Origin of the sequence: Paenibacillus aurantiacus, from assembly GCF_042431225.1 — a bacterium.
In the GTDB taxonomy this organism is placed as follows: domain Bacteria; phylum Bacillota; class Bacilli; order Paenibacillales; family Paenibacillaceae; genus Paenibacillus_Z; species Paenibacillus_Z aurantiacus.
Genome location: NZ_JBHMDO010000039.1, coordinates 173,015 through 287,413, shown reverse-complemented (window position 1 = coordinate 287,413; position 114,399 = coordinate 173,015). Strand labels below are relative to the sequence as shown.

Below are 114,399 nucleotides of genomic sequence, written 5' to 3'. Positions count from 1 at the left end.
CCTTTCGGTTCGGCGGATGCATGAACCGGAGAGCGTATTTGGTCAGATGAAGAACAACCGTGGGTTCCGTAGATTCCTGCTTCGCGGCTTGCCAAAAGTGAGCCTAGAGGTCGGGTGGCTTTCGCTTGCCCACAATCTGCTGAAGAAAGCCGCAGTAGACCGAAAACGGCAAATGGCGCTACAGGGATAAGACCCTGTAACGCCATTTTTTTGTTCAATTAGGGGGGGCTTCGGAGTTAGAAGACAATTACTAAACCCTTTTGAGACGGCCTCTTTGTCATGAGGCGAGCGAGAAGCGATTGCAGCGTAGGGTGGTGTCGATACTATGGATGTTAGGTGAAAGCTTGCATGAATGGAGGATGGTGGCCGCCGATGAACGGGATACGCTCTAAAGCTGCGCAAATAGCGGTGTAAAGCCGACTATTGAATGGATACGGATGATAATTACGCGAATAGTGGTGAGAGCAGACTATTGAGCGGATATCGGTCGAGAGCTGTGCAAATAGCGGTGTACGGACGACTGTTGAAAGGATATCGGCCGGAAACCGCACAAACCGTGGTGAGAGCACGACTATCAACTGCCGTTCTTGAGCCATTGAGCCACCAACAAGAAACCAAAAGAGCCGGCACGGTCAACGGCCGGCCAGCTCAACGAACGAACAACCTATCCACCTGCCGCGAACGCGCAGCGAACAATTACGATGCTCCGCGAACGTCTGGCCTACAGAACCCCGTTCTCGCGGAAGAACCGCAAGCAAATCTCGGCGCTCTCAAGCGAGGAGGAGGCGAATTCTTCCTGCTCCACGATATAATAGCGGACGCCCGCATCTTCCGCGATCGCCAGTACGCTCTTCAGGTCGACCGAGCCCGTGCCGACTTCGGTATCTTTGCGGCCATCGCCGAAATCCTTGAAATGGGCGAGCGGCACGCGTCCGGTGTATTTGGTCACATATTCAGCCGGATTGTGACCAGCGACATGCACCCAGCCTAGGTCGAATTCCGCGATGAGATATTCGGCCGGCACGAGCTCCAGCAGGTGATCGATCACCGGTGTGCCTTCCACGAGACGGAATTCGAAGTCGTGGTTATGGTAGCCGAACCGAAGTCCTGCTTCCGTCACTTGCTTGCCGGCTTGTTCTAGCGTAGCGGCCAGCTGCTTCACATCGTCCAACGTCGGGCTGTCCGGCAGTGGTGCCCATGGCACGACAAGATAGGATAGGCCAATTTCTTTGGCGTAGTCGATTTGCTTGGCCAGATCGGACCACATCTTGTCCGGTTCTTGAAAGTTCAAGCCGACATGCGCGGATGGCGCCTCCAGCTTCAATTCTTCTAAAAGCGCTTTCAATTCGGACGAAGGCGTATTGAAATACCCGGCGAACTCCACGGCCTGATACCCCATTGCCGCCACTTTCCGAATCGTACCCAGAAAATCCTTCTCCGTTTGGTCACGCAGCGTATACAACTGTAAACCGACTACTGGTTTGGCCATGCGTTGTTCACTCCCGAGCTTTAGAATGGAAATTCCTGCTTTCTCTCTCCATTATAGCGTGTCTATCCAGGCAAACGAGGGAGGCTTTGGGGAAAATGTTATGGTTTCTTGCCTATTCGCTTACTTGGATATACACGGCGAAAACCCCCTTCATCGATCGGATAGCTGAATGCCGATCCATCAAGGGGACTCGAGAATTCCGCGATGCAAGCGTAACCTGTCAAGGTAAGCGTTCGTTATACCGATCCTGTCCGTTCACCGCATCTGATGACTCCGCCTTCATCGCCTCGATAGTAACAGGATCGCCCTCGATGCTTTGCAAGCCCGCCATTTGCTTCTCCAATGTCTTTATCCGGCGAGTTAATCTGTATTGCCGCACGATGCCGAAGAGGCCGACGGCTAGTCCCCCGAACAGGGCTGATCCGATGATGACCAGAATCAGCGGCACGTTCGATTGTCCCCATACATAGTCGACGGGTACGGCCTCTACATTGACGACGGCGAAGAGCGCAATAAGCAGCGCAAAAATAAACGCGACGATAATCGACGCTTGTACTTTCATGTTCATCCTCCTGACGATGCATGCTTAATTTAACCTTATCCTTTTCACCGGTCTTTCAATCAACGCGCGACGCAAAAATGCCTCTGCCGCATCAACGTGCGACAGAGGCAGCTCCATCCCGAAAACGTTACCGGCTGACAAAACGCCGGAAGTCCGTCATTTTCAAGGTACGGACCTTCTGAGCAAGAAGATCCCGATCGCGCACCCGCCATGTATGCGACATTCGATCCGCTTGTCGGATCGCGGCGAAGTTGAAGCGGCTGCCCGCGAATATCGAATAACCGTGCTCCCGCGCGTCGTTGCAGAACCGGACGCATTCGCCCCGATTCACGTCTTGGAACCGGACGCGGCGCAGCACCCGCCGATTGAACAGCAGCGTTGCCCCCTGTACCTGCCGGGTAGGGCGATTCTCGATGCGGCGATAACGTAGCAGCAGCAAGCCGCGACCGCTCAAATACATATAATGCGCACGCTTGCCGACGATATCCGCATCGTTGCGCATCATCGTGTCCACGCTCTCCGACAAATAATTCGGGGCGTAGTAGTCGTCGTCATCGAATTTGGCGATCAGTTCGTACCGAGCGAGTCTGGCCGCGTAGTTCAGGCAGGCGCCGAGCGAAGTTTCTTTGGGCAATGCCGCAATGCGAATATTCGGATCGCCGTGTGCGACACGGTAGTAGTCATCGTAAGGGCGCTCGTCGTGATTAATTAGGATAATCAGTTCTTTGTAGGGATAACGCTGCCGGGCATAATTATCGATTAGATTGTGCAAAAATTCCGGACGCTTCGTACAGGCGAGGATGGAGACCGCCGGGGCGCGGCCAATGGACCGTGACCGGGATGTGCTCATTCAATCGACGCCCGGAGGCTTGCGACGTACGAAAGAGCGGAAGGAGCGGACGCCCGGAATCCGCTTGTGATGCTTCAACAGCTCGCGATCGCTGATGATCCACGTGTGCCGAGCTGAGTTTTTGCGCCGGACGGCAGCGAAATTATGCTTGCTGCCCGAGTAGACGACATAGCCAAGGCGACGGCTCCGGAGGCAGAATTGATCGTCCTCGCCTACATTAATCTCCGGGAAACGAACGCGCAGCGCCACCTCGCGCTTCATCATCAGCGTGGCGCCAGGCAGCATCGCGACTTTGCGGTGCTCATCCTTCGGGAAGCGGTGGATGAGTGTGCGGGCTCCTTTCAAATACATGTAGTGAGAGCGTTTGCCGATCACGTCCGCTCCGGAATCCCGGAAGGTAAGGAGCCCCTCGGTCAAATAGTAGGGGGCATAGTAATCGTCGTCGTCGAACTTGGCGACATAGCGATAACGGGCTGCCTTCACGGCGAAATTCAAACAAGCTCCAAGCGATCGCTCCCCGGGCTGCCGGAAGATCCGCACATTCCCCATCTTTCGGGCGACCTCCGCATATGGGGTAAGCGAGATACGATCGTCATTCACGACGAGAATGAGCTCCCGTTTAGTATGACGCTGCCGGGCGAAATTGCGAAAGAGATTATCGATATAGGATGCGCGGTTGGTGCAGGTCACGACGGAAACGCCAAGCTGCGTGAACTGCTCCCGTAGTCGGTTATTCATGGCATCGATCCCCTTATCGTCGTTGGATTCTACTAGTACTACCATATGTCGGGTTGGCAAGAGAGCAACGGCGGTTTTACTAGTTTCGCGCGATTAGGGAAGGGATGCAGCCGAAGGTGGGTAGGAAGAGGGGATTTCTTTGGAGTACATGGAAGCCTCCAAATCAAGTGAAGCGACGAATTGAGACAAGCGGCCGTCAAGGTGTGCGAAGGTGTGCTATAGGACGAAGTGTGCCAAATGACGAAGTGTGCCATATCCGGCAATACGAAAAGCGGACCTCCCGTGAAGCCAAGAAAGTCCGCTTGCATCGTGTATATTTATTCAGCCACAATGACCCGGTTGCGGCTATATTGCTAAGCCCGGCGCAGCAGCCGATCAGCCTGATCGACGAGACTGCCTGGAGCGCGATTGTCGGCAGATCGAATACTGGCCTCAGGGCCTACCGGCTGCGAATCTGGAGCGGCTCACGCCCCAGTGGCTGATGCTCGGTCTGCTCGGTCACGATCAACCCGTCTTCGAGATGTAGCCAAGTCTCGAACTCCTCGGCGCCTTCGGTCAACCGGATGACTCGCGCTCCGGTCTTGAAGGGCTCCGGCGTATAACCGTTGCGCGTCGTACGGCCGTATGCGAGCGTGATGCCGTGCAGCTTGCCAATATAATCATTCGCATGGTCGTGGCCGACGAAGACGCCACGGACATCGCCCATCTCCAACAGGGCCGCGAATAGGCCGGTATTGATCCAAGGCGCGCAGATCGGATCGCCCTTGATGCCGCGGCAGACAGTGAGATCCCAGATATCGTGATACTCCGGCAGCGGAATATGAAAGAACATGAGCGACGGTAGCGGGCTTCCGCCATTATCCGAGGTAAGCGTGTACGATTGCTCTGTGTACCATTGAATCTGTTCGCGGCGAATCCAATCATAGAAGCCGAGCCGGCTGTGCTCAAGCGGCGAGTAGCTGCCCGAATCCAGGAAGTACAGCGCGGCGGCAGGTTCGTGATCCGCGCCTAGGACGGTCAGCGTATAGTTCCCCGCCCCATGCAGGCCGGGCGGATCGGGCTTCGCATAGTTGAACCGATACGTCAGCTGCAGCGCATGGAGCTGTTCGCGGGTGAGATTCGGCGCTTCCGCATCATGATTGCCGAATACTGCCGCCCAAGGGATGCCGGCATCTTCGGGCACCGACGCAGCTTCGCGAAAGGAGCGGACCGGGTCCGGATTGCCGCCGCTTGCAATCACGTCGCCGGTGTAGACGACCAGATCCGGCTGTTCAGCCTCCAAGATGCGCGCCATCATTGCCTTCATCTTGATTTCGTCCGCTGCCCGCGAGTCGCTGAATTCGGTATCGGTGAATTGAACGATCTTGAACGTGCCGTCTTGCCGGAAGCGCAGCTGCTTTCTCATTGGTCGGGTCCCCCGATCTCCGCGCCGGCGGCAGCTTCGGCTCGAAGCGACGCCTCGGCCGGGAGAAGACCCGATACGGCTTCCAGCAGCCGCAGATGGAGTGCGGCGAACGCATCCGGATCGGCCTGCACTTCCGTAAAGCTGGACATGCCTTCGCCGCAGATCGCGTCGGCTAGCGCTTTGTCCGCCTCGGACAATTGACGGAAGAGCTCATAATCTTCGCAGCCGGCGCGCATCGCTTCCAGCCGCATGCTGATAAGCGGACCATCGGCGCCAGGGTAAACGATATGGGTATCGCCTGGCGGGACGCGCTTGGCATGGACGTCCGGCGCGAGCAGCGGACATGTCAGTTCGAAAGGGTCTTGCCCGTTCAGATAATGATTGAAGCCCCAATGCAAATAGCCGGCCAGTCCGTATTTGTAGTTGCCCCAATGCAAATATCTCGTCTTCAGCAGGCTAATGTCGAGGAATCGGTTCAGATAATAGCCGCCGGGATTCCAGCACGTGTAGAACCAGAACGTCTCTCCAAACTGCTGAAGAGATTCGAAGTAGGCGCGATGATCGTCGTAGCCTTTGTTCGTCGGCACCCAAATGTCCACGGCGCCCTCGATATGCGGCTCGATGATCGCCTCGATGAGCGGCACGCCCGGCAATAGCTTACGGATAATGCCGCACAGGATGCGGAAGTCGGCTGCGGATTCCGCAATCGGCTCGTCTGCGACATGCTGCACGATGCAGTCCAGCCAGCCGTTCTCGCTCAAGAAGCCGTGCCACGCCGGCAGGAACTGCGCAAGGAAGGCGAAGCCCTCCGGCTGCGTCGCGCCGATGTCGCGATCGTAGGTCAGGACGAAGGTCGGCTCGCTCCAGCCGGTTCGATTGGCGAGGTGACCGCCTTCGATCCAGCTGAACCCGAGCGAGAGGAATAGCTCGATATACCGTTTGGCCCGGACGAAATCGAACGCATACCGTGCGCCGTCCCGCGTCACCTCGATCAGATCCATGCCGACGATAAAATGCGTCTGCCTCGCACGGCGCATCGCTTCGCCGTATTGCCGGATCATCGCCCAATGGTCTTCCGACCATTCGTCCAGCCCGTGGTAGGAAGCGATATTGCGATTCGAATGCCAGTTCGTCGTATGCAGCGTCTCGCGATGTGGAATGACCGCTTCATAGATATACAAGCTAACATCGTAGTTGAGCGTGTCGTCGCCGCACGAGAGCGTAAGCGTGCCGTGATAGTCGCCCGGAGCCAGGTCTATCGGGATCGCCCAGCTCACATAGAGCCCCAGCGTATCCCCGTCGGGCCGGGCGAATTCGGAGCCGACCGGGACGAGGACGTCGTAGACGCGGAAGGGGGCGGGCCGCGTGGCGTAGGGGGCTTCCGTGCCGTTCGGGACCGTCGAATAAGACGGTCCCGTATTCTCGTTCACGAGCACGTCCGCAAGGCGGAACACTTCGATGGGCAGCTGCTCATTATCCGACAGGGTTCCTGCATGCCATGCGAAATTCCAGGTCGTCGCGGAACTCGCGGGGAGCGATCGGATGAGCAGTTGGCTGGCGACGCGGCCGCCCCGAGCGCCTGCCAGCTCGATTCGCCGGCTGCCCGTATCGGCCAAGACGCTGTCGGGATACAGCCATTCATGCGCATGATAGATTTGAGTAATCATGGCTTCTCTTCAACCTGCCTTCCAAGTGGATTGCCGATAAAATCCGGCAGCTTCGCGTCCCACGCCGCAGGCGCGGTCAGCCCGAGCGCCCATGCCGCGACGGCAGCGGTATCGGCCAGCGACAGCGCGGAGACGGGCGTTCCCGGCTCGATGCCAGGGCCGACGCAGCCCCAGAACACGTTCTTATCCATCGGATGCTCGCTGCCGTGATTGAAGGGATCAGCCCGCCGCCGCCATGATCGGTCAGCGCGATAATCAGGCTGGATGCCATGAGACCGGCTTGCTCAATCGTCTGAAGCACTTGGCCTAATAACCGGTCGCATGACGCGATAGCGTCCAAATACGCCGGCGATTCCGGGCCGTAGCCATGCCGATGCCCGGAGCCGTCCGGCTCGTCAAGCTGCAGGAACAGCAGCTTAACGTCGGGGTTGTTCTCGACGTATGCGCATAGTTCGTCGACAAGCTGTTGATCCGGCAGCGATCGTTTATACACGCCGATGCCTTCCTCCACGATGCCGTAGTTGATCGGCGACCAGCCGGTGAAGGAGGCAAACTTCGCTTCCGGCCATGCTTCCCGCGCCAGCTTGAATACGGATGGGTAAGGCGAGACGTCCGGATAGCGCTCGGATGCGCTGCTCTCGTTCGTAAGCCCGTGCTTCTCCGGCTTCACGCCGTGCAGCACGGATCCCCAGCATTGCGCGCTGATCGTCGGCGATTCCGCCTGCGCCTCGTTCGTGAATGCTCCCCTTGCGGCGAATGCGTCCAGTACCGGCGTATGCGCCTGCTGATTGAAATTACCCGCGCCGTCCATCCCTAAGATAAAGACGCGCTCGATTCGTTTCTCGGCCATGACAGCCAACCTCCTTTAGGGAAATGACTACTCCAAGATTTGTGAAAAGAACAACATAAAGCGGACGAAAGCGAAGGTCAGCACGTAGCCGGACCATTCGGCCCCCCACTGAATACCACCCCAAGGCAAGACGTAATGAACGAAGCTCGAACAAAAGCCAGTCCAAAGGACTAGCAGGCTCCCCTCGAAAGGACACATCGAAGACGGCCGCGAACCGAGTCGAGTTTATTAGCAGAGTCCTGAGCGTTATCCGAGGGAAAACGTGCTGCGGAAGCATAAGCCTAGGTGCTATCCTTCTGGTTCACCTCCGATGGAGGGGGCAATGCTGTCGGGTTAAGGCATAACGTCCGGTGAAGCCGCCAATGGCCTATAGTCGACAGGCTTATGATTTCGGACTGACACCAAAACCGACTGAAGCTTTGTCCGCAAGGACAAAAGCGTGCCCCGCTCAAGTCAACCCGCCGACCGCGAACAAATGTGCCAGCACGACAAAGGGAGTCCAGAGGGCGAAGTCCTCTGGTTCCCCTCGGCGGAGGGGGAAGGGGCGAGGGTGAAAAAATCCAAGGGCATAGCCCTCTCACCTCTGTGATGTTGTGTGTTTGTGTTGCATTTAGCATAAATACGGCCTAATAATAGTGTCAATACGGGCATGGAGCAACGGGATAACAAGTCATGATCGTCCTAATACGAAGTCATGATCGTGGTAGAGAGGGCGGTAGGGGGCTGGCTTACAATGAAGAGGCAAGCAACCAACGAGAGACTGGAAGGGTGAGAAGGATGAGAGCTTCCGAGACATTGCCGCTGACAGTCCAGGCGCCGCCGGAGAGAGCAACCGGGCGGCAGCGGGCCTGGCTCAAGCGGCTGAACAAATTCAAGTGGCTGCTGTTGATGACGCTTCCAGGCGTGCTGTATTTATTCGTCAACAACTATATTCCGATGTACGGCGTCATTCTCGCATTCAAGAATTACACGTACACGAAGGGAATCTGGGGGAGCGACTGGGCAGGATGGAAAAACTTCGAATTTCTGTTCATCTCGCCAGACGCCTACACGATTACGCGCAATACCGTATTGTACAACCTCGCTTTCATTATTTTGAATTTGATCATGGCGCTCTTGACGGCGCTGCTGATCAACGAGATCCGGCAAAAGAAAATCGCGCGCTTCTACCAGAGCACCTTCCTGCTGCCGCACATCATCTCGATGGTCGTCGTGTCCTATCTCGTGTACAGCTTCCTCAACATGGAGAGCGGGATGCTGAACCGGGTGCTGTCCGGCTGGTTCGGGATCGAGCCGATCTCGTGGTACAGCGAGGCGGGCTACTGGCCGTACATCCTGGTCATCGTCAACGCGTGGAAGCATGTCGGCTACCTGGCCATCATCTACTTCGCGGCCGTGCTCGGCATCAATCGCGAATTTTACGAGGCGGCGGCGATCGACGGGGCGACCAAATGGCGGCAAATGACGCGCATTACGATTCCGCTCATTACGCCGGTCATCATCACGATGACGCTGCTGTCGTTCAGCGGCATTCTGCGCTCGGACTTCGGCCTATTCTACCAAGTGCCGATGAATACAGGCGCGCTGACGCCGACGACGAACACGATCGATACGTTCGTCTATCGCGCGCTGCTCAATCAAGGAGACATCGGCATGTCTTCGGCGGCGGGATTGTATCAATCGGTCGTCTGCCTCGTCCTTGTCGTCGCCGTGAACGCGGCCGTGCGTCGCATCAACAAACAAGACGCCTTATTCTAGCGGAGAGGAGTACATCGCGAAGTGACCCATACCTCTAAATTAAAGCTCGGTCAGCTCGGCATCCATCTATTCTTCTGGCTGTTCGTCATCGGTAGTCTGCTGCCTTTCGCGCTGATCGTCATGGTATCGATCTCGGGGGAGAGCTCCATCGAACAGCACGGCTATTCCCTGTTCCCGAGCGAGATTCGCTTGACCGCCTATTCATTCTTGTTCAACGATTTCGGCGAAATCGCCAGAGCTTACGGCGTGACGATCATCTGTACCGTCATCGGTACGCTCGTCAGCCTGCTGGTAACGACGCTGCTGGCTTATCCGTTATCCCGGACCGAGCTTCCGTTCCGGCGCAGCCTCTCGTTCTACGTGTTCTTCACGATGCTGTTCAGCGGCGGGATGGTCCCTTGGTACATGACGTTCACGAACCTGCTCCCGATGAAGAACACGCTGCTGTCGATGATCATCCCCGGCATGCTGCTGAGCGCCTTCAACGTGCTGCTTATGCGCAGCTTCTTCCACAACTCCATCCCGGATTCGGTCGTCGAGTCGGCGACGATGGACGGGGCGAGCGAGATCCAAGTGTTCTTCCGTATCATCGTGCCCTTGTCTCTGCCGATCATGGGGACGATCGGATTGTTCCAGACGTTGTCGTACTGGAACGACTGGTATAATTGCATGCTGTTCATCGACGATCCGAAGCTGTACAACATCCAGTACATGATGACCAAGACGCTGACGAACGTGCAGTATTTGCTCATGAAATCAAGCAGCTCGGCGCAAGCGGGGGATATGCTCGCCAAGATGCCTCGCGAGACTGTCCGCATGGCGCTCGCCGTCGTCGGCTTCGCGCCGCTCCTGATCGCCTATCCGTTCTTCCAGCGCTTCTATGTCAGCGGAATTACGAACGGCGCGGTGAAAGGCTGATTCGGACGCAATATCGCCACAGCGAGAAGGATGCGACTTTGCAGAACGGCTAATCGGGGAGGTGGATCGTCGACTTAACATTCGCGGCAAGCGCTGGCAGGTTCGAAGCGCGCAAGAGCAGAATTACCGTATTAGCCGAACAGTAGAGAGGGGTTAACGGACATGCGGAATTACACGAAGGCCGCCCTGGCCGCCATGTTGAGCAGCATGATGATCTTGTCCGCCTGCGGCGGTAACAATAACGCGCCGGGCGGGGAGCAGGGCTCGAATAAGAATCAGACGGCCGACAACGGCGCGAAGGAAGACGGCAAGCTCGATCCGTACAAAATCACGCTCGTCTATCCGGCATCCGCGCCAAAGGATCTCGAGCTGGTGCAAGCGGAGATGAGCAAGTACTTGACCGAGAAAATCAACGCGACCATCGAATTGAAGCCGATCGAATGGGGCTCCTGGGAAGACAAAACGAACCTGATGAAGGTGTCCAACGAGGCGTTCGATCTCATGTTCACGGCCAGCTGGTACTTCCTGCCGCAAGACGTGACCAAAGGACAATACATTGAGCTGGACGACCTGATGGCGCAGTACGGCAAGGATATTCCCGGCGTGCTCGGTCCAGATTTCCTCAAGGGCGCTCGCATCAACGGCAAGTTGTACGCGCTGCCGACGAAGAAGGAATTCGGTCAAGGGTTCGGCTTCCTGCTGAACAAGAAGCTCGTCGACAAATATAAGTTCGACGTCAGCGGCGTCAAGACGCTCGAAGAGATGGAAGCGATGTTCAAGACGATCAAGGACAACGAACCGGATGTGACGCCTATCATCTCCAGCAAGTTCGCGAACACCTGGGGAGCTTCGAATTACGACGGCATCGTAGCCGGGTTGTCCGTCCCTCGCGGCAGCAAAGAAATCAAGCTGTCGGATAATCTGGAAGATCCGAAATACCTGGACTTCTTCAAGCGGATGCGCGAGTGGAACAAGAACGGCTGGTTCGACAAGGATGTGCTCACGTCGGACGGCGAAGTGGCGATGACGATGATCAAGGCCGGCAAAGGCTTCGCGACCGCATCGTCCCTCAAGCCGGGCAAGGATAAAGAGATGAGCGTCTCGTATGGCGTCGATCTCGTGCAGGTCGAGACGGCCGAGCCGTTCACGACGACCGGCGACGCCCAAGGCGCGATGCTGGGCATCTCCCGCACGTCGAAGGATCCGGCGCGGGCGATGATGTTCCTGAACCTGCTCTATACGGACGAGAAGTTGATCAACATGCTTGATTGGGGCATCGAGGGCACGCACTTCGTGAAGAAGAGCGATAACGTCATCGACTATCCGGCCGGCATGACCGCGGAGACGCAGACGTACCCGAATCCGGGCGGCTGGATGTTCGGCAATCAATTCATCTCGTATCTGTGGGCGAACGAGGACCCGAACAAGTGGAAGCAGTTCGAGGAATTCAACAACCGCTCGGAGCGTTCGATTATTCTCGGCTTCTCGTTCAATCAAGAGCCGGTGAAGTCCGAGCTGGCCTCGATCGCCAACGTCGAGAACGAGTTCATCGACGCGCTGTTCGCCGGCGCGGTCGATCCGGAGAAGACGATCGCGAGGTGGAAGGAGAAACGCGCCGCCGCCGGCTTCGACGCCGTCAAAGCGGAGGTCGAGAAGCAGCTCGCCGCTTGGGCGCAGACGCAGCAATAATCTTCGATAAGTAGCAGGAATCCCTACCTTTAAGTTGTATTAAGGTAGGGATTCCTTGTATTTGGGTCGAAGTTAATATAAGGTGGTTCACCCTCGCTTTAGTGAAAGATAACCAAATGCAACCGGTGGAGGCGTTACGACGGTGAGAAGCTCGTTGAATTTCCGGGTCACTATTGGCTTTTTCGCGATTGCGATTCCTTTGATCTTCATGCTCGTCTACAACAACTACTATGCGTCGAACACGGTCAGGGAGCAGGTCGCGGAATCGAACAAGAACACGATGATATTGTACTCCAACCAAATCGAGGCCGAATTGAACCGGGAGACGCAATATTTGTACAATCTCGCCTCGGAGGACCCGAACGTGATGCAGTTATCGCGGGCGACCTACGATCCGGACGAATACGTCTTCGCCAAGCTGCGCGTCATGAAGGCGATGGAGCGGTACTTGCGCTTCGACAGCATCGTCGACTTCCAATTCGTCTATGCGGTGCGCAACAACGCGCTCATCAATACGGCGATTCCCGCGGATACCTACGAGGAACTAACCGCGGTGCAGACCACGATCGAGCGATTCTTGCGCTCGGTTAAGCCCGGCAGCCTGTACTTCAACGAATGGCGGTCGATCCGCTACGGCGACGAATACGCGCTGCTGCGATTGGTGGATACCGGCGACGGTTACTACATGGGCGCATCGGTCCGTCTGCGCAACCTGATGATTCCGCTCGATCTGATGAATATGGGCGAAGAGGGGTTCACCGCATTTCTCTCGGATGAAGGGGACGCGCTGGCAGGTTCTGCCGACCGAGTGCTGCCGGAGGAGAAGTTCCGCTTCGCCGCGGGCGAGCCGTTCTCCCGCATCCGCCACGAAGGCAGCTCGTTCATCGTCGTCTCGAATCCGGTGCAGGGGACGAATACGATGCTGAGCGCTTTCATTCCGGAAGAGAAGGCGCTGCACAAGCTAAGCTATTTTCAGCTCATAATCTATACTATTCCGGTGCTGGCGGCGATCGTCCTTATCTTCTATTTGTTCTATCTAAACGACCTCGTCCTGAAGCCGATGCGGATTCTGCTTGGCGGGATGCGCCGCATCAAGAACGGCGATTGGCAGTACCGGCTGGCGCCGTCCAAGACGAAGGAATTCACGATGATCAACGAGACGTTCAACGCGATGGCTTCCGAAATCCACCGGCTTAAGATCAACGTGTACGAGCAGGAGATTCAGGTGCATAAGGCGGAGCTGAAGCATCTGCAGCTGCAGATGAACCCGCATTTTCTGCTGAACGCGATCAATATCGTGTACAATTTGGCGCAGGTCAAGAAGTTCGAGATTATCCAGCTGATGTGCCACAATTTGGTCAAATACTTTCGTTTTGCAACGCAGACCCACCGCGTCGCCGTCACGATCCATGACGAAATGGAGCATATCGAAAGCTACATCAACATTCAGCAGCTTCGTTTCCCTGAGCGGATCACGTACCGGATTCAGATTGCGGAAGACCTCGGCGCAGCGGGCATCCCGCCGCTCATTCTCCAGCCGTTCGTCGAGAACTGCATCAAATACGGGTTCGATTTCATGGAACATCCGTTCCATATCGACATTCGTATCGAACACGCGGATGAGGCAGGGCGAATGCGGATCGAGATTACGGACAACGGCATCGGGTTCTCGGACGAGATTTTGGAAGCGCTGCATAACGGACAGTATTTCGATGCGTACAACGGCGAGCATCTCGGGATATGGAACGTGTTCCACCGGCTTAACATCGTGTTCGGCAGAGAGGCGCGAGCCGTATTCTCGAACCGCCCGGAATCGGGCGCGTGCGTCACCATCTTCATGCCGGTGAGGACGATGGAACAGTATGTCTGAGGATGAGAGAGGAGAGATTCCGATGAACGCGACAGCGCTAATCGTCGACGACGAGTATTACGCGATAATGGGCATTCGGGACGGCATTGATTGGGAGGCGCTGCGGATCTCGCATGTATTCGACGCCAGCAATGTCCGCCAGGCGATGCGCGTCTTCGAGGAGCGGAACGTCGATATCCTCATTTGCGATATTGAAATGCCGCGCGGGACGGGCATCGAGCTGCTGGAATGGGTGAACGAGCATTCGCCCCATACAGAGACGATCTTCCTGACCGCTCACGCCGAGTTCGGCTATGTGCAGCGCGCGGTTCAGCTGGGCAGCTTCGATTACATGCTCAAGCCCGTCGATTTTGCCGTGCTCCAATCCACGATCGCCCGGGCGATGGAGTCCGTCGCGAAGGAGCGGGAGCTCGCGTCCATGCGGGAGCAATTCGTCGCCTATCAGGAGCTGATCGAGCAGCAGAGGTCGCATCATGCGGACCGATTCTGGCACGATGTGCTGGCAGGGCGCGTTCGCTGTACGGATGAAGAGGTCGAGCGGCTAATCCGCGAACAAGCGCTGCCGATCACGGCGAATGCTCGCATCATGCCGATCGCGCTCAGCGTCGAGGCTTGGCCGCAAGAGCTGGAGCGCGGCGATGAAGACGTGCTGGATTATGCGCTCCGATCGGCGGCGATGCGCGGGCTTGTCCCGAGTGGCGTGGGTACGGTCGTGCTGACGAAGCAAGGGGTCAACGTCGCGCTGCTATTCGCGGACGAAGGGAATCGCGGGCAGCTGCAGGAGCGGTGCATGGCGTTCATCGAGCAGTGCAAGGCGGAGCTCGGTTGTCGCGTATCTTGTTATATCGGGGAGGGTGTGGCCCTTCCGGCGTTGAGAGGGATGTTCGAGAAGCTGCTCGCGATGGAATACGACAATGTGCGCAAGTCCGAGCAGGTGTATTGGTTCGGCGGGGAGAAGCAGGGGCGGGATGTTCCGAAGCTGACGGCATTCCCGGCATGGACGATCTGGATTGAACAGGGCAAGCGGACGGAGCTTGCGAAGGAGATCAAGAAGACGGTGGCGGCAATGGGCGACGATCCCGCCTTGGACGCGGCCATGATTCATGCGTTCTATCATGGCTATCTGCAGATGATTCATTATGTGCTGCAGAAGAACGGATTGTCCGCGCACGAGCTCTTCCGGGAGCAGCGCGAGCTGATGGAGGGGGCGATTCCCCGAACGCTTGCGCAGCTGGAACGCTGGGCGGTCGCGCTGATGGATATTGTGACAGGGCAGCTGCACCAGCAGGATTCGATCGTGCGGCGGGTACAGTGCTTCATCGCCGATCATTTGAACGAAACGGTCAAACGGGAGGATATCGCCGACCATGTCCATTTGAACCCCGCCTACTTGTCCCGCTTGTTCAAGAAAGAGACGGGCGTCTCGCTGACGGATTACATGCTGCAGGAGCGGATGAAGGTTGCGCGGGAGCTGATCGGCAATTCGACGATCCCGATCTCGGACATCGCGAAGTCGCTCGGCTACAACAATTTCTCGTATTTCTCCAAAATGTTCAAACGTCTGTATGGCAGCACGCCGCAGCAGTGCAGACGGCAGGCGGTAGGAAGCGGAGAGTGAGCGAAGAGCACGCGAATGGCAAGCGAATGGCAAGCGAATGGCAAGCGAGAGGCAAGCTAGAAGCAAGCGAGAGGCAAGCGAGAGGCAAGAAGGGATAAAAGTTGAAGTCGTTCGCGGAGCGATTTCTATTTTTATCCCTTTCTTTATGGCCTATACTAGTAAGCAAGCGCAAGAGAAGGAGTGGACCAGAGGTTGAACATAATCATTGACGATTTGAACGGGCCGGAAGTAGCCGAGCTGCTGAACGAGCATCTGCGCGACATGTTCGCGGGCTCCCCTCCGGAAAGCGTGCATGCCTTGGATTTGGAAGGGTTGAAGAAGCCGGAGATCACGTTCTGGAGCGCATGGGAGAACGGCGAACTGCTCGGCTGCGGCGCGATCAAGGAGCTGGACGAGGCGCATGTCGAACTGAAATCGATGCGAACGGCGAGCAAGCATCTTCGCAAGGGAGTGGCTAAGGGAATTCTGGAGCATATTCTGGAGCAGGCGAAGCAGCGCGGTTACCGGAGAATCAGCCTGGAGACCGGTTCGATGGAGAGTTTCGAGCCTGCCCGCAAGCTGTATGAGCGGTTCGGCTTCGATTATTGCGGGCCGTTCGCCGATTATGAGCTCGATCCGTACAGCGTCTTTATGACGAGAACGTTATAAAACCAGGAGTGTTAATTCGGCTGTCTCAAGAGGCACATAAAGGCGTCGCTGGGTTCTATACCTGTGACGCCTTTCGTCGTTTTCATGGGAGAAAACCGCTCGTCGGTAACGTTGTAGTAGACATCTAATTGCTGCGCAAGAGTGTTGGGCCTCCGATCGCTGTTGTTCCCGGATTCCTTGAATGTAATGGGTTAAGGTAGGAATCCGCTCACAAAGGGTGATTGGTTTGCGCTCCATTAGGTAGCGCAGCATTCACCCAGGGCGACCGCAAGCATACGCTTTCGAAGCAGCTTTCTCTCAGAAAGCTCTCAGCTTCTCCAGCTCCATCTCTCTTTCTCCGCAGATTTGTTCATTTCTCTAGTTCAGCTTATATAGTAAGGTAATGCGGCTCGCTAAAAGAAAACCGCAAGAGATGAACGGCAATGGCGTCACGGGGACGATAGCTCCCTGTGACGCCATTTTTCATTGGAGGTGCCGCCTGGCAGCGCTCGATTACCGTCTAAGCGCGTCCGCGACCTGCTTGTCGTCCGTCTGCGCGATGAACCAATTCGGGTACAGGGCGGTTGGCCTGGTTAATTCGTTCAGCGTAGCGACATTCTCTTCGCTCAGCCTCAGCTCGGCGGCGCGAAGATTGTCCTCCAGCTGCGACAATTTGCTTGATCCGACAAGGACGCTTGCGACATGAGGCTGGGCCAGCAGCCAAGCGAGCGATACTTGCGCAGGCGTCGCTTCGAGCTCCTCGGCGATCGCGCGAACCGTATCGAGTACCTGGAATCCCCATTCTTTGTCATGAGGCAGGAAGTCGAACCCACTCAACCGGTTCTGCTCGTCCTTCAGGTTCTCGCGCGTATATTTGCCGCTCAAGAATCCGCCGGCTAGCGGGCTCCATACGGTAAGGCCTATCCCGTTGCCCAGCGCGAAGGGGACGGTCTCATGCTCGATGTCGCGGCCGACGAGCGAGTAGTAGAGCTGACCGTTGATGAATGGAGCCCACCCGCGCTCGCGCTGGATCGTCACCGCTTGGGCGGCCAGCCAAGCCGGCCAGTTCGAATAGCCGATATAGCGGATTTTGCCGGCGCGCACGAGATCGGTTCAGCGCTTCGAGCGTCTCCTCTAGCGGCGTGTAAGGATCGGTCTTATGTACGACGTACAGATCGATGTAGTCGGTGTTCAGCCGTTTCAAGCTTGCTTCGCAGGCGGCGAACAGATGCTTGCGCGACAGACCGGCTTGTACGAGGGACGGACCATTTCGGAAGCCCGCCTTGGTCGCGATCACGGTCGAATGCCGGCGCGAACCGAGCAGCTGACCGAGCATTTCTTCGCTTTGACCATCCGCATATCCGTCTGCCGTATCGAAGAAATTGATGCCTGCGTCCAGCGCGCGGTCGATCAGCTGTTTGGCGCCCTCGTGATCGACTTTATACACGCTGGGGTTGTTGCCTGAACCGAACGTCATCGCCCCGAAGGCGAGTCTGGACACGAGCAGGCCGGAGCGGCCCAATGCCGTATATTGCATGATTACTCCTCCTTTACCGCCTGTATGGAGCAGGCGTGTAGAGCATACCAGAATGACATATGCGGGCATGAGTCCGAAGGAGGAGTGGGGGTTGTGACACGGCGCATATTGGGTCCGTGACGGCCGTCGATGCGGTCGGCAACCGTTCGGCGCGACTATGGTACAGCCTCTTAGCCGTTCGCGGGCTTCAAATAATCGAGCAAAATATGCTTCAACACCCGGAGCTGGACGTCCGACGGATAATCGGATTCCAGCAGCAAGATGTTGTTCTGCAGCGACAGCTTCTTGGAGAAAAGGCCGAATGCGTTGATGACGGTCGTGAGCGTCTCCTTCACGGCGATATCGGTGCGGATCGAGCCATCCTCCATGCCTCTGCGGACGATCGTCTCGTATTCCTGCGAGATGAGGCGATTCAGCGAATTGAATTGTTGGATGCCGTCGATCGGCTCGGGCGAATGGGCGGCATAGCTTTCGAAGTCGACCATGAATGTGATGCTCGGGTTGTGGTGGTCTTCGATGAAGTAGTCGAAGAGCGCGGCTAGCTGCGCAAGGCTCGTCATGGGCTCTGCCGCGATCGTCTGGAATCGCTCCAGTATAGGCTCGTACAACCGGGTGGCGACGGCTACGATCAGCTTCTCCTTCTTCGGGAAATAGCGAAACAGCGTGGCGATGCCGATATTCGCTTCGGTCGCGATGTCCTGCATCGTCGTCTTCTCAATGCCCTTCGAGGTGAAGACGCGTTCGGCCGCGGCCAAGATCACGGATAGCCGGTTCAACTTGCCATCGGTACGTTCTTTATCGTATCTAGCTTTGGGATCCATAAGAGCGATATCCTTCCCTTCCTGTTCCAACGCGGAATGATCGTATTATATCGATTCGAGTTCGCCCGTGGCAAGAAAGAGTTGTTTTCAAAATCAGGTGATGATATATTAATTATCACTATGATAGTTACACTATCATTTTGTTATTATAATACTTCATCATCCGTGAAGGAGAGAACATCTTATGACAAGACTAGCGAACAAAACGGCGATCATTACGGGAGCTGCAAGCGGTATGGGGCGCGAAGAAGCGCTGCTGTTCGCAAGCGAAGGCGCGCGCGTCGTGGCGACGGATATTAACGAAGCGGCTGTACAGGCGCTTGCGAAGGAAATCGAAGCTGCCGGCGGCGAAGCGATCGCCTGCGCGCACAATGTCGCGTCCGAGGAAGACTGGGCACGCGTGGTCGCGACCGCGGTCGGGGCATACGGCACGATCGACGTGCTCGTGAACAACGCAGGCATCTCGCTAGCGACGGGACTGCTCGAGACGACATTGGAGCAATGGAACAAAGTCATCCATATCAACTTGACGAGCACATTCCTCGGCATGAAGCACGTCATTCCGGTCATGCAGCAGGCAGGCGGCGGTTCAATCGTGAACATCTCGTCGATCGCCGGACTGACCGGCGGCAGCGGCGCAGGCGCCTATACGGCGTCCAAGGGCGGCGTGCGCATGCTGAGCAAAGCGGCGGCGGTCGATTTCGGCAAAGATAACATTCGCGTCAACTCGGTACATCCGGGCTTCATCGAGACGCCGATGAGCGCGCAATTCGTGGGCAACGAGCAGATGCTCGCCTGGTTCTTGTCTCAGACCGCGCTGCCAAGGGTCGGACAAGCGTCCGAGGTTGCGCGCGCGGTGCTGTTCCTTGCTTCGGACGATTCTGCTTACGTGACGGGCATCGAGCTTGCCGTCGACGGCGGTGTAACGGCGAAATAAGCAACCACAGGGAATCATACGCTTCATCAACGTCCAAAAAAAGCTTAACCGTCGCGAGCTGCGGACAGCCCGGCGGTTAAGCTTTTTTGGCGTATTGGTGCGATTGCCGCGCCGTCCTGCTCCGGTGAAGACTAGGAGGTCATCTCCCGCTTGTACTGGGAGGGCAGCAAGCCGGTCCACTTCTTGAACGTCTTCGTAAAATGAGCCTCGTCGTAATAGCCGACTTCCCGCGCGACGGACTGAATCTTCTGATCGCCGGCCTGCAGCAGCGCCTTGGCCTTCTCGATCCGGAACTGGTGAACGTAATCCAGAAAGTTGACGCCGAGTTCCTGCTTGAACAGGGTGGACAAATACGTGCTGGAGACGAACAGCGCCTTGGCTACCCCGGCGAGCGACAAGCCATGCTCGTTGTAATGCTGCTCGATGAAGTCGATCGCCTGCTGTACTTTCCGCTTCGGCGTCTTCTGCGGATTGATCCGCTCGACGATCTGGCGGATCGTCCGGTAGACGAAGCCGGTCAGATCCTCCAGCGTCTCCAGTCCTGTCATCTGCTCCCGCAGTTGCTCGAAGCTGCGCAGCCACCCGGCATCGTCCTCCTGCTGCTGCGGGACGGCCTGGATGAGCCGGCCCAAGAAGGAGAGAGCCCGATCATTGATCTGCTTGCGAGACTGCGGATAATCCGCGGTGAAGACGGTCAGCCAGCGCTCCGCGTCGCCAAGCATCTCGGCGAACAAGCTGCTGCGCAGGTGCTCGAGCGCGGCTTGCTCCAGCTTCAGCAGCTCCACCCCGTTAATGTGCACGGGCAGGTCCGGTCTGTCCTCGACATTCAGCTCCGAATAATAATGTCGGCTGCCGGGACCGTGGAAGAATCGCTGCTCCAGCGCCTCCAGCGCTTCGGCGTAAGCGGCGTGAAGCTGGTCCAGATCGGTATGAGAGCCGCTGACGCCGATACTGGCCGTTACTTTCAGATAGGTGTGAAGATTACGCTGCACCGCCTCCAGGCTGTTGCGCAGCTTGCTATCCAGCCATTCGAACAACCCGTTCGTGATTGCAATCAGGGCGCCGTTCTCCATCACGACCTCGACGGGCTGCAGCAGCCCTTGTTCAAGCGTCTCCTGCATAATGTTGGAGGCCGCCACGCCGAGCAGGTGCGTATCGGCATGCGAATAGTTCAAGTTCTCCAGCGCCCGGCCGTCCAGGCGCAGCGCGACGACGATGACGTGCTCGAAGGCGATCGGCATGCCTGCATGACGGTGCTGCTCGCGCCGGTTCTCCGCGAGAAGGGCGGGGCCGCTCAACCACTGGCGGTAGAGCTGGGTTTGGGCATGGGGCAGGTTGACATGCAGCTGATGCTCCAGACCGCGCACTTCCTCGGACAGCCGCCGTTCTTCGGACCGCTTGGCGGCGATATCGCGGAAGACCCGTTTGATCTCGTCCGGGGAACAAGGTTTGACCAGGAACTCCGTGACGCCAAGGCGCATTGCTCGCTGCGCGTATTGAAAATCGCTATAGCCGGAGAGCAGCACGCATTCCGTATCCAGCCCGCGTTCGCGGATTTGGCCGATGAGCTGCAGACCGTCCACCAGCGGCATGCGGATGTCCGTCAGCAGCAGATCCGCCGGCTCCGTCTCCAGCAGGCGCAGCGCCTCCAGGCCGTTCGCGGCAACGCCGCTTACCCGCACGCCTAGCGATTCCCAATCGATCAGCGATAATAATCCGTCTCTCGTTAATTCTTCGTCTTCGGCAATAAGCAGCTTCAGCATGGCGGTTACCTCCTGGTGAACGTGATGGGGAGCGTCAGGCTGACACGCGTGCCGACGCCCGGTTCGCTATGGATGTCGATCGAAGCGTCATCGCCGTAGAACATACGGATGCGCTCGGCGATATTGCCAAGCGCGAAGCTTCGGCTATTTCGAGCGGCGTGCATGCCGCCTTTGCCTAGGCTTCGCATCATATCGGCTTGTGCCTCCCGGCCAATGCCGACCCCGTTGTCGGTCACTTCGATCCGGAGCGTGCATTCATCAGCCGAGCATCGGACATGCACATAGCCAAGATCATCCGTCAACGGTTCAATGCCATGGACGACGGAATTCTCGACGAGCGGCTGCAGCAGCAGCTTCGGAATCGGATATTCGGCCAGCTCCGGATCCAATTCCAGCTCGTATGACAATCGGTCCTTGAAGCGCATCTGCTGCAGGAACAAATAATGCTCGACAAGCTTGACCTCGTCCTGCAGCGTGATCGTGTCGCGGCCCTGACTTAAGCTGATGGTGAAAATCGCGGATAGCGCGTAGATCATCTCCCCGACGACCTTGTCGCCGTTCTTCTCGGCCGTCCATGCAATCGTATTGAGCGTGTTGTACAAAAAGTGCGGGTTGATCTGCGATTGCAGCACTTTCAGCTCGGCTTCCTTCTGCTTCAGCTGGACGGCGTACATGTCGTCCACAATCTCGCGGACGCGGCGGGCCATGATATTGTAGCCGGCGCCAAGCTGTCCGATCTCATCCATGCCGCCAAGCTGGACTTGCTCGTCGAAGTGCCCCTTCTGAAATTTCTTCATCGATTGCAGGATGCGCCGGATCGGCCGGGTGATGACGCCCGCGACCGCCCAGGAGACATACAGGCTAACGATGACGGTGGCGGCGATGATGAGCAGCGTCACGAGCATGATTCTATTCATCTGTTGAAGCAGCTCGCTGCGAGGCTGAATGACGAGGACGCGCCAGCCGGTCAGCTTCGAGGTTTTGGTAGCATAGACCCATTTGCTCTTGTCGATGGAAGTATCTAGATCCTGAATCCTGACGGCTGTGTCGTTCACATACGGAAGCTGACTCATCGCCATGCCGACCGTCTGGCCCGTGCTTTCCGAGAGCACCGTCCCATCCGGGCTAATGACGGCAATCTCCAGGTTGCTCGCGCCTGGCGCGTACGTCTGCCGAATGTCCGTCTCGTCGATGCCAAGCAGCAGAATGCCGGCCGGCTCGTATGTTGCGTTGTTCTTCAACACTTTGGTGAGCAGCACCTTATTCTTCGTATCCCCGTAAAAGATCGTCTTCGTCCGGCCTGGTACCTCGACGCTCCACAATTCGATCTGCGGACGCTTTAGCAGTTCGTCATAGTCGTAGTTCGCCCGGTAATCCTCGAACGGCAGCGCCGAGGACAGACCCTTGTTATTGAATTGAAGCGGGGCGAACCGGTCCGAGTAGATCGTCAGGAACTGGAAGTAAGGACGCGTGACCATAAGGCGATTGATCGTATCGATGATCGTCTGGTTCGAGATATAGGCGTTATTGCGGGCGTCCGAACGCAGCAGCGCCTGGATCTCCGGCGTCAAGAACAGGTAATCCGAGATATCGACCGCGTCTTGGGCGATATAATCGAGATGGTCGATCGCCTGCCTGGCCGTCGCTTCCTGCTCGGCAGACATCTTGGTGACGATCTCGCGGGAAGCGATCTGCAGAGAGAAGACGCCGGTGACCGTAATCGTGACGATGAGCAGCGGAATGAACCAGAGCAGAATTTTGCGCCGGATCGGCATATCGAGATAACGTCTGCGAATCGGTTGCAGCATCTGGAAGCGAACCTCTTTCATTCGAGAGTAATAATGTATACGATTACATCTGATCTCTTTCTACTATAATGAGATTCGCGGCGGAATGCTACGTTCGCGCCAGTCTCAGCCATGTGAATCGATAGAATATACAAGAACATCTGAAAAACGATCGGTTTTTCGGCTTGGGCATGAAGCAGACTGCTTGGCATATTCGAAGGAACTTCGGTTCAAAACCCGAAAAATATACAAGTAAACCGCAAGAATAGGTTCTAACAAAGGAAAGGTTTTCTTCCTATAATCAGACGTAGACACATCACAACCAAAGGTGGGAAAGGCATGTACGGCTTCGTCCGACATTTACCGAGAGCGGGGCTTGCAGTCTGCGCGGCGGCTTCCTTGCTCGCGGGCTGCATGAGCGGCCCGTCCGGCGGAGAGGCTGGCAACGCGGTCAAGGCGGCTGACAGGACAGAGACAGGCGCCGCCGAAGACGCCTATACATTGACGTTCTTCACGAACAACTCCGACCGCACGGTTGGTCAGGGCAAGATGGAACAGGATCTGATCGACGCCTACATGCGGGACAATCCGAACGTGACGATCGAAGTGGAGACGCTGTCGCCCGACCCTCAGTATCAAGACAAGATCAAAGTGTACAATGCCTCCAATAAGCTGCCGGACATTATTGGCTCCTGGGGGAACCGGAGTTTCCTGAAGCCGCTCGTCGAGAGCGGCGCGCTCGCGGAGATCGACAGAGGGGAGCTGGGGGATCTGCAATTCGAGGCTGCGGCGCTGGATAGCTACAGCATAGACGGAAAGCTGTACGGCTTTCCGCGCAACTCGGATTTCTGGGTGCTGTATTACAACAAGCGGATTTTCGCGGAGAATGGTCTTACCCCGCCGGCTACCGAAGCCGAGCTGATGAACGTCGTCTCCGTCTTGAAGACGAAGGGAATCGTGCCGATCGCGATGGACGGGCGGGAAGCCTGGACGTCTGGCATCTGGTTCGACACGATGCTGCAGCGGGTGACCGGTACCTGGGACACGGCAGCTCAAGCGATGGACGGGACGGGAAGCTTCGATCGAATCGGCACGGTGGAGGCGGCCAAGGCGATGCGGCGGTGGGTCGAGGCTGGTGCGTTCGGCGACGAGTTCCTCAATCAGGATTACGGCGCGGCGCGCAATTTGTTCGGCCAAGGGAAAGCGGCCATGTTCATGATGGGCGAATGGGAGATGGGAATGGCGGCCGACCGCAGCTTCCCCGCAGATGTCCGGGAGCATATCGGCGCGATTCCGCTGCCGGCCCTTACGGGAGGCAAAGGATCCGCGAACGATCTGACCGCCTGGTTCGGCGGCGGGTATTCCGTATCGGCGCTATCCCCGCGCAAGGCCGAGTCGATTCGCTTCCTCAAGTGGATGTTTAAGCCCGACAATTGGGCTAGGGGCGTCTGGCAGAACGGGATTACGTTTCCGGCCCAGCGCTATGAGGACTTCATGACAGGCAGCGAATCCGCGCTCCAGCGCGAATTAAAGACGATTTATGATGGCGCGTCGAGCTACAGCGGCAGCGTCTCGCAGGACAAATTCACGCCCGAGACGCAGAAAACGTATTATGACGCGCTGCAGAAGCTAGAAGGCGGCAGCATCAATCCGGAGACGTACGCTTCCGTCATTGCAGGAGCCGCGAGTAAATCGGCCGCTGAATCCAGATAGAGGGAGTCAGCGCGCCAGCTTCGACATTTTGGTATTACCGGCTACGTTCATTCGCCCCATGTATCGGATGGGGCGAATAGCGGGCCGTCACATACATAGGCAGAGGATGTGCGCAATCGTCCATTGCCGATCTTTATGTAATCGTTTACAACAAATTGGAGGGATCGCAACGTGAGAAGAAGCATAGCGTTAACGGCGTCGGCCTCGCTTGTTTGGTCGATGCTGGCAGGCGCCCTGCCTGCGCAGGCCGAATCGGTTCAAGCCGGCGCGCTTCCGCTTTATTGGCAAGCGAAGGCGCCGGTGGAAGATCGCGTATCCGACCTGCTGGGCAGAATGAGCCTGGACGAGAAGGTCGGCCAGATGGTACAGGCGGAACGGGCATCCGTGACGCCGCAGGACGTACGCGACTATTACTTGGGTTCGGTGCTATCCGGGGGAGGCTCGTTCCCGAACGGCAAGCAGTCCGACAGCACCCGGGAGAAGTGGGCCGATTTGGTTGACGGCTATCAGAGCGGAGCGTTGTCCACACCGCTCGGCATTCCGATCTTGTATGGCGTCGACGCGATCCACGGCAACAGCAATCTTGTCGGGGCGACGTTATTCCCGCACAACATCGGCCTGGGCGCTACGCGCAATACCGGACTGGTGGAGGCGATCGGGGCGGCGACGGCTTCGGAAGTGAAGGCAGCGGGCACGAACTGGGCGTTCGCGCCGACGATCGCCGATCCGCAGAACATCAATTGGGGCCGCACGTATGAGGGCTTCGGCGACAACCAGTCGCTCGTCGCTCAGATGGGCGCCGCGTTCGTGAAAGGCTTGCAGGGCGAGTCGCGAAGCGAACTGGCCGAGACGGATCGCGTCGTCTCGACGGTCAAGCATTACATGGGCGAAGGGCTCACGGACGGAGGCGCGAACCAAGGCGATATTACCGGCATGAGCGAAGCGGAGGTCGCGGCGCTGAATCTGCCGATGTACAAAGCGGCGATCGATGCCGGCGCCCGCACGGTCATGGCATCCTATAACAGTATTAAAGGGATCAAGATGCACGCGAACAAGCGGTTGCTCACGGATCTGTTGAAAGGAACTGGCGAAGGACAGCTCGGCTTCACGGGCTTCGTCATCTCGGACTATAACGCGGTCCAGCAGATTACGAAGGATTGGGAGGGCAATCCCGTCAGCGGTCTGAAGGATCAGATTCGCGTTGCGGTCAACGCGGGCGTCGACATGATGATGATGCCGACGGATTGGAAAGCGACGATCGAGCACTTGAAAGCGCTTGTAGGCGAAGGCGCGATTACGCAGGCTCGCATCGATGATGCGGTGACTCGCATTCTGCGCGTCAAATTCGAATCGGGCGTGTTTGAACACCCGATGACGGATCAGAGCTTGGCTGAAGACTTCGGCTCGGAAGCGCATCGCGCGCTCGCCCGCCAGGCGGTCGCCGAGTCGCTCGTGCTGCTGAAGAACGACAAGGTAGGCGGCAAGCCGATTATGTCGCAGCTGGCCAATATGGACGATATCTTCGTCGCAGGCAAGAGCGCGGATGATATCGGTCTGCAAGCCGGCGGATGGTCGATCACGTGGCAGGGTGCGGCAGGCAAGACGACGGAAGGCACGACGCTGCTCCAGGGCATTCGCGAAGTGGCGGGAGACGCCAAGAAAGTGACTTATAATAAGCACGGACGCGGCGCGGCAGGCCATGACGTGGCGATCGTGTTCGTCGGCGAGAAGCCTTACGCGGAGAGCAACGGGGATGCGCTGAACAAGCTGCAGCTGGACACCGAGGACCTTGCGACGCTGGATAACGTGAAAGCGTCCGGCGTGCCGACGGTCGTCGTGCTCGTATCCGGGCGTCCGCTTATCGTGAACGACCGCTTAGGCGACTGGGCCGGACTTGTGGCGGCGTGGCTGCCGGGCACCGAAGGCGCAGGCGTAGCCGACGTGCTGCTGGGCGGCAAGGATTTCGCGGGTAAATTGCCGGTCCGCTGGCCGTTCTATACGGAAGCGTATAAGAACCCGACGGCAGGCAAATCCAATCTCGACTCGCAATACGTGCTGTTCGATTACGGCTACGGATTGACGAAGGCGCAGGAGACGCCGGCGCTACCGCCGGTTCCGGCTAAGCCGGGCGATAGTGCGCCGTATGTGAAAGTGGAGGCGGAGAGCTTTACTGCCAAGTCCGACGGACTGAAGACGGAAGGTACCTCCGATACGGGCGGAGGCCAGAATATCGGCTACACCGACAAGGACTTATGGTTGCAATATAGCATTAAAGTTGAAACAGCAGGCACTTACGATATCGATTTCCGGTATGCAGGCGGTCAAGCGAGCATCACGAACTCCGGCTTCCGCGTGCTGAACGAGGCTGGCGAGACGCTTGGCACGCTCAGTGGTATCGGTTATACGGGCGGCTGGCAGACATGGCAGACGGCGACGCTCAAGGACGTGCCGCTCGCGGCGGGCGTGCAGACGATCAAGCTCGTCCTCGTCGACGGGGGCTTGAATTTCAACTGGTTCGGTTCCAAGGGATTCGTGCCGGCGCCTCCGGCAACCGGGGGGCCAGGCGGGAAGATCGAGCCGCAAGCTCCGGTCGAAGGCGGAGCGAGTAAGGTGAAAAGCTGGATTTCCACCGAACGCAGCAGCCAAAGCATGACATGGTACTATGCGCCGCAATGGCAGTCCGGAGATGAAGCCGGTCAACTGACAGAGCGCAAAAACCTGGATTTGACGGCCGTCGGCGACGATGCGAACGTCACAACGATCAAGATCAACCCGTCCAAGCAATATCAGAGCATGCTGGGCATCGGCTCGTCGATGGAAGAGTCGACGGTCTACAACCTGATCAAGATGTCGCCTGAGAAGCAGGACGAACTGATCAAGAACTTGGTCAGCCCGGAAGAAGGCATCGGCGTCAGCATGACGCGCGTGACGATCGGTACGGCGGATTTCACGGCGCAGAAGTTCTACTCCTACGACGATATGCCGCCGGGCCAGACCGATCCGACGCTTGCGAACTTCTCGATTCAGAAGGACATCGATTTTGGCATCATCGACTCGCTCAAGCGAATTCTCAAGCACAATCCGAACATGCAGTTCTTCGCGTCGCCATGGAGCCCGCCGGGCTGGATGAAGACGACGGACAGCATGATCAAGGGCTCGGTGAAGGACGAATACTTGCCGGTGCTTGCGGACTACTACGTCAAATTCATCCAAGCGTACAAAGCGCAAGGCATCAATATTTCCGCGATGACGCTGCAGAACGAACCTATGCTTGAGATCGAATACCCAAGCACGAAGATGCCTTGGGAGCAGGAAGCGAAGTTGGCAAAGCTGCTGAATGCGAAGCTGAAAGCGGCGGGGCTCGACGTTAAACTGTGGATTTTCGATCATAATTTCAAAGACACGATGAGCTATCCGGCGCCGCTGCTGGCCGACGAAGCGAACCGCGACGCGGTTGACGGCACGGCGTTCCACGATTACGATGGCGAACCGACCGAGATGTCCTTGCTGCACGACATGTATCCGGACGAGAACATCTACCTGACCGAACGTGCTGTATGGGGAACAACGGGCGCCGATCGGATGGCGCAATATTTCCGCAACTGGGCAAGAAGCTATAACTCCTGGGTGCTCATGCTCGACAGCGACATTGCGACGCACCAATGGGTCGGCACGCCGGACCCGACGATGATCGTTCAAGATTCCAGCAATCGGGATAACTACTGGCTGACACCGGAGTTCTACATGCTGGGCAACTATACCAAATTCGTCAAGCCGGGCTATATCCGGATCGACAGCAATTATGGCTCGAAGGATAGCGTCACGAACGTCTCATTCATGAGCCCGGATAAGAAGACGATCGTCACGGTCGTCATTAACGGCACCGACAAACCGCAGCTATTCAAAATCGTCAGCGACGGCACGCAGATCGCCGACACGATTCCGGCCAAATCGGTCATCACGTACCAATGGGATCGGCTTGCAGCGGAAGAAGTTGAACCGGTGACGGTAACGGCTAATCCGGCCTCGCTTCCATACAACGTCAATCAGAAAGAAATCACGCTGACTTTGGACGGCGGGACCTTCGTGCCTGAGAAGCTCGGCGAGATTACGCTCGGCAGCGAAGCGCAGGCGATGGGCATCACGATCGGCAAGATATCGTACGATGGTCAGGAAGCTGGCCTTCAAGCGAAGAGCCTGACAGACGACAGCGGCGAGCTGGCAGCTGAACAGCCGAATGGGGAAGACGTCGGCGAAGAAGCATCTCAAGGCGAACAGCCGGCGGGAGAAGGGGCCGGCGAGGAAGCAGCTCAAGGCGATCAGACGGAAGTTGGCGCTGAGGAAACCGCAACGCCTGTAGGCGAGGTATTCCCTTCGGAAGAAGCCACGGCGGGCGATAACCAGGCCGCAAGCGGACAGCCGGCAGCCGCGAATGGTTCGACCGACGGGCAAGACGGGCAGCCGGCAGCAGTCGAGGGCGATGCCGCGCAAACGACGGATGCCGCAGCCGGTAATACCGAGATTGAAGGCACGCAGCAAGAACCGAACGCAGACGATGCCGTCTCGCCGACGGAAGAATCGGCAGATCGTGACGCAGCGCCGGCCGAACAGCCTGAAGAAGGCGCGGCACCATCTGCGGACGAGACAGCAAGCGAATCCGCGGAAGTGAATGCGCTAGCGGCCATCGCCGCAACGGGACCAACGTCCATCCGCATTCAATTGCTGTGGGATGGTGCGAAGCCTTATTATGCCAATACGAAGCTGAACATCAACGTGCCGGCGGCGGCGTATCGCAACGATTCAGGCGGAGCTGCCGGTCAGAGTGAGGCGCTTAGCGCATCTGTCATGCTAGAGGGCACCGGCCATACGACCGAACCGACCAACATCGGCGCTGGTCCGCTTAACGCCGATCAGTATTACCAATTATCCGGCACATCGATCGGCGATGCGGGCACCTCCAACGCGAGATTGAACGGTTTTGCGACAGGCGATTGGGCGGATTTCAAAATCAACGTGCCAGCGGCTGGCAAATATGCCGTGACGGTGCAAGTGGCTTCGCCAAACGGCGGCGGCTTCATGCTCCAATCCGACGGGGGGACGCTAGGAACGTACGTCATCCCGAATTTGTACGGTTCCACGGCATGGGTCGGCGCAAGGCTTAGCGTCGAGCTGAACGCCGGCGTCCAGACGCTTCGCGTGCTTGGCGTCAGCGGCGCATTCGACGTGAAGTCGATCGCGTTCGAACCAGCGGCTGTTCATCAAGCGAATAACGAGAAGAAGCTGCATATCGAAGCGGAACAGTTCGCGGCGGCTGGGCAGCAGGTCATTCAATACGGCAGCAATCAGACCAATCTGGGCTATACGGTCGCAGGCTCGACCTTTGATTACGCGGTCAACATTCCAGCAGACGGCTATTACAAGGTCACGCTTCAATATGCGACGCCGCAGGGCAACGTGTCTGCCGCGATCGCGGCGAACGGCGTGACGAAAGGCTCGTTCGCGCTTCCTGCTACGGGCGGCTGGGAGAAGTTCGAGGCGCAATTCGGCGTCGTCCAACTGAGCGCAGGCGTGCAAACGATCCGAATCTCGGACAACGGCGACGGCTTCAACCTGGATTGGCTGACGATCGAACCGGGCGTGCCGGTGCCAACAATCGAGCAGACAGCTGCGCCGAAGCCAGTGTTGACCAAGGCTGCGGACGGGACGAAGCAAGTTTCGTTCCGTACGGCGACAGACGGGGCGGCTATCCATTACACGATTGACGGAACGCTCCCAACAGCGGTCAGTACGAAATATACGGGTCCGATCACGCTGAACGCAGATACCGTCATACGCGCAGTTGCAATCAAAGCGGGCATGACGAACAGCTATGCAGCCTACTTCTCCACGGTGCCGGCGTCGGGCATCAAGCTTCAACCGGTCGAAATCACGATCGGGACCAAACAACGGCTCGTGCCAGTATTCCGTCCGGCAGTCGTGTCGAACGAGGCGGTGACCTGGTCTTCGAGCAACACCAGCGTGGCTTCCATCGATGCAACCGGCCAAGTTACAGCGCTTGCGCTGGGATCGACGACCATCAAAGTCGTTGCGCAAGATGGCGGACGTGAAGCAACGGCGGAACTTAAAGTCGTCAGCCAGCCGTCCACTCCGGTGATCATTCCACCGGTTACGGAACAGACGTCCCAAGACATTGCGATCGAGCCGAAAATCGATCCGAACGGTCATGCGGTAATCAACATCACAGCAGATCAAGTCGCACGAGCGCTGCAACATGCAGCGAATCATCAGCTCATCGTGCAGGTCAAAGCCGTCTCCGGCATGAAGCAAGTTACGGTCGAGCTTCCGGTACAAGCGATTGCGGCGAATCAAGCGATTAACGAGATCGTATTCGCAACGGGACTCGGCTCCCTTACGATTGATAAAGCTACGCTTGCGAAAGCGGACGGCAAGATTCCTGAGCGGATCCAATTCCGCGCCGCGTTGGCGAGCGACGATAGTCTGCAGTCGAAGCTCGGTGCGGTTTACGAGTTCTCGCTGCAGGCGGACGGCAAGGAACTCTCGGATATTGGCGGCAATAAGGCTCATATCGAGCTGCCGTATACGCTGAAATCCGGCGAGAAGGCGCACGCAGTCATTGTGTACGCGATCGACGAGCAAGGCCAGCTTGTTGTCATCAAAAACAGCAAATTCAACGCCGATCGCGGTCAAGCTTCGGCCGCGACCGGCAGCCTGGGCAAATTCGCGGTTGCATACGTGGATGTGATGTTCCGTGATCTGCAGCAAGCAGTATGGGCGCAGGAGAGTATTGAAGCATTAGCGGCTAGAGGCGCGATCGATGGCATCGGCAGCGGTCAATTCGCGCCGAATGGCGAATTGACGCGAGCGGCCTTCGTTAAGATGCTGCTCGAAGCATTCGACTTTAGCGGCGAGCAACAAGAGTCTCGACCATTCGCGGACGTGACCGGCAGCGCTTGGTATTCGGATGCAGTGGCAAGCGCGCAAGCGCTCGGTCTCGTGAACGGGAAGCCGGATGGCACGTTTGGTCCGAGCGAAGCGATTACGCGCGAAGAAATGGCGATCATCCTGTTCAGAGCCGGCGAGCTTCTGGGGCTGGAGTTGTCCGATGCAGCCGAAGGCGGCGCATTCAAGGATGCATCCGCGTTCGCGGGATATGCGAAGGAAGCGATCGGACGAATCCAAGCGGCAGGCTTGATGAAAGGATTGCCGGATGGCAGCTTCGGGCCGAAACTCACGGCAACGAGAGCGCAAGCGGCAACTGTGCTCTACACGTTATTCCAGCGTCATGAATAAACATATGCTGTAACAAGCCAACAGCCTTGCCACCGAATTCATTCGGGAGCAAGGCTGTTCTCCATTCCACCGGCAACGTTGCGTATCAGACTACGCTAGGTATAAATGGGGGACAAGCATCGAATATTAGTTACGTATAACGACTTAGCATACATAAGCCGAAAGGATGGGAACCATGGGTAAAATTGCGTTAACGTTAGTTATTATCGGCGCCATCAACTGGCTGTTGGTCGGCTTGTTCGAGTGGGATCTGGTATCTGCTTTGCTGGGTGGGGAGTCGTATCGCGAATCGTCTACGATCAGCCGAATCGTGTACAGTCTGGTCGGACTTTGCGGTCTGTACAGTTTAAAGTATCTGTTTATGGACGAGCGTCGTGCAAGAACGTAAGCCGTTGCCTGCGGACATTCATAAGCGTATGGCAGAAACGGCCCAGACAAGCGTCCGGGCTGTTTCGCCTTTCTTAGCGGTTAGAAGATTTGATTCTGGTCCTGCTTGCGGTGCTCGACCAAATCAATCGCTCCAAGTACGATATGCGCCGCACCGAAGCCCATGATCGCGGTCGCGACTTGACGGTTTTTCCCAAGCAGCGCTGCTCCGGTCGCGGTAACGGCCGTGCCAAGTACAGTAGGAATAAGTCCTTCTCTCATGTTCAGCAGCTCCTCTCGGAATGGGTAAGGAATTACGCTGCTTATTATGGACCTTGGGGCGCGAAACATGCGGACGGCATGCTGGATTGTTTTATCATCATTTCGAAGCGCACACTTCTGTTGGACAACTGTTATTCAAAAGCTTCACGTGAAGACACGGCATTGTTAGCTCGATTAGCTCGACTCCGTAACAAAGGCGAATCATGCAGCGGTGGACAGCGTTGATTTACTCGTGGCGATTTTTTGGCGTTGTTTTTTCTACAGTCCTTCTTCTACAGTCCTTCTTCTACAGTCCTTCTTCTACAGTACTTCGTCAAATTGTGTCCGTCCGGAATACATAAATTCTCCTTGAAATAGGTTTTGTTTCCAGGCATGGGAGACATTAATCGAGGTGGGAATTTGCTATTTTTGGTCCTTTATTTAACGTGGATGAAATAGTACTATATGACTATAAACAATGCGCATGTGTAAACCGATTGATCCACTCACTACGTAAATAGGGGAAGGGCTATGAGAGGACTCCAACTAACGAGAAGCCAAGCCGCGATGATTGACGACTCTCTGATGAAACAGCTGGTATGCCGAATACAGCTGCATTATACAGAAGCCGACCGGCCGACAGTCAAACGAAGCCGCGACCTGATCCAAAGCCGATTGTGCCGCACGCTGCAATACGTGCTGACCGAGAATATGGATGAGCTGCGACGGGGTATTGCCGAAGTAACGAAGGCTGTGCCGATGCAGACGAAGCTGTCGGAAATAAAACGCGAAATCGAGCAGGCACTTGCGGGCTATCCCGGACTTCGTGCCTTCGATTGGCTCTTATGCGAGACGTACGGAAGGCAATTTTGGATTTTGGAGCAGGGCGGCATGGGAACGATCATTAACCGCCACCAGCTCATTGACGCGAGTTAACTTAACGTTCATCGATCCAGCGCGAAGAGGCTGGCCATTGTCACCCGACGATGGCCAGCCTTTTCGTTCATGTTAGCGGGCCCGCTCTTCATAATGGACGTGTACGACGATTTCCTGATCATAATTGCCGAATCCCCGGCCGAACAAGCTGACGCCGCCGCAGTGGCGCGCCGTCTCGGACGAAGCGATGCGGAATCTGAAGTCTTCTCCATGCTTGAGGCCCAGGTCCGCGATCGTGACGCTGGATAGTTTGACGCCGTCAAGGTACGTGCCGCTCTCCTGGATGGATAAGCTCTTCAGCAGTCCATGCTGCGTGCCGAGCTGCCACCAAGATGGTGTCAGAACGGCGCGCTTCTCGCCGAAATCGCCGGGACATGTCCAGACGCAAGTCTCCACGTCGTTCACGAAGAAACTGATGTCCGATGGCCAATTCTCGTTGTAATATGGCGCTTCCGAGCACAACTCAAGCGTGAACTCCAGCTGCCGGGCAGTCTGCGCAGCGTGCAGGTAATTGGGGATGCGATATTCCACATGCCCGCTGCCGAACCAAATATGGGCAGCGTTCATACGCTCGGGATCGGAGAAATAGCGGGGGTCGTCGACATACCCGATGATTTTGGATTGGGAGGCTAGCCCGCACGTCGGCTTGACGGCGTAATCCGAATATTGCCCGATCGGAATTTCGACAGCGTATTTCTGATCGTCCTCCTGCGGCTTGGCAGCCCTCAAATGCAGCGTGAGCGTATCGATCGCAAGCGAGCAGATTTTCGGGCTGCCGCGCGTGCCCGCAAGATTCTGGGTGGCGACCAAGCCGGCTTCCTCCAGCTTCTGGATATGCTTGGTGACGATAGCCGAGGAGACGCCGATCGTATCGGCAAGCTCCTTAATGCTGCGAGAGCGTTCGTCGAGCAGCTCGATCATCCGCACGCGCGTCTCCGAAGAGAAGCATTCCAGAATCGCCATATATTTGGTTTGGACTTGAATATGCATAACCATCCTCGCTTTCTGTTCCTACTATCATATAACCGGATAGTTAATAAAACAACTTCTTAGTTGACGGTAGGTGCGATTGTCGGTACAATGGCACCATAATATCACTTATTGGTTTATATAACAACTTATAAGTTAACTAATGGAGGAATCTACACATGACAAGCATGCCTAGAGCCGAATATCCGCGTCCGCAATTTAACCGCGACGCATGGGTGAACTTGAACGGAACGTGGGAATTCGAATTCGACGATGCGCGTGCCGGCAATCGCGAAGGCTGGCACGACCGCAAGACGCCTTTCTCCCGGACGATCCAAGTGCCGTTCAGCTTCGAGAGCGAATTGAGCGGCATCGGCGATCCCGGATTCCATGACGTCGTCTGGTATCGCAGGAAGCTGGAGGTTCCCGCTCATTATGCCGGCAAGCGGGTCGTGCTGCACTTCGGCGCGGTCGATTACGAAGCGCAGGTGTGGGTGAACGGCAGGCTGGTTGCCAGCCACGAAGGCGGACATACCCCATTCCAGGCGGATATTACGGACGCGCTCCGCACAGATGGAGATAATGTCCTCGTCGTCAGAGCGGAGGATTACGGCACGGACGTCTTCCTGCCGCGCGGCAAGCAGTTCTGGGAGGAGCAGTCGCGCGCAATCTGGTACACGAGGACGACGGGGATATGGCAGACGGTATGGATGGAGGCGGTATCGCCGGTCCATCTGCGGAATGTCAAATTTACGCCGAACATCGACGCGAACGAGATCGGCATTCGCGCGTTCTTGGCTGGCGTGGCGGAGACGACCGGCAGCGTTCGGCTGCAAGTCCGTATCTCCTTCGCGGGCAATGAGGTCGCGTTCGACGAGTTCACGGTACGGGCAGGCGAAGAGTCCCGCACGATTCGACTGTCCGGTCTAAACGATCACGGCATGGACCGATTGTGGTGGCCGGAGCGTCCGAATCTCTATGACGTTGAATTCGTGCTGCTCGCGGACGACCAGGAGACGGACCGGGTGCAGAGCTATTTCGGCATGCGGAAGGTATCTCTGGAGAACGGCAAATTCAATTTGAATAACCGGCCGTATTTCATGAAGCTGGTGTTGGATCAAGGCTATTTCCCGCAAGGCAATCTAACGCCGCCGAGCGACGACGCGATCCGGGAAGACGTTGAGCTGACGAAGGCGATGGGATTCAACGGCGCGCGCAAGCACCAGAAAATCGAGGATCCGCGATACCTGTATTGGTGCGATAAGCTCGGCCTGCTGGTGTGGGGCGAAATGGCGAATGCGTACGATTATTCCGAAGCTTACTCGCGCCGCATGACGAAGGAGTGGCAGGAAGCGATCGAACGAGATTACAATCATCCTTCCATCGTCGTATGGGTGCCGCTGAACGAAAGCTGGGGCGTGCCGAACATCCAGATCGACGTCCGTCAGCAGCAGCACGCGCTCGCCATGTATCATTTGACCAAATCGCTCGATACGACCCGGCTCGTCGTCTCCAATGACGGTTGGGAGATGGTCGCTACCGATCTGTACAATATTCACGACTACGAATGGCGGCGCGAAGTGCTCGAGGCGCGTTACGGAAGCGTCGAGAATGCTGTCTCGGCAATGCCGGCGAACAGGCGTCTTAGCGTCGGCGGCTTCGCGTACGACGGCCAGCCGATTCTCGTCACCGAATTCGGCGGCATTGCCTACAAGAAGAGCGACTGGGAAGGATGGGGCTACTCGGGCGCGTCGTCGGACGAGGATTTCGAGCAGCGGTTGCGCAACGTCATCCAGCCGCTGCTGCGTTCCGGCGTCGTGCAGGGCTACTGCTATACGCAGTTGACCGACGTCGAGCAGGAGATCAACGGCTTGTTGACGTACGACCGCAAACCGAAGATCGCGCTGGAACTCATCAAGGCGATCAACGAAGATAAGTAATAGCTTCATCAAGGCCGTCGCACTCGAAATAGAGGGCGGCGGCCTTTATTGCGCTTTGTCTAGATTAGGCGGCAATCTTCCGAGCGGGCAAACAGCAAAGTCCTAAAAAGTAAAGCGTGTCCGCGCAAGCGGCCGAAAGCGAGGATTAGCAGGAAACACGGATGAAGCTGAATCGGCAGCAGGTCTGCTCCCAAGGCCAGAGGTGAACATTTCGGAGGAAAACGAATTCGGAAACATATGCTTAATCTTCTAGCTCCCCATCGGAGGAAGGCAAGGATGTCAGGTTAAGCGAGTAGGGACGGAGGAGGAGAATGCTCGCCCGCAAGCCATCCGAGCCGCAATAGCGACGCCTACGTCGTTATTGCTCGTCCGCAGGCTGTCTGAGCCCGCAATAGCGACGCCTATGTCGTTATTGCTCGTCCGCAGGCTGTCTGAGCCCGCAATAGCGACGCCTGCGTCGTTATTGCTCGTCCGCAGGCTGTCCGAGCCCGCAATAGCGACGCCCTGCGTCGTTATTGCTCGTCCGCAGGTTGTCCGAGCCCGCAATAGCGACGCCTGCGTCGTTATTGCTCGTCCGCAGGCTGTCCGAGCCCGCAATAGCGACGCCTGCGTCGTTATTGCTCATCCGCAAGCCATCCGAGTCCGCAATAGTGACGCCTACGTCGTTATTGCTCGTCCGCAGGTTGTCCGAGCCCGCAATAGCGACGCCTACGTCGTTATTGCTCGTCCGCAGGTTGTCCGAGCCCGCAATAGCGACGCCTACGTCGTTATTGCTCGTCCGCAAGCCATACGAGCCCGCAATAGCGACGCCTACGTCGTTATTGCTCGTCCGCAAGCCATACGAGCCCGCAATAGCGACGCCTACGTCGTTATCTAGGAGCGCATGCATCCTTCACCCGAAATGTTTCCTTTTGACCTGACGAAAGTGCGGCGGAGGGGGAAGGGGGAGGCCAGTGCATGGAGCTTTGTCCGTGAGGACAAAAGCGTGCCCAGCTCGAACCGCCCGCCCACCGCGAACAATTGTGGCTGCACGAAAAAGGGTGTCCAGAGGTAAACGTTTTCCGGATGGAAAACGACTTGACTTCGGAAGCATAAGCTCAGACCTTTGGTTCCCCTTTGAGGAGAGGAAAGGGGGAGGCGCAGTGTATGGAGCTTTGTCCGTGAGGACAAAAGCGTGCCAGTTCGAAGCAATCCGCCGACCGCGATCAATCGTGGCTGAACGAAGAAGGGAGTCCAGAGGGCGAAGTCCTATGGTTCCCCTCAGCGGAGGGGGAAGGGGGAGGCGAAAATATCGGGTTTTAAAAGGGCAGAGCCCTTTACCTATAAAAATGTCCACCCCTCCCAAAAAAGCGGCATGTGATCGCTTTCATCCTCCGGCTAAAATGAGGATCAGAAGGACGAAGAAATCCAAAATGACGACTCATGGGGGGTTACACAATGACAAGAACGGTGAAAGTGCTCAGCGTAATGATGCTCGCCTCCAGTCTGGTGCTGGCAGCTGGCTGTAGCAGCAATAACGGCAGTAATAACGGCGGCAATGACGGCGGCGCGAACAACGGCACGGCAAGCGGCGGCACGAACGGCGGCACGAATGCGGCGGAAGGCAACGGCGGGGAAGCGGCCGCAGAGAAAGCGGATATTCTGTTCTGGACGCCATTCTCCGGCGCGGACGGCGAGTTCATGAAGAAGATCGTCGAGAAGTACAACTCCGCGCAGGATACGTACAAGGTGAAGCTGGTCATCCAGCCGAACGGCGAATATTACAAGCAACTGGACGTGGCGTTGAGCGCAGGCAAAGAGCGGCCTGACCTGGCGATCATGCACGTCGACCAAATTCCGACCTATCAGAACAAAGGCCAGCTTCAGCCGATGGACGATCTGGCAGGCGCGGCCGGCATCAACAAAGCCGATTACGTCGAAGCGCCGGTTAACTACGAGACGATCGACGGCAAGTGGTACGGCATCCCGCTCGACATCCATCCGCTCGTCATGTATTACAACAAAGACCTGTTCGAGAAAGCGGGCATTACGGCGCCGCCGACGAACCGCGCGGAGTTCGAAGCGGCCGTCGAGAAATTAACCGACAAGGACAAAAAAATCTACGGGTACGCGCTGCCGACGCTCTGGCCGCAGCAATTCATCTTCCCGACGCTCGTCTGGCAGAACGGCGGCGAGCTGTGGAATGGCTCCGACGTCGCGTACAACTCGCCGGAAGCGGTCGAGATGGTGCAATGGATGCGCGGCTTGGTCGACAAAGGCGTCTCTCCGGCGAACGTGCAGCAGGACGGCGAGAACACGCTCTTCCTCCAAGGCAAGAACGCGATTCAATTCAACGGTCCGTGGATGAAAGGCCAATTCGACGAGGCGGGCATCCACTATGGCGTCGCGCCGGTGCCGCAGATCGGCAAAGCAAAACAAGCCGTCTACGCCGGTTCCCACAACTTCGTCGTGCCGAAAGACGTCACGGACGCCGCGGTAATCAAAGGCATCGGCGACTTCTTGAAATACGTGTCCACGAACTCGATGGACTGGGCGGCTTCCGGCCAGGCGCTGGCGTCGAAACCGATGCTCGAGAGCGCGGATTTCCAAGCGCTGGAGATGCAGAGCAACGTCGCCAAGTCGTTCGATTACGTCCAATTCGCGCCGAACGTGCTCAACTGGGCGACGATCTCCGATCCGATCTGGGGCGAGCTGAGCAATGCGCTGCTGGGCAAGAAAGACGCGCAGAAGGCGATGGACGACGCGGCAGCCAAGTCCCGTCAAGCGATGAAAAAATAACCTCTATTGCGAGCGGTACCTGAGGTTCGGCTAGTTTGCACGACGAGAGGACGGGGACGGTGCGCGTGCGCCTCCTCGTTCTCTTGCATCAGGTCTACGCCGCGCTGAAGGCCGACCGCCGCATGACCATTCTCAAGAAGGAGGGGACGCGCTTGATGAAGAGCTCGCTGCAATCCCGGTTCACCTCGACGCTGTTTATTCTGCCGTATCTGCTCAGCTTTTGCGCTTTTCTGCTCATCCCGATCTTGTACGGCCTCTACATCTCGTTCCACAACTTCGAGCTGCTGTCGGATACGCATGAATTCGTCGGCCTTGATAATTACATTCAAATTTTCAAGCCGGGGACGTATCTGTTCGAGCAGTTCACGGTCGGCTTGTGGAATACGATCCAATTCGTCGTGTATTCAGTACCGCTGCTCGTCATTCTCGGCCTTGCGCTCGCCATGCTGCTGAACGCGATACCGGGCAGGATCCGCGGGCTGTTCCGCACGTTCTACTTCATGCCGTACGCGATCTCGGGTTCGGTCATGGCCGTCATCTGGTTGATGATGTTCGATACGAACGCCGGTTTCCTGAACGGCTTGCTCGCGAAGCTTCATATCGACCCGGTGGCGTGGCTCACCGATCTGCCTTGGGTATGGGTATCGCTCGTGCTGACGACGCTGTGGTGGACGATCGGCTTCAACATGATTATTTTCATCAACGCGTTGAACGAAGTGCCGGAGGATTATTACGAAGCGGCTTCGATCGACGGCGCGAACGCATGGCGTAAGTTCGTCAATATTACGCTGCCGTCTATCCGCCCGGTCATGCTGTTCATCATTATTACCTCGACGATCGCGTCGTTCAACGTATATGCCCAGCCGTTCCTGCTGACGCGCGGCGGTCCAGGCGACAGCACGCGGGTGCTGCTCATGAACGTGCTCGATGAGGCGTTCAAGGGCAAGCAGGTGGGTTCCGCTTCGGCGATGGCGATTCTGATGGCCTTGATCATCATTATTATCTCGGCGGTACAGTACAAGATCGCTTACGGAAGAAAGGAGTAGTCCGCATGAGAAAAACGGTGATGATGGTGCTGGCGGTCATCCTTGCGGTCTTGTTCCTGATGCCGCTGATCTGGATGGTGTCTACGTCGTTCAAGAACGATTTCGAAGCGCTGGCCGGCCAAATGAATCTCATACCGGTCAAACCGACGCTGGAGAACTATATCGAGGGGCTAAAAGGCGAGCTGATGAACGTGCCGATCACGCGGTGGATCTCGAACTCCTTGTTCGTCGGCGCGGCGGGCACGGCCATCGTGCTGCTGTTCTCGTCGATGGCGGCGTTCGCGCTCGCGCGGCTGCAGGATTTGCCGCTGCGCAAGCTCATGTTCCCGATGTTCGTCGGGTCCATGATGATCCCGGGCGTGCTGACGTTCCTGCCGATGTACATGGAGTTCAACGCGCTCGGCTTGATCAATACGTACGCCGCGCTCATTCTGCCTTATTCCTCGGGCGCATTTGGCGTTTTCCTCCTATATCAGTTTTTCACTTCGTTCCCGAAGGAGATCGAGGAGGCGGCGCGGATCGACGGGGCGAACAAGTGGCAAATTTATTCGCGCATCCTGCTGCCGGCTTCGGTGTCCATCATGGTTACGCTGGCAATCTTCACCTTCATGGGCATCTACAACGATTTCGTCTGGCCGCTGTATGCGACGACGTCGCCGGAGATGCGCACCATTACGGCAGGGATCGCGATGATGGCGCAGGGCAGCTACACGCAAGCTTACGGCAAGCTGATGTCGATGACGGTGATCGCGACGCTGCCGGTACTGCTCGTCTTTATCATCGGACAGCGCTCGTTCGTTAAGGCGATTACGCAAGCAGGCGTGAAATAGCACGATAGCATGACCGGACGTTGGGCCGGCAGAGGAGCATGAGAGCGGCTTTCGAAGCGCGGGAGCTCTCTGCGGCAACCGGCGTTATTGATCAGAGACCTCGAGAGGTCTCTTTTCGAATTCGCGACCTGCATTTCCCGGCGCGATCAATTGGCTTGGATGCGTCGGCACGGACGGAACGAAAAGCACGCCTGGCGCCTGTCGTCGGACGGTATTTGACGGTTCAGCTGGAAGATCAAGGGAGGCAAGCAAGCATGAAAGCAACAACAAAACGATGGTTGACCGGAGCGGCGGCGCTGCTCGTCATCGCCATCGGATGGGGAGGCTGGCTGATGAATGCCGGAGAGAAGAAGGAAGCATCCGATTATGCTTACAACGGGCATGGCGGTACCTTCAAGAATACGTTGGCGGAGCTCGATACGCCCGATCCGAGCGTCGTCTACCATGACGGCTATTACTATATGACGTTCACGCATAACGGCGCGGATGTCATGGTCATGAAATCCCGGACGATCGATTTCAAGGATGCGCAGCGCAAGACGGTCTGGTATCCGGATGTCGGGACGAATTATTCGGCTGAGCTGTGGGCGCCGGAAATTCAATATATGCAAGGCAAATGGTACATCTATTTCGCGGCGGACGACGGACGCAACGAGAATCACCGGATGTTCGCGCTGCAGGCGGATACGGACGACCCGATGGGGAGCTATACGTTCAAAGGGCAAATAACCGACGATACCGACAAATGGGCGATCGACGGACTCGCCGCGGAGATCGGCGGCAAGCTGTATTTCGTCTGGTCGGGCTGGGAAGGCGACGTAAACGCGCAGCAGAATACGTACATCGCGCCGATGAGCGACCCGCTCACGATCAGCGGTCCGCGCGTGCTGTTGTCGGAGCCGGATTTGGACTGGGAGAAAGCCGGCGGCCCTCCATATATCAATGAAGGCCAATCGATACTTCATCATAACGGACAAGTGCATATCGTCTACTCAGGCGCCGGCAGCTGGACGCCGTATTACGCGCTTGGCATGCTGACGCTGGCGAAGGACGCGGATCCGCTTGATCCGGCCAGCTGGACGAAGCGCGAGCAGCCGATTCTGAGCATGGACGAGGCGGCTGGCGTATTCGGTCCGGGCCATAACTCGTTCACGACGTCGCCGGACGGTACGGAGCAGTGGATCGTCTACCATGCGACGAGCGGATCCGGCGACGGATGGAGCAACCGCAAGGCGCGCGCGCAGAAGCTGAGCTGGGATGAGGCGGGCGAGCTAATGCTCGGCAAGCCGCTCAGTCTTGAGACGGCGATCGCGGTTCCTTCGGGAACGGGCGTCTTCAAGGCGAAGCCGGAGGGAGCGACGGAAGCATCGTTCGATCTCATTCCTGCTAGAGTCAATACGAACGCTCCGCTGCTCATCCATTATCGGAACGAGACCGATGGCACGCTGCAGGGGAGCGTCGTCGCTAATGATGGCAAGCCGGTTGCCATCGAGCTGCCGCCAGCGCGAACGACGGGTTACGTATATGCGGATGTTGCGCTCGTGGCGGGCATGAACGACATCCGCGTGACGGCTGGCGATGCCGGGGCTGTGATCGAAGCGATCGAGCTGCCGCGATATGAAGCGGAGTTCGCGGAGATCGGCCCGCAAGGCACGGCGGACGAGAACGCGTACGCTTCCGGAGGAGGCATCGTGAAGCTGGCTTCAGGCGAAGGCGTCGGCGCGCGGTTCGCCAACGTGCTCGTCCCTCGGACGGGCGAGTACGAGCTGCGGGTGGCTGCGGCCAATCCATCCGGCCAACCCGAGAAGATGACCGTTCGCGTGGAAGAGGGCAAGTCGGCGAAGCTGGAATTTCCCTCCGGAGACCGCAATGCATTCACGACACAATCTGTCACCTTGCGATTGAAGGCGGGGGCGAACGCCCTTATACTGGAGGATGCGACGGCGGAGCTTCGCGTCGATTATATCGATTTGATTACGATGAAATAGGGCATAGGAGGCGCTGGTCATGAAGGGCTTGTCCATCGAGGGAACGTTTACGAGACTAGGCATCATCACATCTATGGCGGCAAGCCTTATCTTGACCGGATGCAGCCAAGAAGGCGCGCAGGCGGAGCACGCCAAGACAGAGGCATCAACGGCGGCGATACGGCTGGAATATTGGACCCCGTTCAGCGGGGGCGATAACGTGTTCATGACCGAGCTGGTGGACCAGTTCAACCAAGAGCATGCGGACATTCAGGTCGTGCAGATGAACTCGCGGCTCGATGACTATTACTCGCGGCTGCGTACCGCGATCTTGTCCGGCAACGCGCCGGACGTCGCGGTCATTCATGCAACTTCGCTCCCTCAATTCGTGCAGAACGGCTATATAGAAGAGCTGTCCGCGCCAGCCAAGGCGGCGGGGCTCGACTGGCAGGTGTTCAATCCATCGGTGCTGAATGCGGCGCAGTTCCAAGAGAAGGTGTTCGCGGTCCCGCTGGATACGCATGTGCTGGTCATGTATTACAACAAGACATTCCTCGGGCGGGCCGGCGTGTTGGACGGACAGGGCAAGCCGATTATCGCGCCGGGTGAAGCGGGCTTCACCGCGTTCCTGGAACGCATCCGGCAATCCGCCCCGCCGAATATCGCCCCGCTCGCCCAACCAAGCACGCGGATCGATTCCGTCTGGCTGTGGTGGAGCCTGTACAATCAAATTCAGGGCGGCGGCACGTTCTACAACGCGGCGGGGACGCAGGCGGCAATCGATAATCCGGCCGCGCTCAAGGCGTTGACTTATATTCACGGGTTATACGAGAGCAAGCTTATTCCGCCGGATATTCCCGACGCGTTCAAACTGTTCTACGACGGGAAGGCCGCAGTGCTCATAACCGGCGTCTGGGCGACGGGCGCCTTGGAGAAAGCCGCCGACCTGGATTTCGGGGTCGTGCCGCTGCCGACGCTGTACGATAAGCCCGCCGCATGGGCGGATTCGCATACGCTGGCAATCCCGACGCAGCACGAAATGCCCGAACAGAAAAGGCAGGCCGCGATGACGTTCATGAAGTGGGTGGCCGAGCACGGGGCCAAATGGTCGGAGGCCGGCCATGTGCCGAGCGTGAGCAGCATCGTGCAGACGGAGGCGTTTCGGGCGCTCAACTATCGCAGCGATTATGCGGAAGCTGCCAATTCGGTCGCTTTTTGGCCGAAGCATACGAAGCAGTGGAGCTTCATCGAGATGATCATCCGGCAATTCGAGCGGATGAATTACGGGGAGCTTTCGCCGGAAGAGGTGCTTAAGGCTGCATCAGTCCAGATCAACCTCGAGCTGGCGAAGCAGGACAGGTGACCGGCATGCGCACATGGTTTCGGAACACGCAGCACTGGTTCGGTAATTTGGCGCTCGCCCGCAAGCTGATTCTCGTGCAGGTGCTGTTGATCGTCCTGCCGCTCGGGGCGATGGGCATCTTCGCGTTCGGGAGCTTCGCGGCCAAGATGGAGGAGCAGGTCGGCAGTTATCAGCTCCAGACATTGAAGCAGGTGACGCTCAACATCGACACCTACATGAACGAGCTTAACCGGTTGTCGCTCATGCCGTACCAATACCAGGAAATTCTCGACTTCCTGGCTTCCTCCCGTACGCCGGGCGAGCCGCTCACGCTGGCGGAGATCGGTCAGCTGAACAACTTCGTCTCCAAAGTGTTCTTGAACGGGCGCGTCGATATTATGGGCATCTCGTTGTACGGTGAACGCGGGGCCTCTTATGTCGTGCTCCCCGAAAGCCAATATATGACGACTTATCAGCTGGATGGCAGCGCGGAGTGGCTGGAGCAGGCGAAGGGCAAATTCGGCCAGCCGACGTTCATTACGACGCATGAAGTTCAATCGACCAGCGGCAGCGTATATCAGGTATTCTCGATCGCGCGCGAGCTTCGGAGCTTCGACAGCGGCGATACGCTGGGTTACATCGTCATCGATATCGACCCGGATGCCGTTCGGAAGCTGCTCGCGCAAGTAAGCATGGGCAGCAAGGAATCGCTGTACATGACCGACGGGGCGGGCGAGCTCGTGCTGCGCAAAGAGAAGACGGCCGTCTATTCGCCGCTTGGCAAGCTGGCAGGAGAAGGCGTGACGCATATGAATGCCGATGGCCAAAGCCTGCTGGTCGCGCACGTCGCATCAGCGGTCACCGGCTGGACGACGGTCGGCGTCGTGCCGGTATCGGAGCTCATGAAGGACTCGCTCGTCGTGCGCAATTCGATTTTGCTGGTTGGCACGATTTGCATCGGTCTTGCGGTGCTCGTATCGGTCGTTATTGCCTTCCGCATTACAAGGCCGCTTCGCATGCTGCGAACGCTCATGCGCAAAGTCGAACGCGGCGATTTGAACGTGGCGTTCCCGGTGGCGCAGTGGGACGAGGTCGGCCAGCTGGGGAGCGCGTTCAACCTGATGGTGTCGCGTCTGAGCGAGCTCGGCTACCGGCTCTACGAGACGGAGATCCGCGAGAAGGACGCGGAGATCGCGGCGCTTCAGAGTAAGATCAACCCGCATTTCCTCTATAACACGCTAGGCTCCATCTCGATGTACGCCGAAGTGGAGGGCAACCGGGAAGTCGTGAAGATGACGAACAATCTTAGCCGGCTGCTGCGATATTCGCTCAGCGGACGCAAGGAGAGCGTCACGCTCCACGATGAGCTCGAACATGTGAAGGGCTATATGACCATTCAGAAAATGCGCTACGAGGACCGGATCGATTTTCGCCTGGAAGCGGATGAGTCGCTGTATGCATATCCGGTCATTCCGCTCATGATCCAGCCAATCGTCGAGAACGCGATCAATCACGGCCTGGATAAGGGGATTGGCAGCGGCTTGATCCGGTTGACCTGTTCCCAAGCGCAAGGCGTGCTGTCCATCGTCGTCGAGGATGACGGCATCGGCATGACCGGCGATCGGCTATCCGATATGCGCGAGCGGCTCTCGAATGACAGGGATCTCGGCGGCACGAGCGGCAACGGATTAATGAACGTGCACCGTCGGGTTCGCCTGCATTACGGCGAACAGTACGGGTTGCAGCTGGAGAGCATGCCTTTCCAAGGGCTGAAAGTGACGATTCGCATGCCGGCCATGCCGGCAGCGGCGCAGAGAGGGGCGGGGTAATGCCATCGATACTTATCGTGGATGACGAAACGATATTTCGCAAAGGCTTGCGCAAAATGATCGAATCCGCTTCGGACGGCTGGCTGATCGCCGGTGAAGCCAAGGATGGTTATGAAGCGCTGGAGCTGGTGGAGCAGCTAAAGCCCGATGTGGTACTGACGGATATTCGCATGCCGCGGATGGACGGCATTCAGCTGCAGCAGATCGTCAAAGAGCGGTTCCCGGGTATGCTCGTCGTCGTGCTGAGCGGCTATGACGAGTTCACGTATTTGCAGCAGTCGCTCCGGCATGGCGCGCGGGACTACCTCATGAAGCCGGTGGAGCGCGAGGAGCTGCTGGAGACGATGCGCAAGCTGAAGGGCGAGCTGGCGCGATCGGCCGCTGCGCCCGCATTGCTGGCGGCGGAACCTGCCGACGCGAGGCAGATTCGTCAGCACGTGAGCGAGCATCTCGTTGCCGGACTGCTCAAGGGCGATGTGCACGAGAGCGAATTGGCGCTGCTCAGACGGATCGGTCTTACCTTCGACGCGCCATGCTTCGCCTGCATGGTCATCAAGCTGGACAAGGACGCGCTGGACCGGGAACGCTACGGCAAGGCGGACCCGAGCCTCTTCCAGCTCTATATTCAGCAGGTTGTACAAGAGCTGCTGGACCAGCGGGCGAATGGCTTCTCCTTCGTGCTCTCCGATACCGAAGTGGTGGCTCTCGTCAATCTGGAGTGCGGCGCGGCGACGGTCAATCCGCTTATGGAACTGGCGGAGTCGGTCCGCAGACGGACGATCTCCTTATCGAATCTGACCGTCACCATCGGGCTAGGCGGAGCGGTAGAAGGGATCAAGGCCATCCCGCGCTCGTTCCGTGAGGCGAAGATTGCTCTACTGCACCGGCTCATCGTCGGCGGGGATCGGGTCATCTCGTATGCGCAGACGAAAGAGAGCAGTCAAGAGCTCGCCTCCAATCTGCGGGAATGGTCCTGGTCATCGCTGGAGACGACGGTGCTTGAAGGCAGAAGGGAGCAAGCGGAACGAATTGCGGCCGAATTGATCGCGGATCTTTGCGCGCGGGCGCGCAGCCCGGAGACGATCCATCAGCAAATATGCAAGCTGCTCCTTCATTATTATGAAGAAGCGGAGAAGCTTGCCCTAACCAAGACGTGGCTGAGCGACCGGACGATTCAAGCGGTGCTGCTGGACGTATGCGCCATTACGTCGCGTACGGAGCTAATCGACTGCTGCCGGACGTATCTCGGACACTTGGCGGATTGCATAGCCGGCAGCCGTCGCCATCCTGAGCATGATCCGATCGAGAAGGCGATCCGCTATGTGAATCAGCATTATCGCGAGCAGCTTACGCTGACGGAGGTAGCGGAGCAGGTGTTTCTGAATCCGGCCTACTTCTCGACGCTGTTCAAGCAGCGAACAGGCAAATCGCTCGTCGAGTATTGGACCGACCTTCGGGTGAACGAAGCGAAGAAGCGGCTTGTCGCCTCCAGCGAGAAAGTGACGGTCATCGCCGAGAGCACGGGCTTCGGCAATATTCGGCACTTCAACCGCGTGTTCAAGAGCGCGACGGGCGCGACGCCGAACGATTATCGGGAGCAGGCGCGCTCGGGCGCGGGGAATCGGTAAGTCTGGTACTGATCCATACACGTGCAAAAAGGCGTCACAGGGATATTGGCCTGTGACGCCTTTTTGCTGTATCAGAGGTTCTTGAAGAAGAACCGTTCCATTAATTCGCACGCACGCCAATGACGTTCGGCGCCGATGACATCGCAGGCACGGTGTAGAAGAATGAAACCGTCGTGGATGCTCCTGGCTGCAATACGCCTGTATCAATAATATCCTTGAAATAGAAACCCGGTGCGCCGCTTGAATACGTCGGGTAATAGGACATGTTGCCGCCCATGTAGGTGAAGGGGTATGATGTCCCGCCGATACTGCCGGCATATACGCGGAAGCTTCTTGCAACGCTGGTTGTATTTTGGACCACAAAACTTATGTCAAACTGTTGACCGTAACTGCCTGCCACATTGCCCGACGTGTTGCCTGCCGTACTCGGAGCGTCGTCCGTAATGTATGGCATGTCGGCGCCGTTAAAGCTATCCCCGGTTGCCCCGAACTTGAACGCAATTCCGTTCGTGCTTTCAGTAGGGGAGATTACCGGCAGTCTTAGCGTCGTGTAGTAACCATTGCCCAAACCACGTTTGCGCAAGCTTGAGGACGGGTCGGCTGTCGCATAGGCAGAGGCATTACCCGATTTGGCTGGATCTTTATACGCGATATCATAAAAGATTGCGGATGCCGCCGTGGATGTCCCCTTTTTCGTTACATTGGTTCGAGCTACGATGCCGAAGTTTGCGCCGCTAACGATTGATTGGCTAAACAGGCTTCCGTAATTGCCCGGTCCGATTTCGACTGTTTTGGCGGCGCGGCCATAGGTTAAGTAATCTTTCCATGCCAACGAATCCGTGTCCGTATTGTTAGATGTGCCATAGTTCGAAGACGTCACTACGATTGTATCTGTGGAACTCGGATTGTAAATCAAGATATGGTTCGTTATCGTCGCCCCTGCAGCATTGTTATGCCAAGTATAAACTTGACCAGACCCGGAGACGGCGTTTTTGTTCAGCCATTTCCCGGCATCGGCCAGATCGGTAGCGTCGATTGTTTCAGGACTTTGTGAATAGAACAGATAACCGCTCAGGGACGCGGTACCTGTAAGTGAAAAGGAAGGTGAACGTTTAACGGAACTTTGATTAGAGAGCAAGGTTGGTGCCGCGAAAGCGCTAGACGTCATGGCGACAAAAGCCATCATTGCAACTGCGGTAGTAGTTATGAGCTTTTTGAATTTTAAGCGGGACTTCATTATTTCACTCTCCATTCGATTTTATAATTGTAATCAAATATGGGAAATAATAGGTGGCCACCTAGCTAGAATAATGTAATGAATTTGTATGGATATGTCAATAGGCGCGAAATAGGATTAATAAATAACCTCAACCGAAACTGAGGCTATTTGTGTTGTAACGCGGTGGATCAGTGGGACCTGCACGTATCTTGCATCGATGCATATTAAATTGCCAGCTTTCGATATATCGTATAGAATTAGTGATAATACGATATATCGAAAAAGAGGAGGGCGGCAACTTGATTTCCTGGCAAGAGGAAGAACGATTATTTCTGCACGACGGTACCGAACGGGAGACGACTGGCTCGGGCAGGCGTTATTTCAGCCGAGGCGGCGTGAAATACGCGCTGCTCGAGCTGCTGGAGCAGGCGAGCATGCACGGCTATCAAATGATGAAAGCGCTCGAAGCGCAATCGGATGGCACCTACAAGCCGAGCGCGGGCACGATCTATCCAACGCTGCAGATGCTACGCGATCAAGGCTTCGTCACCGCGTCCAAAGTGGATGGGAAGAAGGTGTTCGAAATTACGGCGGAAGGCAGGACTTATCTGCAAGCGGAGAAGGAGCTTCAACAGCAGCAGGAGAACCAGGAGCAGACGATGGTCCGCATCGAGGCCGAGCCGTCGCAGCAGGAGGAGAACCCCGAACAATCGGAGCAGGGGAGTCCCAAGCGTAAACGCAGGCTGACCCCGGCGGGAAAGGAGCTGCTGCATCTGATGAAAGCGGCAGAGCGGGAGGCGATCCAGGATGCGGCTAAGGCGGCCATGCTGAGAGCCACGCTGCATGCCCTGCGATTTTCGCTGCGCCAAATCTTGGAGGAAGACCAGACCGATGGGGCTGAATCCTTGTAATCCTTGTAATCTAACTTACTCAGGCAACTGATCCATGTCTTAGCCAATCTCAAATAGGGAAGTGAGCGCTACGTGAGATCGCAACGTATTCTAGCGGATTTCTTCCGCCAGAGCTGGCCTGTATACGTGCTATCGATTACGTTTCACCTCGTCTCCAATGTAATTAACGTGTTCTATCCGAAGGTGCTCGGCGCTTTCGCCGACAAACTGGCGCTTGGCGAATTGACGCGTGATCTTGTCGTTCGTTACAGCATGCTGCTGCTCGGCATCGGGCTTGGCACCGTCGTGTTCAGCGGCATCGCCATGTATCTCATCATGTATGTCGGGCGCAAATTCGAGCAGCGCGTGCGCGGTCTGCTCTTTCGCCACTTCACGGCGATGGAGGAACGCTTCTACGCGAAGAACGGCGTCGGTAAGCTGCTTAGCTACTTCATGAACGACGTGACGGCGGTCCGGGAATCCATCGCGATGGGCGTGAACCAGACCGCGAATGCGACGATGCTCCTCGTGTCGGCCATGGTGATGATGATTGCTAGCGGTATTCCGATCTATCTCATCGGGGCGAGCGTCTTCCCGCTGCTGCTCATCCCGTTCATCGTCGTCTACTTGGGTCCGATTATCCGCAAGCGTTCGCTTGACGTGCAAGAAGCGCTCGGCAAAATGACGGAGACCGCCGAGGAGCAGTTCGGCGGCATACGGGTGACGAAGAAGTTCGCCGTGGAGCCGATTATGAACAAGCGGTTCGGCCAGACGGTCGATGGCATCCGGACCGCACAGCTGCGTCTGGTACGCGTGTCGTCCTTCTTCCAGTCGCTCATTCCGTTCCTTGGTACGATCGCCCTCATCATTGCCCTTGCCTTCGGCGGGTATTGGACGATCATGGGCCGGTTGTCGCTAGGCAACTTCGTCGCGCTGACCTTGTATGTCCGAATGCTCATGACGCCCCTCCAGCAGATCGGGAACGTGATTAACTCCATCCAGCGCTCGAGGGCTTCGCTTGAACGGCTGAATACGCTTCTCTCGCAGCGGTCGGAAATCGTGGAATCGGCTTCGGCGAAGGTCGTGGATCTTACCGCAAGCGCTATTGAAATTGATCATCTGACCTTCGCGTACAGTCCAGCGGCGGAACCGGTACTGAAAGATATCAGCGTTCGAATTGCTCCCGGCGCGACGCTCGGCATTATTGGCCGGACGGGAAGCGGCAAGACGACGCTGATGAAGCTGCTGCTGCGGCTGTACGATCCGCCGCCGGGTACCATTCGGTATGGAGGGACCGACATCCGGGAGATGACGCTCGATAGTCTGCGCAGCCAAGTCGCCTACGTGCCGCAGGATGGGTTCTTGTTCAGCACGACGATCCGAGAGAACATCGCGTTCTCGAATCGTGCAGCTACACTTGCGGAGGTCGAGGACGCGGCGAAGCAGGCGCAGATTTTGGAGCATATTCGGGAGCTTCCATCCGGCTTCGAGACACGGCTCGGCGAGCGTGGGCTTACTTTATCAGGCGGTCAGCGTCAGCGCGCGAGCCTGGCGCGCGGACTGATCAAGCGCGCGCCGGTCATGATTCTCGACGACAGCGTCAGCGCCGTCGATGCGGTGACCGAGAAGGCGATCATCGCCTCGATCCGGAAGGAACGCAGCCGCAAGACGACCATCATCATCGCGCACCGGATCAGCGCGATAAAGCACGCCGCCGAGATTATCGTGCTCGATGAGGGGCGCATCGTCCAGCGCGGCACCCACGATCAGCTGCTTCAGGAAGAGGGTCTATACGCCGACCTTCACGCCATTCAGGAGGAGGGAAGCCAGCATGCGACCGGCACAAGCCATTCATAATCGGCAGGCGGATCAGAAGGCCGATCCGAACCAACCGGAGGCGAAACCGCAGTACGTGTCAGCGTTCCGGGCATTGTCGGGGTACGTCAAGCCTCACCGGTGGTCGCTCGCGGCCGTCTTCGGCTGTACGGTCGTCGCGATCTTGTCCGAACTGCTTCAGCCGTATCTCATGAAGATTGCCATCGACGACAATTTGCTCGCGGGGAAGAACGATTACAAGGCGCTGCTTATGATTTGCGCCGTGTACTTGTGTCTGTCGCTGTCGAGCTTCATCTTCTCTTACATTCAGAACAACGTGCTTCAGAATATCGGTCAAAGCATCGTCGGGCGGATTCGGATGGAACTGTTCGGCCACATCATGAAGCAGTCCATGGGCTACTTCGACCGGACGTCCAGCGGCAGTCTCATCACGCATGTGTCCAGCGACACCGAGGCGCTGAACCAGTTCTTCAATCAAGTGCTGCTCAGCCTCTTCCGGGACGGCTTGACGCTGGCATTCATCATCGTCATGATGTTCCAGCTCGATGCGACGCTTGCGCTCTATTGCATGATCCTGCTGCCGGTCATTTTCATGATCGCAATCGCCTTTCGCTCGTTCATGCGGACCACCTATCAGCTCGCGCGGACGCGTCTGTCGCGCATGGTCGCCTTCGTCGCCGAGAATCTGTCGGGGATGGGCCTTGTACAGGCGTTCCATCAGCAGAAGGAGCAGGAGAGGCAGTTCGACGAGCGCAACGGGTTATACTTTCGCGCCAACCTGCGCGAGATTCGCACGAACGTGCTGTTCGGCCGGACCTTCGACATTCTGAGTAATTTGTCGATCGCGCTCGTGACGTGGATCGGCGGCATCGCGGTACTTGGGAAGAATCTGGAATTCGGCGTTCTGTACGCGTTCATCACGTACATCCGGCAGTTTTTTCAGCCGATCAACACGATTACCCAGCAATGGAACACGCTGCAGTCGGCGACGGTCGCGGTGACGCGGATCTGGACGATATTCGGACACAAGCCGGACATTATGGATAAGGATGAAGAGCAGGCGGAATCCGCAGCCGCGCCGCAAGCCAAGGGACGTCAACCGCGCGTAATGACATTGACGACCGAGCAGGTCCAAGGCGCCTCCGAGGAAGCGATGGGCTTCGGCAACGTGAGAGGCGAGATCGATTTCGAGCACATTTCCTTCTCCTACGAAGAAGGCATTCCGATCATTCAAGGATTGGATCTGCATATCGAGCCGGGCGAGATGATCGGCGTCGTCGGTACGACGGGCGCGGGGAAGAGTTCGCTCATCAGCCTGCTGTGCCGGTTCTACGACGTGAAGGAAGGCAGCATTCGCATCGACGGGACGGACGTGCGCGACATTCCGCAGGCGATGCTGCACCGGTTGATCGGGCTCGTGCAGCAGGAGCCGTATCTCTACTCGGGCAGCATCGTTGATAACGTGCGCATGTTCGATACGACGATCTCCCGGGAGGACGTCATACGAGCGTGTGAATTCGTCGGCGCGGACGCCATCGTCAGGAAGCTGCCGGAAGGGTACGATACGCTCTTGTCGGAGCGTGGAAGCGGCTTATCCGCCGGCGAGCGGCAGCTGATTTCCTTCGCTCGCATTATCGTCTTCAAGCCGAAGGTGCTCATTCTCGACGAAGCGAGCGCGAATCTGGATTCCCAGACGGAGCAGCTCATCCAGAACGCGCTTAGCGTGGTGTCGAAGCAGCGCACGACGATCGTGATCGCCCATCGGTTATCGACGATCATGCAGGCCGACCGGATCATCGTCATGAGCCATGGCGAGATCGTCGAGCAGGGCAGCCATCAAGAGCTGATCGAGCTCGGTGGCCAATACCGGGAGTTGTACGACCATTCGCAAGGGCAGCAGGCAGGTTAGAAGTGTAGGGCAGATCAGCATGAAGCATAATGGCCAAAACGGGGTATAAATTCGTATCTGGATTTCTAGGCTAGCGAGTCGGAAAGGAATGATACTGATCGACCGTTACATCTATGCCGCCATGGCGATCGCCTACGCGATCTTGTTGTTCGCCGCGCTGCGAATCATGAAGAAGAGAGGGACGCTCGCGCAGCGGGATCTTGTCTTGCTCGTCTTGTTCGGATTATTCTACGATAATGCGGTCATCGCGATTGGAAGCGCAGTTGGAGAAGGGGATACGCTGCGGGTGCTTAGTTACCCTCGATTCTGGCTTCACGCCTGGTTCACGCCGCTCCTCGTCGTGATCGCCGCCGATATCGCTTCCAGCGCACGCATACGCGGATGGTATAACCGGACGCTGCCGTTCGTCTTAGCCTGGGTTGTCACGCTGGGGCTTATCCTGTATCAATCACTGTTCGTTACGAGTCTTGAGGTGGCGAACTTGAAGCTCGAAGAACAATTCGGGGCGCTGCGTTATGGGACGTCGGCCGAATCCTCGTTCCCTGTCATGGTGCTTGCCGCAGCCGCAGCCGTGCTGCTCGTCGGCGTCATCCTTGCCTTCCGGCGCTGGTGGCCGTGGCTGCTGGCCGGCGTCGGCGTACTTGTCTTGGGGAGAGCCATCCCGATCGAGATCGATAGCTCGGCGTTGACGAACATATTCGAACTTCTATTGCTGGTGTCGATTCTGTTCACGATTCGGCGCTTCGATCGTAATCGGGACCGGACGCAATGGACAATGGCACCGACTGCTTTACCTTAATCCCCGATCACCATAGTCAAGTTAACGAACAACCTCACTGATGCGGCGATGCCAGTATCGTGAGGTTTTTTGCGCATTATTGTGACTTATTCTCGCGAAACAACATGAATGACGATTATTGCAACAGGAATCTTGCGTGAAGTAACGAATATACTGAAATACTCGGGCAGATGTGAGCCGGGACGTGCATGCGAGTGGATTGGACCGGATGTCAGCCTTACTGAGTTACTTGCGCGGACAACGCACATGTATGGGGGAGAGGAATCGATGAACAAAGTCAAAGTCGCTTTAATCGGCGCCGGATTGAGAGGCGACAACTATTTGAATTACGCGCTTGACTATCCGGATGAGCTGGAAGTGGTCGCGGTCGCCGAACCGGTAGAGCGCCGACGGGAGCAATTTCAGCGCAAACACGGACTGTCGGACGAGCAATGTTTCGCGCATTGGGATGAGTTGTTCGCAAGTGAGAAGCTGGCCGACGCCGTTCTCATCTGTACGCAGGACAAGCAGCACTTCGAACCGACGGCGAAGGCGCTCGCGGCAGGGTATCATGTACTGCTCGAGAAGCCCATGTCGCCTGACGCGACGGAATGCGTAGCGATGGGCGATATGGCGCTCCGGTACGACCGGGTGTTCGCGATCTGTCATGTGCTTCGGTATACGCCGTTCTTCGGGACGATCAAAGCGCTGCTGGAACAAGGGGAGATTGGCAATCTCATCTCGATCACGCATAACGAGAACGTCGGCTACTGGCATCAAGCGCACAGCTTCGTCCGGGGCAATTGGCGGCGCAAGGAGGAATCCTCTCCGATGATCTTGGCCAAATCTTGCCACGATCTCGACATCCTCCAGTGGCTGGTCGACTCGGCTTGCACGCGTGTCTCTTCCTTTGGCGCGCTGACCCACTTCCGTGCCGACCAAGCGCCGCATGGCGCGCCTGCCCGCTGTCTGGATGGCTGCCCGGTTGCGGACGACTGTCTTTATTATGCGCCGGATCTATATTTGACGGACGATACCGAGTGGCCGACGTCTGCGATTAGCGACGATCCGAGTCTGGAAGCGCGGACCGAAGCGTTGAAGAACGGCCCATACGGGCGATGCGTCTACCATTGCGATAACGACGTGGTCGATCATCAGGTCGTCAACCTGCAGTTCGCCAATGACGTGACGGTCGCCTTCACGATGAGCGCGTTCACTCGGGACGTCAGCCGAACGATCAAGCTGATGGGGACCAAGGGCGAGATCCGCGGCGCCATGGAGAAGAATGAAATCGAAGTGCTCCGCTTCGGCAGCGGTCATGCCCGGCGCATCTCGCTCGATCACCTCGGCGGTCATGTCGGTCATGGGGGCGGGGATAATCGTCTCATGACGGATTTTCTGCAACTCGTGCGCGAAGGCGGCGGCAAGGAGGGCCTGACTTCTGCCAACCGGTCGGTTCAGAGCCATTTGATTGCATTCGCGGCGGAGCAATCGAGGGTCACGGGCGAGGTCGTGGAGATGGATCGTTTTCGGGAAGGGCTTGCGACGGGGTGAATTTCCGGCTAATCGACGTGGGCGGAACCTGGCTGTTACGGACAGCCGGGTTATTGCCGCTTCCATGCGATACTCGCCAATGGAGGTCCGTCATCGCATAGGATTAAAACGGGACCAACCGGCATAAAGTGTACAAGTCTGCCAATTTCTTTGCCGGGAGTGATCCGCGACTTGAGTATCCAGCTGTTGGTCAGTTACGTTTTGCTTGGGTTAACGCTTGCCGCGCCGATCGGGCCCGTCAATTCCGCCCGTCTAGACAAGGGGATCAAGAACGGCTTCATGCATGCCTGGGTCGTCGGGACGGGTTCGATGATCGCCGATGGTATTTTCATGCTGCTCATCTATATGGGCGTCGTGCAGTTTCTGAATATTCCGATCGTGCAAATTTTCCTTTGGCTGTTCGGCGGCATCATCCTCATCTACTCGGGATTCGACAGCATACAATCGGCGAACAAAATTCCGCTCGCTTATCAAGGCAGACGCAAGGACTCCTTATGGCGAAGCTTCCTTGTCGGGTTCATGCTCTCCATTACGAGCCCCATGTCGATACTTTTCTGGCTTGGTATCTACGGCTCGATTCTCGCGAAGACCGCTTCGTCATACGGGACGAGCCATCTGCTGCTATACAGCAGCATGATTTTCTTGGGGCTGATGCTGTGGGATATTTGCGTGGCGTCGCTGACGACGGGCATGCGCAAGTTCCTGAACGAGAAGAGCTTGATGGGGATATCCGTTTTGTCCGGACTATCGCTCATCGGGTTTGGGGCGTATTTCGGTTATCAAGGGATTCAAGCGTTGAGCGGCTGATTCTCGCGGACCGGTTCTTGCCAATCTTTGTCGCGTTTTCTTATAGGATAGCCGCAAACGACTTGGAGATATTATATATGTTCTCGGCAGCTATTCCGGGACGCCATCATACTCTTTCGAAGGAGCGAATACACCATGGGCGTTTTGAGCGGCAATCCGAAAGACGAACCGCTGCACTACGGAGAGATTTTCGCGATTTGGCAAGCATCGACGACGGCGAAAGGATGCGTCTCCGCGTACAGCGCGCTGAAGTTTCACACGGGAGATAAAGAGCTTCGCGAGATATTGGAAGAGGGTATTCGGCAAGCCCAGCTGGAGATCAGCGAATTGGATGAAATCCTGATTGGGAACGGCATCACGCCTGCGCCGAAGCTGCCGGAGCGTCCGCAAGCGAAGCTGGAAGAGATTCCGGTCGGAGCAAGGTTCGCCGATCAGGAGATTGCCCCGATGGTATCGGCCGATCTCGCCGCCGGACTGGTCGCGGCAAGCACGGTAATGGGGATGTCGGTTCGCGAGGACGTCGGCGCGCTGTTCGGGAAGTATCACGCGACCAAAGCCGCGCTCGGCGTGAAGTTGCTGCGACTGAGCAAAGAAAAAGGGTGGCTGATCCCGCCGCCGCTGCAAATCAAACGTCCGGAAGCTGTCGGTGCCGGCGTCTAGTCATTGACCGAAGGTACAGAAGGGCAGTCCGCAAAGGAACGAATCCTCGGGCAAGTTGGACATTGTCTAACCATTGAGGTGCAGTTCTAAATTGCGGTCTGCCTTTTTTTGTTTTATGTACCGGTTACTTCTCAGGCCTATGAATCTGCAGGGGAGGAGGCACAAGCCATCCCTTTTCTTTGCTTAGCTCGAGCGCTGCGGCGGCCGAGGCGACATGGAGCGCGTAATATTTGGCGAATAGGGCTCCGACGTCGATGCGAATCGAGCTGCCGATCAACTGACTGCAGGCGATGAGATTCACGGCTAAATCCTCTCCGATCGCTATGGCAATCTCTTGGTCGGCAAACCTTGCGCCGGCGGGGATGTCCTCCAATTTGACGGGAGGTCGCTCCGCGAACGCCGGAGGCGGCATGATGCCGTTATGGACGAGGATCTCGTCGCATTCTGCAGCTGATTGTTTGGCTTGTTGGATGAGATTGACGACCAATCGCTTCAGTTCGTCATCTCCAGCATGCGATCGGTATAGCTGATACGTCGATATCGTTTTTCGTTGTCGTGCGGCGTAGGTCCACGTTTGGAATATTTCCCCATAATGAAGCGGTTGATCTTTCGGATTGCCTTTCAGAATGCCCATGGCGATGTGCTCCTTTATGTTCACGTCAGTCTGTAACCAGTATTGCCTGGAGTCGATAAAAATAGGCGCCGCGCAAAAAGAGACCATGCGAAGGACATGGTCTCTGTTGCTGGTTTGTTCGAAAGCTGTCGGCCGTATCAGGTCGTTTTGTTCCGTGCCGCCACGGCGCGTTTCGGTTGATAACGTTCCGTGCCGCCATTCGTTCCTTTCGTTTTGGATTCCGCTTCGGGCTTGATGAGCAGCAGAATCGACGCGACCGTGACGATCGATACGCCGGCGACGGTCCAGAACACCGGTCTTGCGCCGTTATCCATCAACAGCGCCGCGAGCGGAGGACCGGCCGCGACGCCGATGAACCTCATGCTGCTGTAGATGGAGGTAACGGTGCCGCGTTCTTCTTTCTCGATGCCTTCCGTGATCAGGGCATCCATGCAAGGCAGCATGACGCCGATGCCGATGGACCCGATTCCGATCCAGACGAACCACATGGCAAGCGTCGCGGGCGGGAACAACGCGCAGACCAACGCAGAAGCCGATAGAAGCGACATCCCTCCGACCGAAAGCCACTTCATGAGCGCCTTGCGTTCGCCAATCCACTTGCCGGTCAGGAATGACGCCAAGCACAAAGCGGACAGCGGAATGGCCAGCAGCGCGCCTTTCATGACGCCTTTATAGCCGTATTGGGTTTCCAGACGCTCGGATAGATAGAAGAGCGTCGTGAAAATCGCGAACATGCCGGCGCCGCCGCTGACGAACACGCCGGATAACCATTTGCCTTCGTTTTTGAATATCGTCTTGACCTGTGCCCAGAAGGCGGAGAACTTAGGTTTCTCCCGTTCTTCGCCGTTAGCCGGTTTGGGCGTATGAATAAAAAACAAGATCATGGCAGCGGAAATAATGCTCAGCACCGGGATCGCATAAAATGGCATATACCAGGTCCACAGCGCGATAAGCGAACCTGCGATCGGACTCAACACTTTGCCGAACGTATTGGATGTCTCGACCAAGCCAAGCACGGAGCTGGCTTCCTCCTCCTCCTTGAACAGATCGCCGGTGAGGGGGAAGACGATCGGGAAGGCGCCTGCCGCGCCTGCCCCTTGAATGAACCGGCCGAGCATCACGAGCATGTACGAGCCGTCGCCGATCGAAGAAGCGAGCGCGGACAACAGCCCGCCGGCTGCGGCCAGCATCAGCGCCGGGATCATGACCTTCTTGCGTCCGAACCGGTCGGATAGGTAACCGGCGATCGGAATAAGCAGAATGGCCACGACGGAATAGATGGTGATGATGAGACTGATCTGGAAGGCTTTCACACCCAATTCGCGCGCCAGCTCCGGAAGAATGGGAATGAGCATGGAATTCCCCAGGGTCATCATGAGCGGAACGGAGGCCAGCGCCGCAATGGCTGCGTATTTACGCAAACTCACCCTTGATCCTCCTTCTGTGTCAGGAATTGCTCGTCGTAACGGGGATGCGGCTGCCGAACAGGCCTTTATATAAGATGGCGAGTTCCCGGGGATTTATGTACGGATAACCCCGGGATAATGCCGCGGGTGAACAAACAAACTAGAACGTCGGTCAATCACCTTCCAGGGAGGAAATCTTGTGTACTTTTATAAGGAAGACCTCATCAATATCATCGTTCCGGACAAGCCGGATCCGGCGGCGGCCCGGGTGCTGCAGGAGGCGCTCGGCGGCCGTTTCGACGAGATGCGCATCGCGGAAGTGTTCAACGGCGAGTCGCCAAGCCGCAGCGGCGGGGAGCTGCAGGTCGTCGCGCCTCCGGCCGGTTATCCGCTCCCGTATAATCCGGAACTGCCGAACGAACATAGTCCGGGCTTGTCGGACATGAACCGTTAAGCGTACGATGTCGAGCGCATCCTCATCCAATCGAGCTTCGAAGAGCGACGCCCCAAAAAGCAAGGGAGAACTGGCTTGGTGGCAGCTCTCCTTGCTCGGAATCGGTTGCACGATCGGGACCGGTTACTTTCTTGGCTCCGGGATCGGCATCAAGATAACGGGGCAGGCCATGGTCGTTTCGTTCCTCATTGCCGCGGCTGGCACCTATATCGTGTTCCATCTGCTGGCGAAGATGACGGCGGAAGATCCGCAGGAAGGGTCTTTCTGCTACTATGCGGGCAAAGCTTACGGCAGGTGGGCAGGCTTCGGGAGCGGCTGGAATTATTGGAGCTCGAAAATATTGATCATGGGCAGCCAGCTGACCGCGCTGGGGTTAATGACGCGTTTCTGGTTTCCCAAAGTCCCGCTGTGGATCTTCGCCGCCATCTATGCGGTGCTTGCCATCGCGGTCGTGACGTTGGGGACCAAAGGATTCGATAAAGTCGAGAACGTCTTGGCCGTGACGAAGACGGCCGCGATCTTCATGTTCATCATCCTGGCCGCCGCCGCGTTGTTCGGCTGGATTCATGGCGGCAGCAGTGCAAGACCCGGATGGCCGGACGATTGGCAAGCGTTCGCGCCGGGCGGCTACCGGGGATTTTGTTCGTCGCTGATCTACGCGTTCTATGCCTACGGCGGCATCGAGACGATCGGACTCATGTCGATGCAGCTGAAGAAGAAGGAAGAGGCGTCGAAAGCAGGCAGCGTCATGTTAATCGGGCTGACGATTATTTATGTGATCTCCATCGGTCTGGTTACCTTCATGGTCGCCCACGATGCAATCAGCGAGAAAGAAAGTCCGTTCGTGACCGCGCTCAAGAGTTACGATCTCGCATTTTTCCCCCATGTGTTCAATGCGGCGATCGTGACGGCCGGATTCTCGACGATGACGGCGTCGCTATTCGCTTGCACGAACTTGCTGGTCACGCTGGCGAAAGACCGCGATGCGCCGAAGCTCTTCGAGCGAAAATTGAAGTTCCGGAAGCTGCCGCTTCCGTCGCTTGCCCTCGCAACGGCCGGCATCTCGTTGTCCATCGTAACGGCGCTGCTGCTGCCCGGCAAAATCTACGCGTATATCACGACGGCCGCCGGCATTATGCAAATGTATAACTGGGGATTTATTATCGTGTCCGCGCTGAAGGTGCTTCAGTTAAAAACGATCGATAAGACGATCGGGACCATCGGACTTGCGCTGCTGCTCGCGGCAGTCGTCGGTGTCGTGCTGGAGTCCGATATCCGATGGGGCTTCTTCATCAGCCTCGCCTTGTCCGGCATCATCGCGGTGGTCACGTTCGTTATGCAGAAGAAAATATGGAGCAAGCAGCAAACCAAGAAGCAGGCCGGATGAAACCGGCCTGCTTCTTTCTTTGTTAAGTAGTGGGGGTGCGTCCCCGCATAACTACAGAAGCGGGATGTTGCCGGCTTCGCAAGCCGCGATAACTTCATCGCTCCATTCCGACGCCTGCACCTCGCCGATATGCGCTTTATGCAGCAGGAACATGCACAGCCGAGATTGGCCGATGCCGCCCCCGAGCGTGTACGGAAGCTTGCCGTTTAGGATCGCTTGATGGAATTCGAGCGATTGGCGGGCATCCTCGCCAGATTCGGCCAGCTGCTCCAGCAGGCTTTTCTTGTCGACGCGAATGCCCATGGACGAAATTTCGAAGGCGCGTTCGAGTACCGGGTACCAGAGGATGATGTCGCCGTTGAGCTTCCAGTCGTCATAATCTGGCGAGCGGCCGTCGTGCTTCTCGCCGGAACGAAGCAAGCCGCCGATTTGCATGACGAATACCGCGCCGTATTGCTTGGCGATGACGTCCTCGCGCTGCTTCGGCGCAAGTTCCGGGTACAGCGTCTCCAGCTCCTGCGTCGTGATGAATTGGATTTTCTCCGGCAGCATTGGAGACAATTGCGGGAATCGGCTGCAAATGTAGGTTTCCGTTTGGCGAACCGCGGCGTAAATGCGAAGTACTTCCGCTTTCAGCGTATTGAGCGTCCGGTTTTCGTAGGCGATGACTTTCTCCCAGTCCCATTGGTCGACGTAGAGCGAGTGGAGGTTATCGAGCGCTTCGTCTCTGCGTATGGCATTCATATCGGTATAGATGCCTTCGCCGACAGGGATCCCGTACCGGGCGAGCGCCATGCGTTTCCATTTGGCCAACGACTGTACGATTTCCAGCTGCGCATCCGCGACGGCCGGCGCGTCGAACGTGACGATCCGCTCGACGCCGTTCAGGTTATCGTTGACGCCATTGCCGTTCTTCAGCAGTATCGGAGCGGATACCCGCGTCAATCGAAGCGCGTCCGCCAGAGCCTCCTCGAAATAATCCTTGACCGCTTTGATCGCGCGTTCGGTCTGCAGCAGATCCAGTTTCGGTTGGTAACTCCGCGGCACCACTACCGTTGTCGACATGTTGTTGTAGCCTCCCAAGTATCATCGGAATAATGGGCTTTCGCCTCGCTTTCACCTCCGTAGTTTATTGCGTTAAAGCAAGTACGGTGACTGGGGCGGAAGGAAAAAATGCGTAAAACGGTCCCTCTCGCACTCGAAAGTCCGTATAATGGAAGCTATTAACCCAGCGCGGCGTATGGATGGATGCCCAATGATGGAGGGAAAAAAATGACGCTGCAACAATTGAAATACGTGATCGAGATCGCCCGGCGCGGCTCGATGAATGAAGCGGCGAAGCGGTTGTTTATCTCGCAGCCGAGTCTATCGAACGCGATCAAGGATTTGGAAGAGGAGCTTGGCATCACGATATTCGATCGGACGAACAAGGGGATATCGCTCTCTATGCAGGGGACGGAGTTCCTCGGCTATGCGAGACAGGTCGTCGAGCAAGCGGAGCTGCTGGAGAGCCGCTATCTGGACGCCAAGCCGTCGCCTCAGCATTTCTCGGTGTCGACCCAGCATTACGCGTTCGCGGTGAACGCGTTCGTGTCGTTGGTCCGGGAGCACGGACAAACGCAATATGAGATGGCGCTGCGAGAGACGAAGACCCACGACATTATCGAGGATGTCAGGACGATGCGCAGCGAGATTGGCATCTTGTATCTGAACGACTTCAACTCAAAGGTTATACAGTCGCTGCTGAGGGCGGCGAATTTGGCTTTTCACCCGCTGTTCACCGCGAAGCCGCATGTGTTCATCAGCATACATAACCCGCTTGCGAAGCAGCGGCGCGTGACGATCGATCAGCTTCAGGATTATCCGTATTTGTCGTTCGAGCAGGGGGAATATAACTCGTTTCACTTCGCCGAGGAAATTCTGAGCACGCTGACCCATCCGAAGCGGATCCGGGTGAGCGACCGTGCGACGCTGTTCAATCTGCTGATCGGCCTGAACGGTTATACGATCTCGACCGGCGTGCTGAGCGCCGATCTGAACGGCAACGCCATCATCCCGGTGCCGCTCGACTGCGACGAGACGATCCAGGTCGGCTGGATTTGCCATCGCAATCTAACGTTGTCCAAGCTGGCGTTAGCGTATATCGAAGCGCTTAAGGAGGCGACGGGTCAAGCCGAAAGCCTCATGTGATCTACATCGTGTTCGATACAAGAGACTCTTGATTGGGGGTGCGGAATGAAGGTTACAAGTTTACAGGTTCGATACAATGGCGTTGCCGTCTCGACACATTCCGGCCCTATACTAGCCTTATTAATTCGAATGCATACACGACAAGAGTCCAAGGGAGAGATTATTCATGATGAACACGATCCGCACGGTGAGACAAACGGCAATCGCAACAACTTGCGCCGTACTCGTCTTGGTTGCTTCCGCGGGAGCCGTCGCATCAGCGGCCGCATCCACACCGAATGCGGCTCCGACCGCTACAGACTCGCGCATGAACGCGGGCCTTATCGCCAAATTCGAAGAACTGCTTAAGCAGAAAGGCGGCTTGCCGCAGGCAAGCGCGTATTTGTACGCGAATCTGGGCCGGCTGACAACCGCGCAAACGACGATTATGGCGCTGCATTTGGAAGAGGCCGTCAGTAAGCAGCTGCCCGCCATGCAGGTTCGTTTCGAGCCGGCTGCGATTCAGGCGTCGATCGGTGCGATTTATAAGAAGGGCGATACATTGAGCGAACTGATCGCCCGGACGAAGGACGCGAAGCTTAAGTCGCTGCTGACGCAAGCGCGCAATAGCGGTTACCGATTAGAGACAGGCGAGGGCATGTTCTACGTCGTGGTCAACTATGCGACATTCAACAAATACGCGGCGCGACTTACCGATGAGATTCGCGGTTACTTCAACGTTCGTGCGGCCGAATCCGATGCGAGAACCTTCAACGACGGCGCCTTGGCGATCGGTTACGATCAGCTTGCGGAGCGGGCTGCCGCAGCGGAGGCATTCCTGAAGCAGTATCCGAAGTCGCTTCGTTCGACGCAGGTGAAAGGGCTGTTCCAAACGTATAACGTGGTCACGTTCTATGGCGCCAATAACACGCCATTGTTCGATGACGACACGAAGCTGCTGCGCGACGCGGCGAAGACTGGTTATACGAAAGCGCTCGAGAAGCTGCTTCCTGGCGGCGGAAGCTATGTGAACAATCTCAAGAAGTTCATGGATGCGCTCCAAGACAACGACTACAAGTTAACGGACGAAGTGGCACAATTCCGCGCCGCCAACATTCCGATCTAACAGGGAAGAAATTCGTTCGCTCCCGATAGAGGCAAGCTCGGTTGGGGAAAGATAAGGAAGATAATCCGATCTCCAACCGATGGGAGCGGCAACATGAAAATCGTCAAATCGGCGGCGTTCCTGCTGCTTGCCGCCTCGCTGTGGCTGCTGAATCACCGTTACCTCCATTTCACGCCCGAGGGCGTGAAACGCTATATCCTGTCCTTCGGGGCATGGTCGCCGCTAATCTATATTATCGTGTATACAATCCGACCGCTGCTTCTCTTCCCGGCGACCGTCCTTTGCCTGGCGGGCGGCCTCGCATTCGGGCCAGTCCGGGGGACCGTGTTCACGATGATCGGTTTTACATGCGATTCCATTCTCGTGTTCGTCCTGGCGCGCAAGTTCGGCAGCCGTCTATTCCGGGCGCCGACCGGACGCATCCTGGAGTGGCGGGAACGTCTCGAGAAGCGCGGCTTTCTAACCATCTTCACGCTGCGGCTCATACCGGTCGTGCCATTCGACGTGACGAGCGTAGCCGCGGGCTTGTCTTCCGTGCGGTTCCTCCCGTATATTGGCGCCACGGTAATCGGCACAGCACCGGTTACGATCGCCTATACGCTGCTTGGCGACCGGCTCAGCCACGGCTTCGGACCTACGCTCCTGCTGGCGGTTCTGCTCGTGCTGCTGTTCGCGCTGCTCCCTTTTCTATGGCTTCGCCGCCGAAGACGAGTTAGAATAGAGAAATCGTAGGCGAAACAGGGGAGGAACATGCAAGTGGAATCGAAGCGTTTGGCGGCTGTGGAAGCTGTGAAAGAAATCAAGGACGGGATGGTCGTCGGGCTGGGTACCGGTTCGACGGCGTACTACGCGATCGTGGAAATCGGTAGAAGAGTCGCCGAGGGGCTGCGCATTCGGGCCGTGGCGACCTCCGTCCAATCGGAGGAGCTGGCCGTGTCGCTCCACATTCCGATCGTGCCGTTCGCGGAGGTCGAGACGATCGACGTGACGATCGACGGCGCCGATGAGGCCGACGGCGCGCTCCACCTTATCAAGGGCGGGGGCGGGGCGCTGCTGCGCGAGAAGATCGTCGCGGCGTCGAGCAAGCGGCTGATCATCGTGGCCGACGCAAGCAAGACCGTCGTCCGTTTGGGCCGATTCCCGCTGCCGGTCGAGGTCGTGCCATTCGCGCACGAATTGACCCTTCGCAAGCTGGCTGCGCTTGGCTGCGAGCCGGTAATCCGTCAGAAGGACGGCACGCAGTTCCGGACGGACAACGGCAATCTCATCGTCGATTGTCATTTCGGCGCGATCCACGATGTCGAGGGATTAGGACTATCGCTGCATGGCATTCCGGGCGTCGTCGAGCACGGGTTGTTCATTGGCATGGCGGACAAGCTTATCGTCGGTCACGAGGATGGTTCCATCCGCGTGCTGACGTCTACCCGATAATTGACCGGCTTTATTCGCCGTCAACGAAACACCCCCTCAATGGACGAGCTCCATTCAGGGGGTGTTTCGGTTTGCGGCCCAGCGCATTAAGCGAGGATCATTATGCAGGATACACGATGGTGGAAAGCGATGATGGATCAGGCGCCTCTGCGTCTGTGTCTCGCGCCGCCGAATGGCAATTTAAAAGCAGCGCCGCCGTTAACCTCTTCCAATTCCGCTTCCGTCAACTCTGCCATTGTATCATAGGCAGTGCGCAAGTCCCGCACCCCATAAGGGGGGCATCTGCAGGTTTTGTGCTATTTGTTGATTTTCAAGCCCATAGCTTGCACCAGTTTGGTGAAAATGGCCGTGTTCTCGTAGACGCCTGTAAACAGCGCGGAGCCAGTACCCATCGCCGTGACCGGAATATCGACAGCGGTGTGGCCGGACGTCGTCCAGTCGACGAAGAACGAATCTTTGGTGCCGGCAATGGCGAACGGACCGTCTTCCTTGGAGATCGCATCGCCGCTCTCGTCACTCTCGTCGACCGGCTCGATCGACAGCCCGCCTGTCTCATGGTCGGCCAGAACGAGCACAAGCGTATCCGGATTTTTCTTCGCGAAATCTTTGGCTGTCTGGACGGCTTTGTCGAGCTCTTGGCCGGCTTTGATCGTCAGCTTCGCATTGTTCGAATGCGCCATCTCGTCCGTGCCTTCTTCTTCCACGACGAGGAAGAAGCCTTTCTTGTTCGTGGAGAGGGTGCTGATCGCTTTCTTCGTCATCTCCGTGAGGGAGACGACCGGATTATAAAGATCGCCTTCGCCTTCCGGATTCGCCTGGAACATCTCTTCATTGGCGAAGAGGCCGAGCAGCTTCGTGCCTTTTGCGTTCTGCAGCTCGGTTTTGCTCTTCGCGTACGAGTAGCCGAGCGCTTTCGCTTTATTCACGAGGTTCCCTTGCGTGCCTTTGCTCTTCTCTTCCGGATCTTCGACCGGCTCGTCCTGGAACGAACCCGCATCGCCCGCCGGATACCAGAAGTCTTCGCCGCCGCCCAGAATGACGTCGACTTTGCTCTTCGTCAGAAATTGAAGCGCGATATCGCTTTGCAGCTTGCGGTCAGTCACGTGTGCGCCGAATGCCGCGCCTGTCGCGTCCGTCACTTGGCTCGTCGTGACGATGCCGGTCGATTTGCCCGCATCCTTGGCGTATTCGAGAATCGTCTTGACCGACTTCTTGTTCGCGTCCATGCCGATCGCGCCGTTATACGTCTTGACGCCGCTCGCATAGGCAGTGGCGGATGCGGCGGAATCCGTTACCGGGGAAGTCGAGCTTGTATGCACGAGGCCGGCGAAAGGCATCGCGTCCATCGCGAGCTCGCCGCTTTCGCCGACTGTCGCCAGCCGGATCGCGTTGCGCGCCGCGTTGCCCATGCCGTCGCCGACGAATAGAATGACGTTCTTAGCTTGTCCGTTAGCTGCTTCTGCTTGTTTCGGCGCTTGCGCGGAAGCGAGAGCTGTAGCGGCGACAGCGGCAGTTACGGTGAGTGCGATCAGCGATTTCGTTTTACGTTTGGACATGGTTATGAATAGCCTCCCTGATTGGAATGTACAACCATAATCTAGGCGCGTTTTGTTCGTGGCATGTCAGGAAGAGGTGAAGGTTGTGTAAAGCGAGCCTTGGCTATCGCATTCCGGCCGAACAATCGGGGGCCTTGCAAGCGATCATTTATGAATAGAAAGAAGGCCGGCCCATCGTCATCTTTGCGATGTATGGAGCGGCCTTTCTTATATTTGACGAACGCGAGTTAATTCACAATCTGGAAATCGTCGAAATTAACACGGCTGCCGCTAGTGCCCGCGACTAGGATGCGGAAGCGCACCGCGCCGGCCTCGTTGACGGCAATCGTCTGCTCCGACAGGGTGGATGAGCTGCTGAAGGAGGCGGAGACGTCCGTCCATGTCGTGCCGTTGTTGACCGACTTCTGCAGCTTCCACGTTGCGCCGGTATCCGACCCGAAATTGGCGTGCTTAACCTTCACGCTGAGGGCCTTGGCCGCGTTGAAGCTCATCGCGATGGAGCCGGCGGCTTTCACCCGCGCCGACTGTGCGCCGGCTTTCGGATCGGTGGACGAATTGCCGATCAGGGCATTGTCGAAATACCAAGCGCCGCTGCCAAGCGTGACGCTGCCCGCCGTATAAGCGGTCTTCGTCCCGTTCTCGAACGACTCGGACAACGAGACGGAAGTCGCGCTCGTGACGGTGACGTTGAAGGCATCGTTGACCGTGCCGCCTTTGCCGTCGCTAGCGGTCACCGTAATCGTCGCCGTACCGGCCGAGAGTGGCATGAGGGTCAGCGTCTTGCCGCTAACCGAGACGGTGGCGACTGCCGTATTGCCCGATGAAGCCGTAAGCGTGAGCGCATCGCCGTTCGCGTCCTGGAACGTGCCTGACGCATCGACTATGAACGCGCCGCTGCCCGCCGAAGCGGAGCGGTCCGCGATTGGCGAAGCTACAGTCGGCGCGGCGTTCGATGTCCCGCCCGCATGCGAGCCGAGGTACGTAATCGTATCGGCCGCATAGGCATCCCACTGCGAGGCGACGTACGACGTGCTGCCTGCGGTGACCGAGCTTTTGCGCACGAGCGTCTTGTCCGCGCCGAACGACGTGCCCGCAGTGCCGACGACGTCGATCGCCGAGCCGTTCTGCTTGAGCGTCACGGCATCGTCGCCGTTGAACGAGAGAGAGCTGCTCGTCAAGTTGGATTTGGACAGAATCGCGCTGGATGCGCTCGCGTTCGCCACGACATAGGCGCCGCCGCTGGCGAGCGTCCCGCTCAAGGTGATCGTCGCGGTCGTGTTGGACTGCGAGATCGTATAGCCGCTCAAGTTGACCGAAGCTCCGGAGCCGTTGTAAATTTCGATCGCTTTGTTATTGCCGCTACCTTCCACGTATTCCGAAATGAAGACATTCGTGCCGGTGCCGCCTCCGCCGCCGGGAGTTGAAGCATATCCGTAGGAACCGGACTTGTACGTGGAAGAATCCCACCACTTGTACCCGGCTGCCGGGGCGGCCCAAGGCTCGGCTTGCGGTTCGCTGGACGATTGCGGCGTCTCGATGGCCAGCAGCGGCGTCGGCTGGTCGAGCGTCAGACCCGCGACCTGGTTCAGCGCGGTATAGCTCTCCGGCGTCGCCAGCCAGTTCACCATATTAACAAGCAGCTTCGCGTCGCTTACTTCCTTGAAACCGTCATAGGTCGTCTTCGATCCGCCAGTCTCCTCGCGGAGGTACTTCGGCGTCGCGTCTTCGACCGGCGAAGAGTCGCCGATGAAGCCGGCTTTGCCTGCGCCGACCTTGGAGACGGCGACGTACGGGCCTTCGGCGATGCCGCCTCCGGCATAGACGCCTTGGTCGACCGCATTGCCCCATTTGGTGGTCGTGGAAGGTAAATAGACGATCCCCTTCGCTTTGTTCGGATCGATGATCGCGAGCGTGGAACCGGCGTGCATGGCAACGGAAGTTACGCCGCTCGTAATGTTGAACGCCTGTGCAGGCGCGACGATGTTCGTGGCGCCGACGTCGCCGATCGCGTTGTAGCGGAACCGGACGCCGAAGTTCGTTCCCAGCCAGTCGGAGCTTGCGACGCCCTGCATGGCCGCCGATCCCGCTTCCTCCGCGCTCATCCCTTGAGCGGGGTTCGACCAGGCGCCGCGGCGGTAGCCGTTGAACACCTCGGAAGCGTCCCAGCGGTTCTTGTTCCGGTCGGCATTATAATGATCGGAGATGAAGAAGATGCTGCCGCCGCCCTGTACATACTGCAGCATGGCGGTCTGTTCGCTCGTCTTGTACGGTACGTTAGCCTCCGGGATGACGAACACATCATAGCCTTGCAGGTCCGTCAGGGTGATCGAACTGGACTTGCGCAATTCTTTCACGTAATAACCGTTCGTCGCCAGCGCGTTCCCGAAATCCGAGAAGCCGCCATCGATGACCCAATCCGCCGCGCCGGCGGTCTGGGCATGGGTGTTGTCGAAGAGCACTTTCTTCCCGTTCGCGGAGCCCACGGGCTGAATCACGGGAGCGGGGTCGGCAGGACCTTCAGCGAAGACGGATGGCGATAGAGGCAGCAGCGCCGCCAGAGCAACCTGTGCCGATAGCGCGGCTGCGAGATACCCCCGGACTTTTCGACTTCTAAACACCATTACTTTTCCTCCCAATTATCGGTATTCTTATACGTCTTGTAATGATGAATCTCGTATAAGTAAGCACATTCTACCATTTCTATTAGGCGGATAATGATAATAATTCATGAATGCGGCGTACCTTTTTACTTCTTGACACAAAGTTATGAGCGAGAGCAGTACGACTATTTAACATTAATGAATTTGCGTAAAGATTAATGAAAACGCTACAAAAACTTTTCGACATGTTATTGACTTTGATAAGCGCTTACAGTTAATATTCAATTAGTTAATGAACTTGTTTAAGTGTAATATAAATATTAACTATAATCAGGCAATGCCAGCCGACTTGGGGGTGAAAGAAGGGCATCGTTTCTAACCAAGACAAGGATCGCTATTAAACACAAAGGAGACCGCGTACTGATGAGAACGAAAATGAAGAAATACGCAGCCGCTACGGTGGCGATGACGATGCTTCTGCCAGGGACGGCGCTCGCTTCCGAGACCATGTCCGAGACTGCGGCCAAGAGCGATATTGCAGGTCACTGGGCAGAGAAGGAGATTGCGGACTGGGCGGCAAGCGGTCTAGTGAATGGTTACGGCGAGGGCCGGTACAAGCCGGATCAGACCATTACGAGAGCGGAATTGGCGACGCTGATTAACCGTGCATTCCAATTCAAGGCGACCAGTTCGGCGACGTTTGCCGATATCAAGGATAGCGACTTCTTTTACAAAGAAATTATGAAAGCGTTTGCTGCGGGCTATCTGAAGGGCGGTGAGCAGGGGCGCATCCGCCCGAACGCGACGATAACGAGAGCGGAAGCCGCGGTCATGCTGGTCCGCGCATTCTCGATTCAAGCTGACGCGAACGAGACGTCGACGTTCAAGGACGCGGCATCGTTGCCGGCTTGGAGCCAGTCGGCCGTGCAGGCGCTCGCCGAGGGCGGCTATATTGAGGGCTTCACGGACGGAACATTCAAACCAGCCAATTCGCTCACCCGGGCGGAGGCGGTCGTCATGCTTCGCCAACTTGCGGGTTCGGTGTTGAATAAGGCAGGCGAATTCGGCAAGTTGGACACGCGCAACGTGGTTATCAATCAAGATGGCGTGACGCTTCGCGATACGACGGTGAAGGGGAATTTGTACATTACCGAGGGCGTTGGCGACGGCGACGTGACGCTTGCGAACGTGACTGTCGAGGGTGAAGTTTTCGTCACTGGCGGCGGAGAGCACACGGTCACGTTAGCGGACACCACAATCAAATCGCTTAACGTCGACAAGGCGGACGGCAAAATCAGAATCGCGAGCACGGGCGGTACTTCGATAGACAATACAAGGCTTTCGTCCGGCGCGAAACTGGAGGAAGAGGGGGCGCAAGCAAACGGCGGGTTCAAATCCGTCGAGCTTGACTCATCGCTGCCTGGACAGTCCGCCGTTCAATTCAGCGGCGAGTTCGAACAGGTTAACGTAATGACGCAATCTTCGCCGCAGCTCAAACTGAACAGCGGGCGGATTCGAAAGCTCGTGCTTGATGGGGCGGCTGCGCTCAGCGTGGCGGAGAATGCAGCGATCGATAGCTTGGAGATCAACGTGGACAAGGAGATCCCGGTCAGCGGCAAAGGCAAAATCGAATCGACCGACAAACGGCTTATCCGGAAGGACGACAGCGGGAGTGCGACCGTCACGCCGCCAACGACGACGACCCCGGGCACGAGCAGCCCAAGTCCTGGCACGAGCAATCCGACGCCGTCTACGCCGACCTTCGGCAACGTGTCCGTGCACGATCCGTCCGTGATCAAGGATGGCAGCTCGTATTATGTCTTCGGCTCGCATATCGAAGCGGCCAAGTCGACCGATCTGATGCACTGGACGACTTTCACGAACGGCTATACGACGCCGAACAACGTGATTTTCGGCGATTTGTCCGCGAATCTGGCAGGTTCGTTCAAATGGGCGGGAGAGAACGATTCCGACAGCAAAGGCGGCTTCGCCGTATGGGCGCCGGACGTGTTCTGGAACGATAAATACGTGAACGAAGACGGCTCCAAAGGCGCATACATGATGTATTACAGCGCGTCCTCGACCTACATTCGTTCGGCAATCGGCCTCGCGGTCTCGAAGACGATCGAAGGACCCTACATCTACGCCGATACGCTCGTGTATTCCGGGTTTACCCGCGACGGCGGCAAAGACGCGAACAGCAGCGTCGACAAGAAGTGGGACAATACGAACATCAAGACGCCGGTCGACGAGAAGAAGCTGGCCGGCGAGAACGCGAACTGGTTCAACGCCGACGGCAGCTATAACAACAAGGAATACCCGAACGCCATCGACGCGACGGTGCTCGAGGACGCCGAAGGCAAGCTGTGGATGACATACGGTTCCTGGTCGGGCGGCATCTATCTGCTGGAGCTTGATCCGGCGACAGGCCAACCGATATATCCGGGCGAAGACGGCGTAACGGAGGACGGGCGCGTCATCGACCGTTACTTCGGCACCAAGATCGCAGGCGGATATTACAAGTCCGGCGAAGGGCCGTTCATCGTATACGACAAAAACACGAAATACTATTACCTCAACGTCACCTACGGCTGGCTCGGCGCGACCGGCGGTTACAACATGCGGCAGTTCCGTTCGACCAAGCCGGAAGGCCCTTATGTGGACGCGGACGGCCAGACAGCGGTGCTGCCAAGCGACACCGACAACTCGCCTTACGGCGTCAAGATGATCGGCAACTTCCAGTTCAAGCAAGAGATCGGCGATCCGGATGCGGGCCTTGGCTACGGCTACGTCTCCTCCGGCCACAACTCGGTCTACTATGACGAGACGTCGGGCAAATATTTCTTGTTCTTCCATACGCGCTTCCCGCAGAAGGGCGAGTTCCACGAGCTTCGCGTCCATCAGATGTTCATGAACAAAGACGGCTGGCTCGTGGTCTCCCCGACGCGTTACACGGGCGAAAGCGTACAGACGGTGAACGAGCAAGCAATCGCGGGCGATTATAAATTCGTCAATCACGGCTTAGCCTATTCGGGCGACATCGCGAATTCCGTGGAGATTCGTTTGAACGCCGACCATACGGTGACAGGCGCGCTGCAAGGAACGTGGGAACTGAAAGACGGCTATCGTGCGACCATCACGGCAGGCAAAGTCGGTTATGAAGGCGTATTCGTGCGCGGCTGGGACGAAGTCCGGCAGCGCGAGACGATGACGTTCACCGCGATCTCGGGCGATGGCGTAAGCGTGTGGGGGATTCGCCAGCCGGACCTCGCCGACAGCCAGGTCGTGGCGAACGTGACGAACGCGCTTACGCTCGGCGATACGTCGAACGTCATGGAGAATCTCGTGCTGCCGTCGGTTGCCGCGCGCGGGACCGAAATCGTCTGGACGACGTCAGACGCGACAGTCATCGAAGCGGATGGCACGATCCATCAGCCGGCGCAAGGCGCAGATCGCGTGAGCGCGACACTGACGGCAACGGTCAAGAAGGGCGAGACCTCCACGACGAAGACTTTCCAAATCGCAATCGCGCCATATGACCCGAACTACTGGTTAAGCGCTCATTATGCGTTCGAAAACAATCTAAAGGATGCTGCCGGCAAATCAACTGACGGGACGATCACGGGCAACCGCATTAACAACACGGGCGGAGCGATCACTTTCGGTCAAGGCGTATTCGGCCAGGCAGCCGAGTTCGACGGCGCTTCTGGCGTTAAGCTTCCGAGTGGCCTGATTACCGGGAACAGTTACACCGTGTCCATGTGGCTGAATCCGAAGGCGCACACCAAGTATACGACAGCCTTCTTCGGCGGCACGGACGGCAGCTGGCTGTCGCTCGTCCCGAGCTCCTGGGATGACAACACGATGCTGTGGTCGGGAAGCAGTCCATGGATTGACGGGACGACGGGTTCCAGAATTCCGCTGAACGAATGGCATCATGTGGCATTCACGGTCGATTCGGGAACGCTGAAAATATACGTAGACGGTGTGCAGAAATTCAATGGCACAGGCTTCCCGAATCTGTTCTCGACCACCGCCGTCTCGTTCGGTCTTGGCGTTAACTTCTGGGATACGCCGTATCAAGGCATGATCGACGAGCTGTACGTGTACAACAAAGCGCTATCCGGCGATCTCATTGCCGATCTGGCGAAGAAGCCGGCTGCACAAGATAACGGCGTCGAATAACGATCCAACCTGCATGCCCGCGCAATGAAACAGCAAGGCCAGCATCCATCGCGATGCTGGCCTTGTCGCTATTCCTGAAGCGCTGTCTCCCACGCTCGACGCAGTAATCGAACCCCGTCGTCAATCTGCTTCTCCGTCAACCCCGCGAAGCCAAGATAGATAACCGGATCTGCGGCGCCTGAACCTCCGGAATCGGCCAGCATGCCTTCAAGGTCGTATACCGCTACGCCCTGATCAGCAGCCAGCTTCACCAAGTCGGCGGCGCTGCGATTCGTCTTCACCGACACTTGGATATGCAGCCCCGCGCCTTGACCTGTCACGGCCGCATGTTCGCCGAAGTACTCGCGGATCCGCTCCAGCAGCCGGTCGTGCTTCTTCCCGTACAGGCTGCGCATTCGCCGAATATGGCGGAACCAATGCCCTTGCTCGATAAAACGAGCCATCGCCCATTGGTCGATGCGCGAGGGGGCGTCCAGCGGCAATCGCTCGGTCTTCAAGCGAGAGGCCAGCTGCTCTGGAAGGACGAGGTAGTTCAACCGCAGCGCGGGCGAGAAGGCTTTGGAGAACGTACCGATATAGATGACCCGTCCGGCGCGGTCCAAGCTTTGCAGCGAGGGGATGGGCTTGCCGCTGTAACGGAACTCGCCGTCGTAATCATCCTCGATGATGTAGGCATTCCTTGAATAAGCCCATTGGAGAAGTCGCTCGCGGTCGCCGTAGGAGAGGATGCTCCCTGTCGGGAATTGATGCGACGGCGTGAGGTAGACGGCCCCGGCATCGGTATTACCGATCCGCGCGGCAATATGCCGGGCGGGCAGCGGCAAGACGTTCAGCCCCCACTTGCGGAAGTAGTCGGGGAATGGGGCGAAGCCGGGATCCTCGCAAGCGAGCGTGCCTGCGTCGCCTAGCAGTCTCGCAAGCAACGACGCCGCGTATCGAATGCCGCTGCCGATCACGATTTGCTCCGGTGCGCAATGCACGCCGCGTGAGCGCTGCAAATAATCGGCGATCGTCGCCCGGAACGAGTACTCGCCCTGAGGGTCGCCGTATGCGCCGAGGTCCAGAGCATGGCTTTCGAGCGATTCCTGCAGGCTTCTTCGCCATAACCGGAGCGGGAAAGCTGCCGCATCGACGCGCGACGCGCGAAAATCGATGATTGGCTTCGGCTGTATGGGCAAAGGAGGCATGTTATCGGGCGAAATGAGCTCGCGCGTCGCCGTGTCATCGCCGCTGGCAATCGATTGCTGCAGCTCGTTCATGACGAACAGCCCGGATCGCGGCCGGCTGACGATGTAGCCTTCGGCGATAAGCATTTGATAGGCGGTCTCGATCGGCGTCTTGCTTATATTGAAGTGGGTCTGCAGGGCGCGAACCGATGGCAGACGGGAACCGTATAACAGCTTTCCTTCGCGAATCTGATCCTGAAGCTGCGCATACAGCTGAAGATAGAACGGCGCTTGACTGTCTTCCTGAAGATGCAGATGGAACATAGGGCTCACCTCGCCAAGCTGTCTTTTAAAATCGTAATAATCTGACCATTCCTGGCAGGGCAGATTTGGGATACGCTCATTGTAGCATAGGCTGGCTAGCGTAAGGGAGGGTAAAGTTTCATGTTAACGATTACGGAAACTAACGAGTATCTACGCCGCCTTGGGTTCGATGCCGCCGAGGAGCCGTCCCTGGATTTTCTGTTCGCGCTTCATCGCGCCCACGTCGAACGTATTCCTTGGCAGACGCTCGATATATATGCCGGCCGGCCGGTATCGATGGACCTCCGCGATTCCATTGGCCTGATGACGGGCGGCAGGAGCGGGTACTGTTTCCACTTGAACGGCGCATTCAGCGCGCTGCTCCGCACGCTCGGCTACGAGGTGTCGTGGCATCGGGCGGGCGTTCAGCCGGTCGGACGGGAGCCTGGCGTCAACAATTTTCATCTCGGTTTGACGGTCGCGTTGCCGGACGGGAGTGGCAATATGCAGCGGTTCGTCATCGACGTCGGACTCGGCGACATGCCTTTCGAGCCGATCCCGCTGGCATTCGGCCGATACGAGCAGGGGCCGTTCACCTATGAATTGAAGCCATCGGTGGTCGCGGAAGGCGGCTGGAGGCTTGAGCATGAACCGCTTCATGGGTATATCGGCGTCGATTTTGCACCGGAGACCGTCCATGATCTGGCGTTGTTTCATCCGAATCACGCGCATTACAGCCGTTCGCCGGAGTCGCCATGGATGAATCTGTTCCTCATTCGGCAGCGGGGCGAGCAGGGGATGAACGAGCTGCGTGGCTGCGTATGGAAAGCGTGGGGGGCAGACGGATGCATCTCGACCGAAGTCGTGCGGAAGAACGAATGGCTGGCGCTGCTTGCCGATGTGTTCGGGGAACGGTTCACTCACTATTCGAGCGAAGAGCGGGATGCCATCTGGGGGCGCGTGCTGATGCAGCATGAGGACTGGAAGCGGGAACGGGAGCAGAAGCAGAAGGTGGATCGCTAATTAGCCATAAATACCCGAACAAGCCGGCCAATTGGCCGGCTTGTTCGTTCCTTACGACGATCTTGCGAAGATGTTATCGGAGTGTATGCATCTCGCTGATCTCGGCAAGGGTACTGAGGGAGGCATGCTCGCGATTTTCGGGCATGCTAAGAATGGCGATAGATTCGCTAGTTATCGCGCCGGCTCGGCTCGCTTTGCCTTTGTTGATCATCAGCGCGAGCAGCAGCATCGTTACGGGCATGGAAGCCGCTGGCGCGGCCACGAAGACTTCTTCCCATTGCGGCCCGAATTTGTTCTTGTATTCGTAGAGACCTTTGAAGTTATAGAACCGGTTCCCGTATTTATAAATAAGCCGCGCGATCGTGGAGTCGCCCGCATTCGCAAGCGGAGCCATGCCAAGGCTGCAATGGCGGTATCCCGCTTGCTTGGCCCATTGGAACAGCAAAATAAACAACACGTCCATCGTCCCGTGCACGCAGCCTGCGCGATGGCGCATCAGATCGATCGTCATATGCGCGCCAGCCTGATCCGATTGAACCGACGGCTGATGTTCTGCGCCGCCTAGCGTAGCGAACGCCGTGATCGTACCGTCTTCTTCGCGCAGCACGGCAATCGGGAATCGCTGAACGTACGTCTTAGAGAACGCGCCGACGGAGAAGCTTTTCTCCTTCCGTTTGCCGAGCCATTCTGCCGATATCCCGGCGATTTCTTCCATGAATGCTTGCGTATATGGCGGGCGGAGCACTTCCAGGCGGCATCCGTTACGTTCGAATTTGTTCACGCGAGTACGCAGCTTAACCCACGGCTTGCCGGTCGTATGAAATCCTTCCAGATCGATTCGCGCTTCTTCCCCGAGCTTGATCGCGTTCAAGCCGCAGGCGCGGTATTCCTCGAGCATGGCAGGCTTCACCTGATAAAATACGGGGATTTTGCGCTGCTTCTTGCAGGCGCGCGCGAATTCGCCAATCAACCCCAAGGCAGCTTCAGGTTCTCCGATCGGATCGCCAAGCACGACGCTTCGATTATGAAACTCGCGGTAAACGAGAGCAGCTTTGCCGCTTTTGGCCCAGAATAACCGCTTGTCCCCCAAAAAATAGAGGTGCGAATGTCCGTTGTGGCCGTACTCGCGCAGTAATTGATCGAGCGAACGGAACTCTTGACTGTTCTTCACGTATTGTTCCCCCTATCGCTGAAATGCTATTCTCCCGACTGACCCGGTATGTTCGATACTATTATTACGTCATCCGGTCGTCCGATTGATAGATGAAATGTTTGGAGATCCACGAAAATCCCGTTTTTCGGTTCGTTTCCGCACGTCTTCGTGGTATACTAGTGCCTATTGCGAGATTCGGGCGAGAGCTGCGGATAGAGAAGAGGAATATTGAATATGGCTAAAGCGAAAGTCCCGAAGCGCCCCACGCGAGATGAATTCGTGCTGGAGGAGCTTGGGAATCAATTAACGGAAGCATATCAGGAAAGCTCCGTCATCTTGCTAACGGTGTGGGGACGCGAGGAGTCGGTACGCGGTCAAATCGTCAAGATGGATTCCAGAACGGGCCGAGTTCACGTCGAAACCGCCGATGGCACGGACAAGGTGCCTTTCATGGACATCATGAGCGTGAACTATCCGAGAGATTAAGCAAACGACAGGGGAGACATCGCCGCACGAGGAAGGCGCGTCAGCTCGACCCGGGGAGGTTAAACGATTGCAGCTTCATTTTGATCGCTGCCCGCAGTGCAAGATAACGATCGGCTGGTCGGAGCACCAGGCCGAGTCGGACCGCTGTCCGTATTGTTTCACCCCGATCGGGCAGGACTGGCGGCGGACGGCCGAGGCGGAACGATTGCCGCTGCGGACCCCAGAGGATTACGGCCGTCTGCTGGACGACTTGGAAGTGATTCATTACGAAGACATCGAGATGGCGATGCGTGTCGGACAAGCCGCATGCGAGTTGACTTGCGCCGATCTCACGCCCGCCTATAACAAACGCGCGCAGCTGATACAAGCCAACGCCGCGATGCGAGCTGGCGATCTGGCCGAAGCTGGTCAGACGATTCGCCGGATTAAAGCATGGGCGGAGCGGAATCAAGACATGGCCGTGCTGGCCCGAAGCTGCCGGCATCTGTCGGGGTTCTTCTTCCGTCTTGGCGATATGTCGAGCGCCTTGGAGCATGCGCTGCATTCGCTTGAATATCTGCCCGAGGGAGCGCTGCCTCAGACGCGCGGCAACCATCTGATGCTGCTTGCGCTCACGCTCGACGCGAATGGCGAATACGAGGAAGCGCGGCGGCGGTTCGAAGAAATCATGGCCATTAACGCCGCCATCCATCATGTCCAGCAGGAAATGTACGTCTTGAACAATATGGCGTACACCCGTTGCGAAGCCGGCGACATAGAGGAAGCGGAGCGGCTTTCGACGCGGATGGTCGCGTTCGCCAAGCGGCACGACATTACGCTCGTACCCGCGCATCTGGATACGATCGCTCGCATCGAGCTGGTAGCGGGTAGGCCGGCCGAGGCGGAACGGACGCTGCTTCCGCTGCTGGATGCGTACCGGGACGGACGTAAGCTGGGCGACTTATTCGCGATATTCGAATGCCAAATTACGGTCGCCGAAGCGCAGCGGCTGCAAGGGCATTACGATCATGCACAGGAGACGCTGGACGAAGCCCGCGACAACTGTATGAGGCACGGCTTCCAAGGGTTCCTGGTCCGAATCCGGCTGGAGCAAGCCCAGTTGTATGCCGCCATGGACCGATATAAGGAAGCGTACGAGGAATATCGGGGGTACCACGCGGATGCCGACGAGCTGCGGTCTTCCGAACGCGAAGCAAGATCCCGCATTCTTCATGCCGTCTTCGAGACGGAAGAAGCGCGCCGCAGCAGCGAGCGGTTCCGGGAGATGGCCCAGCGCGATCCGCTCACCGGCCTTTACAACCGGCGCGTGATCGCCGACCGGCTTGATGCCGTGCTGATGACCGCCACGCATGGTCAAGATGTGACGGTCGTCCTCGTGGACGTGGATCACTTCAAACGGATCAACGATACCTTCTCCCACGGTACAGGCGACCAGGTCCTTGTTCATTTCGCCAAAATATTGGATGCGGCGGCGATCGATCCGGCCAAAGCCGCTAGGCTCGGAGGCGAGGAATTTCTTCTCATCTGTCCCGGCTACGACGCGCGCAAGGGCATCGAATTCGCGGAACGGCTAGGCGAGGCGATTCGTTCGGCGGATTGGAGCGGAATCGAACGGGGGTTGGCCATAACGGCAAGCCTGGGTGTGTGCACAGCCGCGGCAGGCATGGCCACGAGCGCCGAGCTGCTGGCGGAAGCCGATCGGAACTTGTATGCCGCCAAGCGCGGGGGACGCGACAAGGTTGTCGCGTCGCGGATCGGTGAAGAATAGGGCTTAAGCATGACGCCGGATCGTCGCTTGTTGCGCGGACGGCGTTTTTTCGCGCCTCTAGGCATGGAGCGGTTAATCGCTTACACTGAAAAGTATAGATGCTAGAGAGGGGAACTTGACACATGAGCCAATTCCTGCGCCGCCAATGGACCCGGATCATCGAGATGCGCATGGAGCGTAAGCTGCTGCTCGTATTCCTTCTGCTGGTCACGATGCCGCTGACGTTCATCAGCTATTTCTCTTACGTGAATTACGCCGAGTCCACGCAGCGGACGGCGATTCGTTATTCAACGAACATGCTGGAGGGCATGATGGGGCGGGTTGATGATTACATCGAGGACATGGTCAACATGACTTCCGTCCCGGCCTACCAAGACGACATTAAGTTCAATCTATCCCGTTCGAACGCCTATTACGCCCAGCGCAAGCAGATCGGTGATAACGGGAACGCGGCTGCGGCGCCGGCATTCGATCAGCTGCTGCAAATTCAGCGGGGGATTCAAGGCAACGTCTCGTTCATTAACAACATCAAGCGCGGCGCGACGTCGGTCTATATTTTCGATTTGTATGGGAACGCTTACAGCCAAGCGCAATCCGGCGGTCTTCGTCAGAACCTGGCCGACAGCTACCGGGCCTGGGAGTCGGCGGCGTCGGAATCCGGCGGGGAAGCGGTGCTGATCGGCACCCGCAAATACGTCAGCACGCTGAATAGCGAGAAATACGCGTTCACGGTCGTCCGCAAAATTATCGACAAAGCGCTGCAGCCGATCGGTCTGATCGCGGTCGACGCGGATATGACGGTCATTCAAGACCAAATCAAGACGCTGGATAACGTCACCCAAGGTCAGACCGTCATCGTGGACAAACAGGGACGTATCATCTACAGCGCGGACCGGAGCCAAATGGCAGCAGACATCGCGGGCGATCCGATGTTCGCGAGCGCCGCCGGCGATCGCGGCAGCTTCTATGGCGAGCTCGCGGGTGAACGCCAGCTATTCATCTATATGACAAGCCCGAATACGGAATGGAAGGCGATCGCGGCCATTCCCGAACGGGCGCTGACGAAGGACTCGAGAGTGATTCGCAATGTGACGTTGGCCGCTACGCTCGCGACGGTCGCCCTTGCGCTGCTCATCTCGACGCTTGTCTCGTTCGCATTGACCAAGCCGCTGCGCAAGATGATGCAGCTTATGCGCACCGTGCAGGACGGGGATTTTCGGGCGAAATTCCAGGTGCGGTACGGCGACGAGATCGGCCAGTTGGGCAGGCAGTATAACCGGATGATCGCGCGCATCGAGGAGCTTATCCAGGATATATTCCGGAGCGAGAACCGCAGGCGGGAAGCGGAGATGCATGCGCTGCAAAGCCAAATCAATCCGCATTTTATGTACAACACGCTGGAGACGATCCGCATGGCAGCCGAATTAAACGACGACGTCGATGCGGCGGATATGATTCAATTGCTCGGCAAGCAGCTGCGCTACAGCATAAGCAACGTGAACGAAGAGGTTACGCTCGAACGCGAACTGCTCCATGTCAGCCATTACGTGCAGCTGCTGAATCGCCGTTATCCGAACCGCTTCCGGTTGCAGACGCGCATTCCTCCCGAGCTGCTCGCCTACCCGATGGCCAAGCTCCTGCTGCAGCCGCTTGTGGAGAACGCGACGCTGCACGGCTTGGACGATGCCAAACCGTTCATGGCGCTCGATATCGAGGTGCGCCAGAAGGAGCGTTACGTGGAGATCACCGTCATGGACGATGGGCTCGGCATGGAGCAAGAGACGCTCGAGCGGCTGCGGGACAAGCTTACGCGCGGAGCGCCGGAGCGCGAAGAGGGGATCGGGCTAATCAATGTCAATGAACGGATCAAGCTGCACTGGGGCCAAGCGTACGGCATCGCGATCGAGAGCGAGGCCGGGCTATTCACGGCGGTGACGATGCGGCTGCCGTCCATGGCTGTCGCGCGCGTCGAACAATCGGATTTCGGTAAGAGTCGAGAGGAGAGAGGAGGGGAAGCAGGATGAACGTGGTTGCGCGATATGTGAAGTGGACCGCGTCCGTCGTCGTCGCGGGAATGCTTGCGACCGGGTGCAGCGGGCCCGAGAACGCGAATATTCCAGCGAACAAGGAACCGGCGGACGGCACAGTCGTCGAATCGGCCGTCCCGGCTGACGCGCTTACGGTGCTGACCAATCGAATCGATCTAGTCGAGAACGGCACGATGGATGAATACGCCCGCAAGTTCGAGCAGTCGCATCCGGGCGTGGATATCCGCTTCGAGGGTTTGACCAATTACGAGAGCGATGTCATGATGCGGCTCGCCACGCGAACCGCCGGCGATGTGCTGCTGCTGCCGAACCAGCTGTCGACGAAGGAGCTGTCCGGTTATTTCGAACCGCTGCCTGCCTCCATGTTCGAGAACGTCCATTTTGCCGATTTCAAATCGTTTCAAGGCAAGCGTTACGGCATCGCCACCGGCATCTCGTCGGACGGCATCGTGTACAACAAGGAGGCGTTCGCCGCGGCGGGAGTGACGGAGGTGCCGCGGACGTTGGATGAATTCTACGAGGCTTGCCGCAAATTGAAGGCGAAAGGCATCGTGCCGGTCTATATCAACTATGGCGCGCAGTGGCCGATGACGGAGTGGGGCGAGAGGCTGGTCAGCTTCATGACCGGCGATCCGAATACGCTGAACAAGATGGCGGAGACCGACGAACCTTGGCGGATGGACAATTCGTGGGGGAAGGCGTTGACGATCGCCCGAACGCTCATCAACCAAGGATATACGGAACAGGATTTGATGACCAACAGCTGGGAGACGTCCAAGGCCGAGATAGCCTCGGGACGGGCGGCGATGTACTTCCTCGGCAACTGGTCGATCAAGCAGGTCATCGACGCGGGTGCGAAGCCGGAGGACATTGGTTTTTTTCCGTTCCCGTATGATAACAACCCGGATCGCAGATATGCGCCGCTCTCGCCGGATTGGTTCGTCGGCATCAGCAAATTCAGCGAGAACAAGCAGCTCGCTGAGGCGTGGGTGACGTTCTTCGTGCGCGAATCGGGTTACGTAGAGCAATCGGGCTTCTTGTCGGTGGAGACGAACAAAGAGCCGACGCTGCCGCAGTACAAGGAATTTCTATCCTACGATCCGATTCTGCTGGAGAGCACGATGCCCAGCGAGACGTTCCTGTCGACCGCCAACAAGGCGAAGATTGCATTCTGGTCGGGGGATTTCATCCAGGAGCTCGTCGCGGCCAAGGATCTGAGCGAGGGCTTCCGGACGATGAACGACCTGTGGAAAGAAGCAAGGGCAAGACGGTGACTGGAGACTGCGTTCGCTAAGACCGTCGGGACTTGGAATGTCCGCGGTGCGGATGATTCGTCGTCGTGCGAGGGGGTAGCGACTTCTTATCCAAACAGTAGCGATGGTTGTGTCCCAATCGGATCGATCCCTCTTAACGCTTCAGTGTGCGCAATAGGTACGAATAAAGCCGACTTCAAAATTATCTGAAGTCGGCTTTATTGCGTTATTGTTCAGTTATAGGTAAGAGACCGTCTGTCTTCCAATTCGTTAGAACTACTCGGATTGCGCATGTCCGGCATCAGATTCCCGCAGGCGCTTGGCGTAATAATCGCGCACGATCGGCTCCGCCTTCTTCGCGTACATGCAGTAATCGTCGTTATCGGCGGCGTCCTCAGGCGTGTACAGCTTCGGCGGCCAGTCCCACAGCATGAATCCTTGCACCCAGGGACGAGCATCACAGGCTGCGAACGCGGCGTTGTACCAGTCGGCTTGGGCTTGCTCGCTCGGCGCGCCCACAAGACCCCAATCGTTCGGGACATAAGGCGATCCTACGCGGCTAGGGCAGCCGGCTTCCATGAAGAAGAAGGGTTTGCAGAACTTGCGGACGGTCGGCTCGATCCGGTCCAGCTGCGTCTCCCAGTCGTCGATCGGATAGTAACCGCTCGAGGAGATGACGTCGACGGCATCCCACCAAGCGACCTGGTTCTCCTGATACTTGTCGCAGTTGTACGTAATCGGGCCGGAATAGACGCCGCGCACGTCCTTGATGAGCTGTCGCCATTCCTGCTCGCGGCGGTCGGTCTGCACCATCTCGCAGCCGATGCAGAGCATGTCAGCGCCCATCTCTTCGGCGATGCGCGCGTAGTGAAGCATGAAGCGGGTATAGGAGGCGAACCAATCCGACCACTTCGGCTCGCAAGGGACGTCGATATCGAAGAAATTAATATGCGCGCGCCACGTGCCGTTCCGGCAGTTGACGACCGGCTTCAATACGACCTTAAGTCCAAGCGACTTCGCCTTGCGGATCGCGCCGCGCACTTCATCGTCCGTCACCGTTGGTTCTTCCTCGAACTTGATTTCGGTCGCTTGGGGATGATCCTGCAGCGCTCCGAATGAGATCGCCGTCCAATTGACGCCGAGACGCTCGGCCATCGCCTCCATCGACCGTTCCGCTTCCGGGGCGGCCCATGTGCCGCGCACGCCCGTCCATCCCCATGTCATACCCGCGATGTAATCATCGAACCTGCCTTGCTTCTCGTTCCTATTCATCCGATTTCGCCTCTCTCATTTAGGATCGTCAACCATTTGCCCTGATCATAACAAATAGAATAACAAAAGGTCAATTTGTTTCGTTTATACCTAACAATTTCGTTGAATAGCATAATGAAAACGGTTAATCGCATGTTATGTGGTCAAGTTAGGGGGAAGTTATTATTTTTTTAGCAAAAGTAAAAGCAAGACTATAAATAACAATTCAGACCATTTTCTCTCGTTTGGCCGTGCGATACACTAACCATGTGCTCGATGAAAGCGATACCAATATTCAGGGGGAATGGGAAATGAGAAAATCAGCACTACTCGCTATGACACTGGTCGCGATGCTGTCGATGTCGGCCTGCTCGAGCGGCAATAACGGCGGGAACAACGGTGAAGCCGCGGAAGGCGGCGGAAACGGCGCGAACGCCGGCACGAATGCTAACGCAGGCGCAAACAGCGGCAAGACCGATGGCGATGCGGCCGCAACGAACGAAGGCGCCGCCAATTCCGAAGTGAAGGGCGAGGTTACGTTCCTGACGAACCGGACCGACATGATCGACAAGGAGTACAACGATTACGAGAAGAAGTTCGAGGCCAAATACCCAGGCGTCGACCTGAAGTTCGAGACGATCGCCAACGACTACAATTCTCAGCTTAAAGTGCGGATCGCCTCCGGCAAATATCCGGACGTCGTCCTGATCGCCGATGCGATTCCGAATTCCGATTTTCCGAAATATTTCGAGCCGCTCGACGATATCCAATTCTCTGACGAGCTCAACTTCAAAGACATGAAGTCGTTCGAGGGCAAAAGCTACGGCATCTCTTCCGGCGGCAACACATTCGGTATCGTGTACAACAAGCAGGCGTTCGCCAAAGCGGGCATTACGGACGTGCCGAAGACGTTGGATGAGTTATATGCCGACAGTCAGAAGTTGAAAGACGCGGGCATCGTGCCGTTCGCTTCGAACTTCAAAGACAAATGGCCGCTCGGCGCATGGTCGAATGACGTCGTCTCGATCATCTCCGGCAAGCCGGACGTCGGCAACCTGCGTGCCGAGACCGATACGCCATACGCGCAGGATAGCGCCTATTTCCAATCTTGGAGCATCATCCGCGAGATGTACAGCAAAGGTTTCCTCGAGAAGGACGTCAACTCCACGAACTGGGAGCAATCGAAGAAAGACGTCGCGACCGGCAAGTTCGCCATGTACGGCCTCGGCAACTGGGTCATCAACCAAGTTATCGGCGCAGGCGCCAAGTCCGAGGATGTCGGCTTCTTCCCGTTCCCGGCTGACAATTCCGGCACGCCGAAGGCGCCGCTCGGCTCCGACTTCTTCTACGCGGTGAACAAAGGCGGCAACACGGCTGCAGCCAAAGCGTTCATTCAATGGATGATCGAAGAATCCGGCTACGAGGACTTCGCAGGCTTCATCCCGACGCTGAAGAACAAGCAGTCCGGACTCGCGCAGCTGGCCGAGTTCAAAGGCTACAACCCGACGTTCGTCGAAGCGGTGGCGGGCAGCGACAAGGCCACCCAGATTCAGAATGAAGCGAAAATCGACCAAGAGGCGCTCGTGCAGGAATTCGTGCTGTCGAAGGATCCGATCAAAGTCATCGACAAAGCGAACGAGCAATGGGCGAAAGCAAGAAAGAAAGTTCAATAAAAGAGAAGCTTGACTTGGGATAATCAAAAGGGGCAGGAGTCGCGCTTTCCGGGCGCCGGCTTCCTTGCCCGCCTTAGTCAGGCGATAGGATTCGGGAGGAGGGGATTACATGCTGGGCAGATTAAACTTTTCCACGCAGAAAAAAATCATTATCGTCGCGTTCGTCGCCATTCCGGTATTGCTGCTGCTGACGTTCGCGTATTATCCCGCGCTTGAGCTGGTCCGCCTTAGTTTCACGAACTGGGACGGGATGAGCCCGACATCGGACTACATCGGCTGGGACAATTACAAGGAAGTGTTCAGCAATTCCGAGATTTTCGGCGTATTCAAGAATAACTTCGCCTACTTCGCAGTTGGCATCGTGCAGAACATTGTCGCAATCTACTTCGCTGTAATTCTGAACGGCAAGCTGAGAGGTCGGAACTTCTTCCGGCTTATGCTATTCCTGCCTTACATTCTCAACGGCGTCGCGGTCGCGTACTTGTTCAGCTACGTGTTCGACACGACGCAGGGCTCGCTCAACTTCCTGCTAGGCCATCTCGGCTTCGCCAGCGACACGAGCTGGCTCGGCAATGAAAGCATGATCAACTACACGCTCGCCTCGATTGGCTTCTGGCGTTTCATGGGCTTTAACATGGTCGTCTATCTGGCAGCGCTGCAGGCGATTCCGTCCGATATTTACGAAGCGGCGGCGATCGACGGAGCGGGGGGCTGGAAGTCGTTCCTCCATATTACGCTGCCGAATTTGTACAGAATCATCGAGCTGAATCTATTCCTCACCGTGACCGGCGCGCTGGAAGTATTCGATCTGCCGTACATCGTAACCAAGGGCGGACCGGCGGGCGCAAGCGAAACCTTCGTCATGAAAATCGTGGAGACGGCGTTCCAATTCAACGATTACGGATTGGCTTCGGCGATGAGCGTCGTGCTGCTCGTCTTCGTCGTCGTGCTCCTTTCGATACAACGTTATTTTCTGAACCGGGGAGGTCAAGACTAACATGGAAAGACGAACTCCGATCTGGACGACGGTCAAATACCTCTCCCTGCTTATTGCCGTATTCGGCGTGCTCTACCCGCCGTACATCATCGTGGCAAATGCCTTCAAGACGCGCGACGAATTCAACTTGAAGCCGGCGACGTCGCTGCCGGACAGCTTCCTGAATTTCGGCAACTTCGGCAAAGCCTATCAAGCCGCGGATATGACGTCCGCATTCGGCAACCAGCTTATCATCATCGTCTGCACGCTGATTCTGAATATCGCGCTTGGCTCGGCGTTCTGCTATGCGGTCGGCCGCTTCAAATTCAAGGGCAGCGGCTTCATCATCGGGCTGTTCATGTTCGCGACGATCATTCCTGGCATCACGACGCAGGTCGTCAACTTCAAGACGATTCAGTCGCTTGGCCTGCATGATCATCTCGGCGGTCCGGTGCTGCTGTACGTCGGCGCGGACGTGCTCATGATTTTCATCTACCTGCAATTTATCCGCAATATCCCGTACGAGCTGGACGAGAGCGCGATGATGGAAGGCGCGTCGCTGCTCAAAATTTTCACCACGATTATCTTCCCGCTGCTCGTGCCGGCGACGGCGACGATCGCGATTTTGAAGGTCATTGCCATCTACAACGATTTCTTCGTGCCGCTCTTGTATTTGCCAAGTCCGGAGAAAGTCGTCGTCTCGACGTCGCTCATGCGCTTCTTCGGCAATAACAGTGGGGATTGGCAGATGGTATCCGCGGCGCTATTGATTATCATGATTCCGACGGCGCTGCTCTATCTGTTCTTGCAGCGTTACATTTTCGCAGGGGTGACCAACGGCGCGGTCAAATAAGAGGCGGGGCTTGCAACTTCCCCGCCGATGCGGCACACTGGTGGGACAAAGACAGGCTCGGCGGAAGGACGGCGTTAATGCGTGAATATCATCATTGTGGACGACGAGGAATTCATTCGGTTGGGACTAGCCAAAATCATGTCGAGAATGAGCTTGCCGATCAATGTCGTCGGCTCTCATGCCAACGGCCGGGATGCGCTGACCCATGTGCTCGATTTGGCGCCGGACGCGCTCGATTTGCTTATAACGGATATTAAAATGCCGATGATGGATGGCTTGAAGCTGATCGAGCAGGTTCGGGAATCGCGCCGTGACCTGCCGATCGCCGTCTTGAGCGGTTACGGAGAATTCGAGTACGCCAGGCTCGCGATGCGGATGGGCGTGAAGGATTACTTGCTGAAGCCGGTGGATACGGCGCAGCTGCATGAGCTATTGAACTCGGTCTATCAGGGCACGGTGGCCGAATCCAAGCTGCTAGACGCGGAAGAGACGCTTGGCGAAGGCGAGGAGCGGGACCACTATGCGGTCGAGGAGCTCAAGCGGATTCTGAACGCGGAGTATAACAAGAATTTCGAGCTCGAACAGCTGGCGAAGGCGGTCGGCATGAGCGCCAGCTACATTAGCCGGCTGTTCCGCGGCAAGACGGGACTTACATTAACCGACTACGTGATCGGCCTGCGAATGGAGAAGGCAAAGCAATTCCTGACCGATCATCCGCATCTGCGGAACTACGAAATCTCGCAGCTTGTCGGCTATTACGACCCGGTCTACTTCAACAAGCTGTTCAAGCGGACCTTCGGCATGACGCCGAAAGAGTATAAGGAGAAGCACCATTCGTAATACGTAAGCGCCCGCCCCAGTCAGAGGCGAGGGCAAGGAAGTCGAACCGATGGAGGCTCGCGGCCAAGGGGCTGCGGGCCTTCTTGTCATTTAGGTGAAGCCACCCATTGCCTATAGTTGACAGGCTTAAGTCTTAGGGCTGATTTAAAATCCACTGAAGCTTTGTCCGCGAGGACAAAAGCGTGCCCCGCTCAAGCTGACCCGTCGACCGCGAGCCATAGTGGCTGCACGAAGAAGGGAGTCCAGAGGGCGAAGCCCTATGGTTCCCTTCGGCGGAGGGGGAAGGGGGAGGGACTCGCGCATGAAGCTTTGTCCGACAGGACAAAAGCGTGCCCCGCTCAAGCTGACCCGCCGACCGCGAGCCATAGTGGCTGCACGAAGAAGGGAGTCCAGAGGGTGAAGCCCTATGGTTCCCCTCGGCGGAGGGGGAAGGGGGAGGGACTCGCGCATGAAGCTTTGTCCGACAGGACAAAAGCGTGCCCCGCTCAAGTCAACCCGCCGACCGCGAACAATGGTGGCTGTACGAAGAAGGGAGTCCAGAGGGCGAAGCCCTATGGTTCCCCTCGGCGGAGGGGGAAATGCGGGTTTTAGAGGGCGAAGCCCTATGGTGCCGTCTACCCGGATTGGCGCACGACCAGCCGGGAAGACAACGCGATGCGCTCGGCGAGCGCGCCGGGATTGTCTCTTCGGCGGGCCAGCTGCTCGACGCCGCGGTAGCCGAGTGCTTCCTTCGCCAGCTCCGTCGTCGTCAGAGGCGGGTCGAAGTAGGCGGCCTGTTCGATATTATCGAAGCCGACGACCGCGCATCGCGCCGGAATGTCGACGCCGCGCTTCTTCAACAATTGGATAAGCTCGAGCGCGATATGGTCGTTCGCGCATACGATGGCGTCGATGTCGTGTTCCGCGAGCAGCAGCTCTGCTTTACGCGCCAAGTTCTCCTGCCACCCTTGCTCTTTATACCGGAACGTCAGCTTGCGGAGCACGCAGCCCGATGCCCGTCCGCCTAATTCTTCCACCGCCTGCCGGCATCCGGTCCACCGGTCGCGGAAGCTGACGGCGAACGCATCGTCGCCGACGAAGAGCAGCGACCGCCGGCCGGCTTGCGCGAGGTGACGGACTAGCCGTCCGCCGCTCTCCGCGTTGTCGTTGAACACCGAATCGGCTTCGATTAACGGATCGCGGTGATCGATCAGCACGATTGGCTGACCCATTTGGTAGATGGCCGCGACCGAGCCTGTCGGCATCTGTCCGACGATGAGATGGCCCAGGCACAGCCGCTCGTCCAGATAGTGAGGGAACGATGGCCGTCCCGCATTGCCGCCGGAGGTCATGACATACTGCCAACCAAGGGCGCTTGCGCCGGCGGAGATGCCGGACAAGACACGACCCCAGTATGCAGGGTCCTGGGCTTGCCGCTCATCGACCCAGATAAGAATATAGGAGGCTGGCGTTTCGGCAGCAGCTGCTTCGCTGTCTGTTTTTGCCAAACGGTAACCTAACATTTTGGCGGCAGACCAAACGCGCTGGCGAGTTTCCTCGCTGACGCCAGGCTTGCCCGAGAGCGCCTGTGAGACGGAATATTTGGACAAACCGAGATGATCCGCGATTGTTTGCATCGAAACTTTAGCCATAAGTTCGGATTCTCCTCTTGACGGTTGCTGGCATAACGCTTAAATTGACTGAGAAAATCATAACACGAACCAAACATACCTAACAAGGAGGCTCCTCCATGAAGCCTGTATTATTTTATGATGAATCTTTCCCATATCCTGGTCAACCGCTGACAGCCGAGACGCTGGAGAAGCTTAGCGCGGAATTCCGCATTGCGAACGCGAACGAACTTGCCGAGGCGCTTGCTGGGGAAGGCGGCGATTGTCTCGTTCATTTGCACGGACCTTATTTCCCGAAGACGGCTTGGCATGCGATCCTCCAGCATCTTCGGGCAGGCAAAGGGCTGCTGCATGCGGGCGGCGCGCCGTTCAAGAATCCGGTTAACGAAGAGGGCGGCGCATGGAAGGTCGAGCGCGAGCAGACCGCATATCACGCGCAGCTGCTCATGCATGAGACGCTTCGCGTCAAACGTGATCCAATCGCGTCGCTGGCGCATAATCCGGATTTCCCGCTCTTGGCATCTCGCGAAGGATTGTTCGACATCGAAGATACGTACGGTCTTATTCTGCACGTCACGCGCAGCGACGACCATCCGGACCAGCTCGGGTCTAGCGGTCCGATGGATGCCCACATCTATCCGCTGTTGAAGGGCATCTCCAAGACGGGGCGCGAGGTAGCGGCGCCAGTCGTGCTGCTGGAGCATACCAAAGGCGATTATGCTGGGGGCCGGTGGGTGATGATCAACCAGCAGCTTGGCGAGTCGTTCTGGCACGGCGGCGGCGCGCAGGCGCTGCGCGAGTGGGCGTCTTTCGCCGGACGGCCGGTAACGGAAGCATGGGTCAAGCCGAATTATGCCAGCTATGAGCCGGGCGAGAAGCCGGTGCTCTCGGTGCAGCATCAGATCATCCGGCGCTCGGACTCGCGTTCGTGGCGTTATGTGCTGAGCGTCCTGCGCGAAGGCGCCGAAGCTTGGAGCGGAGAAGGCGAGCTGAAGACGTCGAATGATATCGGCTTCCTGCGTACGGTGCTGCCAATTGCCGCTGAGCCGGGGCTGTACGAGATTGTCTGCACGCTGACCGCTAGCGACGGCGAGCGCCGGACGCTGCGACAAGGCTTCTGGGGGATGGACCGCGAGCTGCTTGCGAAGGGGGAATCGCTTCGCTGCGGACGCGATTACTTCGAGAAGAACGGCAAGCCGATGCCAATCGTCGGCATGACGTACATGACCTCGGACGTGGCGCGCAAATTCCTGTTCTTGCCGAACGTATCCGCATGGAACCGCGATATGGCTCAGATGGAGAAGGCGGGCATTAACCTGATCCGTACCGGCATCTGGACGGCATGGCGGAACTTCGCATTCGTCGACGGTCATACGACGGAGGAGACGCTGCGGGCGATCGACGCGTTCATCCTGACGGCGGCCCGGCACGGACTGGAGCTGACGTTCAACTTCTTCTCCTTCACGCCGGAGACATGGGAGGGCGTCAATCCTTATCTCGATCCGCGAAGCGTCGAGGCGCAGAAGCGGTTCATCGCCTCGGTCGTCTCCCGGCACACGGAGACGAACAACGTGCAGTGGGATTTGATCAACGAGCCGACCATGTTCGATCCGAAGCGGCTGTTCCAAGGTCCGCGCTCGGCGCGCGACCCGTTCGAGAAGGCGCGCTTCTCCGCTTGGCTGCGCGAGCGGCACGGCACGATCGAAGCGCTGCAAGAGCGGTGGAACATGACGCCGGCCGAGCTGCCGGATTTCGAAGCGGCAATCGCGCCGGAGCCGTCCGACATCAACTTCAGCGTGCAGGACGTTGGCGGCATGAAGCGGGGGCTTCGCTGGCTCGACTACTGCCTCTTCTCCCAGGATATGCACAACGTATGGGCGTCTGAATTGACGGCCTCTATCAAACGGATCGTGCCGAACCAGCTCGTGACGGTCGGGCAGGACGAAGGGCTGCCGTCGCAGCGTCCAACGCCATTCTTCTATGCCGAAGCGGTCGATTACACAACCGTGCATACGTGGTGGGAGATGGACAATCTCGTCTGGGACGGCGTGTTCACGAAGGATCCGCAGAAGCCGAACCTCGTCCAGGAGACCGGCATCATGTACGTCGAGACGGCCGATGGCAAAGCCAAGCGGAGCGAAGAGGAGCTTCGCGGCATCCTGGAGCGCAAATACGCGTATTCATTCGCTACAGGCGGCGCAGGAGCGGTGCAATGGGTGTGGAACACGAATTTCTATATGAACAACGTGAACGAATCGAACATTGGCGCGCTGCGGGCAGACGGCACGGAGAAGCCGGAGACGGACGTCTCCTATCAGTTCGGCGCGTTCATGAAGCAGGTGGGCAGTCAGTTCGCCGGCCGCAAGCTCGAAGAGATCGCGATCGTGTTCCCGTATTCTAACGACCTGGGCAATCGCAGACTCGCATACGATGCAACGAGCCGTCTCGTGCGGACGCTCGCCTATGATATGAAGCTGCCGGTTCGCGGCATCGGCGAATACCAGTTGGAGCGGCTTGGCGACGAGCATGTACCGCTGATTGCCGTGCCGAGCGCGCATAATTTCCGCGACGAAGCGCTCAAGCAGCTGATCGGACGAATCTCGGAGAAAGGCGGCACGCTGCTGCTTACGGGACCGATCAGCCTGGATGCGTATTGGGCCGTAAACAAGCGGGCGGCGGATTTGGTCGGCGAGACGGAAGTTGTCAACATTCGCCGGGAAGAGCTGCTTGACTTGGATGGGAGCATCTATCCGGTATCCTTCGGCGGCCAGCGGATCGCGGATACGAACAAGGAAGTACCTGCGGGTGACACGGGAGCGGCGAAGCTGGTTACGGTTCCGGTCGGGCGGGGCACGCTCATCTGGTGCCCGCTGCCTGTGGAGCTGAACGAACGCAAGGACGTCATTCAGGCCGTCTACGAGCAGGCGCTGGCGAAGGCGGGCGTCGGCCAGGAAATGGAGTGGCGCAAAGGCGGCGAGCTTCCGGGCGTATTCGGGCGCAAGCTTGCTTTCCACGAAGGCAGCTTATACGTCTTCGTCTCGGAACTCGGAAGCGATGCGGACATCGAGGTGGGTGATCCGGCGACGGGCGCAAGCTATGCCTTCAAGCTGGAACGCGAGCGCAGCGTCCTGTTCTTCGCGGACGTGAAGGGCGAAATCCAGGCGGTCTGCCGCCCGGACGAAGTAAGTATTCAGACGCGGCATAACCAACTGACCTAATCAATCGCGACTACGGCTTCGAGCGGGCGGGGGAGGGGCTCAACATGCGTGGGAGCTTGCGATTCTATCGGCGCGATCGATCGCACGGAAGAGAATGCCCGCCTCCGTCCGCCTTGCGAGGCTAAGAAGCGAAGTTGCAGATGAACAGCCAGAGAGAACAAGCATGGAGAGAGGAGCATTCGGCATGAGCTTGACAGCCGCGGCTTGGCAGGAAGAGATCGAGCGGGAATGGAAGGACGGCATTTTGCGGTTTTGGATGACGCACGCGGTAGATGAGGAGAGGGGCGGATTCTTTGGCGAGATCGCGGAAGATGGGACGCCCAATCCGTCCGCGCGCCGCAGCCTGGTGCTGAATACGAGATTGCTGTGGACGTTCTCCTCTGCCTATCGGACGACGGGCGATCAACGATACTTGGATATGGCTGTACGCGCCTATCGGTATTTGACGGAGAAATTCACAGATCCGGTTCACGGCGGCATGTATTGGATGGTCGACGCGGACGGCGAGCCGGTAGAAGACAAGAAGCAAGTATACGGCCAAGCGTTCGCAGTGTACGCCCTATCGGAATACGTTCGCGCAACCGGCAGCGAGCAGGCGCTTACCCAATCTATCGCAATCTTCCGGAATATGGAACGACATGCCTATGATCGGGTTCACGGCGGCTACTTCGAGGCGCTGGCTCGCGATTGGGCGCGATTCGAGGACTACAGCTTGAGCCACCACGGCGTGAAGGCCGAGAAGACCATGAACAATCACCTCCATATTATGGAGGCGTATACGAATTTGTACCGCGTATGGCCGGAGGGAGAGCTTCGGCAGCAGATGACCGCGGTCATCGAGCTGACGCTGGAACGCATCGTTAATGGGGCGAACGGACATTTTCATCTGTTCTTCGACGACGCATGGCACGTGCAGTCGGATCATATTTCGTACGGCCATGACATCGAAGGCAGCTGGCTGATCACGGAAGCGGCCGACGTGCTGGGCGATGCCGGCTTGATCGAACGGGCGAAGGAAGCGGCGGTTCGGATGGCCGCGGCTACGTTGGCGGAGGGCGTCGATGCGGACGGCGGACTGTGGAATGAAGGGACGTCGGAAGGGCTCATCGACCGGAACAAAGATTGGTGGCCGCAGGCGGAAGCGATGGTCGGCTTCTTCAATGCCTATCAATTGACGGGCGAGAAGCAGTACCGGGAAGCCGCGCTGGGGGCCTGGCGTTTCATTCGCGAAAATCTAGTCGATGCGCAGTACGGCGAATGGTATTGGAGCGTCACGGAGAAGGGCGAGCCGCTCTCGCGAATCAAGGCTAACCCGTGGAAATGCCCGTACCACAATGGCCGCGCCTGTCTGGAGATGATCGAGCGGCTGGCGCACGATGCAGGGGAGCAGAAGAGCGCGCCATGAATTCCGCCACGACAACCGAAGCGCAGTCGCTGAACGTGGAGAAGCTGTTCGAACAGGGGCATATCAAGCAAGGGAAGGCGCTGCGCGCGCTGCTCGCCTTGTACCGCGGGCAGCGTCTTAATCTGGCGCTATCGGCATTCTTCTTCCTCATCAAACATTCGCCTGTTTGGGCGATTCCGATCATTACGGCGGATATGATCAACCATCTCAGCGATCCGACCGTTCAAGGACTTGGCTGGCTGTGGATCGATCTGGCGATCGTCTCAGCCGTCATTGTGCAGAACATTCCGACTCAGATCGCGCACGTCAGCTTCATGAGCCGGGCTTCCCGTCATATTGAAGCCGCGCTGCGCGGCACGCTGATTCGCAAGCTGCAGCGATTGTCCATGTCCTATCATAGCGACATGAAGTCCGGCCGAATGCAGTCGAAGGTGCTGCGGGACGTCGAGGCGATCGAGACGATGTCCAAGCAGATGATGTACGCATTCGTACCGGCCGTGCTTAACGTCGTCGTAGCGCTTGCGATCACGTTGACGACGAGCGTGACGATTGCGTCGTTCTTCATCCTCGTTATCCCGTTCGCCATCGGGCTCGTCTTCTTGTTCCGCCGGCGCATTCAGCTTGGCAACCGCGAATTCCGCAGGGAAGTGGAGCAGATGTCCGGTCAGGTGGCGGAGACGGTGGAGATGATCCCCGTCACGCGGGCGCATGGTCTGGAAGAGACGGCGATCCACAAGGTGGATCAAACGTTGCGCAGTATCAAAACCAAAGGCTATAAGCTGGACGTCATGGAAGCGTGGTTCGGCTCATCCAGCTGGGTCACCTTTACGCTGTTCCAGATGCTATGTCTTGGTTTCAGCTGCATTCAGGTCGAACGCGGCGTCATCAACGTCGGCGACGTAATCATGTATCAGGGCTTCTTCTCCTCGATTCTGATGGCGGTCAACCAAATTATCGTCGTGTATCCGCAGATCGCCAAAGGAATGGAATCGATTCATTCCGTATCCGAGGTGCTGCTATCCACGGATACCGAGGGTTATGAAGGCACGAAACAAATCGGCATTGTCAAAGGCGACATCGAATTCGACCGCGTCCGATTCAGCTACGGCGACACCGATAAGCATGTGCTGGAAGATTTCAGCTTGCACGTGCGCGCAGGCGAGACGATTGCGTTCGTCGGCGCGTCGGGAGCTGGCAAGTCGACCGTGCTGAACTTGGCGATCGGCTTCTATCGGCCGACCTCGGGTACGGTGAAGGTGGACGGCATTCCGTTCGATGAACTGGACATGCGCAGCTTCCGGCACAATCTCGCCGTCGTCCCGCAGTCGACCGTGCTTTTCTCGGGGACGATCCGCGACAATATTGCGTATGGGCTAGAGGGCGTGACGGAGGAGAAGTTGCGGCGCGTCATCCAGCTTGCGAACCTGCAGGACGTCATTGACGCGATGCCGCAAGGGCTGGATACGATGATCGGCGAGCACGGCGGCAAGCTGTCTGGCGGGCAGCGTCAACGCATCGCGATCGCCCGGGCGATGATCCGGGAGCCTCGCGTCATTTTGCTCGACGAGGCAACCTCTGCGCTCGATAACATATCCGAGCACGTCGTGCAGAAGGCGATGCAGGAGCTGGTCCGAGACCGTACCACTTTTATCGTTGCGCACCGGTTGTCCACCATTCGCGACGCCGACCGGATCGTCGTCATGAACAACGGGCGGATCGCGGAGGTCGGAACATACGAGGAATTGATCGGCGCTCGCGGCGCTTTCTATGAATTGAAACAACTGCAGGCCTAACGTTATACCTTCGTTATTTTCTTCGCGACGAGCAGCTCCGCCGTTAAGCGGCGAGGGCTGCTTTAGTCTGGCTATATACATGCATAATGGAGCCGATTACCGCCATTCTGGCTAACTATTGCGATTCGTTATGATTGATCAGCATTGTTATGCACCTAACATTCAGTTATATTTAGGATAACAAATATGAAGCATAATAACGCATAGACCGGAGTGGTAGGAATGAAGAAGGTCACGATGGAACAAATCGCGCGCCAAGTCGGCGTATCCAAATTCGCCGTTTCGCAGGCGCTATCAGGCAAGCCGGGCGTCGCGGAAGAAACGCGCAGCCGAATCGTCGAGGCGGCTGAGCAGCTTGGCTACCGCAAGACGATCAAGATGAGCCGCAAGAAAGCGGAGCTCCAGGAGAGCCCGGACAAACGTTCGGAGGCGATTACCGGCACGGTCATCATTCTTATGCCCAACGTTCGCTTCCAGAGCCGGGAATCCTCGTACTGGGGCCGCATTATCGACGGCGTGCTCGCTGAGCTCACCGCCAGGGACTTCGGCGTCATGATGGTAACCGAAAGCAGCTCGGAGCGGTTGATGAACAGCATCAATCCAGACGGCGTGCTCGGACTGATCGGTATCGGATATATCGCAGGCACGCTGCTTGGCGAGATTCGCGCTTCTGGAATTCCCGCCGTGCTGATCGACCACGAAGATGAAGATGTGCCGACCGATACGGTGTTCATGAACAATTACGATTGCATGCGCCAGCTGACCAAACGGGCGGTGCGGATGGGGCACGCGGATATGCGGTTCGTCGGCGATGCCTCGTATTCCCGCAGCTTCCATGACCGTCTGCTCGGCTTCCGGATCGCGCTGGAGGAGGAATCGCTGCCGATTCCGCCTAATGACGACCCGCTGCTTCGGATAGGCGACGACGTCCATGGCATCATCGAAGCGGAGCTGTCCCGAATGAAAGCCCGCAAACGCTGGCCGTCGCTGTTCGTATGCGCGAACGATTCTCACGCGCAGCTCGTCGTCCGCGCGCTGCGCGAACACGGTGTCCGCGTGCCTGAGGATGTGTCCGTGACGGGCTTCGATCATACGCCGGGACCAGCCGATCTTCCTTGTATCAGCACGATCGAAGTGCCGAATGAGCTGATGGGCAAGCGGGCGGTCGATGTGCTGATGGACCGTCTTCGCAACCCGGAGCGTCCTTGCGAGAAATTGTTGATCAACGGACCTTTTATTCCCGGCGATACTTTGCGGAGTATGTCGTAGATTCTAAAGACGAGAGGTGCTTCTCTACATGATCATTAGCATGCTTGATGGCGTTTGGACGGTGAAGAACGAACGGACGGGTGCGACGTACGCGGCGTCCGTCCCGGGTTTCGTTCAGAAGGATTTGACCGAACAAGGCGTCCTGCCGAATCCAACCGATACGCTGTTCGAAGGGAAGATCGAATGGGTCGAGCACGACGATTGGACGTATAGCCGCCGGTTCGAGTTGTCCCCAGACGTGCTCGGTTCGCCTACAATCGAGCTGGTGTTCGAAGGCATCGACACGTATGCCGAGATCGTGCTGAACGGCCAGACGATCGCGAGCACGGAGAATATGTGGATTCCCGTACGCTGCGACATTACGAAACTCGCCGAGCAGGATAACGAGCTGCTCGTGCGCATCGCGTCGCCCACCCGTACGCTGCTGGAGAAGGAGCGCCTGTTCGGCGATCAGCTGAAGCTGTGGAACGGGATCCCCGCGCGTCTGTTCGGGCGCAAAGCCCAATACGGCTATGGTTGGGATTGGGGGCCGAGGCTCGTAACCGTCGGCATCCATCAATCGGTCCGCATCGAAGCGCATGGCGGCATTCGCGCGGAGAAGCCGGTCTACCAGCTGCCGTATGTATCGGATTCGCAAGCAATCGTGACCGCGCGCGTACAGATCGCGAATACGACCGGTGCGGCGAATTCCGCCACGATTAGCTGGCGGTTGCTCGATGGCGAGACCGTCATTGCCGTGCATTCAGCGTCTGCCGAGCTTGCGCCTGGCATGAACGAATCGGCTGCATCGCTGACAATACTCGATCCGAAGCGATGGTACCCAGCTGGCTATGGTGAACAGCCGTTATACCGGCTTGAAGTCGAAGTGAACGCAGAAGGCTCGACATCGGGGTCGGCGTGCACGGTCGGGGTGCGTGAAGTACGGATCACTCAGCCATACGACGAACAAGGACGTAAGTTCGTGTTCGAGATCAACGGTGTGCCCGTTCTATGCAAAGGCGTCAATTGGATTCCGCTTACGCTGTATCCGAATCTCGACAGCCCGCAGGATTACGTGCACGAAATTGAAGCCATCGCGGCTGCGAACATGAACATGATTCGTATCTGGGGCGGAGGCACGTACGAGAATCAGGCGTTCTACGAAACATGCGACCGGCTCGGCATCATGGTCTGGCAGGACTTCATGTTCGCATGCGGCGATTATCCGGACGATGACGAATTCTGCGCGCTCGTGCGCCGGGAGGCGGACCATGTCATCGCGGAGCTCGGCGATCATCCGAGCATCGTCTTGTGGTGCGGCAACAACGAGAACCAGCATTTTATCGTGAATAGCAAGCGGACGCGCCGCGAAGGGTATGGCGAGAGACTGTTCTTCGAGGTGCTCGCAGATGCGGCGGCCGTGGATACGCTGCGGCCTTATTGGCCGACCAGCCCGTATGACTTGAGCGTCGATAGCTCGGCGAACAACGAATCGTGCGGCGATATGCACTATTGGCATGTGTGGGGGCGCACGCACCCGTACGAAGATTACGGCAATGTGAACGGCCGCTTCTTATCGGAATTCGGCATGCAATCGTACCCATCCATGCGCGTGCTGGATTCCGTCGACCCCGAGGCGGATCTGCGCGATCCGAAATTCGACAGCATGCAGAAGGCGCCTAACGGCCTGCAGCGGCTCATGTACTATACGTCCGGCGATTACCGGCTGCCGGCGACCAAGCGGGAGTTCGTCTACGTGAATCAGCTGATGCAGGCAAGCGCGTTGAGGCTGGCCGTGGAGCATTGCATCTCCCGCATGCCGGATACGTCCGGCGCGCTAATCTGGCAATGGAGCGATCTGTGGCCATCGATCAGCTGGTCGCTCCTGGACTACGACAAAGTGTACAAGCCGTCGTATTACGCGATGAAACGCAGCTTCCGAACGCCGAACGCGCTGGCCAAAATCGCCTCCGGTTCGGGCATCGCCGAGCTATATCTCATTCACGAGCGCGGCGACTTCCAAGGTAAAATCGTGGCCGAGCTGTATGACATCGAATCTGAGACGGCGGTGCATACCGTAGAGCTTGAAGCTGTCGGTAGCGGATACCGGTCGACCCGTGTCGGTCAAGTAGAGATCGGCGGATACGACCCGTCCCGCATCGTGCTGTTCGTCCACCTGTACGAGGACGAACGACTTCTGGCACGCAATAGCTACTTGCTGGGCAAGCCGCATGCCCTCCGTTTGAAGTCGCCTGACTTCGACATCGAACGCCAGGCGACGGCGGAAGGCGAAGAATGGAATGTAACAAGCCGCGTGTTCGCGAAGGACGTGTGGATTTCGGACGCGAGGGGGCCGCTTAGCGATAATGGCTTCGATCTGAAGGCTGGAGAGACGCGCAGGATCACGCTGCCAACAGACGCGCTGCAAGGGGACGCCAAGCCGGCGCTGTTATGCTTGAACGGGGTAACCGCCATCGGGTACGTGTAAGGTCATGCCAGTGTTGCCGGGAGACTCATGTTTTGCTTGACAGCCCCATCCGGCCATGCTACCTTAATAGCACACTTGATTCATCGGAATAATTTGCTTAATAGTTCTGACATCCGCATACCGTCTACCAAACCAATTGGAGGCTTTCGATTCTTATAATCGGAAGCCTCTTCACGTTCCGGGTAATAACGAGACTGCCTATATCGTCAACCGTATCTGCGGAGACATACTCGAATGAGCATGTCTCTTTTTGCGTTTGCGTCAAGTGCGAGGCACGAACGTCACATGAACGGACAAAGGGGAGAAGCGATCATGAACGGACCGAAGGCCGGGGTGCTAACGGGAAGAAGAGTCTATAAGAAAAGCACGATCGCAGCGCTGGGATTCGCGTTCCCGCTCGCGCTGCTGGCGGCGTGGCAGGTGCTCGGGCATTACGAGCGCATCTCGCCGCTGCTCTTCCCGACGCCCTACACGATCGCGGAAGCGTTCCTCGCGCTGGCCTCGTCCGGCGCGCTCGCCGAACATTTGCAGATCAGCCTGGCGCGCGCGTTGGCCGGCTTTGCGCTCGGCGGCGGGCTCGGACTGCTGCTGGGGCTTGCGGTGGGGTTGTTTCGGGTGACGGAGCGGGTACTGGATCCAACGATTCAGATGATTCGCATGGTGCCCAGTTTGGCGATCGTTCCGCTCTTCATTCTGTGGTTCGGCATTGGCGAGGAATCCAAAGTGCTTCTTATCGCCAAGAGCGCCTTCTTCCCGCTCTACATCAATACGTTCCTTGGCATTCGCAATGTCGATAACAAGCTGTTTGAAGTTGCCAAAGTATTGGGTTTTAGCCGGCTTAAGCTAATTACTCGCCTGGTGATTCCGGCTGCGCTGCCGAATGTGTTGTTGGGCGTGCGTCTCTCTGTCGGTCTCTCTTGGCTGGGACTCGTCGTCGCGGAGCTAATCGCCTCCACCTCGGGCATCGGGTATCTCATGTCGGACGCCCGCCAATTCAGCGATACGCCGGTCGTGTTCGTTGGCATTCTCATCTTCGCCGCGGTAGGCAAGCTGAGCGACTCGCTCGTCCGTCTCGCGGAGCGAAGGCTGCTTCGGTGGCAGGACAATTATAAAGGATAGAAGGGGCGACACAGATGAGCAATGGATCGGAAGCGGCGGCGGTTAAGAGGCCCGTGCATACAGAGCAACCGGCAAGCCGGGGAGGGGGAGCGGGGATCGCAGGAGCCGGAGGCAGCGAGCAAGCAAGAGCGGAGGTTCGGGAGCGCGGCGAAGGAGAAGCCAACGAGTACGGTGCGAGCAAGGAGAACCAACTGCACCAACCGCCGCAGAGGTCGGACAGTCGCGCATCCCCGCAGATCGAGTACGCCGCTGGCGCTGGCAAAGGGGACCGTCAGCCGCTCCCACGGGCGTACAACCGCGCATCCCCGCAGCTGCCTGCGTCAGCGCCGCCGCATCCTATTATCGTGGAAGCGACCTTAGCGTCAGCGCCGGGCGAACGCGCATACCGGGCGGGGCCGGAGACCGGGGCGAGGGAAGACTCCCGTCTAAGGGGTCCCCGAGTTGGCGCCTTGTATTCAGCTAATGCGGCATCGCCCGACCAGCCAAGACGTCCCGGCTATTGGAAGCGCTCGGGCAAGGACTTGCTATTGGCTTCGATTGTGCCAGTGGTGCTGCTGGCGGCTTGGCAATTCGTGGGGAGCGCAGGTTATGTAACGCCCGAGTTCCTGCCCACGCCGCTTGCGATCGCGGAACAACTGGCTCGTCTGCTCGGGTCAGGCGAATTGCTGCATCACCTTGGCGTGAGCATCGGCCGCGCGCTGACCGGCTTCGCGGTCGGCGGCTCGCTCGGACTTCTAATCGGTTTGCTGACCGGCCTGCTGCGGGAAGCGGAGTACGTGCTGGACCCAAGCGTGCAGCTGCTGCGGCTCGTGCCTCATCTTGCCATTGCGCCGCTCATCATTCTCTGGTTCGGCTTTGGCGAAGTGTCGAAGGTTGTGATCATCGCGATCGGCGCCTTTTTCCCGATGTACTTGAATACGTATTTGGGCATCCGCAATGCCGACAACAAGCTTTTCGAGGTAGCGCGTGTACTGGAGTTTCGGCCGCTCAAGCGAATGACGCGGTTGACGATTCCTTCGGCGGCGCCGCATATCCTGCTCGGGCTCCGATTGTCGCTGGCGGTATCGTGGATCGGCCTGGTCGTCGCCGAACTGATCGGCTCGCGGTCGGGCGTCGGATTTCTCATCAACGAAGCGAAGCAGAACGCGACGACGGACATCATTTTCGTCGGTATCCTGCTATTCGCGGTCGTCGGCAAGCTGATTGATTCCCTGGTACGGTTGCTCGAGCGAAAATGGCTTCGATGGAGAGACAGCTACCAAGGCTAAAACATGCGGCAACAACGGCTTACTTTATACATTCGATTTCGGGAGGTAATGAAGAAATGGGAGAAAAGGCAGCGGCAAGCGCATTGCACTTAAAGGCCGACGTGTTGGTCATCGGCGGCGGTCCGGCGGGAACGTGGGCGGCGATTACGGCGGCGTCCGGCGGCGCGAAAGTGGTGCTCGCGGATAAAGGCTATTGCGGCTCAAGCGGTGCGACGGCGCCGTCCGGCACGGGCGTCTGGTACGTAAAGCCGGAGGAGAACCTGCGCGAAGAGGCGAAGCAGAGCCGCTTCACGCTCGGCGGTCAGCTGGCGGACAACCGCTGGATGGACCGTGTGCTCGACCGGACCTATGCTAACATGAATAAGCTCGGCGAATGGGGCTATCCATTCCCGCTCGACGACGGAGGCAACGCATATAAGAGAGGGCTGCAGGGGCCGGAATATATGCGTCTGATGCGCAGACTCGTACAGAAAGCCGGGGTGAAAATTCTCGACCATTCACCGGCGCTGGAGCTGCTCGCCGACGAGCACGGCGTAGGAGGCGCAGCCGGCGTTCGCACGCAGGCGGGCGGAACATGGAGCGTGCAAGCCGGCGCGGTCGTCATCGCGACCGGGGGCTGCGCGTTCTTGAGCAGGGCGCTCGGCTGCAATGTCTTGACCGGAGACGGATACCTGCTGGCCGCCGAAGCGGGCGCCGAGCTGTCCGGCATGGAGTTCTCCAACGCGTATGCGATCTCTCCGACGTTCTCCTCCGTTACGAAGACGGCTTACTACAAGTATGCCAGCTTCTATTATGAAGACGGATCCGTCGTAGAAGGGGCGGGTTCCCAGCGCGGACGTTCGATCATCGCGCGCAACCTTCAAGCGGGCAGGCAAGTCTATGCGCGGCTCGATCAAGCGCCGGAGGATCTGCGGCCGCTGCTGCGAGTTGGTCAGACGAATTTCTTCCTGCCATTCGACCGGATGGGGATCGACCCGTTCACGGACAAATTTCCCGTGACGCTGCGGCTGGAAGGGACGGTCCGCGGCACGGGCGGCATCCATATTACCGACGAGACGTGCGCGACCAAAGTACCCGGCTTGTACGCGGCCGGCGACGCAGCGACTCGTCAGCTAATCTGCGGCGGCTTCACCGGCGGGGGCAGCCATAACGCGGCTTGGGCGATGTCCTCGGGTTCATTCGCCGGCGAAGGTGCTGCGGCGTACGCCTTGAAGCTTGGGAGTCATGCGGCCGACCGGAAGCTTAGCGGACTCTCCTCGGCTGCAGTTGCCGCGGAAGGACAGACCGGCGATGCCGTCAAATCGGCCGCCCATACGCAGGAGACGGTGCGCGCGGTTCAAGCTGAGGTGCAGCCGTACAGCATCAACCTGTTCCGGACGGAGAAGGGGCTGGGCGATTCAATCGATCGACTGGATGGGATTTGGAACGATCTCCAATCTCGGACCGTCGCCCGCACGGCGGATGGCGTCAAAGCCAGAGAAGCGGCGGCGATGACGGCCACCGCTCGGTGGATGTATCATACGGCGCTCGCGAGAACCGAGACGCGAGGGATGCACAAGCGGGAGGATTTCCCCGAGCAGGACGCGGCGCAGCATTATCGCCTCATCAGCGGCGGGCTGGACGACGTGTACGTGAAGAAGGAAATCGTGGCAAAGGAGGCTGTAACGGGTTGATCGAAATCATCAGCGAGACGAAATGCATCTCATGCAACCAATGCGTAAACGTATGCCCGACGAACGTGTTCGACCGCGTAGAAGACGGTATCCCGGTCATCGCCAGGCAGAGCGATTGCCAGACCTGCTTCATGTGCGAGCTGTATTGCCCGGTGGACGCGCTGTACGTCGCGCCGGATTCCGAAGGGCTGACGCTGATCAGCGAGGCGCAGGTCGAAGACGAAGGTCTGCTCGGCGGTTACCGGGAGAAGGTCGGTTGGGGCCGAGGCCGCCAGCCGGTCGCGAGCCATGCGTTTATGTACGAATTGGCGAAACGAACGAGTTTTTAATCGAAGCAGCGAACGGTACAGGGGAGGATTTTGACGATGTATACGCAACGTAGAGGAGGCGGTGCGGCTTGGCGGGCCGCGTTCATAGCAGGCTTGCTGCTGGCGCTGGCGATCATTCAAGCATGCGGCTCCGCCAATAACGGCGGGAGCTCCAATATCTCGAATAGCGGCGATGTCGAGGGGACCGATGCCAAGACGACCGCGGCGGCGCCGGCCGGCGACATACCGGCTGTGCTTAATTACGGCTATATCGGTACGAACAAGCTGAATTTGCCCGGCGGCGCGGAAGGCTGGGGCTTCCATAAAGGCATTATTCAGGAGGAGCTCAAGAAATACGGCATAACCGAGGTTAAGCTGACCGGATTCCCGAACGGACCGGACCAAAGCGAGTCGCTGATCAGCGGAAGGCTGGATATCGGCAGCCTCGGCGATACCCCGGCGATCCTCGCGCGCGCCTCGGGCGCCAAGACGAGGCTGATTACGCAAGGCGCGACGGATTCGATCGGCTACTTAATCGGGAAGAAAGACGGACCCAAGACGCTACAAGAACTGAAGGGCAAGACGATTGCCATCCAGAAGGGGTCGTTCATGCACCGGTATGTCGCGGGATTGGTGAAAGCCGAAGGAATCGAGGATGTTCAATTCGTGCACATGCTCCGGCCAGACGGCGAAGCCGCCCTGGCGCGCGGCGACGTGGACGCGATGACGAACAACGGCGTGTACGCGCTGAAGCTGATCGATGCGGGATACACGCATTTGGACGACGCGACGAAGCACCCCGAGCTGTACGGGACGAGCGCGACGGTCGTGTCGGAGGACTATTTGGCAAAATTCCCGGATTTTCCGAAGGTGTGGAACGCAGCCCGTCTGAAAGCGCTCGAAGATTTGAAGCAGCATGAAGAGGAGTACTATGCTTTCATAGCGGAGCAGCAAGGCACGACCGTCGAGCTCGTCAAGAAAGCAAGCCCGATCAGCTATATCAAGGATGTTCCGTTCACCGAACCGGGGCTGAAGCTGCTGGGCGGCACCAAAGCGTTCCTGGTGGAGGAGAAGCTCGCCAAAAAAGACTTTCCGCTTGACGATTGGGTGTTGAAATCCGAGTGATCGTACAGAACGCCGCCGGCAGCTCACGCTCCGGCGGCTTCTCTACGTGAAATCCCCGCCATCCACGACAATGCTGTGCTTCACCGGACGTTTTTCCTTAACCTGACAGCATTGCCTTCCACAACCCTGCGTGCCATCACGAAGTCTGGAGCCCGGAGAGCGACAATAACGACGTAAGCCTTGTCCCCCAAGGACAAAAGCGTGCCCGCCTCGAACTCCCCGCCGTCCGCAACCCTATGTGCTAGCACGAAGCCTGGAGCCCGGAGGGCGACAACAACGAAGTAAGCTTTGTCCCCCAAGGACAAAAGCGTGCCCACCTCGAACTCCCCGCCGTCCGCGCCCCTACGTGCTAGCACGAAAGCGGGTGTCCAGAGGGCGAAGCCCTTGGAGCCCCCTCGGCGGAGGGGGTTGGGGGAGCGACCATAGTGGGGGGCGCGACATTACTTTATTCCTAAAGCTAATTATCGACCCATCCCGCACCGATAAAGATACTATTATCCATTTTCTTGACTCCCAAGACAACCCGAACCCAAAGGCAGTGGCATACGATGGTATCTTTTTTCGTGGCGGACTTTTTCATTCTGACCGCATCTTTATTCTTAAGCATGTTCGTCTTCAAACGATTGCCCGATCGTTTCAAGTCCACGTGGCGCCTTCGCCTTCGAATCAGCGTCTATCAATCGTTCTTCGGAATATTGATGATGTTGTTCAGCGTGCAGGTGGCGGACGGAGTTTGGCTGGACTTACGGCTGATTCCAGTCCTATTGGCCGCGTATTTCGGCGGACTGCGCAGCGCGATGCTAACCGCGGGTCTAATCTCGACGGGACGAATCGCGCTGTTCGGCGGATTCACGCCCGAAGCGACCGCGGCGATCGCGCTTGTTGTGTTGATTGGACTGCTGTCAGGCATGGCCGCCGAGCGCGTGAAATCCTATTGGCGGCTCTGGATGATCAATACCGCTGCCGCAATGGCGTTCTCCGGATTGTTCTACGGATACGTGCTGTATGCGAACGGGATGGTCCTGAGCAAGCTGTGGATCATGGAGCTGTTTCTGATGATCGGCAGCCTATTCGTGTTCGGGTGCATCGACTTGCTGAGGAATACGTACGACCGTCACTTTCTCAACAAGAAGCTCTACGATATGATCCACTCGTTCCATAATATCGATAATGTGAACGATATCTATGAGAAAACGCTTCGTGAGCTAAGCGACCTGTTCCAATCAGACATGGGCAGCATTGTCGCGATCCGCGACAATCGGTATTTTCTGGTCGGTCTGCTAAGTCAAGGCGAGTACGTGAAGATCGGCAGCAACGTATCGCCACCAGATATCGAAGCGCTCGAGCCCTCTTTGTCCGGCAGGTCGATGATTTTCCCGGATTGGACGGTACGCCGGCCGAATGGACATCTGGAAGACGCCATCCATGAACGTGGCATCCGGTCATCGATACATGTGCCGATCCGGTATAAGAATCAGGTGATCGCATTGTTGAATATGGGGGCATCTACGCCGAGTTTCTTCAACGCCCGCGTCATGAAGTTCGTGGAGGACCTAACGCCTAGCATCAGCATGGCGCTCGCGCTGCTGGAATCGGAATCCCGCTTCAGCTCGATCGTCGACTCCAGCAAGGATGGCATCGTGATCGCGGATAGCGAGCTGAATATCGTATCGTGGAACTATGGCGCAAACAGCACGTTCGGCTATTCGGAGCAGGAAGCGATTGGCCAGCCAGTCGATCTGCTCATTCCGGAGCAGTTTCGAAAACTGTATATGACCCGGATACGACGAATCGTCGGCCGCTTGGATCGTACCCGAGCACGGCAAACGACACTGGAAGCGTTCGGACGGCGCAAGGACGGCACGGTCTTCCCGATCGAATTGTCGTACAGCATCTGGGAAGCCTCGGGCATACGCTATTACAGCAGCATTATCCGAGATATTACGAGACGGAAGCGCAATGAGGAACAGATTCTCACGCTGCAGCGCGATCTGGCGGATACAATTCACTTCCAGCATGGCGTCGTGATCAAGTACAAAAAAATCGGAGACGCCTTCATCTACACGCTGGCCGACGGGCAAATGCTGAAAGAAATCGGACTAACCTCGCAGCAGCTCATTGGCCATTCGCTAGAATCGACCGCCCCGCCTCTGCTTTTGGACTTCCTGCGCGAACAATACGCGCTAGCTTGGAGCGGCCAGATCGTCGAGTGCGAATACGGGCACGGAAGGTTCACGTTCTTCTCGACGTATAACCCCGTCTTGAAAGAAGGGCGCGTACGCGAGGTGGTCGTCTCCATCAGCAACATTAGCCGGCGCAAGCAGGCGGAGGAGAAGCTGATCGAAGCGAACCGAAGGCTGGAACAGTTGTCGAATGTGGATGGACTGACCGGGCTGCATAACCGCCGGAGCTTCGACCAGCAGCTGGAACAAGAACGCATTCGCTGTCGCAACAACGGAGGGACGCTCGCGCTCATGATGATGGACATCGATTCGTTCAAAATGTTCAACGATACGTACGGCCATGTAGCGGGTGATGCCTGTTTGAAACTAGTGGCGGATACGCTTGGAAAGTTCGCTGACCGGGAAGGTTTTTTTGCAGCTCGATACGGCGGGGAGGAGTTCGCCTGCATCCTGCCGATGACTAATTTGGCGGGAGCGGCCGCTTTCGCGGAAGCAGTCCGCGCTGCTGTTCAATCCCTAGCGACGCCTAATGAACGAGCGGTGGCGGGTATCGTGACCGTCAGCATCGGGGTAGCCGCTTGGCAGGCCGAGGGGATCGGCGAAGCGGCCGGCATGATCGATACGGCGGACCAAGCGTTGTATGCTGCCAAAGCAGCCGGTCGCAACCGGGTAATCGGCGCCGCTCAGCAGTCAGCCATGGTGGGAGAATGATCCTGCACAACAGCAACAGTCCCAACAAAAAAAAGCCCGCCATGGGCTTTTTTTGTTGGGTGTGTTTCGAAGGCAGTCGAGTCGGGTAAATACCAGTATTTCTGTGTTCACATCTCGGAAGGAGCTGTTCTCCATGCAGGTAGATCCCATACATACGATTGGGCATCAAGCACTATTTAACCACGTGTTTCATCACTCCCCAATCGGCATCGCGTTTATCTCGCTTGAGTATGCATGGTTAAGCATCAATCCATCCGCTTGCCGCATTTTCGGTTATACGCAGGAGGAGATCGCCAGCCAAGATCCTAAGACATTATTGGCGATCGAAGAGCAGGGAGAATTCGAGTCATTGTTGTCCAGCTTGTGCGAAGGACGGGAATCGCTGGTCGAACTCGAAATCACGTATACGACGGAAGAAGGCAGAACCATTTGGGCTTCGGCGCAAATCTCACTAGCGCGGGAAGAGCATTCGGGCAAGCCTTTATTCTATATTCTGCAGGTGGTCGATATCTCGAAGAGCAAGATCGCCGAGCAAAGCCTGCAGGAGAGCATCGAGCGCTACACGTCGCTGAAGAAGTATAATCATGACGCGATTATCTCCTTCGGACTGGATGGCAGGATCATGAACGGGAACCAGATGGCGGAACAACTGTCCGGCTACGCGATTCCGGAGCTGGTCGGTACCAGCATCGCCCGATTGATCGGTCAAACCAATCTGGAGCTTATTTATGCGATGAAGGCGGATTATCACGCGGTCGAGCAAAGCTTGAATTTTATTCTGAACCGGGAAGGCACGGCGGTCGAAGTGCTGTCCACGCTCGCGCCGATCATCATACATGGGAAGTCGGTCGGCTTTTATTTGATCGCCAAGGATATGACCGAACAGAAGAAGCTGATGATCGAGAAGGAAGCAGCGGAGAAGACGAACAAGGCGAAGAGTGAATTCCTGGCGATGATGAGTCACGAAATCCGCACGCCGATGAACGGGGTAATCGGCATTACAGACCTGCTGTTAGAGACGAATCTGGACGGCGAGCAGCGGGAGTACGTGCAGATTATCAAGAAGAGCGGCGAGACGCTGCTTACGATCATCAACGACATTCTCGATTTCTCGAAGATCGAGTCCGGCAAAGAAGAACTGGTCGAGAGCCATTTCAAATTGCGCGACGTGCTGCTGGATACGCTGAATATGTTCATGCCCAAAGCGCTCCAGAAGAACCTGGATATCTCTACATCGGTTAATTCGGCCGTGCCGGAATTCGTCTTCGGGGACATTATGAAACTGCGGCAAATCTTAATGAATCTGCTGAGCAACGCAATCAAGTTTACACCGAACGGAGCCATCGCCATCGCGGTGCGGCATGTTGATCAACAGGATGATCAGGTGAGGCTCGAATTCGCGGTTCGAGATTCCGGAGTCGGTGTACCGGAGGCGAAGGTTCCTTTCCTGTTCGAGCCATTCTATCAGGTTGATTCTTTCATGTCCCGCTCCGTTGAAGGAACCGGGCTTGGTCTTGCGATTTGCAAGAAGTTGGTTGAGCTGCTGGGCGGTCGGATCTGGTACGAGAAGGCGGAGGGGGGAGCGGGTTCAACGTTCCGTTTCACCGTACGATTCCGAACGGCGATGCACCACGATCTGCTCCCTGATCAACAAGACGAGGAGAACAGCATCACGCACCAAGCGCTAAGGATTCTGATCGCCGAAGATAACGAGGTGAACCAGATTGTATTGAAGCGCATGGTCGAGAAGCTCGGTTACACGGCGACCGTCGTCAATGACGGGAAAGAAGCAATCGAGGCGCATGACCGTTATCCATACGACATCATTTTCATGGACATCCAGCTTCCGATCATAGACGGACTCGAAGCGACAAGATTGATCAAGGAATCGAGGACGGGGAAGAAAGTGCCGACGATCGTCGCTGTGACGGCGCATGCGATCAAAGGCGATAAACAAAAGTACATGGCAATGGGGATGGATGACTATGTGAGCAAACCGATCAGTATCGATGCAATTGCGTCTGTCATCGAGCGGTGTAAAGATAAGCGCGAGCCGAATTTATCGGCGGGGTAGAACCAGCTGACGACAAAGCTTAGGTCAGATCACATGATTGCTGCGCATTCATATCGCGAATAAATAGGGACATTCATCATCAGGGCAGCCGCAGGGCTGCTCTTTTCCCGTCGAGGTGGTATTATTTTCACTGTCGAATTATGACGAATAATCATGGCGAATTGTCGCTGACAATGATAAAATTTTAATATACGGCATCAATTTGTCAGAATGCCAGGATGATACTAATGCGGGAGATCGAGAATCGGATGTCACTCAAAACGAAGATTGCGCTGCTCATCACATTGTCCATGTCCGTTCTCTTGGCGCTTCACGGCATGTTATCCTTTCTATCGGTAAAGGATATGTTAATCAACAATCTCAACAATCAATTCGGATTGCTTTCCCGTCAAATGGCGATAAGCGCGGAATACGCGCAGAATGGCTTTGAAGTTACGCAGGAGTCGTTGGACGATAAGATGAAATTCGCGTCAATAGCCGTGCAGGACAAGCTGCCCAAACGGATTGCCGACGTCACCAACGAACAATTGACCGCTTTGGTGAAAGAGATGGGCTTCACGTCCATTACGCTGTTCGGCAAAGCTCATGGCGGGATCGAGGCGATTCGTGCCTCGGACCCGAATAATATCGGGATCAAGGCGAAGGACCGGGAGATCTGGGACGATGCGCTTCAGGAACTGCTCAGCCGCCAACAAGTCACGGATGCGGACGGACGCGCACACCTCCACTATTGGGCGAGCGCTTTCACGAACAAAACCACGGTCGTCCAAACGAATGAGCGTTGGGGGTTCTATAACGACGGGTCGACGGATTATATTATTAATCTGTTCATCCAGGAGAATTCCTTCGTCAAGCTTAAGCGTCAGATGAGCCCGGAAGCCATATTCGAACGGCAAATGAAGAGCGTGAAAGGCTTGATGGAATTCGCAATATTCAATCCGCTGACAATCCGGCAGCTGGTGAACGTGGAAGAACTCGACAATGCGATGTTCCAGCCGCTCGACAAGCATCCGATCCGCTACGGAACCTACATGTACAGAACCGGTCATGACTTCGGCAATGTCACGAAGGCTTGGGAAGCGGACGAGCCGGTGACGGAGATCACGAAGGCGCTTGGCCGGCATATTCTGAAGAGTTACATTCCGCTGCAGACAAGTCCGCCTTATGTGCTCAGCATTGTCTACGACTACGATATCGTGGACCGGGAGCTAAACGCGCGGATGCTCGCCGACATGAAGCGATTCGGTGTCTTGCTGCTGCTGTTATTCGCAGTATCGTATGTGCTGGCGGGCTTTCTGTTGAATCCGATCAAACGATTGCTTCGCGGGGTCGAAGAGATCGCCAAAGGAAATTTCGGCCAGACGATATACGTTCGGCGCCGCGACGAGCTCGGGCAATTAACCGAGCGGTTCAACCTGCTGTCCACCAGTCTGATGAACACGATGAGCGAGTTGAACCAGAAGAATGAGGATGCGCTTCATGTTGCCTTCCATGATTCTTTGACGGGGCTGTACAACCGACTTGCCTTCCAGCACGATCTGGCTAGAAGATTCAAGGAAGAGGGTGCGAGTCCGTTCTATCTCGCCTTCATCGACGTGGACCGGTTCAAGAACGCGAACGATTTATACGGCCATGCCATGGGGGATGCGCTGCTGCAAGAGATCGCGTCGCGGATTACGGCGAGTTTGCCCGCGAACGCCATCGCGTACCGGATGGGCGGGGATGAATTCATCGTTTGCCTAGCCCGCACGGATGAACCTGAGATGCTGGCCTATGCCAAGAATCTGCTGGCGAGATTAGCCAGACCGTTCAATTGGGAAGGCAACTCGTTCAAGACAACGGTAAGTATCGGGATTAGCAGCTATCCGGACGATGGTCTTTCGGAAGACGTGTTGGTCTCTTCCGCGGACGTGGCGATGTTCAAGGCGAAGCAGCAAGGCGGCAATGCATATACGTTATTCAATCGTAAGATGCAAGAAGAGCTGCAGCGTCGGGTCGTCATCGAGACTGGCTTGCGCGTGGCGCTAGAGCAGAAGCAGTTCTCGCTCGTCTATCAACCGCTCGTCGATCTGCAGAGCGGCCGCATCGTCAGCAACGAGGCGTTAATCCGTTGGACACATCCCGAGCTGGGCTTTATTTCGCCCGTTGAATTCATTGCGATCGCCGAAGAGACGGGCATGATCGGCGATATTGGTCTATGGACGCTCCAGGAGGCGTGCAGACAAACGAAGAAATGGCAGCGTAAAGGCCGCAAGCAGTTGGGCGTGGCCGTTAATCTGTCAGGCAAGCAGTTCTTGGAGCCGGACCTGTTGGCTAACGTGCAGGGCGTGCTGCAGAGCACGCGGCTCGATCCGTCGTGCTTGACGCTCGAGATTACGGAGAATGTGGCGATCTACAACGAGGACATCGTCATCCAGACGCTGAAAGAGCTGAAGGCGCTCGGCATTCGGATCGCGCTGGACGACTTCGGAACAGGCTACTCCTCGCTCAGCTACTTAGCCAAATTCCCGATGGACGTGCTGAAGATCGACAAGTCGTTCGTGCAGAACGAGAACGAGGACGAGAAGGAGATCGTCAAGACGATTATTGCGATGGCGCACAGCTTAAAGCTGCGGGTAACCGCGGAAGGCGTCGAGACACAAGAGCAGTTGACGTACTTGAAGCAGGAGGCGTGCGATGTGCTCCAGGGGTATCTGCTGAGCAAGCCGAGGACGGCTGCGGATTGGTCGGAAGCATTCATCCTGAATTACGATCCGCTTCGTCCGGATTTCGGCATCATCGTACAGCCGGATGAGCAGGGATAGAGTAGGCATGCTAACAATCGGTCAGCGGCTAAATAAAAACGGAACGGTACGCCAGTGTTGGCGGACGTTCCGTTTTTTTGCTCATCGGCATGGTTGGTCATTTGTGCAGCAATTGATAGGCGTTCACGATCGAAGCCGCGACGTCCGCGATGCGCTTGCGTTCGTTCATCGCTTGC

Annotated in this window: 81 protein-coding genes and 1 pseudogene (1 of these 82 running past the window's edge); 56 read left to right on the top strand and 26 right to left on the bottom strand. The window is 57.3% G+C overall.

Going from position 1 to position 114,399, the window contains the following annotated elements; translation table 11 throughout:
• On the top strand, nt 1-190 hold a 190-nt coding region (locus tag ACFFSY_RS25040; protein WP_377499262.1), incomplete at its 5' end, for a transposase.
• A 531-nt stretch (nt 191-721) separates the two neighbouring features.
• Here the strand turns inward: ACFFSY_RS25040 and ACFFSY_RS25035 are convergent.
• The 7 genes from ACFFSY_RS25035 to ACFFSY_RS25005 all read right to left on the bottom strand — a co-directional run bounded on the left by ACFFSY_RS25035 (nt 722) and on the right by ACFFSY_RS25005 (nt 7,561).
• Nucleotides 722-1,489 carry a sugar phosphate isomerase/epimerase family protein gene (locus ACFFSY_RS25035; protein WP_377499260.1) on the bottom strand — a complete coding sequence of 256 codons (768 nt, stop codon included), beginning with the start codon at nt 1,487-1,489 and terminating at the stop codon, nt 722-724.
• 220 nt (nt 1,490-1,709) lie between these two features.
• On the bottom strand, nt 1,710-2,051 hold the full coding sequence (locus ACFFSY_RS25030; protein WP_377499258.1) for a LapA family protein: 342 nt from the start codon (nt 2,049-2,051) through the stop codon (nt 1,710-1,712).
• A 127-nt stretch (nt 2,052-2,178) separates the two neighbouring features.
• Entirely contained in the window at nt 2,179-2,901 is a 723-nt protein-coding gene (locus ACFFSY_RS25025) for a glycosyltransferase family 2 protein (protein ID WP_377499256.1), read from the bottom strand.
• Nucleotides 2,902-3,639, bottom strand: a complete 738-nt coding sequence (locus tag ACFFSY_RS25020) for a glycosyltransferase family 2 protein (protein ID WP_377499254.1) — start codon at nt 3,637-3,639, stop codon at nt 2,902-2,904.
• A 439-nt stretch (nt 3,640-4,078) separates the two neighbouring features.
• Nucleotides 4,079-5,044 carry a metallophosphoesterase family protein gene (locus ACFFSY_RS25015; protein ID WP_377499253.1) on the bottom strand — a complete coding sequence of 322 codons (966 nt, stop codon included), beginning with the start codon at nt 5,042-5,044 and terminating at the stop codon, nt 4,079-4,081.
• Complete coding sequence (locus ACFFSY_RS25010) at nt 5,041-6,711, bottom strand: DUF4091 domain-containing protein (protein WP_377499251.1); 1,671 nt, start codon at nt 6,709-6,711, stop codon at nt 5,041-5,043. The genes ACFFSY_RS25015 and ACFFSY_RS25010 overlap by 4 nt, the downstream gene beginning before the upstream one ends.
• Nucleotides 6,712-6,787: 76 nt before the next feature.
• A complete protein-coding gene (locus ACFFSY_RS25005; protein ID WP_377499249.1) occupies nt 6,788-7,561 on the bottom strand; it encodes an alkaline phosphatase family protein in 774 nt (257 codons plus the stop codon).
• A 777-nt stretch (nt 7,562-8,338) separates the two neighbouring features.
• Here ACFFSY_RS25005 and ACFFSY_RS25000 point away from each other — a divergent pair.
• From ACFFSY_RS25000 to ACFFSY_RS24975, 6 genes are all read left to right on the top strand, one after another.
• Nucleotides 8,339-9,319 carry an ABC transporter permease gene (locus ACFFSY_RS25000; RefSeq protein ID WP_377499247.1) on the top strand — a complete coding sequence of 327 codons (981 nt, stop codon included), beginning with the start codon at nt 8,339-8,341 and terminating at the stop codon, nt 9,317-9,319.
• A 21-nt stretch (nt 9,320-9,340) separates the two neighbouring features.
• The gene (locus ACFFSY_RS24995) at nt 9,341-10,237 is read left to right on the top strand and encodes a carbohydrate ABC transporter permease (protein WP_377499245.1); all 897 of its coding nucleotides are present in this window, start codon (nt 9,341-9,343) and stop codon (nt 10,235-10,237) included.
• Nucleotides 10,238-10,399: 162 nt separating this feature from the next.
• The gene (locus tag ACFFSY_RS24990) at nt 10,400-11,926 is read left to right on the top strand and encodes an ABC transporter substrate-binding protein (RefSeq protein ID WP_377499243.1); all 1,527 of its coding nucleotides are present in this window, start codon (nt 10,400-10,402) and stop codon (nt 11,924-11,926) included.
• Nucleotides 11,927-12,068: 142 nt separating this feature from the next.
• Entirely contained in the window at nt 12,069-13,796 is a 1,728-nt protein-coding gene (locus tag ACFFSY_RS24985; RefSeq protein WP_377499241.1) for a sensor histidine kinase, read from the top strand.
• A 22-nt stretch (nt 13,797-13,818) separates the two neighbouring features.
• Nucleotides 13,819-15,414: a response regulator gene (locus tag ACFFSY_RS24980; RefSeq protein ID WP_377499239.1), complete on the top strand. Its 1,596-nt coding sequence runs from the start codon at nt 13,819-13,821 to the stop codon at nt 15,412-15,414.
• Between the two features lie 192 nt (nt 15,415-15,606).
• A complete protein-coding gene (locus tag ACFFSY_RS24975) occupies nt 15,607-16,062 on the top strand; it encodes a GNAT family N-acetyltransferase (protein WP_377499237.1) in 456 nt (151 codons plus the stop codon).
• A gap of 492 nt (nt 16,063-16,554) precedes the next feature.
• Here ACFFSY_RS24975 and ACFFSY_RS24970 read toward each other — a convergent pair whose 3' ends face one another.
• From ACFFSY_RS24970 to ACFFSY_RS24960, 3 genes are all read right to left on the bottom strand, one after another.
• Nucleotides 16,555-17,094, bottom strand: a complete 540-nt coding sequence (locus ACFFSY_RS24970) for an aldo/keto reductase (protein WP_377499282.1) — start codon at nt 17,092-17,094, stop codon at nt 16,555-16,557.
• Nucleotides 16,994-17,578, bottom strand: coding sequence for an aldo/keto reductase (locus tag ACFFSY_RS24965; RefSeq protein WP_377499235.1), 585 nt, complete (start codon nt 17,576-17,578; stop codon nt 16,994-16,996). Before ACFFSY_RS24965 ends, ACFFSY_RS24970 begins: the two co-directional genes overlap by 101 nt.
• A 170-nt stretch (nt 17,579-17,748) precedes the next feature.
• The gene (locus ACFFSY_RS24960) at nt 17,749-18,399 is read right to left on the bottom strand and encodes a TetR/AcrR family transcriptional regulator (protein ID WP_377499233.1); all 651 of its coding nucleotides are present in this window, start codon (nt 18,397-18,399) and stop codon (nt 17,749-17,751) included.
• A gap of 184 nt (nt 18,400-18,583) precedes the next feature.
• On the opposite strand from ACFFSY_RS24960, the gene ACFFSY_RS24955 reads away from it, so the two are divergent.
• Nucleotides 18,584-19,336 (top strand): SDR family NAD(P)-dependent oxidoreductase, encoded by a 753-nt coding sequence (locus tag ACFFSY_RS24955; RefSeq protein WP_377499231.1) that lies wholly within the window; start codon nt 18,584-18,586, stop codon nt 19,334-19,336.
• 131 nt (nt 19,337-19,467) lie between these two features.
• Here the strand turns inward: ACFFSY_RS24955 and ACFFSY_RS24950 are convergent, their stop codons facing one another.
• Together ACFFSY_RS24950 and ACFFSY_RS24945 are read right to left on the bottom strand one after the other, a co-directional pair.
• Nucleotides 19,468-21,099, bottom strand: coding sequence for a response regulator (locus ACFFSY_RS24950; RefSeq protein ID WP_377499229.1), 1,632 nt, complete (start codon nt 21,097-21,099; stop codon nt 19,468-19,470).
• A gap of 5 nt (nt 21,100-21,104) precedes the next feature.
• On the bottom strand, nt 21,105-22,907 hold the full coding sequence (locus tag ACFFSY_RS24945) for a sensor histidine kinase (protein WP_377499227.1): 1,803 nt from the start codon (nt 22,905-22,907) through the stop codon (nt 21,105-21,107).
• Between the two features lie 318 nt (nt 22,908-23,225).
• Between ACFFSY_RS24945 and ACFFSY_RS24940 the strand changes: the two genes are divergently transcribed.
• The 3 genes from ACFFSY_RS24940 (at nt 23,226) to ACFFSY_RS24930 (ending at nt 32,298) form a co-directional block, all read left to right on the top strand.
• Nucleotides 23,226-24,599, top strand: coding sequence for an ABC transporter substrate-binding protein (locus ACFFSY_RS24940; protein WP_377499225.1), 1,374 nt, complete (start codon nt 23,226-23,228; stop codon nt 24,597-24,599).
• 171 nt (nt 24,600-24,770) lie between these two features.
• Nucleotides 24,771-31,910 carry a glycoside hydrolase family 3 N-terminal domain-containing protein gene (locus ACFFSY_RS24935; protein ID WP_377499224.1) on the top strand — a complete coding sequence of 2,380 codons (7,140 nt, stop codon included), beginning with the start codon at nt 24,771-24,773 and terminating at the stop codon, nt 31,908-31,910.
• Between the two features lie 175 nt (nt 31,911-32,085).
• Complete coding sequence (locus ACFFSY_RS24930; RefSeq protein WP_377499222.1) at nt 32,086-32,298, top strand: DUF378 domain-containing protein; 213 nt, start codon at nt 32,086-32,088, stop codon at nt 32,296-32,298.
• Nucleotides 32,299-32,378: 80 nt separating this feature from the next.
• On the opposite strand, the gene ACFFSY_RS24925 is transcribed toward ACFFSY_RS24930, so the two are convergent.
• Nucleotides 32,379-32,564, bottom strand: a complete 186-nt coding sequence (locus ACFFSY_RS24925) for an asparagine synthase (RefSeq protein WP_377499280.1) — start codon at nt 32,562-32,564, stop codon at nt 32,379-32,381.
• A 504-nt stretch (nt 32,565-33,068) separates the two neighbouring features.
• Here ACFFSY_RS24925 and ACFFSY_RS24920 point away from each other — a divergent pair.
• Complete coding sequence (locus ACFFSY_RS24920; protein ID WP_377499220.1) at nt 33,069-33,473, top strand: hypothetical protein; 405 nt, start codon at nt 33,069-33,071, stop codon at nt 33,471-33,473.
• 72 nt (nt 33,474-33,545) lie between these two features.
• Here the strand turns inward: ACFFSY_RS24920 and ACFFSY_RS24915 are convergent, their stop codons facing one another.
• The gene (locus ACFFSY_RS24915) at nt 33,546-34,463 is read right to left on the bottom strand and encodes an ArsR/SmtB family transcription factor (RefSeq protein WP_377499218.1); all 918 of its coding nucleotides are present in this window, start codon (nt 34,461-34,463) and stop codon (nt 33,546-33,548) included.
• A gap of 158 nt (nt 34,464-34,621) precedes the next feature.
• Between ACFFSY_RS24915 and ACFFSY_RS24910 the strand changes: the two genes are divergently transcribed.
• Entirely contained in the window at nt 34,622-36,382 is a 1,761-nt protein-coding gene (locus ACFFSY_RS24910) for a glycoside hydrolase family 2 protein (protein WP_377499216.1), read from the top strand.
• Nucleotides 36,383-36,842: 460 nt separating this feature from the next.
• Here the strand turns inward: ACFFSY_RS24910 and ACFFSY_RS24905 are convergent, their stop codons facing one another.
• Nucleotides 36,843-37,271, bottom strand: coding sequence for a hypothetical protein (locus ACFFSY_RS24905; RefSeq protein WP_377499214.1), 429 nt, complete (start codon nt 37,269-37,271; stop codon nt 36,843-36,845).
• A 548-nt stretch (nt 37,272-37,819) separates the two neighbouring features.
• On the opposite strand from ACFFSY_RS24905, the gene ACFFSY_RS24900 reads away from it, so the two are divergent.
• The 7 genes from ACFFSY_RS24900 to ACFFSY_RS24870 all read left to right on the top strand — a co-directional run bounded on the left by ACFFSY_RS24900 (nt 37,820) and on the right by ACFFSY_RS24870 (nt 47,802).
• The gene (locus tag ACFFSY_RS24900; RefSeq protein ID WP_377499212.1) at nt 37,820-39,160 is read left to right on the top strand and encodes an ABC transporter substrate-binding protein; all 1,341 of its coding nucleotides are present in this window, start codon (nt 37,820-37,822) and stop codon (nt 39,158-39,160) included.
• 59 nt (nt 39,161-39,219) lie between these two features.
• A complete protein-coding gene (locus ACFFSY_RS24895) occupies nt 39,220-40,206 on the top strand; it encodes a carbohydrate ABC transporter permease (protein ID WP_377499210.1) in 987 nt (328 codons plus the stop codon).
• A gap of 5 nt (nt 40,207-40,211) precedes the next feature.
• The gene (locus tag ACFFSY_RS24890) at nt 40,212-41,036 is read left to right on the top strand and encodes a carbohydrate ABC transporter permease (protein WP_377499208.1); all 825 of its coding nucleotides are present in this window, start codon (nt 40,212-40,214) and stop codon (nt 41,034-41,036) included.
• Nucleotides 41,037-41,290: 254 nt separating this feature from the next.
• Nucleotides 41,291-43,024 carry a family 43 glycosylhydrolase gene (locus ACFFSY_RS24885; RefSeq protein ID WP_377499206.1) on the top strand — a complete coding sequence of 578 codons (1,734 nt, stop codon included), beginning with the start codon at nt 41,291-41,293 and terminating at the stop codon, nt 43,022-43,024.
• A gap of 19 nt (nt 43,025-43,043) precedes the next feature.
• Nucleotides 43,044-44,366 carry an ABC transporter substrate-binding protein gene (locus tag ACFFSY_RS24880; protein ID WP_377499204.1) on the top strand — a complete coding sequence of 441 codons (1,323 nt, stop codon included), beginning with the start codon at nt 43,044-43,046 and terminating at the stop codon, nt 44,364-44,366.
• Nucleotides 44,367-44,371: 5 nt separating this feature from the next.
• Nucleotides 44,372-46,174, top strand: coding sequence for a cache domain-containing sensor histidine kinase (locus ACFFSY_RS24875; protein ID WP_377499202.1), 1,803 nt, complete (start codon nt 44,372-44,374; stop codon nt 46,172-46,174).
• The gene (locus ACFFSY_RS24870) at nt 46,174-47,802 is read left to right on the top strand and encodes a response regulator (protein ID WP_377499200.1); all 1,629 of its coding nucleotides are present in this window, start codon (nt 46,174-46,176) and stop codon (nt 47,800-47,802) included. Before ACFFSY_RS24875 ends, ACFFSY_RS24870 begins: the two co-directional genes overlap by 1 nt.
• Nucleotides 47,803-47,902: 100 nt before the next feature.
• Here ACFFSY_RS24870 and ACFFSY_RS24865 read toward each other — a convergent pair whose 3' ends face one another.
• On the bottom strand, nt 47,903-49,039 hold the full coding sequence (locus ACFFSY_RS24865) for a hypothetical protein (RefSeq protein ID WP_377499198.1): 1,137 nt from the start codon (nt 49,037-49,039) through the stop codon (nt 47,903-47,905).
• Between the two features lie 281 nt (nt 49,040-49,320).
• Here ACFFSY_RS24865 and ACFFSY_RS24860 point away from each other — a divergent pair, with 281 nt between their 5' ends.
• The 7 genes from ACFFSY_RS24860 to ACFFSY_RS24830 all read left to right on the top strand — a co-directional run bounded on the left by ACFFSY_RS24860 (nt 49,321) and on the right by ACFFSY_RS24830 (nt 57,455).
• Nucleotides 49,321-49,932: a PadR family transcriptional regulator gene (locus tag ACFFSY_RS24860; protein ID WP_377499197.1), complete on the top strand. Its 612-nt coding sequence runs from the start codon at nt 49,321-49,323 to the stop codon at nt 49,930-49,932.
• 72 nt (nt 49,933-50,004) lie between these two features.
• A complete protein-coding gene (locus tag ACFFSY_RS24855) occupies nt 50,005-51,768 on the top strand; it encodes an ABC transporter ATP-binding protein (protein WP_377499195.1) in 1,764 nt (587 codons plus the stop codon).
• Entirely contained in the window at nt 51,743-53,656 is a 1,914-nt protein-coding gene (locus ACFFSY_RS24850; RefSeq protein ID WP_377499193.1) for an ABC transporter ATP-binding protein, read from the top strand. Before ACFFSY_RS24855 ends, ACFFSY_RS24850 begins: the two co-directional genes overlap by 26 nt.
• Before the next feature lie 88 nt (nt 53,657-53,744).
• On the top strand, nt 53,745-54,455 hold the full coding sequence (locus ACFFSY_RS24845) for a hypothetical protein (RefSeq protein WP_377499191.1): 711 nt from the start codon (nt 53,745-53,747) through the stop codon (nt 54,453-54,455).
• 267 nt (nt 54,456-54,722) lie between these two features.
• Nucleotides 54,723-55,988 carry a Gfo/Idh/MocA family protein gene (locus tag ACFFSY_RS24840; protein WP_377499189.1) on the top strand — a complete coding sequence of 422 codons (1,266 nt, stop codon included), beginning with the start codon at nt 54,723-54,725 and terminating at the stop codon, nt 55,986-55,988.
• A gap of 171 nt (nt 55,989-56,159) precedes the next feature.
• Complete coding sequence (locus ACFFSY_RS24835; protein WP_377499187.1) at nt 56,160-56,795, top strand: LysE family transporter; 636 nt, start codon at nt 56,160-56,162, stop codon at nt 56,793-56,795.
• A 135-nt stretch (nt 56,796-56,930) separates the two neighbouring features.
• Nucleotides 56,931-57,455 carry a DUF3231 family protein gene (locus tag ACFFSY_RS24830; RefSeq protein WP_377499185.1) on the top strand — a complete coding sequence of 175 codons (525 nt, stop codon included), beginning with the start codon at nt 56,931-56,933 and terminating at the stop codon, nt 57,453-57,455.
• 124 nt (nt 57,456-57,579) lie between these two features.
• Here ACFFSY_RS24830 and ACFFSY_RS24825 read toward each other — a convergent pair whose 3' ends face one another.
• Nucleotides 57,580-58,089, bottom strand: a complete 510-nt coding sequence (locus tag ACFFSY_RS24825) for a DUF3231 family protein (protein WP_377499184.1) — start codon at nt 58,087-58,089, stop codon at nt 57,580-57,582.
• Nucleotides 58,090-58,226: 137 nt separating this feature from the next.
• Nucleotides 58,227-59,516 carry an MFS transporter gene (locus tag ACFFSY_RS24820; protein ID WP_377499182.1) on the bottom strand — a complete coding sequence of 430 codons (1,290 nt, stop codon included), beginning with the start codon at nt 59,514-59,516 and terminating at the stop codon, nt 58,227-58,229.
• A 178-nt stretch (nt 59,517-59,694) separates the two neighbouring features.
• Between ACFFSY_RS24820 and ACFFSY_RS24815 the strand changes: the two are divergent.
• Together ACFFSY_RS24815 and ACFFSY_RS24810 are read left to right on the top strand one after the other, a co-directional pair.
• Nucleotides 59,695-59,859: pseudogene (locus ACFFSY_RS24815) on the top strand (manganese catalase family protein); the annotation flags it as partial.
• Between the two features lie 97 nt (nt 59,860-59,956).
• A complete protein-coding gene (locus ACFFSY_RS24810) occupies nt 59,957-61,336 on the top strand; it encodes an amino acid permease (RefSeq protein WP_377499180.1) in 1,380 nt (459 codons plus the stop codon).
• A 51-nt stretch (nt 61,337-61,387) separates the two neighbouring features.
• Here ACFFSY_RS24810 and asnA read toward each other — a convergent pair whose 3' ends face one another.
• Nucleotides 61,388-62,401, bottom strand: coding sequence for an aspartate--ammonia ligase (asnA, locus tag ACFFSY_RS24805; protein WP_377499178.1), 1,014 nt, complete (start codon nt 62,399-62,401; stop codon nt 61,388-61,390).
• A 207-nt stretch (nt 62,402-62,608) separates the two neighbouring features.
• Here asnA and ACFFSY_RS24800 point away from each other — a divergent pair, with 207 nt between their 5' ends.
• The 4 genes from ACFFSY_RS24800 to rpiA all read left to right on the top strand — a co-directional run bounded on the left by ACFFSY_RS24800 (nt 62,609) and on the right by rpiA (nt 66,062).
• Nucleotides 62,609-63,526: a LysR family transcriptional regulator gene (locus ACFFSY_RS24800; protein WP_377499176.1), complete on the top strand. Its 918-nt coding sequence runs from the start codon at nt 62,609-62,611 to the stop codon at nt 63,524-63,526.
• Between the two features lie 166 nt (nt 63,527-63,692).
• Entirely contained in the window at nt 63,693-64,631 is a 939-nt protein-coding gene (locus ACFFSY_RS24795; RefSeq protein ID WP_377499174.1) for a hypothetical protein, read from the top strand.
• 93 nt (nt 64,632-64,724) lie between these two features.
• Complete coding sequence (locus tag ACFFSY_RS24790; RefSeq protein WP_377499172.1) at nt 64,725-65,363, top strand: TVP38/TMEM64 family protein; 639 nt, start codon at nt 64,725-64,727, stop codon at nt 65,361-65,363.
• Nucleotides 65,364-65,381: 18 nt separating this feature from the next.
• The gene (rpiA, locus tag ACFFSY_RS24785) at nt 65,382-66,062 is read left to right on the top strand and encodes a ribose-5-phosphate isomerase RpiA (protein WP_377499170.1); all 681 of its coding nucleotides are present in this window, start codon (nt 65,382-65,384) and stop codon (nt 66,060-66,062) included.
• Nucleotides 66,063-66,358: 296 nt separating this feature from the next.
• Here rpiA and ACFFSY_RS24780 read toward each other — a convergent pair whose 3' ends face one another.
• Both ACFFSY_RS24780 and ACFFSY_RS24775 read right to left on the bottom strand, forming a co-directional pair.
• Nucleotides 66,359-67,618 carry an alkaline phosphatase gene (locus ACFFSY_RS24780; protein WP_377499168.1) on the bottom strand — a complete coding sequence of 420 codons (1,260 nt, stop codon included), beginning with the start codon at nt 67,616-67,618 and terminating at the stop codon, nt 66,359-66,361.
• Nucleotides 67,619-67,845: 227 nt separating this feature from the next.
• Nucleotides 67,846-70,239: a lamin tail domain-containing protein gene (locus tag ACFFSY_RS24775; RefSeq protein WP_377499166.1), complete on the bottom strand. Its 2,394-nt coding sequence runs from the start codon at nt 70,237-70,239 to the stop codon at nt 67,846-67,848.
• 402 nt (nt 70,240-70,641) lie between these two features.
• On the opposite strand from ACFFSY_RS24775, the gene ACFFSY_RS24770 reads away from it, so the two are divergent.
• Nucleotides 70,642-74,403: an S-layer homology domain-containing protein gene (locus ACFFSY_RS24770; protein ID WP_377499164.1), complete on the top strand. Its 3,762-nt coding sequence runs from the start codon at nt 70,642-70,644 to the stop codon at nt 74,401-74,403.
• Nucleotides 74,404-74,471: 68 nt separating this feature from the next.
• On the opposite strand, the gene pdxR is transcribed toward ACFFSY_RS24770, so the two are convergent.
• Nucleotides 74,472-75,893 (bottom strand): MocR-like pyridoxine biosynthesis transcription factor PdxR, encoded by a 1,422-nt coding sequence (pdxR, locus tag ACFFSY_RS24765; protein WP_377499162.1) that lies wholly within the window; start codon nt 75,891-75,893, stop codon nt 74,472-74,474.
• 120 nt (nt 75,894-76,013) lie between these two features.
• Between pdxR and ACFFSY_RS24760 the strand changes: the two genes are divergently transcribed.
• Nucleotides 76,014-76,895, top strand: coding sequence for an arylamine N-acetyltransferase family protein (locus ACFFSY_RS24760; RefSeq protein ID WP_377499160.1), 882 nt, complete (start codon nt 76,014-76,016; stop codon nt 76,893-76,895).
• Between the two features lie 73 nt (nt 76,896-76,968).
• Here ACFFSY_RS24760 and ACFFSY_RS24755 read toward each other — a convergent pair whose 3' ends face one another.
• Nucleotides 76,969-78,066 carry a phosphatidylglycerol lysyltransferase domain-containing protein gene (locus ACFFSY_RS24755; RefSeq protein ID WP_377499158.1) on the bottom strand — a complete coding sequence of 366 codons (1,098 nt, stop codon included), beginning with the start codon at nt 78,064-78,066 and terminating at the stop codon, nt 76,969-76,971.
• Between the two features lie 216 nt (nt 78,067-78,282).
• On the opposite strand from ACFFSY_RS24755, the gene ACFFSY_RS24750 reads away from it, so the two are divergent.
• The 4 genes from ACFFSY_RS24750 to ACFFSY_RS24735 all read left to right on the top strand — a co-directional run bounded on the left by ACFFSY_RS24750 (nt 78,283) and on the right by ACFFSY_RS24735 (nt 83,624).
• Nucleotides 78,283-78,534: a YolD-like family protein gene (locus tag ACFFSY_RS24750; protein ID WP_377499156.1), complete on the top strand. Its 252-nt coding sequence runs from the start codon at nt 78,283-78,285 to the stop codon at nt 78,532-78,534.
• 67 nt (nt 78,535-78,601) lie between these two features.
• Nucleotides 78,602-80,302, top strand: a complete 1,701-nt coding sequence (locus tag ACFFSY_RS24745; RefSeq protein ID WP_377499154.1) for a sensor domain-containing diguanylate cyclase — start codon at nt 78,602-78,604, stop codon at nt 80,300-80,302.
• 122 nt (nt 80,303-80,424) lie between these two features.
• Complete coding sequence (locus tag ACFFSY_RS24740; protein ID WP_377499152.1) at nt 80,425-82,326, top strand: cache domain-containing sensor histidine kinase; 1,902 nt, start codon at nt 80,425-80,427, stop codon at nt 82,324-82,326.
• The gene (locus ACFFSY_RS24735) at nt 82,323-83,624 is read left to right on the top strand and encodes an ABC transporter substrate-binding protein (protein ID WP_377499150.1); all 1,302 of its coding nucleotides are present in this window, start codon (nt 82,323-82,325) and stop codon (nt 83,622-83,624) included. The genes ACFFSY_RS24740 and ACFFSY_RS24735 overlap by 4 nt, the downstream gene beginning before the upstream one ends.
• A gap of 255 nt (nt 83,625-83,879) precedes the next feature.
• Here ACFFSY_RS24735 and ACFFSY_RS24730 read toward each other — a convergent pair whose 3' ends face one another.
• Entirely contained in the window at nt 83,880-84,875 is a 996-nt protein-coding gene (locus ACFFSY_RS24730) for a glycoside hydrolase family 113 (RefSeq protein WP_377499148.1), read from the bottom strand.
• Between the two features lie 290 nt (nt 84,876-85,165).
• Between ACFFSY_RS24730 and ACFFSY_RS24725 the strand changes: the two genes are divergently transcribed.
• From ACFFSY_RS24725 to ACFFSY_RS24710, 4 genes are all read left to right on the top strand, one after another.
• The gene (locus tag ACFFSY_RS24725) at nt 85,166-86,527 is read left to right on the top strand and encodes an ABC transporter substrate-binding protein (RefSeq protein WP_377499146.1); all 1,362 of its coding nucleotides are present in this window, start codon (nt 85,166-85,168) and stop codon (nt 86,525-86,527) included.
• Nucleotides 86,528-86,636: 109 nt separating this feature from the next.
• A complete protein-coding gene (locus tag ACFFSY_RS24720; RefSeq protein WP_377499144.1) occupies nt 86,637-87,524 on the top strand; it encodes a carbohydrate ABC transporter permease in 888 nt (295 codons plus the stop codon).
• Between the two features lies 1 nt (nt 87,525).
• A complete protein-coding gene (locus ACFFSY_RS24715) occupies nt 87,526-88,356 on the top strand; it encodes a carbohydrate ABC transporter permease (RefSeq protein WP_377499142.1) in 831 nt (276 codons plus the stop codon).
• 81 nt (nt 88,357-88,437) lie between these two features.
• Nucleotides 88,438-89,196 (top strand): response regulator transcription factor, encoded by a 759-nt coding sequence (locus ACFFSY_RS24710; protein WP_377499140.1) that lies wholly within the window; start codon nt 88,438-88,440, stop codon nt 89,194-89,196.
• A gap of 614 nt (nt 89,197-89,810) precedes the next feature.
• Here the strand turns inward: ACFFSY_RS24710 and ACFFSY_RS24705 are convergent.
• The gene (locus ACFFSY_RS24705) at nt 89,811-90,827 is read right to left on the bottom strand and encodes a LacI family DNA-binding transcriptional regulator (protein WP_377499138.1); all 1,017 of its coding nucleotides are present in this window, start codon (nt 90,825-90,827) and stop codon (nt 89,811-89,813) included.
• A 98-nt stretch (nt 90,828-90,925) separates the two neighbouring features.
• Between ACFFSY_RS24705 and ACFFSY_RS24700 the strand changes: the two genes are divergently transcribed.
• The 13 genes from ACFFSY_RS24700 to ACFFSY_RS24640 all read left to right on the top strand — a co-directional run bounded on the left by ACFFSY_RS24700 (nt 90,926) and on the right by ACFFSY_RS24640 (nt 114,223).
• Nucleotides 90,926-94,024 (top strand): beta-galactosidase, encoded by a 3,099-nt coding sequence (locus ACFFSY_RS24700; RefSeq protein ID WP_377499136.1) that lies wholly within the window; start codon nt 90,926-90,928, stop codon nt 94,022-94,024.
• 184 nt (nt 94,025-94,208) lie between these two features.
• Nucleotides 94,209-95,429, top strand: coding sequence for an AGE family epimerase/isomerase (locus ACFFSY_RS24695; protein ID WP_377499134.1), 1,221 nt, complete (start codon nt 94,209-94,211; stop codon nt 95,427-95,429).
• Nucleotides 95,426-97,222 (top strand): ABC transporter ATP-binding protein, encoded by a 1,797-nt coding sequence (locus ACFFSY_RS24690; RefSeq protein ID WP_377499132.1) that lies wholly within the window; start codon nt 95,426-95,428, stop codon nt 97,220-97,222. Before ACFFSY_RS24695 ends, ACFFSY_RS24690 begins: the two co-directional genes overlap by 4 nt.
• A 222-nt stretch (nt 97,223-97,444) precedes the next feature.
• Nucleotides 97,445-98,491, top strand: a complete 1,047-nt coding sequence (locus tag ACFFSY_RS24685; RefSeq protein ID WP_377499130.1) for a LacI family DNA-binding transcriptional regulator — start codon at nt 97,445-97,447, stop codon at nt 98,489-98,491.
• Between the two features lie 28 nt (nt 98,492-98,519).
• Entirely contained in the window at nt 98,520-100,958 is a 2,439-nt protein-coding gene (locus ACFFSY_RS24680; protein ID WP_377499128.1) for a beta-mannosidase, read from the top strand.
• 312 nt (nt 100,959-101,270) lie between these two features.
• Complete coding sequence (locus tag ACFFSY_RS24675) at nt 101,271-102,077, top strand: ABC transporter permease (RefSeq protein ID WP_377499126.1); 807 nt, start codon at nt 101,271-101,273, stop codon at nt 102,075-102,077.
• A 449-nt stretch (nt 102,078-102,526) separates the two neighbouring features.
• A complete protein-coding gene (locus ACFFSY_RS24670) occupies nt 102,527-103,345 on the top strand; it encodes an ABC transporter permease (protein WP_377499278.1) in 819 nt (272 codons plus the stop codon).
• A 56-nt stretch (nt 103,346-103,401) separates the two neighbouring features.
• Nucleotides 103,402-105,018: an FAD-dependent oxidoreductase gene (locus ACFFSY_RS24665; RefSeq protein ID WP_377499124.1), complete on the top strand. Its 1,617-nt coding sequence runs from the start codon at nt 103,402-103,404 to the stop codon at nt 105,016-105,018.
• A complete protein-coding gene (locus ACFFSY_RS24660) occupies nt 105,015-105,347 on the top strand; it encodes a 4Fe-4S binding protein (protein ID WP_377499122.1) in 333 nt (110 codons plus the stop codon). Before ACFFSY_RS24665 ends, ACFFSY_RS24660 begins: the two co-directional genes overlap by 4 nt.
• A gap of 36 nt (nt 105,348-105,383) precedes the next feature.
• Nucleotides 105,384-106,451, top strand: a complete 1,068-nt coding sequence (locus ACFFSY_RS24655) for an ABC transporter substrate-binding protein (protein WP_377499120.1) — start codon at nt 105,384-105,386, stop codon at nt 106,449-106,451.
• A 548-nt stretch (nt 106,452-106,999) separates the two neighbouring features.
• Nucleotides 107,000-109,345 carry a diguanylate cyclase gene (locus ACFFSY_RS24650; protein ID WP_377499118.1) on the top strand — a complete coding sequence of 782 codons (2,346 nt, stop codon included), beginning with the start codon at nt 107,000-107,002 and terminating at the stop codon, nt 109,343-109,345.
• 133 nt (nt 109,346-109,478) lie between these two features.
• Complete coding sequence (locus ACFFSY_RS24645; protein ID WP_377499116.1) at nt 109,479-111,419, top strand: PAS domain S-box protein; 1,941 nt, start codon at nt 109,479-109,481, stop codon at nt 111,417-111,419.
• 248 nt (nt 111,420-111,667) lie between these two features.
• Entirely contained in the window at nt 111,668-114,223 is a 2,556-nt protein-coding gene (locus tag ACFFSY_RS24640) for a putative bifunctional diguanylate cyclase/phosphodiesterase (protein ID WP_377499114.1), read from the top strand.
• 97 nt (nt 114,224-114,320) lie between these two features.
• Here the strand turns inward: ACFFSY_RS24640 and ACFFSY_RS24635 are convergent, their stop codons facing one another.
• A protein-coding gene (locus ACFFSY_RS24635) for an ANTAR domain-containing response regulator (protein ID WP_377499112.1) crosses the window boundary here: on the bottom strand, nt 114,321-114,399 show its 3' portion. 521 nt of this gene lie beyond the right edge of the window; 79 of the gene's 600 nt are visible here — the last part of the coding sequence; its start codon lies beyond the right edge, outside the window; its stop codon occupies nt 114,321-114,323.

What these genes read in the sequence shown, in the direction of transcription:
- ACFFSY_RS25035 (WP_377499260.1), bottom strand. Translation starts at nt 1,489, where the DNA reads ATGGCCAAACCAGTAGTCGGTTTACAGTTGTATACGCTGCGTGACCAA.
- ACFFSY_RS25030 (WP_377499258.1), bottom strand. Translation starts at nt 2,051, where the DNA reads ATGAAAGTACAAGCGTCGATTATCGTCGCGTTTATTTTTGCGCTGCTT.
- ACFFSY_RS25025 (WP_377499256.1), bottom strand. Translation starts at nt 2,901, where the DNA reads ATGAGCACATCCCGGTCACGGTCCATTGGCCGCGCCCCGGCGGTCTCC.
- ACFFSY_RS25020 (WP_377499254.1), bottom strand. Translation starts at nt 3,639, where the DNA reads ATGAATAACCGACTACGGGAGCAGTTCACGCAGCTTGGCGTTTCCGTC.
- ACFFSY_RS25015 (WP_377499253.1), bottom strand. Translation starts at nt 5,044, where the DNA reads ATGAGAAAGCAGCTGCGCTTCCGGCAAGACGGCACGTTCAAGATCGTT.
- ACFFSY_RS25010 (WP_377499251.1), bottom strand. Translation starts at nt 6,711, where the DNA reads ATGATTACTCAAATCTATCATGCGCATGAATGGCTGTATCCCGACAGC.
- ACFFSY_RS25005 (WP_377499249.1), bottom strand. Translation starts at nt 7,561, where the DNA reads ATGGCCGAGAAACGAATCGAGCGCGTCTTTATCTTAGGGATGGACGGC.
- ACFFSY_RS25000 (WP_377499247.1), top strand. Translation starts at nt 8,339, where the DNA reads ATGAGAGCTTCCGAGACATTGCCGCTGACAGTCCAGGCGCCGCCGGAG.
- ACFFSY_RS24990 (WP_377499243.1), top strand. Translation starts at nt 10,400, where the DNA reads ATGCGGAATTACACGAAGGCCGCCCTGGCCGCCATGTTGAGCAGCATG.
- ACFFSY_RS24980 (WP_377499239.1), top strand. Translation starts at nt 13,819, where the DNA reads ATGAACGCGACAGCGCTAATCGTCGACGACGAGTATTACGCGATAATG.
- ACFFSY_RS24965 (WP_377499235.1), bottom strand. Translation starts at nt 17,578, where the DNA reads ATGCAATATACGGCATTGGGCCGCTCCGGCCTGCTCGTGTCCAGACTC.
- ACFFSY_RS24960 (WP_377499233.1), bottom strand. Translation starts at nt 18,399, where the DNA reads ATGGATCCCAAAGCTAGATACGATAAAGAACGTACCGATGGCAAGTTG.
- ACFFSY_RS24955 (WP_377499231.1), top strand. Translation starts at nt 18,584, where the DNA reads ATGACAAGACTAGCGAACAAAACGGCGATCATTACGGGAGCTGCAAGC.
- ACFFSY_RS24950 (WP_377499229.1), bottom strand. Translation starts at nt 21,099, where the DNA reads ATGCTGAAGCTGCTTATTGCCGAAGACGAAGAATTAACGAGAGACGGA.
- ACFFSY_RS24945 (WP_377499227.1), bottom strand. Translation starts at nt 22,907, where the DNA reads ATGCTGCAACCGATTCGCAGACGTTATCTCGATATGCCGATCCGGCGC.
- ACFFSY_RS24940 (WP_377499225.1), top strand. Translation starts at nt 23,226, where the DNA reads ATGTACGGCTTCGTCCGACATTTACCGAGAGCGGGGCTTGCAGTCTGC.
- ACFFSY_RS24930 (WP_377499222.1), top strand. Translation starts at nt 32,086, where the DNA reads ATGGGTAAAATTGCGTTAACGTTAGTTATTATCGGCGCCATCAACTGG.
- ACFFSY_RS24920 (WP_377499220.1), top strand. Translation starts at nt 33,069, where the DNA reads ATGAGAGGACTCCAACTAACGAGAAGCCAAGCCGCGATGATTGACGAC.
- ACFFSY_RS24915 (WP_377499218.1), bottom strand. Translation starts at nt 34,463, where the DNA reads ATGCATATTCAAGTCCAAACCAAATATATGGCGATTCTGGAATGCTTC.
- ACFFSY_RS24910 (WP_377499216.1), top strand. Translation starts at nt 34,622, where the DNA reads ATGACAAGCATGCCTAGAGCCGAATATCCGCGTCCGCAATTTAACCGC.
- ACFFSY_RS24905 (WP_377499214.1), bottom strand. Translation starts at nt 37,271, where the DNA reads ATGCATGCGCTCCTAGATAACGACGTAGGCGTCGCTATTGCGGGCTCG.
- ACFFSY_RS24900 (WP_377499212.1), top strand. Translation starts at nt 37,820, where the DNA reads ATGACAAGAACGGTGAAAGTGCTCAGCGTAATGATGCTCGCCTCCAGT.
- ACFFSY_RS24890 (WP_377499208.1), top strand. Translation starts at nt 40,212, where the DNA reads ATGAGAAAAACGGTGATGATGGTGCTGGCGGTCATCCTTGCGGTCTTG.
- ACFFSY_RS24885 (WP_377499206.1), top strand. Translation starts at nt 41,291, where the DNA reads ATGAAAGCAACAACAAAACGATGGTTGACCGGAGCGGCGGCGCTGCTC.
- ACFFSY_RS24880 (WP_377499204.1), top strand. Translation starts at nt 43,044, where the DNA reads ATGAAGGGCTTGTCCATCGAGGGAACGTTTACGAGACTAGGCATCATC.
- ACFFSY_RS24875 (WP_377499202.1), top strand. Translation starts at nt 44,372, where the DNA reads ATGCGCACATGGTTTCGGAACACGCAGCACTGGTTCGGTAATTTGGCG.
- ACFFSY_RS24870 (WP_377499200.1), top strand. Translation starts at nt 46,174, where the DNA reads ATGCCATCGATACTTATCGTGGATGACGAAACGATATTTCGCAAAGGC.
- ACFFSY_RS24865 (WP_377499198.1), bottom strand. Translation starts at nt 49,039, where the DNA reads ATGAAGTCCCGCTTAAAATTCAAAAAGCTCATAACTACTACCGCAGTT.
- ACFFSY_RS24850 (WP_377499193.1), top strand. Translation starts at nt 51,743, where the DNA reads ATGCGACCGGCACAAGCCATTCATAATCGGCAGGCGGATCAGAAGGCC.
- ACFFSY_RS24845 (WP_377499191.1), top strand. Translation starts at nt 53,745, where the DNA reads ATGATACTGATCGACCGTTACATCTATGCCGCCATGGCGATCGCCTAC.
- ACFFSY_RS24840 (WP_377499189.1), top strand. Translation starts at nt 54,723, where the DNA reads ATGAACAAAGTCAAAGTCGCTTTAATCGGCGCCGGATTGAGAGGCGAC.
- ACFFSY_RS24830 (WP_377499185.1), top strand. Translation starts at nt 56,931, where the DNA reads ATGGGCGTTTTGAGCGGCAATCCGAAAGACGAACCGCTGCACTACGGA.
- ACFFSY_RS24825 (WP_377499184.1), bottom strand. Translation starts at nt 58,089, where the DNA reads ATGGGCATTCTGAAAGGCAATCCGAAAGATCAACCGCTTCATTATGGG.
- ACFFSY_RS24810 (WP_377499180.1), top strand. Translation starts at nt 59,957, where the DNA reads ATGTCGAGCGCATCCTCATCCAATCGAGCTTCGAAGAGCGACGCCCCA.
- asnA (WP_377499178.1), bottom strand. Translation starts at nt 62,401, where the DNA reads ATGTCGACAACGGTAGTGGTGCCGCGGAGTTACCAACCGAAACTGGAT.
- ACFFSY_RS24800 (WP_377499176.1), top strand. Translation starts at nt 62,609, where the DNA reads ATGACGCTGCAACAATTGAAATACGTGATCGAGATCGCCCGGCGCGGC.
- ACFFSY_RS24795 (WP_377499174.1), top strand. Translation starts at nt 63,693, where the DNA reads ATGATGAACACGATCCGCACGGTGAGACAAACGGCAATCGCAACAACT.
- ACFFSY_RS24790 (WP_377499172.1), top strand. Translation starts at nt 64,725, where the DNA reads ATGAAAATCGTCAAATCGGCGGCGTTCCTGCTGCTTGCCGCCTCGCTG.
- rpiA (WP_377499170.1), top strand. Translation starts at nt 65,382, where the DNA reads ATGCAAGTGGAATCGAAGCGTTTGGCGGCTGTGGAAGCTGTGAAAGAA.
- ACFFSY_RS24780 (WP_377499168.1), bottom strand. Translation starts at nt 67,618, where the DNA reads ATGTCCAAACGTAAAACGAAATCGCTGATCGCACTCACCGTAACTGCC.
- ACFFSY_RS24775 (WP_377499166.1), bottom strand. Translation starts at nt 70,239, where the DNA reads ATGGTGTTTAGAAGTCGAAAAGTCCGGGGGTATCTCGCAGCCGCGCTA.
- ACFFSY_RS24770 (WP_377499164.1), top strand. Translation starts at nt 70,642, where the DNA reads ATGAGAACGAAAATGAAGAAATACGCAGCCGCTACGGTGGCGATGACG.
- pdxR (WP_377499162.1), bottom strand. Translation starts at nt 75,893, where the DNA reads ATGTTCCATCTGCATCTTCAGGAAGACAGTCAAGCGCCGTTCTATCTT.
- ACFFSY_RS24760 (WP_377499160.1), top strand. Translation starts at nt 76,014, where the DNA reads ATGTTAACGATTACGGAAACTAACGAGTATCTACGCCGCCTTGGGTTC.
- ACFFSY_RS24750 (WP_377499156.1), top strand. Translation starts at nt 78,283, where the DNA reads ATGGCTAAAGCGAAAGTCCCGAAGCGCCCCACGCGAGATGAATTCGTG.
- ACFFSY_RS24740 (WP_377499152.1), top strand. Translation starts at nt 80,425, where the DNA reads ATGAGCCAATTCCTGCGCCGCCAATGGACCCGGATCATCGAGATGCGC.
- ACFFSY_RS24735 (WP_377499150.1), top strand. Translation starts at nt 82,323, where the DNA reads ATGAACGTGGTTGCGCGATATGTGAAGTGGACCGCGTCCGTCGTCGTC.
- ACFFSY_RS24730 (WP_377499148.1), bottom strand. Translation starts at nt 84,875, where the DNA reads ATGAATAGGAACGAGAAGCAAGGCAGGTTCGATGATTACATCGCGGGT.
- ACFFSY_RS24725 (WP_377499146.1), top strand. Translation starts at nt 85,166, where the DNA reads ATGAGAAAATCAGCACTACTCGCTATGACACTGGTCGCGATGCTGTCG.
- ACFFSY_RS24720 (WP_377499144.1), top strand. Translation starts at nt 86,637, where the DNA reads ATGCTGGGCAGATTAAACTTTTCCACGCAGAAAAAAATCATTATCGTC.
- ACFFSY_RS24715 (WP_377499142.1), top strand. Translation starts at nt 87,526, where the DNA reads ATGGAAAGACGAACTCCGATCTGGACGACGGTCAAATACCTCTCCCTG.
- ACFFSY_RS24705 (WP_377499138.1), bottom strand. Translation starts at nt 90,827, where the DNA reads ATGGCTAAAGTTTCGATGCAAACAATCGCGGATCATCTCGGTTTGTCC.
- ACFFSY_RS24700 (WP_377499136.1), top strand. Translation starts at nt 90,926, where the DNA reads ATGAAGCCTGTATTATTTTATGATGAATCTTTCCCATATCCTGGTCAA.
- ACFFSY_RS24695 (WP_377499134.1), top strand. Translation starts at nt 94,209, where the DNA reads ATGAGCTTGACAGCCGCGGCTTGGCAGGAAGAGATCGAGCGGGAATGG.
- ACFFSY_RS24690 (WP_377499132.1), top strand. Translation starts at nt 95,426, where the DNA reads ATGAATTCCGCCACGACAACCGAAGCGCAGTCGCTGAACGTGGAGAAG.
- ACFFSY_RS24685 (WP_377499130.1), top strand. Translation starts at nt 97,445, where the DNA reads ATGAAGAAGGTCACGATGGAACAAATCGCGCGCCAAGTCGGCGTATCC.
- ACFFSY_RS24680 (WP_377499128.1), top strand. Translation starts at nt 98,520, where the DNA reads ATGATCATTAGCATGCTTGATGGCGTTTGGACGGTGAAGAACGAACGG.
- ACFFSY_RS24675 (WP_377499126.1), top strand. Translation starts at nt 101,271, where the DNA reads ATGAACGGACCGAAGGCCGGGGTGCTAACGGGAAGAAGAGTCTATAAG.
- ACFFSY_RS24665 (WP_377499124.1), top strand. Translation starts at nt 103,402, where the DNA reads ATGGGAGAAAAGGCAGCGGCAAGCGCATTGCACTTAAAGGCCGACGTG.
- ACFFSY_RS24655 (WP_377499120.1), top strand. Translation starts at nt 105,384, where the DNA reads ATGTATACGCAACGTAGAGGAGGCGGTGCGGCTTGGCGGGCCGCGTTC.
- ACFFSY_RS24650 (WP_377499118.1), top strand. Translation starts at nt 107,000, where the DNA reads ATGGTATCTTTTTTCGTGGCGGACTTTTTCATTCTGACCGCATCTTTA.
- ACFFSY_RS24645 (WP_377499116.1), top strand. Translation starts at nt 109,479, where the DNA reads ATGCAGGTAGATCCCATACATACGATTGGGCATCAAGCACTATTTAAC.
- ACFFSY_RS24640 (WP_377499114.1), top strand. Translation starts at nt 111,668, where the DNA reads ATGTCACTCAAAACGAAGATTGCGCTGCTCATCACATTGTCCATGTCC.